At 74.5% G+C, this 112,223-nt stretch carries 107 protein-coding genes and 1 tRNA gene (1 of these 108 running past the window's edge); 46 read left to right on the forward strand and 62 right to left on the reverse strand.

Translation table 11 applies throughout. The features are described 5' to 3' along the window. The 9 genes from ABZ452_RS02535 to argS form a co-directional block, all read right to left on the reverse strand. Positions 1 to 1,361, reverse strand: a 1,361-nt coding sequence (locus ABZ452_RS02535) for a Rho termination factor N-terminal domain-containing protein (RefSeq protein WP_357938188.1), incomplete at its 3' end; no start/stop codon positions are given. Positions 1,362 to 1,656: 295 nt separating this feature from the next. Beyond that, positions 1,657 to 2,601 (reverse strand): homoserine kinase, encoded by a 945-nt coding sequence (gene thrB / locus ABZ452_RS02540; RefSeq protein WP_357938190.1) that lies wholly within the window; start codon positions 2,599 to 2,601, stop codon positions 1,657 to 1,659. Positions 2,602 to 2,672: 71 nt separating this feature from the next. Then, the gene (locus ABZ452_RS02545) at positions 2,673 to 3,917 is read right to left on the reverse strand and encodes an MFS transporter (protein ID WP_357938192.1); all 1,245 of its coding nucleotides are present in this window, start codon (positions 3,915 to 3,917) and stop codon (positions 2,673 to 2,675) included. 9 nt (positions 3,918 to 3,926) lie between these two features. Next, positions 3,927 to 4,748 (reverse strand): polysaccharide deacetylase family protein, encoded by an 822-nt coding sequence (locus tag ABZ452_RS02550; protein WP_357938194.1) that lies wholly within the window; start codon positions 4,746 to 4,748, stop codon positions 3,927 to 3,929. A 168-nt stretch (positions 4,749 to 4,916) separates the two neighbouring features. Then, entirely contained in the window at positions 4,917 to 8,183 is a 3,267-nt protein-coding gene (locus ABZ452_RS02555) for an efflux RND transporter permease subunit (protein WP_357939057.1), read from the reverse strand. Between the two features lie 121 nt (positions 8,184 to 8,304). After that, positions 8,305 to 9,354 (reverse strand): threonine synthase, encoded by a 1,050-nt coding sequence (gene thrC / locus ABZ452_RS02560; RefSeq protein WP_357938196.1) that lies wholly within the window; start codon positions 9,352 to 9,354, stop codon positions 8,305 to 8,307. Between the two features lie 115 nt (positions 9,355 to 9,469). Then, complete coding sequence (locus ABZ452_RS02565; protein ID WP_357938198.1) at positions 9,470 to 10,780, reverse strand: homoserine dehydrogenase; 1,311 nt, start codon at positions 10,778 to 10,780, stop codon at positions 9,470 to 9,472. Further along, on the reverse strand, positions 10,777 to 12,162 hold the full coding sequence (gene lysA, locus ABZ452_RS02570) for a diaminopimelate decarboxylase (protein WP_357938200.1): 1,386 nt from the start codon (positions 12,160 to 12,162) through the stop codon (positions 10,777 to 10,779). Before lysA ends, ABZ452_RS02565 begins: the two co-directional genes overlap by 4 nt. Then, positions 12,162 to 13,826 (reverse strand): arginine--tRNA ligase, encoded by a 1,665-nt coding sequence (gene argS / locus ABZ452_RS02575; RefSeq protein ID WP_357938202.1) that lies wholly within the window; start codon positions 13,824 to 13,826, stop codon positions 12,162 to 12,164. The genes lysA and argS overlap by 1 nt, the downstream gene beginning before the upstream one ends. A 99-nt stretch (positions 13,827 to 13,925) precedes the next feature. Between argS and ABZ452_RS02580 the strand changes: the two genes are divergently transcribed. The 4 genes from ABZ452_RS02580 to ABZ452_RS02595 all read left to right on the forward strand — a co-directional run bounded on the left by ABZ452_RS02580 (position 13,926) and on the right by ABZ452_RS02595 (position 16,440). Further along, positions 13,926 to 14,747 (forward strand): DUF3105 domain-containing protein, encoded by an 822-nt coding sequence (locus ABZ452_RS02580; protein ID WP_357938204.1) that lies wholly within the window; start codon positions 13,926 to 13,928, stop codon positions 14,745 to 14,747. 10 nt (positions 14,748 to 14,757) lie between these two features. Continuing rightward, positions 14,758 to 15,432, forward strand: coding sequence for a DUF305 domain-containing protein (locus ABZ452_RS02585; protein WP_357938206.1), 675 nt, complete (start codon positions 14,758 to 14,760; stop codon positions 15,430 to 15,432). A gap of 180 nt (positions 15,433 to 15,612) precedes the next feature. Beyond that, positions 15,613 to 16,308 (forward strand): winged helix-turn-helix domain-containing protein, encoded by a 696-nt coding sequence (locus tag ABZ452_RS02590; RefSeq protein ID WP_357938208.1) that lies wholly within the window; start codon positions 15,613 to 15,615, stop codon positions 16,306 to 16,308. Positions 16,309 to 16,368: 60 nt separating this feature from the next. Further along, positions 16,369 to 16,440: transfer RNA gene (locus ABZ452_RS02595), tRNA-Arg, on the forward strand. Between the two features lie 45 nt (positions 16,441 to 16,485). Here ABZ452_RS02595 and ligD read toward each other — a convergent pair. From ligD to ABZ452_RS02610, 3 genes are read right to left on the reverse strand one after another with little or no spacing between them, the layout of a single operon-like run. Further along, entirely contained in the window at positions 16,486 to 17,445 is a 960-nt protein-coding gene (gene ligD / locus ABZ452_RS02600) for a non-homologous end-joining DNA ligase (protein ID WP_357938210.1), read from the reverse strand. A 48-nt stretch (positions 17,446 to 17,493) separates the two neighbouring features. After that, entirely contained in the window at positions 17,494 to 17,973 is a 480-nt protein-coding gene (locus ABZ452_RS02605) for a cupin domain-containing protein (RefSeq protein ID WP_357938212.1), read from the reverse strand. Then, positions 17,970 to 18,758, reverse strand: a complete 789-nt coding sequence (locus ABZ452_RS02610) for an isocitrate lyase/phosphoenolpyruvate mutase family protein (protein WP_357938214.1) — start codon at positions 18,756 to 18,758, stop codon at positions 17,970 to 17,972. The genes ABZ452_RS02605 and ABZ452_RS02610 overlap by 4 nt, the downstream gene beginning before the upstream one ends. A 46-nt stretch (positions 18,759 to 18,804) precedes the next feature. On the opposite strand from ABZ452_RS02610, the gene ABZ452_RS02615 reads away from it, so the two are divergent. Next, complete coding sequence (locus ABZ452_RS02615) at positions 18,805 to 20,211, forward strand: PLP-dependent aminotransferase family protein (protein WP_357938216.1); 1,407 nt, start codon at positions 18,805 to 18,807, stop codon at positions 20,209 to 20,211. A gap of 353 nt (positions 20,212 to 20,564) precedes the next feature. Here the strand turns inward: ABZ452_RS02615 and ABZ452_RS02620 are convergent, their stop codons facing one another. Continuing rightward, a complete protein-coding gene (locus ABZ452_RS02620) occupies positions 20,565 to 22,109 on the reverse strand; it encodes an MFS transporter (RefSeq protein WP_357938218.1) in 1,545 nt (514 codons plus the stop codon). 80 nt (positions 22,110 to 22,189) lie between these two features. Here ABZ452_RS02620 and ABZ452_RS02625 point away from each other — a divergent pair, with 80 nt between their 5' ends. The 3 genes from ABZ452_RS02625 (at position 22,190) to ABZ452_RS02635 (ending at position 25,426) form a co-directional block, all read left to right on the forward strand. Continuing rightward, positions 22,190 to 22,585, forward strand: coding sequence for a helix-turn-helix domain-containing protein (locus tag ABZ452_RS02625; protein WP_357938220.1), 396 nt, complete (start codon positions 22,190 to 22,192; stop codon positions 22,583 to 22,585). A 79-nt stretch (positions 22,586 to 22,664) separates the two neighbouring features. Then, positions 22,665 to 23,210, forward strand: coding sequence for a helix-turn-helix domain-containing protein (locus tag ABZ452_RS02630; RefSeq protein WP_357938222.1), 546 nt, complete (start codon positions 22,665 to 22,667; stop codon positions 23,208 to 23,210). 35 nt (positions 23,211 to 23,245) lie between these two features. Beyond that, entirely contained in the window at positions 23,246 to 25,426 is a 2,181-nt protein-coding gene (locus ABZ452_RS02635) for an MMPL family transporter (protein WP_357938224.1), read from the forward strand. Positions 25,427 to 25,445: 19 nt separating this feature from the next. Here ABZ452_RS02635 and ABZ452_RS02640 read toward each other — a convergent pair whose 3' ends face one another. Then, complete coding sequence (locus ABZ452_RS02640) at positions 25,446 to 26,702, reverse strand: erythromycin esterase family protein (protein ID WP_357938226.1); 1,257 nt, start codon at positions 26,700 to 26,702, stop codon at positions 25,446 to 25,448. An 81-nt stretch (positions 26,703 to 26,783) separates the two neighbouring features. On the opposite strand from ABZ452_RS02640, the gene ABZ452_RS02645 reads away from it, so the two are divergent. Beyond that, positions 26,784 to 26,975, forward strand: coding sequence for a DUF2795 domain-containing protein (locus ABZ452_RS02645; protein ID WP_357938228.1), 192 nt, complete (start codon positions 26,784 to 26,786; stop codon positions 26,973 to 26,975). A gap of 6 nt (positions 26,976 to 26,981) precedes the next feature. Here the strand turns inward: ABZ452_RS02645 and erm are convergent, their stop codons facing one another. Further along, positions 26,982 to 27,800: an ErmE/ErmH/ErmO/ErmR family 23S rRNA (adenine(2058)-N(6))-methyltransferase gene (gene erm / locus ABZ452_RS02650; protein WP_357938230.1), complete on the reverse strand. Its 819-nt coding sequence runs from the start codon at positions 27,798 to 27,800 to the stop codon at positions 26,982 to 26,984. A 367-nt stretch (positions 27,801 to 28,167) separates the two neighbouring features. Continuing rightward, a complete protein-coding gene (locus tag ABZ452_RS02655) occupies positions 28,168 to 29,064 on the reverse strand; it encodes a Gfo/Idh/MocA family oxidoreductase (RefSeq protein WP_357938232.1) in 897 nt (298 codons plus the stop codon). Positions 29,065 to 29,236: 172 nt separating this feature from the next. Here ABZ452_RS02655 and ABZ452_RS02660 point away from each other — a divergent pair, with 172 nt between their 5' ends. After that, positions 29,237 to 29,632: a hypothetical protein gene (locus ABZ452_RS02660; protein WP_357938234.1), complete on the forward strand. Its 396-nt coding sequence runs from the start codon at positions 29,237 to 29,239 to the stop codon at positions 29,630 to 29,632. Further along, positions 29,625 to 30,029, forward strand: coding sequence for a hypothetical protein (locus ABZ452_RS02665; RefSeq protein WP_151463475.1), 405 nt, complete (start codon positions 29,625 to 29,627; stop codon positions 30,027 to 30,029). The genes ABZ452_RS02660 and ABZ452_RS02665 overlap by 8 nt, the downstream gene beginning before the upstream one ends. Positions 30,030 to 30,060: 31 nt before the next feature. Here the strand turns inward: ABZ452_RS02665 and fabG are convergent, their stop codons facing one another. Continuing rightward, the gene (fabG, locus tag ABZ452_RS02670) at positions 30,061 to 30,819 is read right to left on the reverse strand and encodes a 3-oxoacyl-ACP reductase FabG (RefSeq protein ID WP_357938236.1); all 759 of its coding nucleotides are present in this window, start codon (positions 30,817 to 30,819) and stop codon (positions 30,061 to 30,063) included. A 55-nt stretch (positions 30,820 to 30,874) separates the two neighbouring features. Next, entirely contained in the window at positions 30,875 to 32,527 is a 1,653-nt protein-coding gene (locus ABZ452_RS02675; RefSeq protein WP_357938238.1) for an alpha-amylase family protein, read from the reverse strand. 71 nt (positions 32,528 to 32,598) lie between these two features. On the opposite strand from ABZ452_RS02675, the gene ABZ452_RS02680 reads away from it, so the two are divergent. Together ABZ452_RS02680 and ABZ452_RS02685 are read left to right on the forward strand one after the other, a co-directional pair. After that, entirely contained in the window at positions 32,599 to 33,198 is a 600-nt protein-coding gene (locus ABZ452_RS02680; protein ID WP_357938240.1) for a DUF1349 domain-containing protein, read from the forward strand. A gap of 93 nt (positions 33,199 to 33,291) precedes the next feature. Beyond that, positions 33,292 to 33,954: a DedA family protein gene (locus ABZ452_RS02685; protein WP_357938242.1), complete on the forward strand. Its 663-nt coding sequence runs from the start codon at positions 33,292 to 33,294 to the stop codon at positions 33,952 to 33,954. Between the two features lie 9 nt (positions 33,955 to 33,963). Here the strand turns inward: ABZ452_RS02685 and ABZ452_RS02690 are convergent, their stop codons facing one another. From ABZ452_RS02690 to ABZ452_RS02705, 4 genes are all read right to left on the reverse strand, one after another. Beyond that, on the reverse strand, positions 33,964 to 35,529 hold the full coding sequence (locus ABZ452_RS02690; protein ID WP_357938244.1) for a cellulose binding domain-containing protein: 1,566 nt from the start codon (positions 35,527 to 35,529) through the stop codon (positions 33,964 to 33,966). A gap of 135 nt (positions 35,530 to 35,664) precedes the next feature. Then, positions 35,665 to 37,089, reverse strand: a complete 1,425-nt coding sequence (locus tag ABZ452_RS02695; protein WP_357938246.1) for a carbohydrate-binding protein — start codon at positions 37,087 to 37,089, stop codon at positions 35,665 to 35,667. A gap of 77 nt (positions 37,090 to 37,166) precedes the next feature. Further along, positions 37,167 to 37,961: a membrane protein insertase YidC gene (locus tag ABZ452_RS02700; RefSeq protein WP_357938248.1), complete on the reverse strand. Its 795-nt coding sequence runs from the start codon at positions 37,959 to 37,961 to the stop codon at positions 37,167 to 37,169. Positions 37,962 to 38,081: 120 nt separating this feature from the next. Continuing rightward, complete coding sequence (locus tag ABZ452_RS02705; RefSeq protein WP_357939059.1) at positions 38,082 to 38,351, reverse strand: DUF6412 domain-containing protein; 270 nt, start codon at positions 38,349 to 38,351, stop codon at positions 38,082 to 38,084. Between the two features lie 313 nt (positions 38,352 to 38,664). Between ABZ452_RS02705 and ABZ452_RS02710 the strand changes: the two genes are divergently transcribed. From ABZ452_RS02710 to ABZ452_RS02725, 4 genes are all read left to right on the forward strand, one after another. Further along, a complete protein-coding gene (locus tag ABZ452_RS02710; RefSeq protein ID WP_357938250.1) occupies positions 38,665 to 39,813 on the forward strand; it encodes a glutamate--cysteine ligase in 1,149 nt (382 codons plus the stop codon). A 40-nt stretch (positions 39,814 to 39,853) separates the two neighbouring features. Then, positions 39,854 to 41,233, forward strand: coding sequence for an FAD-dependent oxidoreductase (locus tag ABZ452_RS02715; RefSeq protein WP_357938252.1), 1,380 nt, complete (start codon positions 39,854 to 39,856; stop codon positions 41,231 to 41,233). An 864-nt stretch (positions 41,234 to 42,097) separates the two neighbouring features. Beyond that, a complete protein-coding gene (locus ABZ452_RS02720) occupies positions 42,098 to 42,259 on the forward strand; it encodes a hypothetical protein (protein ID WP_357939061.1) in 162 nt (53 codons plus the stop codon). Positions 42,260 to 42,364: 105 nt separating this feature from the next. Next, complete coding sequence (locus ABZ452_RS02725) at positions 42,365 to 43,237, forward strand: aminoglycoside phosphotransferase family protein (protein ID WP_357938254.1); 873 nt, start codon at positions 42,365 to 42,367, stop codon at positions 43,235 to 43,237. 91 nt (positions 43,238 to 43,328) lie between these two features. Here ABZ452_RS02725 and ABZ452_RS02730 read toward each other — a convergent pair whose 3' ends face one another. Continuing rightward, positions 43,329 to 43,922 (reverse strand): NAD(P)H-dependent oxidoreductase, encoded by a 594-nt coding sequence (locus ABZ452_RS02730; protein WP_357938256.1) that lies wholly within the window; start codon positions 43,920 to 43,922, stop codon positions 43,329 to 43,331. A 114-nt stretch (positions 43,923 to 44,036) separates the two neighbouring features. Here ABZ452_RS02730 and ABZ452_RS02735 point away from each other — a divergent pair, with 114 nt between their 5' ends. Next, on the forward strand, positions 44,037 to 44,876 hold the full coding sequence (locus ABZ452_RS02735) for a helix-turn-helix transcriptional regulator (RefSeq protein WP_357938258.1): 840 nt from the start codon (positions 44,037 to 44,039) through the stop codon (positions 44,874 to 44,876). Positions 44,877 to 44,921: 45 nt separating this feature from the next. Here the strand turns inward: ABZ452_RS02735 and ABZ452_RS02740 are convergent, their stop codons facing one another. After that, positions 44,922 to 45,731: a DNA-formamidopyrimidine glycosylase family protein gene (locus ABZ452_RS02740; RefSeq protein WP_357938260.1), complete on the reverse strand. Its 810-nt coding sequence runs from the start codon at positions 45,729 to 45,731 to the stop codon at positions 44,922 to 44,924. 138 nt (positions 45,732 to 45,869) lie between these two features. Between ABZ452_RS02740 and ABZ452_RS02745 the strand changes: the two genes are divergently transcribed. The 3 genes from ABZ452_RS02745 (at position 45,870) to rocD (ending at position 49,001) form a co-directional block, all read left to right on the forward strand. Next, entirely contained in the window at positions 45,870 to 46,643 is a 774-nt protein-coding gene (locus tag ABZ452_RS02745; protein WP_357938262.1) for a DUF4190 domain-containing protein, read from the forward strand. A 328-nt stretch (positions 46,644 to 46,971) separates the two neighbouring features. Continuing rightward, complete coding sequence (gene ddaH / locus ABZ452_RS02750; protein ID WP_262284897.1) at positions 46,972 to 47,787, forward strand: dimethylargininase; 816 nt, start codon at positions 46,972 to 46,974, stop codon at positions 47,785 to 47,787. Next, positions 47,787 to 49,001: an ornithine--oxo-acid transaminase gene (gene rocD, locus ABZ452_RS02755; RefSeq protein WP_357939063.1), complete on the forward strand. Its 1,215-nt coding sequence runs from the start codon at positions 47,787 to 47,789 to the stop codon at positions 48,999 to 49,001. Before ddaH ends, rocD begins: the two co-directional genes overlap by 1 nt. Before the next feature lie 61 nt (positions 49,002 to 49,062). Here rocD and ABZ452_RS02760 read toward each other — a convergent pair whose 3' ends face one another. The 6 genes from ABZ452_RS02760 to ABZ452_RS02785 all read right to left on the reverse strand — a co-directional run bounded on the left by ABZ452_RS02760 (position 49,063) and on the right by ABZ452_RS02785 (position 57,527). Next, a complete protein-coding gene (locus tag ABZ452_RS02760; protein WP_357938264.1) occupies positions 49,063 to 50,211 on the reverse strand; it encodes an FHA domain-containing protein in 1,149 nt (382 codons plus the stop codon). 158 nt (positions 50,212 to 50,369) lie between these two features. Continuing rightward, entirely contained in the window at positions 50,370 to 51,419 is a 1,050-nt protein-coding gene (locus ABZ452_RS02765) for an acyl-CoA desaturase (protein WP_357938266.1), read from the reverse strand. 121 nt (positions 51,420 to 51,540) lie between these two features. Beyond that, complete coding sequence (locus ABZ452_RS02770; protein WP_357938268.1) at positions 51,541 to 55,248, reverse strand: hypothetical protein; 3,708 nt, start codon at positions 55,246 to 55,248, stop codon at positions 51,541 to 51,543. 47 nt (positions 55,249 to 55,295) lie between these two features. After that, entirely contained in the window at positions 55,296 to 55,616 is a 321-nt protein-coding gene (gene cutA / locus ABZ452_RS02775; RefSeq protein ID WP_357938270.1) for a divalent-cation tolerance protein CutA, read from the reverse strand. A gap of 55 nt (positions 55,617 to 55,671) precedes the next feature. Beyond that, positions 55,672 to 56,694, reverse strand: coding sequence for a 1-acyl-sn-glycerol-3-phosphate acyltransferase (locus ABZ452_RS02780; protein ID WP_357938272.1), 1,023 nt, complete (start codon positions 56,692 to 56,694; stop codon positions 55,672 to 55,674). Next, entirely contained in the window at positions 56,694 to 57,527 is an 834-nt protein-coding gene (locus tag ABZ452_RS02785) for a patatin-like phospholipase family protein (protein ID WP_357938274.1), read from the reverse strand. The genes ABZ452_RS02780 and ABZ452_RS02785 overlap by 1 nt, the downstream gene beginning before the upstream one ends. 176 nt (positions 57,528 to 57,703) lie before the next feature. Here ABZ452_RS02785 and ABZ452_RS02790 point away from each other — a divergent pair, with 176 nt between their 5' ends. Continuing rightward, the gene (locus tag ABZ452_RS02790) at positions 57,704 to 59,158 is read left to right on the forward strand and encodes a protein kinase (RefSeq protein WP_357938276.1); all 1,455 of its coding nucleotides are present in this window, start codon (positions 57,704 to 57,706) and stop codon (positions 59,156 to 59,158) included. Between the two features lie 4 nt (positions 59,159 to 59,162). Here ABZ452_RS02790 and ABZ452_RS02795 read toward each other — a convergent pair whose 3' ends face one another. The 9 genes from ABZ452_RS02795 to ABZ452_RS02835 form a co-directional block, all read right to left on the reverse strand. Then, a complete protein-coding gene (locus ABZ452_RS02795) occupies positions 59,163 to 60,281 on the reverse strand; it encodes a glycosyltransferase family 4 protein (RefSeq protein WP_357938278.1) in 1,119 nt (372 codons plus the stop codon). Between the two features lie 76 nt (positions 60,282 to 60,357). Then, positions 60,358 to 61,029 (reverse strand): BON domain-containing protein, encoded by a 672-nt coding sequence (locus ABZ452_RS02800; RefSeq protein ID WP_357938280.1) that lies wholly within the window; start codon positions 61,027 to 61,029, stop codon positions 60,358 to 60,360. A 134-nt stretch (positions 61,030 to 61,163) separates the two neighbouring features. Then, positions 61,164 to 62,690, reverse strand: a complete 1,527-nt coding sequence (locus ABZ452_RS02805) for a trypsin-like peptidase domain-containing protein (protein ID WP_357938282.1) — start codon at positions 62,688 to 62,690, stop codon at positions 61,164 to 61,166. Between the two features lie 62 nt (positions 62,691 to 62,752). Beyond that, the gene (locus ABZ452_RS02810; RefSeq protein ID WP_357938284.1) at positions 62,753 to 64,309 is read right to left on the reverse strand and encodes an ATP-binding protein; all 1,557 of its coding nucleotides are present in this window, start codon (positions 64,307 to 64,309) and stop codon (positions 62,753 to 62,755) included. Then, complete coding sequence (locus ABZ452_RS02815; protein WP_151463625.1) at positions 64,306 to 65,007, reverse strand: response regulator transcription factor; 702 nt, start codon at positions 65,005 to 65,007, stop codon at positions 64,306 to 64,308. Before ABZ452_RS02815 ends, ABZ452_RS02810 begins: the two co-directional genes overlap by 4 nt. A 108-nt stretch (positions 65,008 to 65,115) precedes the next feature. After that, a complete protein-coding gene (locus tag ABZ452_RS02820; RefSeq protein WP_357938286.1) occupies positions 65,116 to 65,739 on the reverse strand; it encodes a PadR family transcriptional regulator in 624 nt (207 codons plus the stop codon). After that, positions 65,736 to 66,575 carry a DUF4097 family beta strand repeat-containing protein gene (locus ABZ452_RS02825; RefSeq protein ID WP_357938288.1) on the reverse strand — a complete coding sequence of 280 codons (840 nt, stop codon included), beginning with the start codon at positions 66,573 to 66,575 and terminating at the stop codon, positions 65,736 to 65,738. The genes ABZ452_RS02820 and ABZ452_RS02825 overlap by 4 nt, the downstream gene beginning before the upstream one ends. A gap of 111 nt (positions 66,576 to 66,686) precedes the next feature. Then, the gene (locus ABZ452_RS02830) at positions 66,687 to 67,598 is read right to left on the reverse strand and encodes a lysophospholipid acyltransferase family protein (protein WP_357938290.1); all 912 of its coding nucleotides are present in this window, start codon (positions 67,596 to 67,598) and stop codon (positions 66,687 to 66,689) included. Next, positions 67,595 to 68,374, reverse strand: a complete 780-nt coding sequence (locus ABZ452_RS02835; RefSeq protein WP_357938292.1) for a GNAT family N-acyltransferase — start codon at positions 68,372 to 68,374, stop codon at positions 67,595 to 67,597. The genes ABZ452_RS02830 and ABZ452_RS02835 overlap by 4 nt, the downstream gene beginning before the upstream one ends. Before the next feature lie 177 nt (positions 68,375 to 68,551). Between ABZ452_RS02835 and ABZ452_RS02840 the strand changes: the two genes are divergently transcribed. The 5 genes from ABZ452_RS02840 (at position 68,552) to ABZ452_RS02860 (ending at position 75,399) form a co-directional block, all read left to right on the forward strand. After that, positions 68,552 to 69,208, forward strand: coding sequence for a hypothetical protein (locus tag ABZ452_RS02840; protein WP_357938294.1), 657 nt, complete (start codon positions 68,552 to 68,554; stop codon positions 69,206 to 69,208). 165 nt (positions 69,209 to 69,373) lie between these two features. Then, positions 69,374 to 70,312, forward strand: coding sequence for an ATP-binding cassette domain-containing protein (locus tag ABZ452_RS02845; protein ID WP_357938296.1), 939 nt, complete (start codon positions 69,374 to 69,376; stop codon positions 70,310 to 70,312). Further along, positions 70,309 to 71,136 (forward strand): ABC transporter permease, encoded by an 828-nt coding sequence (locus ABZ452_RS02850; protein ID WP_357938298.1) that lies wholly within the window; start codon positions 70,309 to 70,311, stop codon positions 71,134 to 71,136. Before ABZ452_RS02845 ends, ABZ452_RS02850 begins: the two co-directional genes overlap by 4 nt. Positions 71,137 to 71,391: 255 nt before the next feature. Continuing rightward, positions 71,392 to 75,129, forward strand: a complete 3,738-nt coding sequence (locus ABZ452_RS02855; protein WP_357938300.1) for a multifunctional oxoglutarate decarboxylase/oxoglutarate dehydrogenase thiamine pyrophosphate-binding subunit/dihydrolipoyllysine-residue succinyltransferase subunit — start codon at positions 71,392 to 71,394, stop codon at positions 75,127 to 75,129. Positions 75,130 to 75,219: 90 nt separating this feature from the next. Then, a complete protein-coding gene (locus ABZ452_RS02860; protein ID WP_091124467.1) occupies positions 75,220 to 75,399 on the forward strand; it encodes a DUF6104 family protein in 180 nt (59 codons plus the stop codon). Positions 75,400 to 75,459: 60 nt separating this feature from the next. Here the strand turns inward: ABZ452_RS02860 and ABZ452_RS02865 are convergent, their stop codons facing one another. From ABZ452_RS02865 to ABZ452_RS02875, 3 genes are all read right to left on the reverse strand, one after another. Continuing rightward, on the reverse strand, positions 75,460 to 75,978 hold the full coding sequence (locus ABZ452_RS02865) for a WHG domain-containing protein (RefSeq protein ID WP_357938303.1): 519 nt from the start codon (positions 75,976 to 75,978) through the stop codon (positions 75,460 to 75,462). Then, positions 75,975 to 76,400 carry a hypothetical protein gene (locus tag ABZ452_RS02870; protein WP_357938305.1) on the reverse strand — a complete coding sequence of 142 codons (426 nt, stop codon included), beginning with the start codon at positions 76,398 to 76,400 and terminating at the stop codon, positions 75,975 to 75,977. Before ABZ452_RS02870 ends, ABZ452_RS02865 begins: the two co-directional genes overlap by 4 nt. A 166-nt stretch (positions 76,401 to 76,566) precedes the next feature. Beyond that, positions 76,567 to 77,142, reverse strand: a complete 576-nt coding sequence (locus ABZ452_RS02875) for a TetR/AcrR family transcriptional regulator (protein WP_357938307.1) — start codon at positions 77,140 to 77,142, stop codon at positions 76,567 to 76,569. Between the two features lie 48 nt (positions 77,143 to 77,190). Here ABZ452_RS02875 and ABZ452_RS02880 point away from each other — a divergent pair, with 48 nt between their 5' ends. The 4 genes from ABZ452_RS02880 to ABZ452_RS02895 all read left to right on the forward strand — a co-directional run bounded on the left by ABZ452_RS02880 (position 77,191) and on the right by ABZ452_RS02895 (position 81,445). Continuing rightward, entirely contained in the window at positions 77,191 to 77,694 is a 504-nt protein-coding gene (locus ABZ452_RS02880) for a GNAT family N-acetyltransferase (protein ID WP_357938309.1), read from the forward strand. A 153-nt stretch (positions 77,695 to 77,847) separates the two neighbouring features. Further along, positions 77,848 to 78,198, forward strand: coding sequence for a hypothetical protein (locus tag ABZ452_RS02885; protein WP_357938311.1), 351 nt, complete (start codon positions 77,848 to 77,850; stop codon positions 78,196 to 78,198). A gap of 71 nt (positions 78,199 to 78,269) precedes the next feature. Then, the gene (pta, locus tag ABZ452_RS02890) at positions 78,270 to 80,336 is read left to right on the forward strand and encodes a phosphate acetyltransferase (RefSeq protein WP_357938313.1); all 2,067 of its coding nucleotides are present in this window, start codon (positions 78,270 to 78,272) and stop codon (positions 80,334 to 80,336) included. Further along, complete coding sequence (locus tag ABZ452_RS02895) at positions 80,333 to 81,445, forward strand: acetate kinase (RefSeq protein WP_357938315.1); 1,113 nt, start codon at positions 80,333 to 80,335, stop codon at positions 81,443 to 81,445. Before pta ends, ABZ452_RS02895 begins: the two co-directional genes overlap by 4 nt. A 111-nt stretch (positions 81,446 to 81,556) precedes the next feature. Here the strand turns inward: ABZ452_RS02895 and ABZ452_RS02900 are convergent, their stop codons facing one another. Beyond that, positions 81,557 to 81,733 (reverse strand): hypothetical protein, encoded by a 177-nt coding sequence (locus tag ABZ452_RS02900; RefSeq protein ID WP_357938317.1) that lies wholly within the window; start codon positions 81,731 to 81,733, stop codon positions 81,557 to 81,559. Positions 81,734 to 81,876: 143 nt separating this feature from the next. Here ABZ452_RS02900 and ABZ452_RS02905 point away from each other — a divergent pair, with 143 nt between their 5' ends. The 3 genes from ABZ452_RS02905 (at position 81,877) to ABZ452_RS02915 (ending at position 84,526) form a co-directional block, all read left to right on the forward strand. Then, positions 81,877 to 82,926, forward strand: a complete 1,050-nt coding sequence (locus ABZ452_RS02905) for an alpha/beta hydrolase (RefSeq protein WP_357939065.1) — start codon at positions 81,877 to 81,879, stop codon at positions 82,924 to 82,926. Positions 82,927 to 82,966: 40 nt separating this feature from the next. Next, positions 82,967 to 83,494, forward strand: coding sequence for an aminoglycoside adenylyltransferase (locus ABZ452_RS02910; RefSeq protein WP_357938319.1), 528 nt, complete (start codon positions 82,967 to 82,969; stop codon positions 83,492 to 83,494). A gap of 66 nt (positions 83,495 to 83,560) precedes the next feature. Beyond that, complete coding sequence (locus ABZ452_RS02915) at positions 83,561 to 84,526, forward strand: chlorophyllase (RefSeq protein ID WP_357938321.1); 966 nt, start codon at positions 83,561 to 83,563, stop codon at positions 84,524 to 84,526. A gap of 26 nt (positions 84,527 to 84,552) precedes the next feature. Here ABZ452_RS02915 and ABZ452_RS02920 read toward each other — a convergent pair whose 3' ends face one another. The 3 genes from ABZ452_RS02920 to ABZ452_RS02930 all read right to left on the reverse strand — a co-directional run bounded on the left by ABZ452_RS02920 (position 84,553) and on the right by ABZ452_RS02930 (position 87,252). Then, positions 84,553 to 85,515 carry a zinc-binding dehydrogenase gene (locus tag ABZ452_RS02920; RefSeq protein ID WP_357938323.1) on the reverse strand — a complete coding sequence of 321 codons (963 nt, stop codon included), beginning with the start codon at positions 85,513 to 85,515 and terminating at the stop codon, positions 84,553 to 84,555. Between the two features lie 76 nt (positions 85,516 to 85,591). Next, positions 85,592 to 86,767, reverse strand: coding sequence for an NADP-dependent malic enzyme (locus tag ABZ452_RS02925; protein ID WP_355635328.1), 1,176 nt, complete (start codon positions 86,765 to 86,767; stop codon positions 85,592 to 85,594). A gap of 140 nt (positions 86,768 to 86,907) precedes the next feature. Beyond that, positions 86,908 to 87,252: a S24 family peptidase gene (locus ABZ452_RS02930; RefSeq protein WP_313718352.1), complete on the reverse strand. Its 345-nt coding sequence runs from the start codon at positions 87,250 to 87,252 to the stop codon at positions 86,908 to 86,910. An 84-nt stretch (positions 87,253 to 87,336) separates the two neighbouring features. Between ABZ452_RS02930 and sodN the strand changes: the two genes are divergently transcribed. From sodN to ABZ452_RS02945, 3 genes are all read left to right on the forward strand, one after another. Continuing rightward, entirely contained in the window at positions 87,337 to 87,741 is a 405-nt protein-coding gene (sodN, locus tag ABZ452_RS02935; RefSeq protein WP_151464170.1) for a superoxide dismutase, Ni, read from the forward strand. Positions 87,742 to 87,806: 65 nt separating this feature from the next. Further along, positions 87,807 to 88,325 (forward strand): GNAT family N-acetyltransferase, encoded by a 519-nt coding sequence (locus ABZ452_RS02940; protein ID WP_357939067.1) that lies wholly within the window; start codon positions 87,807 to 87,809, stop codon positions 88,323 to 88,325. 24 nt (positions 88,326 to 88,349) lie between these two features. Continuing rightward, a complete protein-coding gene (locus ABZ452_RS02945) occupies positions 88,350 to 88,757 on the forward strand; it encodes an ATP-binding protein (RefSeq protein ID WP_357938327.1) in 408 nt (135 codons plus the stop codon). A 20-nt stretch (positions 88,758 to 88,777) separates the two neighbouring features. Here the strand turns inward: ABZ452_RS02945 and ABZ452_RS02950 are convergent, their stop codons facing one another. After that, positions 88,778 to 89,167, reverse strand: a complete 390-nt coding sequence (locus ABZ452_RS02950; RefSeq protein ID WP_357938329.1) for a hypothetical protein — start codon at positions 89,165 to 89,167, stop codon at positions 88,778 to 88,780. Between the two features lie 43 nt (positions 89,168 to 89,210). Between ABZ452_RS02950 and ABZ452_RS02955 the strand changes: the two genes are divergently transcribed. Beyond that, entirely contained in the window at positions 89,211 to 90,161 is a 951-nt protein-coding gene (locus ABZ452_RS02955) for a diacylglycerol kinase family protein (RefSeq protein ID WP_357938331.1), read from the forward strand. A 449-nt stretch (positions 90,162 to 90,610) separates the two neighbouring features. Further along, positions 90,611 to 90,868, forward strand: coding sequence for a WhiB family transcriptional regulator (locus ABZ452_RS02960; protein ID WP_088975879.1), 258 nt, complete (start codon positions 90,611 to 90,613; stop codon positions 90,866 to 90,868). Positions 90,869 to 90,981: 113 nt separating this feature from the next. Here ABZ452_RS02960 and ABZ452_RS02965 read toward each other — a convergent pair whose 3' ends face one another. The 4 genes from ABZ452_RS02965 to ABZ452_RS02980 are packed head-to-tail and all read right to left on the reverse strand — an operon-like array spanning position 90,982 to position 94,353. Next, positions 90,982 to 91,743 carry a CbiX/SirB N-terminal domain-containing protein gene (locus ABZ452_RS02965; protein ID WP_357938333.1) on the reverse strand — a complete coding sequence of 254 codons (762 nt, stop codon included), beginning with the start codon at positions 91,741 to 91,743 and terminating at the stop codon, positions 90,982 to 90,984. Beyond that, a complete protein-coding gene (locus tag ABZ452_RS02970; protein ID WP_357938335.1) occupies positions 91,725 to 92,489 on the reverse strand; it encodes a phosphoadenylyl-sulfate reductase in 765 nt (254 codons plus the stop codon). The genes ABZ452_RS02965 and ABZ452_RS02970 overlap by 19 nt, the downstream gene beginning before the upstream one ends. Continuing rightward, positions 92,486 to 92,644 carry a hypothetical protein gene (locus ABZ452_RS02975; RefSeq protein WP_357938337.1) on the reverse strand — a complete coding sequence of 53 codons (159 nt, stop codon included), beginning with the start codon at positions 92,642 to 92,644 and terminating at the stop codon, positions 92,486 to 92,488. The genes ABZ452_RS02970 and ABZ452_RS02975 overlap by 4 nt, the downstream gene beginning before the upstream one ends. Continuing rightward, positions 92,641 to 94,353: a nitrite/sulfite reductase gene (locus ABZ452_RS02980; RefSeq protein ID WP_357938340.1), complete on the reverse strand. Its 1,713-nt coding sequence runs from the start codon at positions 94,351 to 94,353 to the stop codon at positions 92,641 to 92,643. The genes ABZ452_RS02975 and ABZ452_RS02980 overlap by 4 nt, the downstream gene beginning before the upstream one ends. 333 nt (positions 94,354 to 94,686) lie before the next feature. On the opposite strand from ABZ452_RS02980, the gene ABZ452_RS02985 reads away from it, so the two are divergent. After that, a complete protein-coding gene (locus tag ABZ452_RS02985) occupies positions 94,687 to 96,384 on the forward strand; it encodes a glycosyltransferase family 39 protein (RefSeq protein ID WP_357939070.1) in 1,698 nt (565 codons plus the stop codon). Positions 96,385 to 96,400: 16 nt separating this feature from the next. Here the strand turns inward: ABZ452_RS02985 and ABZ452_RS02990 are convergent, their stop codons facing one another. Further along, the gene (locus ABZ452_RS02990) at positions 96,401 to 97,948 is read right to left on the reverse strand and encodes a histidine kinase N-terminal domain-containing protein (protein ID WP_357938342.1); all 1,548 of its coding nucleotides are present in this window, start codon (positions 97,946 to 97,948) and stop codon (positions 96,401 to 96,403) included. A 25-nt stretch (positions 97,949 to 97,973) separates the two neighbouring features. Further along, on the reverse strand, positions 97,974 to 99,005 hold the full coding sequence (locus ABZ452_RS02995; protein ID WP_357939072.1) for an SIS domain-containing protein: 1,032 nt from the start codon (positions 99,003 to 99,005) through the stop codon (positions 97,974 to 97,976). Positions 99,006 to 99,189: 184 nt separating this feature from the next. On the opposite strand from ABZ452_RS02995, the gene ABZ452_RS03000 reads away from it, so the two are divergent. Beyond that, entirely contained in the window at positions 99,190 to 100,899 is a 1,710-nt protein-coding gene (locus ABZ452_RS03000; RefSeq protein ID WP_357938344.1) for a tetratricopeptide repeat protein, read from the forward strand. A gap of 59 nt (positions 100,900 to 100,958) precedes the next feature. Here ABZ452_RS03000 and ABZ452_RS03005 read toward each other — a convergent pair whose 3' ends face one another. After that, positions 100,959 to 102,545, reverse strand: a complete 1,587-nt coding sequence (locus ABZ452_RS03005) for an MDR family MFS transporter (protein ID WP_357938346.1) — start codon at positions 102,543 to 102,545, stop codon at positions 100,959 to 100,961. Positions 102,546 to 102,658: 113 nt separating this feature from the next. On the opposite strand from ABZ452_RS03005, the gene ABZ452_RS03010 reads away from it, so the two are divergent. Further along, the gene (locus tag ABZ452_RS03010) at positions 102,659 to 103,228 is read left to right on the forward strand and encodes a helix-turn-helix domain-containing protein (RefSeq protein ID WP_357938348.1); all 570 of its coding nucleotides are present in this window, start codon (positions 102,659 to 102,661) and stop codon (positions 103,226 to 103,228) included. Positions 103,229 to 103,256: 28 nt separating this feature from the next. On the opposite strand, the gene ABZ452_RS03015 is transcribed toward ABZ452_RS03010, so the two are convergent. The 7 genes from ABZ452_RS03015 to ABZ452_RS03045 all read right to left on the reverse strand — a co-directional run bounded on the left by ABZ452_RS03015 (position 103,257) and on the right by ABZ452_RS03045 (position 107,776). Further along, positions 103,257 to 103,769, reverse strand: coding sequence for a GNAT family N-acetyltransferase (locus tag ABZ452_RS03015; protein WP_357938350.1), 513 nt, complete (start codon positions 103,767 to 103,769; stop codon positions 103,257 to 103,259). Continuing rightward, positions 103,766 to 103,981 (reverse strand): biotin/lipoyl-binding carrier protein, encoded by a 216-nt coding sequence (locus ABZ452_RS03020; protein ID WP_089012714.1) that lies wholly within the window; start codon positions 103,979 to 103,981, stop codon positions 103,766 to 103,768. Before ABZ452_RS03020 ends, ABZ452_RS03015 begins: the two co-directional genes overlap by 4 nt. Positions 103,982 to 104,388: 407 nt before the next feature. Continuing rightward, positions 104,389 to 104,676: a mycothiol system anti-sigma-R factor gene (rsrA, locus tag ABZ452_RS03025; RefSeq protein ID WP_357938352.1), complete on the reverse strand. Its 288-nt coding sequence runs from the start codon at positions 104,674 to 104,676 to the stop codon at positions 104,389 to 104,391. Between the two features lie 2 nt (positions 104,677 to 104,678). After that, complete coding sequence (locus tag ABZ452_RS03030; protein WP_357938354.1) at positions 104,679 to 105,485, reverse strand: sigma-70 family RNA polymerase sigma factor; 807 nt, start codon at positions 105,483 to 105,485, stop codon at positions 104,679 to 104,681. 263 nt (positions 105,486 to 105,748) lie between these two features. Further along, positions 105,749 to 106,366, reverse strand: coding sequence for an alpha/beta family hydrolase (locus tag ABZ452_RS03035; protein WP_357938356.1), 618 nt, complete (start codon positions 106,364 to 106,366; stop codon positions 105,749 to 105,751). Positions 106,367 to 106,466: 100 nt separating this feature from the next. Continuing rightward, positions 106,467 to 106,859, reverse strand: coding sequence for a WhiB family transcriptional regulator (locus ABZ452_RS03040; protein ID WP_357938358.1), 393 nt, complete (start codon positions 106,857 to 106,859; stop codon positions 106,467 to 106,469). A gap of 209 nt (positions 106,860 to 107,068) precedes the next feature. Continuing rightward, positions 107,069 to 107,776: an SOS response-associated peptidase gene (locus ABZ452_RS03045; protein WP_357938360.1), complete on the reverse strand. Its 708-nt coding sequence runs from the start codon at positions 107,774 to 107,776 to the stop codon at positions 107,069 to 107,071. 102 nt (positions 107,777 to 107,878) lie between these two features. Between ABZ452_RS03045 and aroA the strand changes: the two genes are divergently transcribed. From aroA to ABZ452_RS03065, 4 genes are all read left to right on the forward strand, one after another. Further along, the gene (gene aroA, locus ABZ452_RS03050; RefSeq protein ID WP_357938362.1) at positions 107,879 to 109,180 is read left to right on the forward strand and encodes a 3-phosphoshikimate 1-carboxyvinyltransferase; all 1,302 of its coding nucleotides are present in this window, start codon (positions 107,879 to 107,881) and stop codon (positions 109,178 to 109,180) included. A gap of 162 nt (positions 109,181 to 109,342) precedes the next feature. Then, complete coding sequence (rsgA, locus tag ABZ452_RS03055; protein ID WP_357939074.1) at positions 109,343 to 110,278, forward strand: ribosome small subunit-dependent GTPase A; 936 nt, start codon at positions 109,343 to 109,345, stop codon at positions 110,276 to 110,278. Between the two features lie 60 nt (positions 110,279 to 110,338). Then, positions 110,339 to 111,157, forward strand: a complete 819-nt coding sequence (hisN, locus tag ABZ452_RS03060; RefSeq protein WP_357938364.1) for a histidinol-phosphatase — start codon at positions 110,339 to 110,341, stop codon at positions 111,155 to 111,157. Positions 111,158 to 111,217: 60 nt separating this feature from the next. Then, positions 111,218 to 112,084 carry a hypothetical protein gene (locus ABZ452_RS03065; protein ID WP_357939076.1) on the forward strand — a complete coding sequence of 289 codons (867 nt, stop codon included), beginning with the start codon at positions 111,218 to 111,220 and terminating at the stop codon, positions 112,082 to 112,084. A gap of 1 nt (position 112,085) precedes the next feature. On the opposite strand, the gene ABZ452_RS03070 is transcribed toward ABZ452_RS03065, so the two are convergent. Further along, positions 112,086 to 112,223, reverse strand: the end of a protein-coding gene (locus ABZ452_RS03070) for a glycosyltransferase (RefSeq protein WP_357938366.1). 1,116 nt of this gene lie beyond the right edge of the window; 138 of the gene's 1,254 nt are visible here — the last part of the coding sequence; its start codon lies off the right edge, out of view; its stop codon occupies positions 112,086 to 112,088.

A 112,223-nucleotide genomic window follows, 5' to 3' on the forward strand; every position in this document is an offset into this window, starting at 1 on the left:
AGCACCATCGTCTTACCCGCCTTCGGCGGCGAGACGATGAGCGCCCGCTGGCCCTTGCCGATCGGCATCACCAGGTCGATGACCCGGGTGGTCAGGATGTGCGGCTCGGTCTCCAGCCGCAGCCGCTCCTGCGGGTACAGCGGAGTGAGCTTGTAGAACTCCGGCCGGCGCTTCGCCTCGTCCGGCTCCATCCCGTTGATGGTGTCGAGCCGCACCAGCGGGTTGTACTTGTCCCGCCGCTGCTCGCTGCCACCGTCGCGGGCGGCCCGGACCGCACCGGTGATCGCGTCACCGCGGCGCAGGCCGTACTTCTTGATCTGCGACATCGACACGTACACGTCGTTCGGGCCGGCCAGGTAGCCGGTGGTCCGGACGAAGGCGTAGTTGTCGAGCACGTCGATGATGCCGGCCACCGGGACGAGCACGTCGTCCTCGCCGACCTGCGGCTCGCGGCCGCCACCGTCGCCGCCCTCGGGGCGGTCGCCACGGCCGCGCCGGCGGTCCCGGAACCGGCTGCGCCGGCCGCGCCGGCCGCCGCCCTCGCCGTCGTCGTCACCGTCGTCGTTGCGCTCGGCGCGCTGACCCCGGTCGTTGCGGTCGCCCCGGTCGTTGCGCTCGCCCCGGTCACCGCGCTCGCCCCGCTCGTTGCGGTCGCCCCGCTCGGCACGCTCGCCCCGCTCGTTGCGCTCGCCCCGGTCACCACGCTCGGCCCGGTCACCGCGCTCGGCACGGTCACCGCCGCGCTCACCGCGCTCGGCACGCTCGCCGCCACGCTCGGCCCGCTCGCCGCCACGCTCGGCACGCTCGCCGCCACGCTCGCGGCCCCGGCCCTCACCGCGCTCGGCACGCTCACCGCGCTCGGCACGCTCACCGCGCTCCGCCCGCTCGCCGGTCTCGGCCCGCTCGCCGGTCTCGGCGGGAGCCTCCTCGGCCCGTGCCTCGGCCGGCCGCGCCTCGGCGGTCGCCGCGGCCGCACGGCCCCGGCGGCTGCGGGTGCGGCCCTCGGTCGCCTCGGCGGCCGGCGCCGGCTCGGCGGCGCGACGCTCGGTCTCGGCCCGCTCCTCGCGGACCTCGGCGTGCACCTCCTCACGGGCGGGAGCCGCCGCGGCCGCGACCTCGGCCCGCGGTCGAGGGGTTCCGGCGGCGGCGCCGCCCTGCCGCTCGGTGATCGCGCTGATCAGCTCGCCCTTGCGCATGCGAGCCGTACCGGAGATACCGAGCGACGCGGCCAGGCTCTGGAGCTCAGGCAGCAGCATCGCCGACAGGCCGGTGCCGCTGCGCCGACGGCGTGTGGGGGCGGCAGTGGTGGCATCGCCAGCGACGTTGGAAACATCCGACGTCACGTCGGTGGTGTCGCTCAATGGATTCCTTCCCTCGATAGGCCGGGGCTGCCCGGAGTCGAAGAACAGGTGGCCGGGCGGCCTCGGTGCACCCGCCTCGCATGGACGCGTCGCGGGAGTCTGTGACACAGCAGCCGGTCGGTTTCCCGACTCACCAACATCGGTGAGCAGGTCTCGCCGTCTGCGGCGACCTGTGGAAACTGCGGCGCGGCGTGGGCCTTTGGCAGGGGTGACGGGCTTACCGCCGAGAGCTTCGGGGGTGCGCCGACCCGCAGGAGATCGCATGCTTCGCGGCTGTGCTAGGTGTAGAGCGTAATCAACTCTTCCGACCTGCGGCAACAGGGTCCCGCTCGGCGTGTCCCAGTCTACCCCGGGCGACCCGGGCACCGCTGACGTCTATCGGCAACTCCCACCGGCGCCAATCTGTTCCCGCCTGGAATCCCGCGGGGACCTGGGACAACGCCAGCACGGTCGGGCCCGCCCCGCTGACCACAGCCGCCACACCGGCCTCACGCAACGTGGCCACCAGGGCGGCCGTGGCCGGCATCCCCTCGGCCCGGTAGTCCTGGTGCAGCCGGTCGACGGTGGCCGGCAGCAGCAGCGCCGGGTCGGCGGTCAGCGCGTGCACCAGCAGCGCGGCCCGGCCCGCGGTCAGCGCCGCGTCGCCGTGCGGCACGGTGGCCGGCAGCGCCGCCCGGGCGACCGAGGTCAGGCCCCGCTCGCCGGGCACGAAGACGGTGGGCCGGACCGCCCCGGCCACGGGCAGCGTGACCGCCCGGGCGCCGGCCGGCTCCGTCCAGGCGACCGTGAAGCCGCCGAGCAGGCAGGGCGCCACGTTGTCGGGGTGCCCCTCAAGCTCCGAGGCGAGCCGGAGCGCGGCGGCGTCGTCCAGCCGCTCCGCGCCGTCGGCGACCAGCGCCCGGGCCAGCAGGACCCCGGCCACGATGGCCGCTGAGGAGGACCCGAGGCCGCGCGCCTGCGGGATGCGGTTGACGCATTCCAGCGCCAGACCGGCCGGCTGCGCGCCGAGCACGTCGAAGGCCGCCCGCATGGCGGTCACCACCAGGTGCCGGTCGTCGCCGGGCAGCTCGCCGGCGCCCTCCCCGGTCACCGCCACCCGTACGCCCCCGGCGGTCACCTCGGCCGCCACGTCGTCGTGCAGCCCGAGGGCCAACCCGAGCGAATCGAAGCCCGGGCCCAGGTTGGCGCTGGTCGCGGGCACCCGGACTCGGACCGGGCCGGAGGTGAGAGTCGTCGGCACGGGCTCATGCTAGGGCCCGCCACCGACGGCGCGCCGGATCGCCCGGACCGTGGGAAGGGTGGCACTCCCGCTCACGGGGTGCGGCAGGTCTCCTGCTCCTCGACCGGGTCGGTGAGCGACAGCCGCCGGGTGGCGAGCCGCCAGCCCACCGCGTAGACCACCGTGACCAGGCCGCAGCCGGCCAGCACGACGCGCTCGTCGACCGCGTCCACCACCAGCGCCACGACCAGCTGGCTGACCGAGATGGCCAGCGTCGCCAGCATCATGTCGGTGGCGAAGACCCGGCCGCGCAACCGGTCCGGCACCTCGCCCTGGAGGGCGTAGTTGGAGAGCACCCAGTTGCTGCCGCCGCCCAGGTGGGCCAGGAAGACCAGAACCAGCACCAGCGGGAACCAGCTCACCACCGAGACCCCGACGTAGGCCAGGCCGTAGAGGGACATGGACAGGGCCAGGCCGGTGAGCAGCCAGGCCCGGTTGCTGAGCACCCGGCGCATCAGGATCGGGCCGACCAGCGCGCCGGCGCCACGGGAGGCGAAGAGCAGGCCGGTGCCGATCGCGCCGACCCCGTACAGCCCGGCGAGCAGCGGGAAGACGGTCAGCACGCCGTTGCCCAGGCCGACCGCCGACTTCACGGTGACCAGGGCGAGCACCCGCGGCCGGTGCGCGATGTAGCCCAACGCCTCGCGGATCGCCGCCCAGGTGCGCGGGACGACCGCTGCCGGGTCGCGGGGCGCCTGCAACGGCCGGCGGATCCGCGCGGCCAGGCCCGCCGCCCCGGCCAGGGCGACCGCCGCCACCCAGAAGCTGGCGTACGGGCCGGCCGCGGCGCTGAGCATGCCGCCGAGCGAGGCGCCGACCACGGTCATGGTGCCCCAGGCCGAGCCGGCGATCGCGTTGCCGGCGGCCAGGTCGGCCGGGTCGAGCACATTGGGCAGGGCCGCCTGGGCGGCCGGCGAGTAGAACGCCTTCGCCACCGCCACGGCGGCGATCGACACCAGGGCCAGCCAGGCGGTGCCGGCGCTCCGGACGCCGAGCAGCAGCAGGATGCCGGCCAGCGCGGCGAGGTTGGCCGCCATCATGATCTTCCGGCGGTCGAACCGGTCGGCGATGGTGCCGGTGTACGGGAGCAGCAGGGCGGTCATGCCGGTGTCCACGGCGAGCACCAGGGCGCCCCACACCCCGCTGCCGGTCAACTCCGGCAGGAGCACCAGCAGCGGCACCATGACGAACCAGTCGGCGCCGAAGACCACCAGCTCGGCGAGGAAGAGGTTGCGGAAGTCGCGGTTGCGGACGAGGACCGAGACGGTGGGTGACACGCCGGAACCCTATCGGGCCGCTCCCAGGGCGGCAGCGCGGCGGAGCAGTTCGGAGACGGTGACGAAGGTGTAGCCGCGGGCGCGCAGCCCGGTGATCATGTCGGGCAGGCCGCCGAGCGCGACCAGCCGACGCTCGGGGCCGACGTCGTGACCGAGCAGGATGGTGCCCGGCCGCACGTCCGCCACGATCCGCCGGGCGTGCCCGGCCGGGTCGTGCGGGTATTCCGCCTCGACCATCTGGAGCGTCCAGAGGACCAGCCGGTAGTTGAGCCGGGCGGCGGCGTGGAGCACCGCACCGCCCAGGTGCCCCCAGGGCGGGCGGAGCAGCCGGGGCGCCACCCCGGTGGCCGCCGCGATCGCCTCGTGACTGCGGCGCAGGTCGTCGTACGCGGTGTGGGCGTCCATCCGGGCCAGGTCGTGGTGCGCCCAGCTGTGGTTGCCCACCTCGTGCCCGCCCAGCCGGTCGCGGACCAGCGCGGCGTGCCGGCGGGCCCGCTCACCGACCAGGAAGAAGGTGGCCGGCACCCGGTGCTCGGCCAGGGTGTCCAGCACCATGGGGGTCCAGTGTGGCTGCGGCCCGTCGTCGAACGTCAGCGCCACCAGCGGGTCGCCGGTGCGGACCGCCCAGACGACCTCGACCCCGCCGCCGCCGACCTGCTGGTAGCGGCTGCCCAGCGTGGCGCTGGCCGGCCCGCCGGCCAGCGGGAGCCGGCGATCGGCGATCCAGGTGGTCTGCGCGGTCGCGGCGACGCCCAGCGCGGCGCCCCCCGCCAGCAGCGCGGTGCGGCGCAGCACCCTGCGCCTGCCCCACCGGGCCACGCCGTCCGCCATCGCCCCGCTCCCGCTCCGGCCGGGCCGCCCTCGCCATGGCGGGACGGGCTGGCACTCACAGTGCGTGTCAGCTCACTCACCGTACCGCTCGCGGGGTGCGTTCCACCGTCCCCTGACCGGGAGAGGTGGCCGTCCGGCGGGGACGGCCACCTCTCGGGGATCCGGCGGTTACTCCGTCGGCGGGAGTGGCGACTGGCGGCTCTTCGGCAGGCGCAGCACCTCGAACTGGTCCGTACCGTCGATCAGCGCGGCCGACGGCGCCGGGCGGGCCGGCGGCTCGGCGACCGGGGCCCCGTCCTCGGCCCGGCTCTCCCCGCCCCCGACGGTCACCGGGACCGGCGCCGGCGTCGGTGCCGGCCGCTCGGCGGGCGCCGGCCCGCCCCGCCGGCGGGCCCGGCGCTCGCGGACGGACTCCTTGGTGCGCTCCACCATCGTGTAGAGGGTCGGCACCAGGATCAGCGTGAGCAGCGTCGAGCTGAGCAGACCGCCGATCACCACGACGGCCAGCGGCTTCGAGATGAAGCCGCCCTCACCGGTCAGGCCGAACGCCATCGGCAGCAGCGCGAACACGGTGGCGACCGCGGTCATCAGGATCGGCCGCAGCCGGCGCCGGCCGCCCTCGACCACCGCCTCGGCCACGCCCATGCCCTGACCCCGGTACTGGTTGATCAGGTCGAGCAGCACGATCGCGTTGGTCACCACGATGCCGACCAGCATGAGCACGCCGATCAGCGCCGGCACGCCCAGCGGGGTCCCGGTGAGCAGCAGCAGCCCGATCGCGCCGGTCGCCGCGAACGGCACGGAGATCAGCAGGATCAGCGCCTGGGTCAGGCTGCGGAACGTGCCCACCATGATCAGGAAGACGATCGCGATGGCGGCCAGCACGGCCAGCCCCAGGTCGGCGAAGGCGTCGGCCTGGTCCGCGCTGACCCCGCCGATGACGAACGTCGCACCCGGCACGTCCAGCGCGTCCAGCTTCTTCTGCAGCTCCTGCGTGGTGGCGCCGAGGTTCGAGCCGGTCGCCGTGCCGGTCACCGACACGCTCCGCTCGCCGTCGATCCGGGTCACCTGCTGCGGGCCCTCGACCTGGTTGACGTCGGCGATGTCGTCCAGCTTCACCCTGCCGACCGGCAGCGCCCGCAGCTCGGCCACGCTCAGCGGCGGCCGGGCCCCGGTGCTCAGCACCACGTTCTGCGGGGTGCCGTCCAGGGTGACCTGGCCGAGCGGCGCCCCCCGGTACGCCTGGGCGACGACCTGCCCCACCGCCGCCTCGGTGAGCCCGGCCCGCGCCGCGGCGACCCGGTCCACGGTCACCTCCACGCGGGGCACCCGGGTGGCCAGGCCCGTGGTGACGTCCTCGACGCCCGCCGTGCCCGCCATCGCGTCCCGGACGGCCTCGGCCGCGCGGGTCAGCGTCTCCTGGTCGGCGGCCTGCACGACCACCTCGAGCTGGTTGGCGGAGGCGTTCTGCCCGCCGCCGAAGGTCAGCTCGCCGGCCTCCGGGCCGAGCCCGTCGAACTCCTTGCGCAGCTTCTCGCGGACCTCCGCCGCGTCGGTGTCGTCGGTGAGCGCCAGCGACCAGGAGGCGGTGTCGTTGCCGCCGCCCGCCCACGGGTTGTCGCCACCACCCGCGCTGACCTGGTACGTCTCGACCCCCGGCGTACGCCGGAGGATCTCCTCCACCCGGGCGGCCGCCTGGTCGGTGCCGGTCAGCCCGGTGCCCGCCGGCAGCTCCTGCTGGACGGCCAGGGTGTCCTGGCCGGAGTCGTCCAGGAAGTTGGTCTCCAGCTTCTGCGCCAGGCCGAAGGTGCCGAAGAGCACCAGCAGGCCCAGCGCCACGGTCGCCCAGCGGGTGCCGCGCGAGCGGGTGGCGAAGCCGATCACCGGCAGGTACCCCCGCTGCAACGGGCTGCGCAGTTCCTTCTCCGCGGCGGCGTGCCGGGCGGCGGCCTCGTCGGCCCCGCCACGCGGCGGCTTGAGGAACCAGTACGCCAGCACCGGGATCACGGTCAGGGAGACCAGCAGCGAGGCGAGCAGGGCCACCGTCACGGTGATCGCGAACGGCGCGAAGAGCTGCCCCACGAAGCCGCCCACCAGGGCGATCGGCGCGAAGACGGCGACCGTGGTGAGGGTCGAGGCGGTCACCGCCCCGGCCACCTCGCGGACCGCGGCCAGGATGGCGTCCCGCTTCGGCTCGCCGTACTCCAGATGTCGCTTGATGTTCTCCAGCACGACGATCGAGTCGTCGACCACCCGGCCGACGGCGATGGTCAGCGCGCCGAGGGTGAGCAGGTTCAGCGAGTAGTCGCCGGCCCACAACACGATCAGCGCGACCAGCACGGACAGCGGGATGGAAACCGCGGTCACCACCGTCGAGCGGACCGAGAGCAGGAAGACCAGGATGACCACGACCGCCATGAGCAGGCCGAGCAGGCCCTCGGTGGTGAGGCTCTCGATGGACCGCTCGACGAACGGGGCCTGGTCGAAGACCACGGTCAGGTCGGCGCCGGAGGCGGCCTCCAGGTCGTCCAGGCGGTCCCGGATGTCGTGCGAGATGGCCACCGCGTTGCCGTCGGGCGAGGCGGTGACGGCGATGCCGAGGCTGGGCTTGCCGTTCGTGCGGGTGAAGGCGGTGGCCGGGGCGAGCTGCTGCTCCACCCGGGCCACGTCGCCGAGGCGTACCGGTGCGGCGGGGGCGGTGCTCAGCACGATCCCGCGCAGGTCGTCGACGTTGCGGATCGGGGTGCCGACCTGCACCGGCAGCGAACGGCCGCCGTCGGTCACCGCGCCGGCCGGCAGCGCCACGCCGTTGGTCTTCAGCGCCTGGGCGATCGCGGTCAGGGCCAGCCGGGCCGCTGCCAGCTTCGCCGGGTCGGGCACGATCGTCACGACCTGGTCGCGGGCGCCGGTCACGTCGACCGTGCGGACCCCGTCCAGCCCCTCCAGCTCGGGTACGACGGTGGCGCGCAGCTTCTCGGCCAGGGCCCGCTCGTCGGCGCCGCCGGTCGCGGCGACCACCACGGCGGGCAGGTCGTCGGTGCTGCCGGCGATCACCTGCGGGTCGACGCCCTCGGGCAGCTGGGCGTCGATGCGGCTCAGCGCGGTCTGCATCTTGTTGACCACGTCGTCCAGGTCGGTGCCGAACTCGTACTGCACCTGGACCGTCGCGGAGCCCTCGCGCGAGGTGGAGGTGACCTTCTCCAGCCCCGGGATGCCCTGGAGGCTGTTCTCGATCGGCTCGGCGACCTGGGACTCGACGATCTCCGGCGCGGCGCCCGGGTACGGCGCCACGATGAACGCGGCGGGGAACTCCAGCGACGGCAGCAGCTGCTGCTTCAGCGACGGCACGGCGAACGCCCCGAACGCCGCTGTCACCAGCGCGATGAGGGCGATCAGGCCCCGGTTGGCGAGACTGAATCTGGCGAGCAGCGACATGGGCGTTACCCACTCCTGGAAAGGGGTGTACGGGGTGGCTCGAGTCTGCCGCACGCGATCACGCTCCCACCCACTGGCCCCGGCCGGCGTGACGCCGCCCGCTCCGGCCGGCGCGGGCGGGTCAGACCAGGTCGAGGGAGCGGGCCGCGGCGAGGGCGTCGTTGGCGATCGTCAGCGGGGCGGGAGCCGTGGAGATGGCCCACTCCGGGTCCTTGAGGCCGTGGCCGGTCACCGTGCAGACCACGGTGGCGCCCGCCGGCACCCGGCCGGCGGTGGCCTGCTGGAGCAGGCCGGCCACGCTGGCCGCGCTGCCCAGCTCGACGAAGACCCCGACCTCGCGGGCCAGCAGCCGGTACGCCAAGAGGATCTCCCGGTCGGTGACCGCCGAGATCAGCCCGTCGGACGCGTCCCGGGCGTCGATGGCCTTGGTCCAGCTCGCCGGGTTGCCGATCCGGATGGCGGTGGCGATGGTGGACGGCTCCGGCACCACCTGCCCGGTGACGATCGGCGCGGCGCCGGCCGCCTGGAAGCCGTACATCTTCGGGGCCTTCGTGGCGTTGCCGTCGCGCAGGTCCTCCGAGTAGCCCATCCAGTAGGCGGAGATGTTGCCGGCGTTGCCCACCGGCAGGCAGTGGATGTCGGGCGCGTCGCCGAGCGCCTCGACGATCTCGAACGCGGCGGTCTTCTGCCCGTGCAGGCGGTCGATGTTGACGGAGTTGACCAGCGCGACCGGGTAGTCCTGGGCGAGCTTGCCGGCCAGCGCCAGGCAGTCGTCGAAGTTGCCCTGCACCTGGAGCAGCCGGGCGCCGTGCACCAGCGCCTGGGCCAGCTTGCCCAGCGCGATCTTGCCCTGCGGCACGAGCACGGCGCAGGTGATCCCGGCGCGGGCCGCGTACGCGGCGGCGGAGGCGCTGGTGTTGCCCGTGGAGGCGCAGATGATCGCCTTGTCACCGGCCTCGACGGCCTTGGAGACGGCGACCGTCATGCCCCGGTCCTTGAACGAGCCGGTCGGGTTCGCCCCCTCGACCTTCAGCCACACGTCGGCGCCGACCCGGGCGGAGAGCACCGGCGCCGGCAGCAGCGGCGTGTTCCCCTCGTGCAGGGTGACGACGGGAGTGGCGTCGGTGACCGGCAGCCGGTCGCGGTACGCCTCGATCAGACCCCGCCACATGTCGCGCTCCTCGCCTCTGCCCGCCCCGGTCGCCGCGGGGCCCCTACCAGCGTGGACCAGCCTTCCGGACCGGCCGCCGGCACACCTGGTGTTAACCATCAGGCGGGACGGGCGGCTACGCCCCGCCCTCGACCCGCAGCACGCTCGTCACCGAGCGGACGATGTCCAGCCCGCGCAGCTCGCGGACGGTGGCCGCGAGCGCGGCGTCCGGCGCCACGTGGGTCACGATGACCAGCTCGGCGTCGGAGCCGCCGCCGGCCGGGCCCTGCCGCACGGTGGCGATGGAGACCTCGTGCCGGGCGAAGACCCCAGCCACCGCCTCCAGCACACCCGGCCGGTCGGCCACGTCCAGGCTGATGTGGTAGCGGGTGAGCGCCTCGCCCATGGGCCGTACCGGCAGGTCGGCGTACGCCGACTCGCTGGCCGCGTGCACCCCGGCGAGGCGGTTGCGGGCCACCGCCACCACGTCGCCGAGGACCGCGCTGGCGGTCGGCGCGCCGCCCGCGCCCCGGCCGTAGAACATGAGCTGACCGGCCGCCTCGGCCTCGACGAACACCGCATTGAAGGCGTCGCCGACACCGGCCAGCGGGTGGGCCAGCGGGATCATGGCCGGGTGCACCCGGACGCTGACCGTCTCGCGCCCGGCCGCGTCGACGCCCCGGGCGGCGATGCAGAGCAGCTTGATGGTGCAGCCCATGGCCTTGGCGCTGGCCACGTCGGCGGCGGTCACCTCGGTGATGCCCTCGCGGTGCACGTCGGCGGCCGTGACCCGGGTGTGGAACGCCAGCGAGGCGAGGATGGCGGCCTTCGCGGCGGCGTCGAAGCCCTCCACGTCGGCCGTCGGGTCGGCCTCCGCGTACCCCAGTTCGGTGGCCTCCTCCAGGGCCTCGGCGAAGCCGGCGCCCGTGGCGTCCATGGCCGAGAGGATGAAGTTGGTGGTGCCGTTGACGATGCCGGTGACCCGGTTGATCCGGTCGCCGTGCAGCGACTCGCGCAGCGGGCGCAGCAGCGGGATGGCCCCGGCGACGCTGGCCTCGTAGTAGAGGTCCGCACCGCCCTCGGCGGCCGCGTCGTGCAGCGTCGCCCCGTCCTCGGCGAGCAGCGCCTTGTTGGCGGTGACCACGCTCTTGCCGGCGCGCAGCGCCTCGACCAGCCAGCTGCGGGCCGGCTCGATCCCGCCGACGACCTCGACCACGACGTCCACGTCGTCCCGCTTGATCAGGCCGAGCGGGTCGGTGGTGAACAGGGCGGGGTCGACCGGCAGGTCGCCGCGGTCCCGGCCGAGCCGCCGGACGGCGATGCCGGCGATCTCCAGCGGGGCGCCGATCCGGGCGGCGAGGTCGGCCGACTGCTCGTGCAGCAGCCGCACCACGTCGCTGCCGACCGTGCCGCAGCCGAGCAGGGCCAAGCGAACGGGTGAGGTCATCCCACATCCAATGCGAGCAGGTCGTCTTCGGTCTCCCGGCGGACGATCAGCCGCGCCCGACCGTCACGGACGGCGACGACCGGGGGCCGCGGGACATGGTTGTAGTTGCTGGCCATGCTCCGGCAGTAGGCCCCGGTGCCGGGCACCGCGACAAGATCTCCGGGCTGCACGTCGGCGGGCAGGAATTCATCCTTCACCACGATGTCCCCGGACTCACAGTGCTTTCCCACCACGCGGGCGAGCATCGGCTCGGCGGTCGAGGCCCGGTTGGCCACGGTCGCCGAGTAGGACGCGTCGTAGAGCGCGGTACGGATGTTGTCGCTCATCCCCCCGTCCACGCTCACGTAGGTGCGGATCCCGTCGACGTCCTTGACGGTGCCCACCTCGTAGAGGGTGAACACGGCCGGCCCGACGATGGCCCGGCCCGGCTCGATCGACAGGTGCGGGACGGCCAGCTTCTCCGCCGCGCACTCCCCGTCGACGATCTTGCGCAGCCGCTTGGCCAGCTCGTGCGGCGCGGCCGGGTCGTCCTGCGTCGTGTACGCGATGCCGAAGCCGCCGCCCAGGTCCAGCTCGGGCAGCTCCACCCCGCGCGCGTCGCGGATCTGCGCCTGGAGGGCGAGCACCCGGCGGGCCGAGACCTCGAAGCCGCTGGCGTCGAAGATCTGCGAGCCGATGTGCGAGTGCAGCCCGCGCAGCTCCAGCACGTCCTCGTCAAGGATCTTGAAGGCGGCCGCCGCGGCCGCACCGCCCGCGAGGGAGAAGCCGAACTTCTGGTCCTCGTGCGCGGTGGCGATGAACTCGTGGGTGTGCGCCTCCACGCCGACGGTCACCCGGACCAGCACCTTCGGGCGCACCCCGCGCTCGCGGGCGAGCGCCGTGAGCCGGTCGATCTCGGCGAACGAGTCGACGATGATCCGGCCCACCCCGGCGTCCACGGCACGGGTCAGCTCGGCCAGGGACTTGTTGTTGCCGTGGAAGCCGATCCGCGCCGGCTCCATGCCGGCCGACAGCGCGGTGGCCAGCTCGCCCCCGGTGCAGACGTCGAGGAACAGGCCCTCCTCGGCGATCATCCGGACCACCGCCCGGCAGAGGAACGCCTTGCCGGCGTAGTAGACGTCGGCGTCCGGGAAGGCGTCCCGGAACTCGCGGCTGCGCGCGCGCAGGTCGTCCTCGTCCAGCACGTACACCGGGGTGCCGAACTCGGCGGCCAGGTCGCGGACGTCCAGGCCCGCGACCGCCAGCGCGCCGTCCGCGCCGCGGGTCACGTTGCGCGGCCACAGCTGCGGGACCAGGTCGTTGACGTCGACCGGGGTACGCAGCCAGGCCGGCCCGCGGTTGCCGATGTCGCCGTGCAGGGCACCGGCCTCGTGCGCCCGCATTACATCCGCTCCGGAGCCGAGACGCCGAGCAGGCGCAGGCCGTTGGCGATGACCACCCGGGTGGCGTCGTTGAGCCAGAGCCGGGCCCGGTGCAGGTCGGTGACCTCCTCGTCGCCGCGCGGCAGGATCCGGCAGTTGTCGTAGAACCGGTGGTAGGCGCCGGCCAGCCGCTCCAGGTAGCGGGCGACCAGGTGCGGCCCGCGCAGCTCGGCCGCCGAGGAGACCACGGCGGGGAACTCGGCGAGCGCCTTGAGCAGCTCGTTCTCCTTCTCGTGGGCGAGCAGCTCGGCGTGGAAGCCGGCGGCCTCGCCCCGGGTCAGCCCGACCTCGGCGGCGTTGCGGCCCACGCTGGCGGTGCGGGCGGCCACGTACTGCACGTAGTAGACCGGGTTGTCGCGGGTCGCCCGGGTCCACAGCTCCACGTCGATGTCGATGGGCGAGTCGCTGGAGTAGCGGGCCAGCGCGTAGCGGGAGGCGTCCACGCCGATCGCGTCGACCAGGTCCTCCAGGGTGACCACGGTGCCGGCCCGCTTGCTCATCCGGACCGGGGCGCCGTCGCGGAGCAGGTTGACCAGCTGGCCGATGAGGATCTCCAGGTTGCGCTCCGGGTCGTCGCCGAAGCACGCGGCCATGGCCTTCATCCGGCCGATGTAGCCGTGGTGGTCGGCGCCCAGCATGATCACCACGCGCTCGAAGCCGCGCTCGCGCTTGTCGAGGTAGTAGGCGCAGTCCGCGGCGAAGTAGGTCCACTCGCCGTTGGACTTGCGCAGCACCCGGTCCTTGTCGTCACCGAAGTCGGTGGTGCGCAGCCAGGTGGCGCCCTCGGACTCGTAGAGGTGGCCCTGCTCACGCAGCCGGTCGAGCGCCTTGTCCAGCTCGCCCCGGTCGTGCAGGTCCTTCTCGTTGAAGTAGGTGTCGAACTCCACGCCGAAGTCGCGCAGGGAGGACTTGATCTCGGCGAACATCAGCTGGACGCCCTCGACCCGGAACACCTCCTGGGCCGCGGCCTCGTCGAGGTCGAGCACCTCGGGCCGGCGCTTGACCACCTCGGCCGCGATCTCCGCGATGTACGCGCCGCCGTAGCCGTCCTCGGGTGCCGGCTGACCCTGCGCGGCGGCGAGCAGCGAGCGGGCGAACCGGTCGATCTGGGAGCCGGCGTCGTTGAAGTAGTACTCGGTGCCCACCTCGGCGCCGGTCGCGCGGAGCAGCCGGCTGAGCGCGTCGCCGACGGCCGCCCAGCGGACCCCGCCGATGTGCACCGGCCCGGTCGGGTTCGCCGAGACGAACTCCAGGTTGATCCGCTGCCCGGCGAGGGCGTCGCTGCGGCCGTACGCCGGGCCGGCCTCGACGATGACCTTGGCGAGCTGGCCGGCGGCGGCCGCGTCGAGCCGGATGTTGAGGAAGCCCGGGCCGGCGATCTCCACCGACTTGATCCCCGGCGCCTTGCCGAGCTGGTCGGCCAGGGCGGCGGCCAGCTCCCGCGGGGGCACGCCGACCTTCTTGCTGAGCTGCAGCGCCAGCGTCGAGGCGTAGTCGCCGTGCTCGGGGCTGCGGGGTCGCTCGACGGTGGTCTGCGCGGGCAGCGCGGAGCGATCCAGGCCCCGGTCTTCGAAGACGGCGTGGGCTGCGGAGAGGACGACCTCGGCGAGTTCTGCGGGAGTCACCGAACCATGTTATCGGGGGTAGACTCGGTCCCCGCGGCGGCGACCCAGCATGTGAACCGGCCCCGCGGCTCCCCTGACCGACCGACCTGACGAGGCACGATGAGCATCAGCACCCCGGGCGGCCCGGAACGCCGCCCGACCGTGGTCAGCACCGGCAAGAAGCCGGCGGCTGGCCGGCCCGCGGCTGCCGACAAGCCCGCCGGCGGCAAGGCCGGTGCCGGCAAGGGCACCCCGCCGCGGACCGGCGGCAAGGGCCGCAAGCCGGTCACCCCGGTGAAGGTGAGCCAGGGTCGCGCGTGGGGTCCGATCGCCCTCTTCGTCGCGGTCGGCGTGCTGGCCGTCGGCATCATCGGCGTCGGCGCGTGGGCGGTCTACCAGGGCGCCCAGCCCTGGCAGAAGCGGGCCGACGCGATCAACGGCATCGTCGACTTCCGCAAGAAGGACAAGGACCTGGTCAAGGGCGGCCAGCACCAGCCGGGCTCGATCAAGTACGACGTGCTCCCGCCGGTCGGCGGCCCGCACAACCAGGCCTGGCAGAACTGCATGGGCGACGTCTACGACGCTCCGATCGCCAACGAGCACGCGGTGCACAGCCTGGAGCACGGCACGGTCTGGATCACCTACCGTCCCGACCTGCCCGCCGACCAGGTGGCGAAGCTCAAGGAGAAGGTGCAGGGCAAGGAGAAGCTGATGCTCAGCCCGTTCGAGGGGCTGGACAAGCCGATCTCGCTCCAGGCCTGGGGCTTCCAGCTCAAGGTGGACAACGCCGACGACGGCCGGATCGACGAGTTCATCAAGACGCTGCGCGTGAACGCCTCCGTGGAGGGCCCGACGGCGCTCTGCGACCAGGGCGTCACCGCCACCGGCACCACCCCGCGCGACAACCTGGGCAACAACATGCCCGAGCAGCCGACCCAGTGAGGACGCCGCGATGAGCGCTGCCGCGATCACGGACACCGACCTCGACGAGGCCGCGGTCACCGACACCGGTGACCGGGGGGCCGCGCGGCGCTTCGGCGTCCTGGCCCTGGCCGCCGCCGTCGTGGTCGGTCTCCTCCTCGGGTACGCGGGCGGGCTGCTCACCCCGACGCTCACCCGTCCCGGCGACAGCTCGGCGGAGGCCGGCTTCGCCCGGGACATGACGGCCCACCACGCGCAGGCGGTGGCGATGGGGCTGCTGGCGTTCCGGCAGGGCGAGGACCCGGAGGTACGCCAGATCGGCGGCGACATCGCCACCGGGCAGCAGGGCGAGATCGGCACCATGCAGACCTGGCTGCGCTCCTGGCAGCTCGACCCGACCGGTGACCAGCCGCCGATGGCGTGGATGTCGGACGGCCCCGGGCTGGTGAAGAACGGTCTGATGCCGGGCATGGCCACGCCCGAGGAGATGGCGAAGCTGCGGGGCTCCACCGGGCGTGAGTTCGACGTGCTCTTCCTGCAGATGATGATCCGCCACCACGTCGGCGGGGTGCACATGATCGACGGGATCCTCGACCAGGGGCACGACGACGACGTGCTTCAGGTCGCCCAGGTCATGAAGAACACCCAGCAGAACGACCTCACCAACCTCTCGGCGGCGCTCAAGCGCCTGGGCGGCACCCTGTAGTCGCCAGCTCGTCCCGAAGGGCCCGCGTCGTGTGCGACGCGGGCCCTTCGCGTACCCCGGACCGGTCCTGCCCGTTATGCCGCTTTATAACGGTTTGGGAAGTACAACCCATTCCGCTGCTTGGAGACTTTTCTCCACACATATCGTGACCAGTTGCGATTCGGGCTCGTTGCGCAGGACGTGGGGGTTGCACTCAGAGACGCAGGGCGGTCGGTGACCAGTTGGTGCCGACGCCACACCATCGGCGGTGACGGGGCGGTGGCAGCCGTCCGTCGCGGACTGCGGCAGGGCGAGCCGGGAACGCTCAGCCGCGAACAGGAACTCGAACTGATCGACGCGCTCCGGGGCGTCCACCCCGACGAGTTCGGCCTGGACGAGGAGCTCTGGACGCGACAGAGCCTCACCACCCTCATCGAGCGCCAGTTCGAGCTGACCATGGACGCCGGCACGGTCGGGGCGTACCTGCGGGCCTGGGGGTTGGGTCCGCGGGAGCCCCGGGAGCGGGCCTGCGGGCTCTGCGTCGGCGCGGTCGAGCGCTGGGTACGCAGCGAGTACCCGTCGATCACGCGGGCCGCCCAGGAGCACGCCGCGGAGGTCTACTGGATCGGCCGCGTACGTCTGCGCGGCACCATGCCGGCGGCCGACGTGATCTCCGCGGTCTCGTCCCGCGGCCGGGTGCGCTTCATGATCACGACACCCTCGGTGGATCCGCCGCTCCCCCGCGACTTCGTGCTGCGGCTCAGCGGCGCCGAGGAGCGCACCGTGCACCTCATCGTCGACGGCTCCTGGCCCCGCAACGAGTGGCCCCGCCGCCTGCCGCGCCGCATCGTCCTGCACCCGCTGCCGAGCTGCGGACGCCCCGTCGCCGCCGCCTGACCCGCCGGGTGCCGATTCGGTGATCCGGGAAGGGGTTTGCTACTCTTCTCGGGTCGCTGAGCCCCCGTAGCTCAGGGGATAGAGCACCGCCCTCCGGAGGCGGGGGCGCAGGTTCGAATCCTGCCGGGGGCACAGACACGAAAAAGCCCGGGCCACTGGCCCGGGCTTTTCGCTATGTCAGCCGGACTCGCGGCGGGCCTTCGCGCGGCGCTTGCCCTCGTGCATGGCCTGCACCCGGGCCACCGGAATGGTCCGCCCCTCGGCGACCAGGTCCTCCGGCAGCCGCTGCGGCGCGGGCAGCGCCTCGGCCCACGGATCCCGGTCGCCGAGCAGCCCCGGCACGGTCTTCACCGTGAAGTCGGCCGGGGTGGCCGCCTCGACGTCGGCCCAGCCGACCGGGTACGACACCGGCGTGCCGGGCCGGATGCGCGGGCTGTACGCGGCCACGACGGTCGCCCCGTAGGAGCGGGTGGAGTCGACGAAGACCCGCCCGCCCCGGTCCTCGACGATGAAGGCCGTGGTGGCCAGCGCCGGGTCGAGCCGTTCGGCGCGGGCCGCGAGCGCCCGGGTCGCCGCGGCGGCCTCCTCGGCCGTCGTCGCCGGATCCACCGGCACGATCACGTGCAGGCCCTTCGCCCCGCTGGTCTTCACCGCGCCGGCCAGCCCCGCCTCGGTGAGCGCCTGCCGGACCAGCAGCGCGGTGCGGACCGCCACGCCGAACGAGTCGCCCGGCGGCGGATCCAGGTCGAGCACCAGGTGGGTGGGATGCTCGGGGTGGCCGGCGTGGCCCAGCGTCGGGTGGTATTCCACCGCCCGCTGGTTGGCGAACCAGAGCAGCGTCCGCCGGTCGTCGCAGAGGGCGTAGGAGATGTCGCGGTGCGAGGCCTCCGCCCAGACCGTGGTGCGGCGTACCCAGTCCGGTGTGTACTTCGGCAGGTTCTTCTGCATGAACGGGTCCTGACCGGGTCGCACCCGGACCACCGAGAGCGGCCGGTCCCGCAGCCCGGGGAGGATCCGCTCGTGGACGGCGTCCAGGTAGTCGACCAGGTCGCGCTTGGTGGCCCCGGCCCCGTCGAACAGCGGCTGGTCCAGGTTGGTCAGCGACACTCCGGCCCGGGTCTCGTCAGCGGCGCCCATCCGCCCACCTTCCCGGGCCGGGCTCCGGTCGGCAACCCCGGCGCGGAATCAGACCCAGAACGTGTCGTGTCGCAGGAAGAACTCCGCCCGCTCCTCCTCGCTCCGATCGGCCAGGTCCAGCAGACCCTCGAAGTAGCCCTCCCGCGGGGCGCCCGGGGCGAAGTGCAGCAACATCGAGGCCGGCTCGCCGGACTCGTTGCGGAACGCGTGGACACCACCCTCCGGGACGTGCACGAAGTCGCCGGGCGCGGTGTCGATCCAGCGCCGGCCGTCGTAGATGCGTACCGACCCGGACAGGACGAAGAAGGACTCCGAGATGGACCGATGGAAGTGCGGCGCCGGCCCACTCGGCTGCGGCCCCATCTCCCAGCGGTAGAGGCCGAACTGGCCGTTGGTCGAAGCGCCGGTGGCCAGGTAGTGCGCCGTACCGCCGGAGGGGTAGACCAGCTCCGGCGCGTGGTCCGCCGGGCGGTAGGTGGCCGACTGCTCGCCCTTGTCCCCCAAGTAGCGCGGCGGTGGGTAGGTCACGGGGGGTCCTCTCCGCTGGGAAACACCTCGTCGCCCGCCCGGATCCTGGCGAGCATCCCGACCATACGGGCGCGGGCCGCCGCGTACAGGCCGGAGCCGTAGCTGATCCGGGCCACGCCGAGGGCGGCCAGCTCGCCCGGATCGGGGATGCCGGGCCGGGCCAGGATGTTGACCGGGGCGTCCACCTCGGCGACGAGGTCGCGGATCTGCGCCGGGTCGGCCAGCAGGATCGGGTAGACGCTGTCCGCTCCGGCGGCCAGGTAGCGGCGTCCCCGGCGGACCGCCTCGGCGAGCCGCCCCTCGGCCGGGCCGTACGCCCGCAGGTGCACGTCGACCCGGGCGTTGAGCACCAGATCCACGCCGGCTGCGCGGGAGGCCGCCCGGATCCCGGCCAGCAGGTCGGCCTGCTCCTCGACGGCGTACAGCTCCCCCGTACGCGGGTCGGAGTCCTCGATGTTGCAGCCCACCGCGCCGGCCGCCAGCAGGCGGTCGACCAGCTCGGCCGGGCGCAGCCCGTACCCCCGCTCCAGGTCGGCGGTGACCGGGACCGGCACCGCGGCGGCGATCCGGGCGACGGCCGCGAACATCTCGGCCACCGGTGTCGCCTCCCCGTCGGCGTGGCCGAGTACCTCGGCGACCGCGGCGCTGCTGGTGGCGACGGCCGGGAAGCCCGCCGCGACCACGGCCCGGGCGGACGCCGGGTCCCAGGCGTTCGGCAGGATCAGCGGATCCCCGGGGCGGTGCAACGCGCGCAGCGCGGCGGCCTGTCGGCTCGGCTCGGTCATGCGGTGAGTCTCGTCGGCCGGCGGCCCACCCGTAAGCTCCAATCCCATGCCGATGGACTGGGCCGATCTCGGCGTCGACCTGCACCTGGAGCTGGACACCACCGGTGGCCGGCGAGCCGGGCTGGAACGGGCGCTGCGGGACGCCATCCGTGACGGCCGGCTCCCCCCGGCCACCCGGCTGCCGGCCACCCGCACCCTCGCCACCGAGCTGGGCCTGTCCCGGGGCACCGTGAGCGCCGCCTACGACCAGCTGGTCGCCGAGGGCTGGCTGGTCGCCCGGATCGGCGCGGGCACCCAGGTGAGCACGCTGCCCGGGGCCGTGCCGCCGCCGGCCGCGCCGCCGCCCGGGCCGCCGGGCTTCCGGTACGACCTGCGCCCCGGCAGCCCCGACGTCGGGCTCTTCCCGGTCACCGCCTGGCTCCGCGCCACCCGGCGGGCGCTGGCCGTCGCCCCCGCCGAGGCGTACGGGTACGGCGACCCGCGCGGCCGCCCGGAGCTGCGCCGGGCGCTCGCCGGCTACCTCGGGCGGGCCCGGGGCGTGCTGGCCGACCCCGAGCGGATCGTGGTCACCACCGGCTACGTCCAGGCCCTGGTGCTGCTCACCGGCGTGCTCCGGGACGCGGGCACGCCGGCGCTGGCCATGGAGGACCCCGGGCTGGCCTTCCACCGGGAGGTGGTCCGCCGGCACGGTGGCACCGTACTGCCGCTGCCGGTGGACGGGCTGGGCGCGCGTACCGACCTGCTCGGCGCCGGGCCGCTGGCCCGGGTGGGCGCCGCCGTGGTGACCCCGGCACACCAGTTCCCCACCGGGGTGACCCTGCACCCGGCGCGCCGGCACGCGCTCGCGGAATGGGCCCGGGCCGGCGGCGGCCTGGTGATCGAGGACGACTACGACGGCGAGTTCCGCTACGACCGGCAACCCGTCGGCGCCGTCCAGGGCACCGCCCCGGAGCAGGTCGCGTACGTGGGCACGGCGGCGAAGACGCTCGGGCCGGCGCTGCGCCTGGCCTGGCTGGTGCTGCCGGCCCGGCTCGTGGAGCCGGTGGTGGAGGCCAAACGCCACCTGGACCTGCACAGCGAGACGATCGGCCAGCTCGCCCTCGCCGAGCTGATCGACGGCCACGGCTACGACCGGCAGATCCGCACCGTCCGGCGCCGCTACCGGCAGCGGCGGGACCTGCTGCTGGAGCGGCTGGGCCCCCGGTCGGCCCTCGACGGGGTGGCGGCCGGCCTACACGCCACCATCCACCTGCGACCGGACGGCCCGGGCGAGGCAGCGGTGCTGGCGGCGGCCGCCGCGCGCGGGCTCGCCGTCAGCGGGCTGGCACCGCACCGGCACGACCCGGAGAGCGGTCCGCCCGGCCTGGTGGTCGGGTACGCCCACCCGCCCGCGCACGCCTACCCCGCCGCCGTGGACCTGCTGGCCGGGGTGCTGCACGACCTGAACGCCTGACCGGACGCGGCAGGACGCGGCCTTCGCTGTGGGCCCGGGATGACCCCTCGCCGACTACAAACTTGATGACGTGCGCGACTCACCGGCGGCCTCGACCGACTCATCACGACATAACGCCTGAGCGGACGCGGCGGGACGGCCTTCGCTGTGGGCCCGGGGATGACTCCTCGCCCGCTACAAACCTGATGACGCGGGCGACTCACCGGCGGGCCCGACCGATTCATTCACGACATCAAGTTCCTAGCGGCTGAAGGCGACATGCCCACCGCGCCGATGACGCGGGGCCGGCTCGGCGTCTGCACAGATCTTGGCGAGTTTCCGTTGGCAGCGAACGGAAACTCGCCAAGATCGCATCAGTTGACGGCGTCGGGGCGGGTCAGCGGGCGGGGCACGTGTCCGGCGCCGCGGGAGTGGGAAGCGAGGCGGGAGCGGGCCGCCGCGGGAGCAGGAAGCGAGACGGGAGCGGGCCGCGCCGCGGGAGCAGGAACGGAACTCGAGGCGGGACGGCGGGGGGAGCGGCCCGTGAGGAGGGCGACCAGCAGGGCGGCGGTCACCAGGGCGGCGGCGACCGCGAAGGCGGACCGGTAGCCGAGGGCGAGGGCGGCGACCTGGTCGGTGCCGGCGGCGCGCAGCGCGTCGGTGCGACTCGCCGCCAGGGTGGCCAGCACGGCCAGCCCGAGCGCCCCGCCGACCTGCTGGGTGGTGTTGGCCAGCCCGGAGGCGAGCCCGGCGTCGGCGGGCTCCGCCCCGGCCATGGCCAGGGTGGTGACCGCCGGCAGGGTGAGCCCGCCCGCGACGCCGAAGACCAGCAGCGCGGGCAGCACGTCGGCCGCGTAGTGGGCGTCCAGCGGGAGGCGGGCCAGCAGCAGGAACCCGGCCACGGCGAGCGCCAGCCCGCCGACCAGCACGGTCCGGGCGCCGAACCGGGCCATCAGCCGCCCGGCCAGCCCCAGCGAGACGGCCGCGATCGCCAGCGGGGTGGGCAGGAAGGCGAAGCCGGTAGCGGCCGGGTCCAGCCCGAGGACGAGTTGCAGGTGCAGGGCGAGCAGGAACTGGAAGCCGAAGTAGGCGGCCACCATGAGGAACTGGGTGGCGTTGGCGGCGACCAGGCCGGGCGCGCGCAGCACCCGGGGTGGCAGCAGCGGGGTGGCGGCACGCCGCTGCCGGGCGGCGAAGCCGGCGAGCAGCGCCGCGGCGAGCGCGCCCGCGCCGAGGGTGCGCGGCGAGGCCCAGCCGTGCTCGCCGGCGCCCACGATGGCCAGCACCGCGGCCATCAGCCCGGCCGTGGCCAGCACCGCGCCGAGCAGGTCCAGCCCGGCCCGCAGCCCGGCGCCGCGGTCCGGCGCGACCAGGCGTACGGCGCCGGCCACGATCGCCACTCCGATCGGCAGGTTGATCAGGAAGATCGACCGCCAGCCGGCCAGGTCGGTGAGGACGCCGCCGACCAGCAGCCCGAGCGAGGCGCCGGCCGCGCCGGTGAAGCTGAACACGGCGATGGCGCGGGCCCGCTCGGCCGGCTCGGGGAAGATCCGGACGATCATGCCGAGGCTCACGGCGGTGGTGAGCGCGCCGCCGACGCCCTGCGCGAACCGGGCGGCGACCAGGGTGCCCGGCCCGGCGGCGACCGCGCAGAGCAGCGAGGCGAGGGTGAACAGGGCCACCCCGGCCAGGAAGACCTGCCGCCGGCCGAGCAGGTCGCCGAGCCGCCCGGCCAGGAGCAGCAGCCCGCCGAACGCGACCAGGTACGCGTTCACCACCCAGGCCAGCCCGGCGGCCGGGAAGCCGAGGTCGGCCTGGACGGCCGGCAGCGCGACGGCGACGATGCTGCCGTCCAGGATGATCATCAGGCTGCCGGCGCAGAGCACGAGCAGCGCGGGCCAGCGGTTGGTCCCCGTCATGTGGAACGCCTCCTTGGTGCACGGTTTGTTACTGAGGCCATCGTCTGTGACCATGAGGCCGTGCGGAAGGAGGCACTTTGATGTCCCAGGGGAACAGGTGTGTGTCCATCCAGGCCGACCAGGCGCGGGCCTGCACCGTGCGGGAGGCGCTGGACCGGGTGGGCGGCAAGTGGAGCATCGGCATCCTCATCGCCGCCTCCCAGGGCCCGATCCGCTTCACCGAGCTGGAGCGTCAGGTGGAGGGGATCAGCCGCCGGATGCTCACCCTGACCCTGCGCAACCTGGAGCGGGACGGCCTGCTGCACCGGCAGGTCCACCCCACCGTGCCGCCCCGGGTCGAGTACATGGCCACCCCGATGGCACGGGAGCTCTACGAGTCGCTGGTGGCGCTCACCCGCTGGGCGGAACGGCACCGCGAGGGGATCAGCGCGGCGCGCGCGGCGTACGACCGGGAGCACGGGGCGCCGGTCGGCTGACCGCCCTGTGGCGAAGGCCACCCAATCCGTCTGACCGATCGGTCAGGTCCTGACCGATCGGTCAGGCATGCTGGAGGGCATGGCACGAGCGGTACCGGAAACCCACGGCGAGATTCTCGCGGCGGCGGCGCGACGCTTCGCCGTCACCGGCTACAAGGGCACCTCGCTCCAGGACATCGCCCGTGCCGTGGGCTGCTCGAAGGCGACGGTGCTCTACCACTTCGCCAACAAGGAAGCGCTGCTCAGTGAGCTGATGGCACCCGCCATCGCGGTGCTGGAGGCGCTCGACGCCCGCCTCGCCGGCACCACCGGCGCGGCGGCGCAGGAGATCGCCGCCGAGGGCTTCGTCGACCTGGCGGTGCGCTTCCGGCGGCAGATCGCGCTGCTCCGCGGCGAGTTCCCCGACCTGCTCCAGCAGCCCGCGTTCGCGCACATCCAGCAGATCTCCGAACGCCTCGTCGCGGCCTTCGCCGGCAACTCCGACCGGCCCTCCGCACGGATCGCCGCGCTCGTGGTGCTCGCCGGCATCGCCGAGACCTGCGCCGAGTTCATCGACATCCCCGACGACGAACTGCGGCCCGCCCTGCTGGCCGTGGTCCGGCGGGCCCTCGAACCCGTCACCTGATCCCCCTTTTCCGACCCCGAGGACAAGGAAACCCCATGGCGACCCTCCTGTACCGGCTCGGCCGGGCATCGTTGCGCCGACGGCGACTCGTCGCCGTCGTGTGGCTCGTCGTACTCGTCGGCCTCGGCCTCGCCGCGGCCACGCTCAAGGGCCCGACGGCGAGCAACTTCACGATGCCCGGCACCGAGTCGCAGAAGGCCATCGACCTGCTCGCCGACCGGTTCCCGGCGGCCAGCGGCGCGACCGGCACCATCGCCGTGAAGGCGCCCCAGGCCGGCCAGCTCACCACGCCCGAGGGCCAGGCGGTCGTCAAGCAGGTCACCCAGGAGGCGGCCACGCTGCCCGGGGTGATCGGCGCGGTCGACCCGTACCAGGCGCAGGCACTCACCCCGGACGGCCGGTTCGCGCTGATCCAGGTGCAGTTCCAGGGCCGGGCCGACGACGTGACCGACGCCCAGCGCGAGGCGTACGAGAAGGTCGGCGCGCAGGCCGAGGCGCAGGGCTGGCAGATCGCCCCCGGCGGCGAGGTGCTGAACGCCGAGCCGGAGGTCGGCTCCACCGAGGCGCTCGGCGTGCTGGTCGCGGCGATCGTCCTGGTCATCACCTTCGGCTCGCTCGTCGCGGCCGGGATGACCATGCTGAACGCGCTGATCGGCGTCGGCGTCGGCATGGCCGGCCTGTACGCGCTCAGCGGCGCGGTCGAGCTGACCAGCACGGCGCCGATCCTGGCCCTGATGCTCGGCCTCGCGGTCGGCATCGACTACTCGCTCTTCATCACCTCCCGGCACCGGCAGAACCTGCTCGACGGCCTCTCCCCCGAAGAGGCGGTCGGCCGGGCGGTCGGCACGGCCGGCTCCGCCGTGGTCTTCGCCGGCGCCACCGTGGTGGTCGCGCTCGCCGGCCTGGCCGTGGTGGGCATCCCGTTCCTCACCGTGATGGGCCTGGCCGCCGCCGGCACCGTCACCGTGGCCGTGCTGGTCGCCATCACGCTGGCCCCGGCCCTGCTCGGCTTCGCCGGCCGCAAGGTGCTCCCCCGCAAGCTGCGGGGGCGGGACGCCGTGGCCTCCCCGGCCACCGGCTCCGAGGACCGCTCGGGCTTCGGGTTCCGCTGGGCGCACTGGGTGACCCGGCTGCGCATCCCGGTCATCCTGGTGGGCCTGCTCGGCCTCGGCCTGCTCGCCATCCCGGCCCAGGACATGCGGTTGGCCCTGCCGGACGCCGCCGCCGCGGCCGAGGGCACCCCGGCCCGGGTCAGCAACGACCTGATCCGGGAGGGCTTCGGTCCCGGCTTCACGGGCCGGCTCGCGGTGGTCGTCACCGCCGACTCTCCGCAGGCCACCCAGGCCGCCCTGCCGCAGGTCACCGCGCTGATCCAGAAGACCGACGGGGTGCTGGCGGTGGCCCCGCCGCAGCTCGACCAGACCGGCCGCACGGCGCTGCTCGGGGTGATCCCGAAGACCGGCCCGACCGACGCGGCCACCGAGACGCTCGTGCACGACATCCGCGCGCAGGTCGGCGGCATCAAGAACGCCGACGTGCTGCTCACCGGCGTCACGGCGATCGGCATCGACGTGTCGGAGAAGCTCTCCGACGCGCTCCCGGTCTACCTGCTGCTGGTGGTGGGCCTGTCGGTGCTGCTGCTCATGCTGGTGTTCCGGTCGATCCTGGTGCCGGTGAAGGCGGCGCTGGGCTTCCTGCTCACCGTGGCGGCCACCTTCGGCATCACGGTCGCGGTCTTCCAGCAGGGCCACCTGGCCGACCTGGTCGGGCTGGACACCCCGGGTCCGCTGGTCAGCTTCCTGCCGATCCTGCTCATCGGCATCCTGTTCGGCCTGGCCATGGACTACGAGGTCTTTCTGGTCTCCCGGATGCGCGAGGACTTCGTGCACGGCGACACCGCACGGCAGGCCACCATCAACGGCATGGGGCACGGCGCCCGGGTGGTGACCGCCGCCGCACTGATCATGATCTCGGTGTTCGGTGGCTTCGTCTTCCTGGACGACCCGGTCATCAAGTCGATGGGCTTCGCGCTCGCGATCGGTGTCGCCATCGACGCGTTCGTGGTCCGGATGACCATCGTCCCGGCGGTGATGTCGCTGCTCGACAACGCCGCCTGGTGGCTCCCGCGCTGGCTGGGCAAGGTGCTGCCCAACGTGGACGTCGAGGGCGAGGGCCTGCGCGCCCACCTCGCCGAGCGCGAGCCCGCGCAGGTGTGACGAGGACCTGCCCGGCCGGTCAGACGCCGGCCGGGTAGGTCTCCATCTCGCCCGGGCTGGCCAGCGCCGGCAGCGGGTGCAGCGCGGTCGCCTCGTCGCACCAGATGAACGCGTCGTAGCGCTCGCCCAGCCGGGTCGGCACGTAGTTGCCCCAGGCCTCGAAGCTCGGGTCGTACACCACCCCGATGGCCCGGTGGTCGGCTTCGGCGGTGACCCACTCCGGCTGGTCCTCGCCGCCGAAGACCAGCACCGCCCGCTCCGGCATCAGCTCGTGCAGCCGCCGTTCCACCGAGCCCTCCCGGGCCGGCGGCACGATCATGGCCTCGGCCGGCGAACCCCAGCGCGGCGCGGCGACCACCGTGCCCCGGTGGCTGCCGAAGCCGACCAGCACCACCGCGTCCCGGCCGTGCCGTTCCCGGCCGAGCTGGCCGATGTTCACCAGCCCGTCCGCCGCCATGTCGGTGGCGCGGGCGTCGCCGACGTGCGTGTTGTGGGCCCAGACGATCCCGCGCGCCTGCGGGCCGTAGCGGTCGAGCAGCCGGTCCAGCGTGTCGGCCATGTGGATGTCGCGGATGTTCCAGGACTCCGGGCCGCCGCCCACCATGGCCCGGTAGTAGCGCTCCGCGCCGGCCACCACCTCCGCGTTCTGCCAGGCCGCGAAGCGGTCCGCGCCGTCCGCGGCGGCCTGTTCCCGGGTACGCGCCAGCAGCCGGACCACCTCCTCCTCGCACCGGGCCGAGACGAACCGGCTGGCCGTTCCGTAGTCCTCGATCCGCTTGCCGTACGGCTCGAAGCACCGGTACGCCTCCTGCGCCGCCTCCAGCGAGGCGGGCTCCTCCTCGCCCAGGTAGTCGAAGATGGCCTGCATCGACTCCCAGAGGCTGTAGACGTCCAGCCCGTGGAAGCCGGCCCGCTCCCCCTCGGGGCGTTCCAGGTTCCACGCCCGCAGCCAGCGGCAGAACCGCGCCACCTCGGCGTTGGCCCACATCCAGGTCGGCCAGCGCTCGAAACCCTCCAGCGCGGTCTGCGGATCGGCCGACCCGCCCGGTGCGCCCACCACCGAGCAGTTCACCCGGTCGCAGTCCGGCCAGTCCCCCTCCACCGCGACGAAGTCGAAGCCCTGTTCGGCGATGAGCCGCCGGGTCAGTTGCTCGCGCAGCCGGTAGTAGTCGTAGCTGCCGTGCGTCGCCTCGCCGATCATGACGATCCGCGCGTCCCGGACGCGTTCCAGCAGCGGGTCGAAGTCGCTCGGCGCGCCGAGCCGCTGTACCAGCATGCCAGCGGCTACCCGGGACCCGTCCGGACAAACGGTCATGCCGGCGGGCATGGCGCCCGCCGCAGCGGGTAGCCCGCCGGCATGACCGTCACCGGGGTGCAGTTGCAGGAGTTCCTGGCCGGGCTCGACTACCCGGTCTCCCGCGCGGACCTGGTCCGCTGGGGCCAGGAGAACGGCGCCAGCACCGAGATGTTGCAGATGCTCAGGGCGTTGCCGATGGAGGAGTTCGACACCCCCGCCGAGCTGGGCGAGGCGCTCAACACCCTGGTCTGAGCTGGGTCACCACCCGGCCCTTCCGGGGTCCACGGCGTGCAGCAGCCGGAACAGCACCAGCCACTGCTCGGGCCAGACCAGCCCGACCGGGGTGTCCGGCGCGAGCCGGGCGGCCCGCAGGGCGCCGTCGACCCGGCGGCGCGGGTAGCCGGTGCGCAGCGAGGCGGCCAGCGAGCCGCCGACCCCGCCGAAGCCCAGCTCCACCATCCGCCGGTACGCGGGCAGCACCGCCCGGGGCAGCAGCGGCTCGGGGCGGCGGTCCAGGCGCAGGAGCCCGCCGTCGGCGCCGGGTACCGGCCGGAACGCGCCCCGCGGCACCCGGCCGGCCAGCCGCCAGTGGTGCTCGGGCCAGGTGAGCACGGTGAGGCGGCTCCACCGGCCGTGGTCGCCGGCGCGCTTGCGGGCGTAGTCGAGCTGGGTGAGCAGGGTGGCCGACCGCAGGCCCGGCGCGGCGAGGCACCAGCGGACCACGGCGGCGGTCAGCGACCAGGGGATGTTGCCGACGACGGAGAACGGCCGGTCGGGCGGGGCGGCGGCCAGGAAGTCGGCCGCCCGGACCTCGACGTGCGGCAGGTCCGCGCAGGTGGCGGCCAGCTCCGGCAGCACGGCCGGGTCCACCTCGTACGCGACCAGCCGGCCGCAGCGCGCGGCGAGCGGCCGGGTGAGCTGGCCGCGCCCGGCGCCCACCTCCAGCAGCAGGTCGTCCGGGCCGGGGCGGGCCGCCCGGAGCACCCGCGCGATGGCGGCCGGGTCGGCGAGGAAGTTCTGGGACAGCACGCGACGGGACCGGTCGCGCGCGGTGGTACGGGTTCGGCGGGGCGCCACAAGATCGTCCTGTCTGTCGCCCGGACGGGCGACGGGAACGGACAGGCGGCGCGGAGGCGGGCCTGTCCGAGCGGATCGGGACTCGGACGACCCTGGAGGTTCGGCGGGGACGCGACGGCCACCCCGATCGGGGCAGGCGGCGGCGCACCGGGCAGCCGGCGGCGGCCGGCCCGCTCAGGGGCCGGCGGTGCGGACGGTCAGGTCAGGCGCGGTGGGCGTCCCGGCCGGCCAGGGCCGGGCGCCGGACCCGCGGGCGGGCGACCAGGAGGAGCCCCCGCGCGGCCGGCGCGACGGCCACGTCGATCAGGGCATGCGTGAACATGCCGGCCAGGCTAGCGGCGGCCCGGCCGGCCCGCGACGGATTTCCTCAGAGGTCGACGGTGCGCCGCTGGCTGCGGGCGGTCTCGGCGGCGTCCAGCACCGCCACGACCTCACGCCCGAACCGGACGTCGCAGCGGTGGTCGCGGGTGCCCGCCTCGACCTCCTCCAGCAGCTGGTCGATGGCCGTGCCGAACGCCTGGAGCACGCTGCCGTCGCCGGGCGGGACGGTCTCGGTGCCGTTCTCGCCGAAGAAGACGAAGTCCCGGGTGACCGCCTCGGCCGGCGCGTCGAGGGTGAGGGAGAGGGTGCTGGTGGCGCCGCCGTCGTGGGTGAGCAGCAGGTGCACGAGGCCGCTCGGGCCGTCCATGGCCGCGACCCGGTTGACCCGGCCGAGCACCGGCAGGATCAGCGACAGCGCGTGCGGGCCGATGTCCCAGAGCGCGCCCCGGTCGCGCCGCCACTGCGAGTCCCCGTACGGGTTTCCCGGCTGGTAGATCGACGCGAACATGGTCGCCCGGGCGTGCTGCCAGCCGCCGGCCGCCGACGTGGCGGCGAGGAAGCCCGTGACGTTCGGGTGGAAGCGCTGGGTGAAGAAGACCACCGAGGCCACGCCGGACGCCTGCGCGGCGGCGACCACCCGGTCGGCGTCGGCGAGGCTCAGCGCCAGCGGCTTGTCCAGCAGCAGGTGCCGCCCGGCGTTGGCGGCCCGGACGGCGATCTCGGCCTGCACGTCCGGGGGCAGCGCCACGGCGATCGCGTCGCAGGCGTCGAGCAGCGCGTCCACGTCCTCGAAGACCGGTACGCCGTGCCGGGTGGCCAGCGTGGCGGCCTTCGCCGGGTCACGCCCCCAGACCCCGGCCAGCTCGGCCCGCGGGTGCGCGTCGATGGCGGCGGCGTGCGTCTCCGCCGCCCAGTGACCCGTGCCGAACAAGCCGAACCGCACCCCGGACCCCCTGCTGTCGTCCCCCGCCACGGCGTACGCCGGTGGCCGTGATCCACGCTAGTCGCCCGGCCGGGCCGGCGCGCCGCGACCCCGCCGGAGAGCCGGTCGACGGTGGCTACTACGACGATTAGTAGGCTGTGCCGGTGAACTCGACTGCGCCGGAACGGCGTCGATGACCACCGCGGCGGCGGGCGGCTCGCCGGTGGACGGGATCCTCGCGACGGCCTCGATCGTGCTGTCGCTCCTCGTGGCGGTCTGGGCCCTGGTGGCGGCCGTACGCCACCGTGCGCCGGACCGGCTCCAGTTCGTCGGCCTGGCCGTGCTGGAGGTGGCCCTGCTGGCGCTCACCGTGGTGGCGCTGGTCGCGCTCGGCGACGGCGAGCGGCCGGGCGAGCCGGGGGCGTTCTTCGGCTACCTGGTGACGCTGGTCTGCCTGCCGCCGCTGGCCTGGGTGCTGGCCCGGATGGAGCCGACCCGGTGGGGCTCGGCGATCGTCTGCGCCGTCTGCCTGGTCACCCCGGTGGTGGTGGTCCGGTTGCAGCAGACCTGGGAGGTCGTCGGTGGCTGAGCAGCGGGCGACGAACCGGGGGCCGGGCCGGTTGCTGATCGCGGTCTACATCCTCTTCGCCATCGCCGCGACCTCGCGGGCCGGGCTCCAGATCGCCACGAAGTTCGACGAGGCGCCGGTGGCGTACCTGCTCTCCGCGCTCGCCGCGCTCATCTACATCGTGGCGGCGGTGGGGCTGGCCCGGGCCGGGCACGCCGGCCGCCGGGTCGCGCTGGCCTGCTGCTCGGTGGAGCTGGTCGGGGTGGTCGGTGTCGGCATCCTGAGCCTGGCCGACAAGGAGCTGTTCCCCGACGAGACGGTCTGGTCTGGCTTCGGCAGCGGCTACGGCTACATCCCGCTGGTGCTGCCGGTGCTCGGCCTGCTCTGGCTCTGGCGCACCCGGCACGACCCCGCCTGAGGGGGCCGCGCCGGGTGACGCGTTCAAGGCCTCAGTCCTTGGGCCCGCCGGCGACGTAGATGACCTGGCCGGACACGAAGGACGCGCCCTCGCTGGCCAGGAACGAGATGGTGTGCGCGACGTCCTCCGGGCGGCCGGTGCGGCGCACCGGGATCTCGGCGGCGGCGTGCTGCTGGAGTGCGGAGAAGTCCACCTTCATCCGGGCCGCCGTGGCGGCCGTCATGTCGGTGACGATGAAGCCGGGCGCCACCGCGTTGACGGTCACCCCGAACGGGCCCAGCTCGATGGCGAGGGTCTTCGTGAAGCCCTGCAGGCCGGCCTTGGCGGCCGAGTAGTTGGCCTGGCCCCGGTTGCCCAGCGCCGAGGTGCTGGAGAGGTTGACGATCCGGCCCCACTTCCGCTCGACCATGTGCTTCTGGGTGGCCTGGCTGAACAGGAACGCGCCGCGCAGGTGCACGCCCATGACGGTGTCCCAGTCGGCCTCGGTCATCTTGAACAGCAGGTTGTCGCGGAGCACGCCGGCGTTGTTGACCAGCACGGTCGGCGCGCCCAGCTCGGCGGTGACCCGCTCCACGGCGGCCTCCACCTGGGCCCGGTCGGACACGTCGGCGCCGACGCCGAGCGCCCGCCCGCCCGCGGCGGCGATGGCGTCCACGGTCTCCTTGGTCGCCGACTCCTCGATGTCGACCACGGCGACGGCCATGCCGTCGGCGGCCAGCCGCCGGGCGGTGGCCGCGCCGATGCCGCGCGCGGCTCCGGTCACGATGGCGACGCGGGGCTCCTCCGACATGATTACCTCCCGGTAACTTGGGCTCGATCGAAGGAGCTTAACGCCGGGCCCGCCGTCAGAGGCCGCTGCCCCGGCAGATCCGGATCCACCGGTAGCCGTAGCCGGCGAGCTTCAGCCGGTCCAGCTTGCCGACCTCCTCGTAGTTGCGGTCGGTGAACACGTCGATCGGCAGGTCGGCCTCGGGGGCGAGGACGCTCAGGTCGACCTCGGCGTCCTCGGTGCCGAGGTTGTGCAGGAAGACCATGGTCCCGGTCGGCCCGTCGGCCCGGTGCGCCAGCACCCCGGGCGGCATCGGCACGTCGATGTGGCTGGTGCTCCCCGAGCCGATCTCCGGGGCCTCCCGGAGGGTACGGATCATCCGCTCGAACCAGCCCAGCAGCGACCTCGGGTCCTTGCGCTGGGCGGTCACGTTGACCTTCTGGTAGCCGTAGTCGCCCTTGTCGAGCACCGGGCGGACCAGCTTCTCCGGATCGGCCGTGGAGAAACCGCCGTTCTCCTTGTACGACCACTGCATGGGGGTGCGGATCGCCTCCCGGCCGGGCAGCGACAGGTCCTCGCCCATCCCGATCTCCTCGCCGTAGCGCAGCACCGGCGTGCCGCGCAGCGAGAACTGGAGCGCGTACGCCAGCTCGATCCGCCGGCGGTCGTTGCCGAGCATCGGGGCCAGCCGGCGGCGGATGCCCCGGCCGTAGAGGCGCATGTCCTCGTCCGGGCCGAACTGCTCGTACACCTGGTTGCGCTGTTCGGCGGTGAGCCGCGACAGGTCGATCTCGTCGTGGTTGCGCAGGAAGGTGGCCCACTGCCCGCCCTCGGGCAGGGCCGGGGTGTCGCGCAGCGCCTCGATCACCGGCTCCGGATCCTGCCGCGCCAGGGCCAGCATCAGCCGCCCGTTCATCATGAAGTCGAAGAGCATGTGGATCCGGTTGGCCGAACCGCCGCTGTCGCCGAAGTAGACCGGCAGCTGGTCGGGCTCGACGTTCGCCTCGGCGAGCAGGACCGCGTCCCCCCGCCGCCACTGCACGTGCTGGCGCAGCTCGGTGAGGAACTCCATGTCCTTGGGCGAGTTCGGGTTGCCGGCCTCGGTTAGCTCGATGATGAACGGCACGGCGTCCATCCGGAAGCCGGAGACGCCGAGCTGGAGCCAGAACGACATGACCTTCTTGATCTCGGCCCGGACCTCGGGGTTGGCGACGTTCAGGTCCGGCTGGAACTTGTAGAAGCGGTGGTAGTACCAGGCCTTCGCGGTGCGGTCGTAGCTCCAGGTCTCGTTCTGCTCGCCGGGGAAGACCATGCCCTGGTGCCGGTCCGGCGGCGCCTCGTCGCTCCACACGTACCAGTTGCGGTACGGCGAGTCGGGCGAGGAGCGGGCGGACTGGAACCAGGGGTGCTCGTCCGAGGTGTGGTTGACCACCAGGTCGATGATCACCCGGATGCCCCGGTTCCGCGCCTGGTGCAGCAGTTCGGCGAAGTCGCCGAGGGTGCCCAGCTTCGGGCTGACGTTGTAGAAGTCGGTGGCGTCGTAGCCGTCGTCCCGGTTCGGCGACGGGTGGATGGGGTGCAGCCAGAGGCAGGTGACCCCGAGCCGGGCGAGATAGTCGAGCCGGCCGATCAGGCCGCGGAAGTCACCCACCCCGTCGCCGTCGGAGTCGGCGAACGTGTCCACGTCGAGGCAGTAGACGACCGCCTCCTGATACCACCTGTCACCCATGCCTCGTCTACTTCTCCGGTCGGCGGCTGCGGCAAACCCACGGCCCGGCGCGCGCCCGGTACGGTGCCGGCATGACCGCCGACACGCACCCCCTCGACTGGTCCGCCGGCACCTGGCTCAACCCTCCGGAACGGGCCGAACCGGCCGGCGGCGCGCTGCTGGTCGAGCCGCGCGGGGGCAGCGACTTCTGGCGGCGGACGAGCTACGGCTTCGTGCACGACGACGGCTCGGCGCTGCTCGCTCCGTTCCCCGTGGACAGTGCCGTGGAGGTGGGCTTCCGGCTCGACTACGCGGCCCAGTTCGACCAGGCCGGAGTGCTGGTCCGGGTGGACGAGCGGCGGTGGACCAAGGCCGGTGTGGAGGTCAGCGACGGGCAGCCGCAGGTCGGCGCGGTGGTCACCGACGAGCTGTCCGACTGGTCGGTGGCCCCGGTGCCGGAGTGGTCGGGGCGGGACGTGACGGTCCGGGTCAGCCGGGCCGGGGACGCGCTGACCGTCCGCGCGCGGGTGGAGGCCGAGCCGTGGCGCCTGGTCCGGGTGGCCCCGCTGGACCTGGGGGCCGAGGCGGTGGCCGGGCCGTACTGCTGCTCGCCCAGCCGGGGCGGCCTGGTGGTCCGGTTCACCGGCTGGCGGCGGGGGCCGGCGGACGCCGCGCTGCACCCGGAGGGCTGACCCCGCGGTCGGTGGGTCCGATCACCGGCAGGTGTGACCGGCCCGAGTCGGGGTACCGGTTACGGATCCCCGGCACCGCGCGGAAGGACGCCCATGGCACTCGCCCAGAACGTCGACCCGAACGAGTTCACCGGGCTGACCGGCTGGGTGGCGACCGTGATCGACTCGTTCGGTGCGGTCGGGGTGGCCCTGCTGGTCGCCCTGGAGAGCATCGTCCCGCCGATCCCGAGCGAGGTCGTGCTGGCCATGGCGGGCTACCTCGCCGCCGAGGGCCGGTTCAACGTGGTGCTGATCGTGCTGGCCGCGACGGCCGGCTCGCTGCTCGGCGCGCTGGTGCTCTACTGGCTCGGCGCCGCCCTCGGCGAGGAACGGCTGAAGCGCTGGCTGGACCACATCCCGCTGGTGGACCGGGACGACCTGGAGAAGGCTGACCGCTGGTTCGAGCGGCACGGCCGGTGGGCGGTCCTCGTCGGCCGGGTGGTGCCGGTGGTGCGCAGCCTCGTCTCCGTGCCGGCCGGCGCGAACCGCATGCCGCTGGGCGAGTTCATCCTGCTCACCACGCTGGGCAGCGGGGTGTGGAACGGGCTGATCGTCGGGGCCGGTTTCGTCCTCGGCTCGCGGTGGCAGGACGTCGACCGCTACAGCCACTGGTTCAACTACGCGATCTTCGCGGTCTTCGCCGTGACGATCGCGAGCTGGGTGGTCAAGAAGGTGCGCCGGCGGCGCGCCCGGCGGTCGGTGACCGCCGGGCGCTGACCGGGCGGGTCAGAATCCCGCGGTGATGCTGGTGAACTCCCAGGTGTTCTGGGCGATGCCGGAGCAGTTGGAGACCACCCCGCCGCCCGGGCAGGGCCGGTCCCGGTTGACCGACCAGAAGGTGAACCGGGCGAGCCCCCGGGCCTTGGCCCAGTCCCGGATCTGGGTCCAGGTGGCCGGCGTGGTCAGCTCCTGCTGGTCGGAGAGGCCGTTCATGCCGGAGATGCCCATGTGGGCGTAGGCGGTGGCGTCGGACCAGCCGAAGGCCGTCTTCAGCGCGTTCTTCAGGCCCTCGGCGGCGTTGACCGTGCTCTGGTACATGTTCGCGCCGCCGCCGAAGTCGAACGGCATGATGGTGAAGACGTCGATGTTGGCGCCCCTCGCGGCGGCCTGGTTGATCAGCCGGGTGCCGTAGTACGACGGCCCGGTGGTCGAGGTGCCGAAGGTGACGATCGTCTTGATCCCCGGGTTGTTCTGCTTGACGATCTTCAGGGCGTCCAGGATCCGGTCCTGCACGACCTCGTTCTCGAACTCGTCGCTGTTCTCGATGTCGATGTCGATCGCCTTGAGGTTGTAGGCGTTGATGACCTGCTGGTACGCGCCGGCCAGCGCGCTGGCCGAGGAGCAGTTCGGGCCGAGCTTGTTGCCGCTCCAGCCGCCGAACGACGGGATGACGTCGCCGCCGGCCGCCTTGATCGCGGCGATGGTGCTGGCGTGCGCGCCGCCGGTGAGCGGGCCGCTGCCGTCCCAGGCCGGGGTGCAGCCGCCGCCGGACAGCACGAACGCGATGGTGAACCACTTGATCCCGGTCGCGCCCATCACCGTCGACGGCGCGGGCGGGTCACCCCAGCCCGGGTAGAGGTAGGGCGCGGCGGCCATCGCGCCGCCACCGCCGCCCGTGCAGCCGGTGGTGGTGGCCGACACGGCCGCCGACTTCGCCGACTCCCCGCTGGCGTTGTACGCGGCCACCGTGTAGCTGTGCCCGGTGCAGGCGCCCAGCCCGGAGACCGTGGCCGAGGTGCCGGTGACGGTGGCCTTCACGGTGCCGCCCTCGTAGACGCGGTAACCGGTGACCGTGCCGGACACGGCGTTCCAGGCCAACGAGACCGAGGTGTTGGTGGTGCCGGTGACCCGGAGGCCGCCCGGGGTGGCCGGGGCGCCCGGGTTGCCGCCGCCCCCGCCGGTGCACGAGCCGCCGTTGACCGTGCAGTTCACGGGGTCGCCGGTGCCGCTGACGATGAAGCCGAAGCTGGTGCTGGCACCCGGGGCGAGGGTGCCGTTCCAGGACTGGTTCACCGCGGTGACGTGCTGGCCGGAGGTGGTCAGCCGGGCGTCCCAGAACGAGCCGAGGGTGCTGCCGGCGGGCAGGTCGAACTGGACGTTCCACGAGGAGATGCCGGCCGAGCTGTTGTTGGTGACGGTGAACTTGGCCTCGTACCCGCTGCTCCAGGTGGAGGTGCGGACGAAGGCGGCGGTGGCGGCGGAGGCGGGCGGCGCGGCCAGCACGGTGCCGGCGACCAGGGCGGCGGCGAGCGCGACGGCGAATGTCGCCAGGCGGGTGGAGCGGAGTCTCACGGCGTCCTCCAGGGGACCGTTGTGGTGGAGGGTGGGCATTTACGACCGTCGACGTGCGCTCATTATTAAGACTGTTAACTGTTTCTGTCCAGAGGCAGACCGGGGGTCCCTCGCGGGGACCCCCGGGCCGGCCGCTCAGCGCCGGAAGGTGAACCAGTTGACGTTGACGAAGTCGGCCGGCTGTCCACTGCTGAAGGTCAGGTAGACGGTGTGCCGGCCGGTGACGGCGGCGACGTTGCCGGGCACCGAGCGCCAGCTCTGCCAGCCGCCGGTGTTGGCGACCGCGAAGCTGCCGATCGGCGCGCTGGTCGGGCTGTCGATTCGCACCTGGACCAGCCCGCTCACCCCGCCCGGCGCGCCGGAGGCGACCCGGGCCACGAAGTCCTTCGGCGGGGTGGCGCCGAACTCCACGTTGTCGTAGCGGGCCCAGTCGCCGTTGGCCAGCCAGCCGATGTCCTGGCCGCCCTCACCGCACGGCTCCACCTGCACCCCGTTCTGGCCGCTGAACGCCTCGGCCTGGATGGTCGAGTACGCGTCCACGGCTCCGCCCGGCGGCGGCGTGGTCGGCGTCGGCGACGGCGTGCCGCCGCCACCGCGGGTGTAGGCGGCCACGTAGTCGACCACCATGGGTCGGCCGGAGACGGTCGACGCCGTGGGCGTGGCGGACCCGGCCACCCCGTCCGGGAAGCCGCCGCCCATCGCCACGTTCAGCAGCATGAAGTAGCCGCTGTGGTTGGTCATCTGGCTCCAGTACGGCTCGCCGACCTGGTTCTGGCTCACCGTGTGGAAGAGCTGGCCGTCGACGTACCAGCGCAGCTGCTGGGGGCTGATCGAGGCGTCCCACTCGAAGCGGTAGGTGTGGAACGCCGACTGGCAGGCGCTGCCCGGGCAGGCGCGCGAGGCGCCGATGCCGTTGAACTCGTTGCACGGCCCGCCCGGGGCGACGCCGCAGTGCAGCACCCCCCAGACCGAGTTGATGCCGTTGACGTTCTCCATGATGTCGAACTCGCCGATGCCCGGCCAGTTCTGGTAGTTGCCCCGGTAGGGCGAGCCGAGCGCCCAGAAGGCCGGCCAGTAGCCGGCGGCCTGCGCGCCGGTCACGTTCGGCATCTGGATGCGGCCCTCCAGGGCCAGGACTCCCCCGGACGGCGGCTTGAAGTTGGCGCGGACCGTCTCGATCCGGGCCGAGGTCCACCGCCCGGAGCCGTCCTTGAGCGGGGTGATCCGCAGGTTGCCGGCGCCGTCGTGGGCCAGGTTGGCGGTGCTGGCGGTGTAGGTCTGGATCTCACCGGTGCCCCAGTTGGCCGGGCCGCCCGGGTAGCTGGTGCCGGTGTCGATGATCCAGTTGGCGGAGGAGGGCAGGGTGCCGGCCGCGCCGGTGAAGTCGTCGCTCCACACCAGGCTCCAGCCGGAGGGCGGCGGCGGCACGGCGGCGTGCGCGGTCATCGTGACGGTCGCGAGGGCGGTGGTGGTGGCGAGCACGGCGGCCGCCAGGGAGAGCCGCCGGCGGGACCGGCGCACGGCGGAGGGGGCGGCCGTGGCCGCCGGGACAGGATTCATCGGGGTGCCTCTCTGCGGGGACGGGCAGGAGAGAGCGCTCTCTGAGAGCGATTTCTACGCGCCCGCCCCCACAGTTGTCAACGTCCGTCGATGCCTGAGGGCTGGGGCCGGCGCAGCACCACCTGCTCCAGCGCCGTCCACGCCGTCGTGGTGACCAGGTAGAGCACCGCCGCGAGCGGCACCACGAGCGCCACCAGCACCGTGGTGAAGGGCAGCAACGGCACGAGCCGGCCCAGCACCGCGGCGCCCGGGCCCTCGGTGGGCGCGCCGGCGATGGTACCCGTGGCCGCGGCCGCCCGGCGGGCCCGCCGCGACGACCACCAGGCCAACACGAGCAGGGCCGCCAGCAGCACCCCGAAGACCGCCACCACCGGGCCGGTGAGCCCGTCGCCGAGATGCCAGCCCAGGGGTACGCCCGCGAACCGCTCGTGCAGCAACTGGGGCGACGGTTCCAGGTCGCCGCGCGGCGTCAGACGTGCCGAGCTGGAACTGTCGAGGCCGTCACCGGTGGCGAAGACGCGGTACATGACCAGGAAGAACGGCGCCTGCAACAGCGCCGGCAGGCAGCCCGCGACCGGGCTGGCACCGGCCCGCCGGTAGAGCGCGAACAACTCGCTCTGCAGGCGGCCGGGGTCGTCGGCGTACCGCCGCTGGAGGTCGCGGACCTCGGGGGCGAGCGCCGCGCGGCGCCGCTCACCGCGGACCTGGGACAGGGTGAGCGGCGAGATCAGCAGCCGGACCCCGATGGTGAACAGGACGATCGCGGCGGCCGTCGCGGCCCCGCCGGCCAGCGGGGCGAGCGTGCCGGCGAGCCAGGTGACGACGCCGGCGGCGGCGGACGCCGCGGCGTGCAGTGGTGCGAAGGCGAGCATGGGAAGACCCCTCGGTCCGATTCCGGATGCCCCGGCGGGACGACGCGTCCCACGGGACGGATGACGACGGAACCGGCCGCGCGGCGACGATGCGCCGGAGGACAACCCGGCGCGAGGCGGCTACGCGGCCGAGGGGCGCAGCCCGGGCGCGCGGGGCCGCGGCCGCCCCGGTGCGTCCGGGTCGACCTGGCGGGGCACCCGGCGCTGCCGGGCCCGGGCCCGCAGGGCGAGCGCGAGCCGGCCGGCGCGCGGCGTGGGCAGCGCCCGGACCCGCAGCGCGAGCAGCGTGGCGAGCAGCAGCGCGGCGGCCACCGCCGCGCCGGCCAGCAGGCCGGCCGGGCGGTCCGCGAGCAGGGTGAGGGCGTACGCCCACGTCCCCGTCACCAGCATCCCGACCACACGCCGACTCTAGAACCCGCTGTCACGTCCCGGTACGCGATCGCCGGAGCGACCGTCCGCCCGACGCCGGTCGTCACCGTCCGCGACGTGGCGCCGGGGACGGGCGCGGCCGTCGGCAGCCACCGCCCGGCCGGTCGTCTCCGGGCGGAATCCCTTCGGCGCCGGGCGCGGTGACCCACGAACGGGGGACGTGAACCGGCGCGTAGCCGACGACACGCCGCCCGGCGCGTTTCCCCCCGCCGACACGGTGGGTAACAGGGCATCGACCGCGCGGCACGGTGCCGCAGCCGGTACGGAGTGGACGGTGGTCTCGATGAGCGGGTCAGTGGCGGAGCGGGAACGGAGCGCCGCACCGGGCGGCACGGACCTGCTGACAGTCGGCGTGGAGGAGGAGTTCCTGCTCGTCGACCCGCACACCGGGACCGCGGTGCCCGCCGTCGACCTGGTCATGGAACAGGTGCCGGCCGAGCTGCGGGGCCAGGTGGAGCGGGAGTTCCAGACCAGCCAGATCGAGATCGGCAGCCCGCCCGGGCTGGAACTCTCCTCGATCCGGCACTCGCTGGCCATGCTCCGCGCCGAGCTGGCGGCAGCCGCCGAGCGGGCCGGCGTCCGGCTGCTGGCCATCGGCACCGGGCCGGTGGACGGGCCGGTGCCGCCGGTGGTGGACAAGCCCCGCTTCGACCGGATGATCGAGCGGTTCCGGCTGCTCGTGCCGGGCCCGGGCAACAACGGCATGCACGTGCACGTCGGCGTCCCGGACGCGGAGACCGGGGTACAGGTGCTCAACCACGTCCGGCCCTGGCTGCCGATCCTGCACGCGGTCACCGCCAACTCCCCGTTCGCCAAGGGCGAGGACACCGGCTACGCGAGCTGGCGCTCGGTCGAGTGGGAGCGCTGGCCCTCGGTGGCGCCCACCCCCTGGCTGGAGTCGCACGAGCACTACGAGCGGCTCATCCGCCAGCTCATCGCCAGCGGCGTGATGCTCGACGAGGGAATGCTGTACTGGTACGCCCGGCTCTCCGCCAAGTACCCCACCGTGGAGATCCGCATCGGTGACGTCTGCCCGACCGTGGACGACGCGGTGCTGGTCGCCGCCCTGGTCCGGGCCCTGGTGGCCACCGCCATGACGGAACTCGCCGAGGGCCGGCCGGCCATCAACACCGACCACCACCTGCTGGTCGCCGCGCACTGGCGGGCGGCCCACGACGGGCTGGAGGGCGACGGCGTCGACCTGACCGACGGCGAGCTGCGCCCCGCCTGGGAACTGCTGGACGGGCTGGTCGAGCGGGTCCGCCCCGAACTGGAACGGCACGGCGACCTCGACCGGGTGACCGACCTGCTCGGCGGGCTGCGCCGGCACGGCAGCGGGGCGGCCCGGCAGCGGGCGGTGTTCGCGCGCACCGGCAAGCTGGTCGACGTGGTCGCGGACGTGGCCCGGCAGACCCGGGGCTGAGCGCCCCCGCCGGCGCGGCGCGCGTGACAGGATGGGCGTCGTGGCGGAGCGGATGGTCGTCGTCGGCGGGGACGCCGCCGGAATGGCGGCGGCGTCCCAGGCCCGGCGCCTCCGCGGCCGGGACGACCTGGAGATCGTCGCCTTCGAGCGCGGCCACTTCACCTCCTACTCGTCCTGCGGCATCCCCTACTGGATCAGCGGGCTGGTGCCGGATCGGGACCAGCTCATCGCCCGCGACCCGGCCACCTTCCGGGACCGGTTCGACATCGAGGTCCGGCTGCGGCACGAGGTCACGGCCATCGACCTCGACCGCCGCGAGGTGGTGGCGCGGGATCTGGACGGAGGCGGCGAGGTCCGCGCCGGCTTCGACACCCTCGTCTACGCCACCGGCGCGACCCCGATCCAGCCCGAGTGGGCGCGGGGCGGAGTCGCCGGGGTGTTCGGCATGCAGACCCTCGACGACGGCAGCGCCCTGCTGGACTGGCTGGAACGCGAGCCCCGCCCCCGCCGCGCCGTGGTGGTCGGCGGCGGCTACATCGGGGTCGAGATGGCCGAGGCGCTGCTGCACCACGGGCTCTCGGTCGACCTCGTCGAGCAGGCCGACCAGCCGATGTCCACCGTGGACCCGGACATGGGCGAGCTGGTGGCCGAGGCGATGCGCGGCACCGGCATCGGCATCCGCACCGGCCTGTCCGTCACCGGCCTCGACGAGCGGGACGGCCGGATCGCCGCGGTGGTCACCAGCGAGGGGCCGATCCCGGCCGACGTCGTGGTGCTGGGCCTGGGCGTACGCCCGAACGTCGCGCTCGGCGCGGCCGCCGGCCTGCCGATCGGCCCGTCCGGGGCGATCCGTGTCGACCGGCGGATGCGGGTGCCCGATGCGCCGGGCGTCTGGGCGGCCGGCGACTGCGTGGAGAGCCTGCACCGGGTCAGCGGCATGCCCATGCACATCCCGCTCGGCACCCACGCCAACAAGCAGGGCCGGGTCGCCGGGATCAACATCGGCGGCGGCTACGCGACGTTCCCCGGCGTGATCGGCACGGCGGTGACCAAGGTCTGCGAGCTGGAGGTCGGGCGCACCGGCCTGCGCGAGCGGGACGCCAGGGCGGCCGGCTTCGAATTCGTCACCGTGCTCGCCGAGTCGACCAACCGGGCCGGCTACTACCCGGGCGCCCGGCCCATGACGGTCAAGCTGATCGCCGAGCGGCCCAGCGGCCGGCTGCTGGGCGCCCAGATCGTCGGCTGGTCCGAGGCGGCCAAACGGATCGACGCGCTGGCCGTGGCGCTGTGGAACAACATGACGGTCGACGAGATGACCGCGCTCGACCTGGGCTACGCGCCGCCGTACGCCCCGGTCTGGGATCCGGTGCTGATCGCGGCCCGCAAGGCCGTCGACGCCCTCGCCCACTCCGGCCGGTAGGGGGCTGTCGGATTTCGGGTGCGGTTGTTGTCACTGGAGCGACAAGAAACGCACCCGCAGCGCGGTGGGATCGACCGGTGCGCCTGCCACAGGACGACGCGTCGGGACTGGAGTGGCTGCTGTTCACCCAATCGGAGGTGCTCACCTGGGCGCAGGCGGTCGCCGAACTGACCCCGGGAAAGGTGCGGCACCTGCTGGCCAGCGGGCGCTGGCAGCGGGTGTGCCGCGGGGTGCTGCGGGGTGCTGCGCGCCGCCCCGGGCGGCCCGTTCACCGACGACCAGCAGTGGTGGGTCGCGGTACTCGCCGCGGGCGAGGGGGCGGCGCTCGCCGCCCGGGCCGGCGGCCTGCGGGGCAACTGGCGGTACGAGGTGGTGGACGTGCTGGTGCCCCACCAGCGGCGGGCGGCCGACCTGCTGCGGCGGCTCCCGCTGGGCCTGCCGGCGGTGCGGGTGCGCCGGGTCCGCCGGCTCGACCCAGCCGACCACCAGCGGGGCCGCCCCGACCGGACGAGCATGGCGCGATTCCTGGTGGACGCGGCACAGTGGGCGCGTACCGACGACGAGGCGCAGCAGATCGTCGCGGCCGGCTGCCAGCAACGGCGAGCGACCCCGGCCGAGATCGACGCGGTGCTCGAGCGGATGCCCCGCGCGCGCCGGCGGAGCCTCGTCCGGGAGACGCTGTGCGACGTGGCCGGCGGCGCCGAGGCCCTGTCTGAGATCGACCTGGTCCGGCTCTGCCGACGTCACGGCCTGCCGGCGCCCGACGGGCAGACGCGCCGGCGGGACGCCGACGGCCGGCAGCGCTACCTGGATGCCTACTGGCCACGCTGGCGGTTGCACGTCGAGGTGGACGGCGCACACCACATGGACGTCCGGCACTGGGCCGCGGACCTGCGTCGCCAGAACCGCGTCTGGATCGAGGGCGACCGTATTCTCCGCTTCACCGCGTTCGACGTCCGCCACCGCCCCGACGAGGTGGTGGCACAACTCCGGGCCGCCCTCATCGCGGCCGGGTGGCGCCCCTGAGCCGTTCCGGGTGCACCTGTTGTCGTTCCAGCGACAACAGACGCACCCGAATGCGCTGAGCGTTATCGCGTTGTCGGTGTCCGTGTGTCCCCGGAGGATGGCCGGATGCGGTTGGAGATCCCTGAGGGACTGCGCTGGACCGAGCGGACGCCGGTCGGCCGGGCCTGGCTTGCCGAGTTGCCCGACCGGTTGGCGGACTGCGTGGCGCGGTGGGGGTTGTCGGTCGGCCCGCCCTTCGCGTACGCGTTCGCGTCGCTGGCCCTGCCGGCGGAGTTACCCGACGGCACCCGGGCGGTGCTGAAGCTCCAGTACCCGGACGACGACAGCGTGCACGAGGCGACCGCGCTGGCGCACTGGGCCGGCCGGGGAGCCATCCGGCTGCTGGCCCACGACGCCGAGCGCCGCGCCCTGCTGGTCGAGCGTTGCGACCCCGGCACCCCGCTGCACGAGCTGCCCCCGGACGCGGCGCTGGACGTGGCGGTCGGGCTGCTCCCCCGGCTCGGCGTGCCGGCCGGCCCGCCGTTCACCCCGCTCGCCGAGGAGGCGGCCAGCTGGGCCGAGCGCATGCCGGCCAACTGGGCACGCCTGAACCGGCCGTACGAGCGGCGGCTGCTCGACGCCGCGCTCGGGATGCTCGCCGACCTGGCGTCCACCCAGGGCGCGCAGGTGCTGGTCAACCAGGACCTGCACGCCGGCAACGTGCTGGCGGCCGATCGCGAGCCGTGGCTGGTCATCGACCCGAAGCCGCTGGTCGGTGAGCGGGAGTTCGCGGTGGTGCCGCTGGTGCGCGGTCCGGAGCTGGGCCACTCCCCGGCGGCGGTGCGGCACCGGCTCGACCGGCTCAGCGCCGAGCTGGGCCTGGACCGGGAACGGGTCCGCGGCTGGGCGGTCGGTCAGACGCTGGCCTGGAGCATCGGCGAGGACCAGGTCTTCCCGCAGCAGGTCGAGACGGTCCGCTGGCTGCTCGGCATGGCGTGACCGGTCCGCGCGGGCCGTGCGCACCAGGTCCGTCGGCTGGTCGGCCCGGCGTGACCGGCCCCGGACCGGTCACGCCACGCCGACGCGGCGGTCAGGCCGGGTACGGGACCGCCTCGCGTGCCGTCCGCAGGGCCCCGGCCCACCAGGCGAGCTGGTCCAGCAGCGTCTTGGCGTAGCCGGCCGCCGCGGGGTCGAGCGGCTGGCCGTCCTGCCACCCCGTGAAGTAGTTCGGGAAGGCCAGCCCGTCACGGATCGTCACGGCGTGCAGTTCGGTGAGCACGTTCTCCAGGTGCAGGACGGCGTGCCGGCCGCCGGCCGCCCCGCCGTAGCTGACGAAGGCCACGGGCTTGGCCGTCCACTGGGTGAAGTGCCAGTCGATCGCCGCCTTCAGCGCGGCCGGGTAGCTGTGGTTGTACTCCGGCGTGACCAGGATGAACGCGTCGGCGCCCGCCAGCCGGGCGGTGAGCGGCGCCATGGCCGCCGGGCGCGGGTACGCGTCGCCCGCGAACTTTGGTGACTCCGCCGGCAGTGACAGCGGGATCTCGACCTCGGCGAGGTCGACGACGTCGATGTCGAATCCGCCGTGCTCGCGCGCCCGCTCGGCGACCCAGGACGCGACGACCGGCCCGAACCGGCCCTCGCGGACGCTTCCGACGACGATGACCAACCTGTGCTTCTCGTTCATGCGGTCCACGGTCCGCCGCCGGGACGGCGGCAGCCAGACCGGGCGGAGGCTGGCCCCCGCAGGGCCACGCTACGCCGGCCGGGTCGGCCGGAATCCGACCTAGACTTCCCACCCATGGGTACGCCACTGGGCGACTTCGTCCGCGCCAAGCGCGACAGCATCCGGCCGGAGTCCTTCGGCCTGCCCGACGGGGGCCGGCGCCGCTCCCCGGGCCTGCGCCGCTCGGAGCTCGCCGTCCGGGCCGGGATCAGCGTCGAGTACCTCACCCGCATCGAGCAGGGCCGGGACCGGAACCCGTCGCACTCGGTGCTGCACGCTCTCGCGGACGGCCTGAGCCTGGACGCCGCCGAGCGTCACCACCTGCGCTACCTCGCCAAGATCACCGGCGGGGCCTGTCCGGGGCACCGGCCGCCGGCGCCGCCCAACCGGGAGGTCCGGCCCACCGTGCGGGAGACCCTCCGGCTGCTCGAGCCGGGGGTGGCGTTCGTCACCAACCGGCTGGGCGACGTGCTGGCGTACACGGGCGGGTTCGAGCTGGTCATGGGCGGGATCGGGCTGCTCGACACCGACGAACCGAACCTGACCCGCTACGTCTTCACCGATCCGCGCGCCCGGAGCGTCTTCCCCGACTGGGACCAGGTGGCCGACGAGCATGCCTTCGACCTGTGGCTCGGGCCGTCCGCGGAAAGCTCCGAGTGGTTCCGGGTCCAGCTCGCCCCCGTCGCCGGGCCGGAGTTCACCCGGCGGCTCCAACGGCACCTGCCGCCGCCCCAGGTCCCGCTCCGGCTCGACCATCCCGCCCTAGGCGAGCTGCGCTGGCACCGGGAGAAGCTGGAGCTGCCGAGCACCGACGCCCAGGAACTGGTCGTGCTCCTGCCGGCCGACGAGGCGACCGCGCAGGCCGTCGAGAGGCTCCGGCACCGCCGGTATGGCACCCTTCGCGCCGTCGGCTGACCGGGCCGCGCTGGGCCGCCGGTCAGCCGCCGGGGGCGCCGCCGGTCAGCGGGCCTGGCAGGTGGCGCACCAGTAGAGGTTGCGGCCGGCGAGCGCGCCGCGGCTGACCTCGGTGCCGCAGACGTGGCAGGGCGCGCCGGGGCGGCGGTAGACGTAGACCTCGCCGCCGTGCCGGTCGACCCGGGGCGCCCGCCCCATCGCCTCCGGCAGGTGCACGTCACGGACGGTGTCGATCCGGCCCCGCTCGACGGCGACGGTCATCAGCGCGACCAGGTCGGCCCAGAGTTCGGCCCAGCCGGCCGGAGTCAGGTCCCGTCCGGGCAGCAGCGGGGGCAGCCCGGCCCGGAAAAGCGCCTCCACCACGAAGATCAGGCCGGTGCCGGCGACCACCGACTGGTCCAGCAACAGCGCCGCCAGCGGGGTGGGGCTGCGCCGGATCCGGGCGTACGCCCGGTCGGGGTCGGCGTCGGCGCGCAGCGGGTCGGGGCCGAGCCGGTCGCGCAGCGCGGCCACCTCGGGCGGGGTCAGCAGCTCGCAGGCGGTCGGTCCGCGCAGGTCCAACCAGTGCCGGTCACTCATGAGCCGCAGCCGGATCTGCCCGACCGGGGGCGGCGGCTCGCCGGGGCCGTCGGTGACCTTGCCGTAGAGCCCGAGGTGGACGTGCAGGGTCAGCTCGCCCGCGTAGTGGTGCAGCAGGTGCTTGCCGTACGCCTCGGTGCCGTCCAGGACGGTGCCGGTGAGCCGGGCCGCGCCCTCGGCGAAGCGGCCCTGCGGGCTGGCGGCGTGCACCTTGTCGCCGGCGAAGAGCTCGGCGTGCCGGGCCGCCAGGCGGTGGATGGTGTGTCCCTCTGGCACGACGGCAACGGTAGCCCGCCGGCCGGGACGCCGCCGACCAGGAGCGGCGGCGGCTTCGACGGGTGTCGACGCGTCCGCCACGGGGTACTTCATGAGCGTCACGCGCGGTTTCCGCGCCGGAGTTCAGGAGGTGTCGAAGTGAAGATTCTGTCCCGCCGGAACGGTCCGGCGCGAACCGATGACGTGAACGGCGACGGGGTGGTCGACGAGCGCGACCGGGTCGGCGACCGGGAGGACGGCCGCCCGGTCGCCACCGACCGGGATGCGGAGCGGACCACGTACCGCAGCGCCGCCACCGCGTCGGACGGCGAGCGCGCCCGCGACGCCGCCTCGACCACCGGGGACGGGGGCGCCACCACGACCCGGAGCGGGCGCACCGGCGACTCGGAGCGGCGCGCGGCGGAGCGGGCCGCGGCGGCCCGCGCGGCCACCGGCCGCCGGCCAGACGTGGACGCCCGGCCCGCGGGGCCGGCGGCCGACGTGGAGCCCGCCACGGAGCGCACCGTCGACCTCAACCGCGACGGCCGGCCGGACCGGCCGGTCGACCGGGACCCGGCGACGGAGCGGGTGGAGCCGGTCCGCACGAAGCGGCCCCGGGCCAGCCTGCTCGCCACCCTCGGCCTGATCGTCTCGGTGGTCGGCGCCCTGTTCGTGCTCTCCGGCACCCTGGCCGGCTACGGCATCGGCCTCGGCGCGGTCGGCGCGGTGCTCGCCGTGCTCGGCCTGGTCGCCACCCGCCGCCGGCACGTCGCTGGCAAGACCGACGCGCTGATCGGCATCGTCGTCGGCCTCGCCGCCGTGGTGCTCGGCGTCGTGGCGATGACCGGCCAGTTCGACTGGCCGACCACCGACGGCGACTGGGTCGGCCGGTTCCGCGAGTGGCTCGACTCACAGTTTGCGGATCTCTTCTGACGGGCAGTTTCCCGGTCGCCGGCAGCGCCGGCACGCCCGATCAGCTCTGGTGGTTCACCAGCCGGGCACACCTCTTTCGGGGGCGGCGGTTCGCCGCCCCCGAAGTATGTCCGGGGTCGGTTCGGCCCCGGCGACGTCTCGTCGGCCAGCCGAGCGCGTGAACGCAACGATCGTTCGGTGATGAGGGCCCAGACGCAACGATCCGTCGCCCAACGCAACTTCCGGCGGTGGATGTCGTCTACCCGGGCCGCATACCGTTGGACCACGGCGCCAGCCCGTGGGCCGACGGTGGCCGGGCGCGCCCGACCCCTGGGAGCACGACATGACGATGGACGCGACCCGCCAGCGCTTTCTGATGTGCCGGCCGACGTACTTCGCCGTCGACTACGCGATCAACCCGTGGATGGACCCCACCGCCCCGGTAGACGCCGACCTGGCGATCCGGCAGTGGGAGCAGCTCCGCCGCACCTACCTCGACCTGGGCCACGAGGTCGAGCTGATCGACCCGGTCAGCGGCCTGCCGGACATGGTCTTCGCGGCCAACGGCGGCACGGTGATCGACGGCAAGGCCATGGCGGTGCAGTTCCGCGACCCGCAGCGCGCCGACGAGGCGCCCGCCTACCGGGCCTGGTTCGAGGCCGCCGGCTTCGAGATGTACGACCCGAAGCACGTCAACGAGGGTGAGGGCGACGTCCTGCTGGTCGGCGACCACCTGCTCGCCGGCACCGGGTTCCGCACCGCGCACGCCTCGCACGCGCAGCTCCAGGAGGTCTTCGGCTACCCGGTGATCACCATGCAGCTGGTGGACGCGCGCTTCTACCACCTGGACACCGCGCTCACCGTGCTCGACGAGCGGACCGTGGCGTACCTGCCGGAGGCGTTCTCCCCCGGCAGCCGAGCGGTGCTGCGCCGGCTCTTCCCGGACGCGATCCACGCCACCATGGCCGACGCCGAGGTGCTGGGGCTGAACGCGGTCAGCGACGGCAGGCACGTGGTGCTGCCGGCGCAGGCCACCGACCTGGCCGCGAAGCTGCGCGACCGGGGCTACGAGACCATCGGTATCGACCTGTCCGAGCTGCGTAAGGCCGGCGGCGGACCGAAGTGCTGCACGTTGCGACTCCGTCAGGGAAAGGCACTCAAGTGATCATCGACGACATGCTGCGGACGCCCGCCGCGGTACGGGACGCGGAGCGTCACACGGCGCACAACTACCACCCGCTGCCCGTGGTGATCTCGTCGGCCGAGGGCTCCTGGCTGACCGACGTGGACGGCCGGCGCTACCTGGACTGCCTGGCCGGCTACTCGGCGCTGAACTTCGGCCACCGGCACCCGAAGCTGATCGAGGCCGCGCACGCGCAGCTCGACCGGCTCACCCTGACCAGCCGCGCGTTCATCCACGACCAGTTCGCCGACTTCTGCCGCGAGCTGGCCGCGCTGTGCGGCAAGGACCTGGTGCTGCCGATGAACACCGGCGCCGAGGCGGTGGAGACCGGCATCAAGGTCGCCCGCAAGTGGGGCTACCAGGTCAAGGGCGTGACCCCGGGCCAGGCCAACATCGTGGTCGCCGAGGGGAACTTCCACGGCCGGACCACCACCATCGTGAGCTTCTCCACCGACGAGGACGCCCGCGCCGACTTCGGGCCGTACACGCCGGGCTTCACCGTGGTCCCCTACGGCGACCTGGCCGCGCTGACCGCCGCGATCGACGAGAACACGGTGGCCGTGCTGCTGGAGCCGATCCAGGGCGAGCAGGGCGTCGTGGTGCCGCCGGAGGGCTACCTGCCGGGCGTCCGCCAGGTCTGCACCGAGCGGAACGTGCTCTTCATCGCCGACGAGATCCAGTCGGGCCTCGGCCGCACCGGCGCCACGTTCGCCTGTGCGGACGAGGGCGTCGTCCCGGACATGTACCTGCTGGGCAAGGCGCTCGGCGGCGGCATCGTCCCGGTCTCGGCGGTCGCCGCGAACACCGACGTGCTCGGGGTCCTCAAGCCGGGCCAGCACGGCTCGACCTTCGGCGGCAACCCGCTGGCCTGCGCGGTCGCCACCGAGGTGGTCCGGCTGCTGGCCACCGGCGAGTTCCAGCGCCGCTCGGCCGAGCTGGGCGAGCGGCTGCACGCCGGCCTGCGCGGTCTGATCGGCAAGGGCCTCGTCGCGGTCCGGGGCCGGGGCCTCTGGGCCGGGCTGGACATCGACCCGGCGCTGATGACCGGCCGGGAGGCCTGCGAGCGGCTGATGGAGCGGGGCGTCCTGGCCAAGGACACCCACGGCTCGACCATCCGGCTCGCCCCGCCGCTGGTCATCACCGCCGACGAGATCGACCACGCGGTGGCGCAGCTCGCCGCCGTGCTGGCCGGCTGATCCGCGTACGCGTGCGAAGGGCGCCGGGACCGCGACGGTCCCGGCGCCCTTGCGCGTCGCGTCAGGGGCGCGGCAGCCGCATCGCCATGGTCGGCGCCTCGGCCATCACCGAGGTGGGGCTGAACTTCGCGTCGCTGGCCACCTCGTCGGCGCGGCCGATCTGCACGCCCGGATAGAGCTCGACGAGGTCGCCCTCGCCCAGCACCCGGGACTGCTGCGGGGCCAGTGCAATCCGGTCCGGCTCGGCCATCGAGCCGCCCGGGCGCACGCCTGAGCCGTTGGTGCTGGTGTCGGTGACCACCACCTCGCCCACCCTGAGCTCGAGACGGATGTGGTTGCGGCTGATCCAGCGCCGCGCCTCGTCGTTGAGCCACTGGCCGAGCACGATCCCGCCGGTGGCCTCGGGTGCCCGCCCGACCGCGACCGGCTGGGTCTCGGTGAGCGCGAACCGCTGCCGGACCAGCCCACCGATCCGCACCGCCAGCACGGCGGTACGCGGCCGCGGCCCCGCGTCGCCGAGCCGGGCGCCGTGCCGGGGGCAGGTCGGCACGCCGTTGCGCAGCGTGGGTGGCGGCTGCCCGGCCGGGGCGCGGTCCACCCGGGCCAGGTCGGCGAAGGCCCCACCGCCCCCACCGGCGCCGAACAGCGCGCAGCCCGGCTCGGGGCAGCGCCACTGCCGGGCGAGCAGCTTCGCGCCGACCGGCGAGCGGCTGCCGGAGGCCGGGGTCTGCCCGCCGCCGACGTGCGCGATGAAGACGGGGCCGCCGGCGCCCGGCACCGGGGCGAGCACCCGGCCGGCCTGGCCGAGCCACGGCCAGCGGCCGCCCAGCCCGTCGAACCGGACCCGGCTGAGCACCGGCAGGCCGAGCAGGTCGGCCACCTCCAGCATCCGGTCGCCGGGGTGGTCGAGCACCTCGACCAGGCCGTCGTCGGCCCAGCGCCGGACCACCATCCGCTCGTTGGAGGTCAGGTCCGCGTCGGAGAGCAGGGCCCGGTGCACGATCGCGTAGACCGGGACGCTGTCCTCCTCCATCTGCCGGGCCAGCGCGTCGATCACCATGCCGAGCCGCAGCAGGCTGGCCGGCCGCCCGCCGTCCAGGTCCTGCCAGCGGATCACCTCGGCCAGGTCGACCACCGCACGGGCCAGCGAGGGGTCGGTGCAGACCCGACCCTCGATGGCGTCCAGCACCTTGCTGATCTCGAATCTCATGCCGCGCTCCGGACGGTGTCGTCGGTCCGCCGGGTCGGGGCCGGCCGCCCCGCCTCGGCTCGCACCGCCGCCGCGGTGAGCAGGTCTGCCATGCGACGACCCTACCGGCAGTGCCGACCGGCGCCCCGCGACGCACGCCGGAAATCGAACCTCGTCGCTCAACCCTGCCGCAGCGGGCGGCCCACCTCGTGCATGTGCGCCAGCGCCTGCCGGTACGACTCGACCAGCCCGGTCTCCGCGTACGGGATGCCCTGCTCGGCGCAGTAGGCGCGGACGATCGGCCGGGCCCGCCGGAGGTTGGCCCGGGGCATGTTGGGGAAGAGGTGGTGCTCGATCTGGTAGTTGAGCGCGCCCAGCGCCACGTCGACGAACCGCCCGCCGCGCACGTTGCGCGAGGTGAGCACCTGCTTGCGCAGGTAGTCGAGGTCGTCCTCGGCGGTGGGCATCGGCATGCCCTTGTGGTTCGGGGCGAACGCGCAGCCCATGTAGAGGCCCCACAGCCCCTGGTGGACGGCCGCGAAGAGCAGCGCCCGGCCGGGCGACATCACCGCGAACAGCAGGCCGAGGTAGCCGGCGGCGTGCGCGAGGAGCAGCAGCCCCTCCACGGCGCGGTGCCGGACCGGGGTGCGCCACCGGCCGTCCGGCTCCCGGCCGACCAGCGCCCGCACGCTGGCCACGTGCAGGGCCAGCCCCTCCAGGAGCAGCAGCGGGAAGAACAGCCACGCCTGCCGCCGGGCCATCCACCGGCTCAGGCCCCGGGTCCCCGCTGCCTGCTCGTACGTCCAGACCAGCGCGCCCGCGCCGACGTCCGGGTCCTCGTCGGCGTGGTTCGGGTTGGCGTGGTGCCGGTTGTGCTTGTCCACCCACCAGCCGTAGCTCAGCCCGACCGCGAGGTTCCCGGCGACCAGGCCGGCGGCCTCGCTCGGGCCGCGCCGGCGGAACATCTGCCGGTGGCCGGCGTCGTGCCCGAGGAACGCCACCTGGGTGGTGGCCACCGCCATGAGCACCGCCAGCGGCACCTGCCACCAGGAGTCGCCGACCGCCACCACCACGGCCCAGCCGGCCACGTAGGCGCCCAGGGTCAGCGCGATCCGGGCCGCGTACCGGCCGGGCCGCCGCTCGAACAGGCCCGCGGCGGCGACCCGGCGGGACAGCCGCGCGTAGTCGCTGCCCCGCCGTGCCGGTGCCGTCAACGTCGATGAGGTCATCCGCTCCCCCGCTCCTCGGTCCGCGCGCCACGCCGACGGCGCGACTCTGCGTAACCAATTCTGCGGAGATCGGCTGCGCTGGGTAATCCTGGCAACCCCCCAGCACGGGGTGGTGCTAGCCCTACCTCATCCCGCCCACCGCGGCCCGGAGCCGGGCCAGGTCCCGCCGGCGCCGCTCGTAGGTGGCGGCGAGAGCGATCAGCGCCAGGCCGCCCAGGCCCAGGAAGATCCAGCGGGGCAGCAGGTCCCAGCCCCGGGCCAGCTCGTGCAGCGCCAGCGGGACGAGGGTCGCCGCGCCCAGCAGGACCGGCGCCTGCCAGCGCCGGACCGCCCCGCCGAGCACCGCGCCGAGCGCCACCAGGCCGAGGGCCAGCCGGCGGGCCGGCTGCGCGTCCGGCGCGGCCAGCACCGACACCAGGCTGGGCAGCAGCCCCGCGCCGAGCCCCGGGCCGAGCGCCAGCCAGCTGTTCAGCCCCGGCCGGGACCGCAGCGCCAGCAGGCCCGCGCCCAGGGCGAGCGCCGCCGCCGGCAGGGTGTACGCCTCCAGCACCGCCACCCCGCCGGCGGCCAGCAGCAGCCAGCCGCCGAGCAGCTCGCTGCCCCCGGCGACCGCCGCGAGGCCCCACCGCCGGGCCGGCGTCTCGCCCCGGCGCAGCACCCGGACGGCCACCACCACGCCCCACAGCACGCAGACCGCCGCCGCGTGCCGCAGCGCGCCGCCGGTGAGCAGCAGCGCCAGCAGGGCCACCGCCTGCGCCGCCGCCTCCAGCGCCACGGCGCCGTCCACCTGCCGGGCCGGCCCGGACGAGCCGGCGGTCCGGGCGCGCAGCGCCGGCACCGCGTGCAGGGTCACGGCCGCGACGGCCAGCACCGCGAACCCGGCGGTACGCAGCGGCAGCCCGCCGGCCAGCGCCGCGGTGACCGCGAAGCCGGTGGCCGTCACCACGGCGCTCAGCCAGCCGGCGAGCCGGACCTCGGCCGGGCGTCCGACCGCCCCCACCACGGCCGCCGCGACGACCAGCACCCCCAGCCCGGTCAGGGTTCCGGCCCGGGTGGCGAGGAGGCCGCCCAGCCCGGGGGCGGTGAGGGCGAACCCCAGGGGCAGCAGGACCAGCGGCGCCACCGGGCGCGGCCCGGCCAGCGCGGCCAGCAGCAGCGCGGCCACCCCGGTCCCGAAGACCAGCGCGGGCACCACCGGCCAGGGCGCGCCGGCCGCCGCCAGCAGCACCGGCAGGGCCACCCCGCCGAACGGCAGCCCGGCCAGCGCGGGCAGCCAGCGGTCGCCGCTCCGACTCCGGCTCGGCGCGTCCGGCGCCGCGCCGGGACCGGGCGCCATCCGGGCGTACGCCGCCGCGACGGCACCGAGCAGCAGCAGCACCAGCCCGGCGCGCCCCGCCGCCGGCACGGGCTCCACGGCGGGCACCCCGGACCACGGCCGGACGGGCAGGTCCAGCAGCACCGCCAGGGCGACCGGGGCGGCGGCGAGCAGCGCCAGGGCGGCCAGCACGGCGCCGACCGCCCGCGGGGCGGGATCGGGCCGGACCCCACCGCCGGCGGCCAGCGCCAGCAGCGCACCGGCGGCCGCGTAGAGCGCCACGGGCTCCCCGCCCGCCACGACCAGCGGCCCGAGACCGACCACCGCGAGCGCCACGGCGAGGCCGGTCGAGGCGTACCCGTGCAGGTCGGGCCAGTGGCGACGGACGGCGAGGACGGCGACCACCGGCACCGCGACGGCCGCGGTCGCGCCCCGGAGCTGCCACCAGGGCGGCGCGCCGAGGCCGAAGAGCGCGACGGCCACCCCCGCCGGTTCGGCGAGCAGCGCCACGGCCAACGCCACCCCGGCGACGACCGGCTGCGCGCCGGCGCCCCGGCGGCCCCGGACCGCCACGACCGGGCCGAGCACGGCCAGGACGGCGAGCACGGCGCCCGCGCCGGCCGGCGCGGCGCAGCCGACCAGCAGGGCGTGCCCGAGCAGGACGGCCGCGGTCAGCGCGGTGACCACCACGGTCGGGTACCGCCGGCGCGGCCGGGCGACCAGTGCCAGGAGCAGCGCGGTGGCCGCCGCCAGATCGGCGACCAGCACCAGCGGCCACGGGGTGGCGGCCACGGCCGGCGCGGCCAGCACGGCCAGCGCGCCACCGACCACCCCGACCAGCGGCCGGGCCACCCGGGGCGCCAGCAGGGCGACGGCCCCGGCGGTGCAGAGCACGGCCACCGGGAGCTGCCACCCCCAGGACGGGACCGCGGTGGCGCGCCCACCCTGCCAGGCGGGGAAGGCGGCGGCCGCGGTGGCGGCGGCGACGAGTCCGGTGAGGACGGTGGCGACCTGGCCCAGGCCGGCGGCCACCAGGAAGGCGCCCAGTCGCGGGCCGGTCCGCGGCCCGGCCGGCAGGGCCCGGACCGCGCCGGCCAGCGCGAGCACCACGAGGCCCGCCGCCAGCAGCAGCAGGCCGGGGCGCAGCGCGGCGACCGGCCGGATCAGCGCGGCGGCCAGCACGGGCACCAGCAGACCCGCGGTGACCGCACGGTAGGTCCGGCCGCCTGCCGCCACGGCCCCGGCGGCCAGGGCGAGCGCCACCACCAGCAGCGGACCGCCGGCCAGCAGCGGCGTCCCGGCCGCCCGCCCGAGGGCCAGCGGCACCAGCGCGCACCCGGCCGCCAGGGCCAGGGCGACCCCGTGCGCGGCCCACCCGAGGACCCACCCGGCCAGCAGCGCGGACGGCACACCGGGCCGGACCGGAACGAGCGGCGGTGCGGCGGCCGGCCCCCCGCCGGCCGCCGCTCCCCCGATCCCCGCCCCCGGGTCGGGCTGGACCGGCCCCCCACCGGCCAGCCCGACCCCGGCCCCCGCGCCGGCCACCGGACCGGCGCCAGCACCCGACGGACCGGCCAGCCCGACGCCGGCCCCCGCGCCGGCCACCGGACCGGCGCCAGCACCCGACGGACCGGCCAGCCCGACCCCGCCCCCCGCGGGGCCGGCCAGCCCGAACCGGCGGCGCAGGGCGACCACCACCACGAGGTCGCCCAGCGCCAGCGCGGTCAGGACCAGCGCCCAGCCGGCGGCGGACGGCCGGGCGGCCGCCGCGGCCAGGGGCAGCACCGGCTGAGCGGTCAGCAGCGCCGCGAACCAGGGCACGGTCAACCGGCTCAGGCGGGCGTAGCCGGCCGCCACCGCCGCGCCGGTCCCCCCGACCAGCGCGGCGTACCGGCTCCCCGGCCAGCCGGCCACCCCGAACAGGTCCACCGACCAGGCGGCGTACCCGTCGAGGAGCACCAGGAGCAGGCCCACCGCCGCGAAGGTCTCGGCGGTGCCGCGCAGCCCACGCGCCCGGGCCACCAACGGGGCGGCGAGGGCGAGGGCGGTGAAGGCCAGCAGGATCAGCGCCCGCCCGGCGACCCCGAACGCGGCCCAGGCGACCGCGGTGAAGACCACCGCGGCGGTGCCGAGCAGCAGTCCACCGAGGACGAAGAGCAGGCTCTGCACGGCCCGGGTCGAGGTCTCCGCACCGCCGGGGCGGGCCGGGACGGCGGCCGGCAGCGGGCGCGGCGCCGGCGCGACCGGGGCCGAGACCGGGCGCGGCGCCGGGATCTCCAGCCGGATCCGGGCGGCCAGGTCGGCCCGCCGCTGCCGGGCCGTGGACAGCCGGCCGGCCAGCTCCTGGTACGCGACGAGCGCCGCCTCGACCCGCGGTGCGAGCCCGGCGATCTCGCGGTCCAGCCGGACCACCTCGGCGGCCAGCGGGTACGGCGGACGGCCGCAACCGGGACAGCCGGACGCGAGGTCGGCGGCGGCGCCGCAGCCGGGGCAGGGGTAGCCGGTGTTCTCCACCCCGCCAGCATCCTGATTGGAGGAGCGGGCGGACAGAGTAGGCGTACCTAGGGACGGGTGTGGTCGTGCACCCAGGCCGCGTAGTCGGGGTTGCCGCTCTCCACCCGGGTCACCAGGATCTCCGGCACCTCGTACGGGTGGCTGGTGCGGAGCTGGTCGACCAGCGCGTCCACCCGGTCCGGCGCGGTCTTGAACTGGACCGACCACTCGGCGGTCATCTGGATCGCCGACTGCCACCAGTAGGTGCTGTCCACCTGCCCGCCGACCTGGGCGCACGCCGCCAGCCGGCCGGCGACGGCCGCGGCCGCCAGCACGTCCGCGACGGAGCGGGCGTCCACCACCGTCGTCACCACGCAGATCTGCTCCACCAGCGCACCCTACGTGGCGTTCCGGCCGGTCCGCTGCACACGCACCGAACCGGTGTCAGCCGGCGGCTGCCCCGTCCCGGTTGGCGGCGATCCACCGGTCGATGCGGGCCCACCAGTCGAACAGCCAGTCGATGCGCTCCTGCTTGCCGACCGGCACCTCCTCGGGCGGCACCGACCAGAACCGCATCACGATCCGCTTGTCCATCGGCAGCTCGCGCCACACGTCGGCGACGGTGACCATCTGGTCCAGCCCGGTGTGTGCCACGAAGATCACCCCGGCGTCCGGGGCGGCGTCGAGGGCGGCGAGCAGCCCGCCCGGCTGCGGGGCGAGGACGTGCCGCATCCGCTCGGCGCGCAGCGCCATCCGCTCCAGGCCGAGGGTGCGCAGCCGGGCGATGGCGCGCAGGCGGCGCTTCGGGGTGAAGTTGCCGCCCTCCGGGAAGATCACGAATGCGTCGTCGTCGTCCAGGCCGGTGGCGAGGTGGCCGATCTGCCGGATCGCCGAGTCCCGCCCGTCGGGCCCGGGCGCGATGAACCGGTTGGGCAGCCGGTTGAGCAGGACGTCGATCGCCGGGTCCCACTGGAGGGTTTCCTTGAGCACGATCCGGGGCTCCCGGTGGAACCAGTTGACCAGGGCGTGGATGAGGATGAACGAGTCGCCCGGCCCGGCGTGCCGGCAGAGCACCAGCTCGGGCCGGCCGGGCAGGGCGGTGTCCGGGTCGGTGCCGACCACGTCGATGCGCAGCCGCAGGGTCCAGCGGGCCTGCCAGAACAGCACCCGCAGGAAGTGGCCGGCGAGCAGGTAGTGGGCCCGCTGGAAGGCCGGCGACCGCTTGCGCGCGCCGAAGCCCGACGCCAGCCAGAGCACGAAGAGGGCGAGCAGCGCGGCCGCGTCCCAGATCAGGTAGACGGTGCCGATCCAGAGCAGCCGCAGCGGGCGCAGCCGCCCCGGCACCAGCGGCGACGCGGCCAGGGCCAGCAGCGCCCAGGCGGGCAGGGTGGTGACCACGGTGACGGCGAGCAGCACCACGCCGGGCGCGAGCAGCAGCCGGCGTACCCACCGGGGCGGCAGCGGCATCAGCGTTCCAGCGCGGTGTCCAGGTAGCGGCGGGAGGCCGTGTACGCCCGGCTGATCCGCCGCCCCACCGCCGCGATGTCCCGGTACGCCCAGGGGCTGTCGTCGCGCGGCTCGAGGCCGCCGGTCGGCAGCACGTGCACCTCCACCCCCTCGGGCAGCGCCGCCATCTCCCGGGCGAACCGGTGCCGGCGGGCGATCTCGAACGCCACCTGGGCGATCTCCCAGGGCCGGCGGGGCGGGCTCAGCTCGCGCTCGATCCGGCCCACCTGGAGGACGAAGATCTGGGTCGCGCCGGCCGCGACGGCCTCGCCGACCGGGATCGAGTTGACCACCCCGCCGTCGATGTAGTGCTGGCCGTCGATCTGGGTCGGCGGCAGCAGCCCGGGCACCGAGGCGGAGGCGAGCACCGCCGGCACCAGCGGTCCGCTGTGGAACCAGTGCTCGGCGGCGCGCTCGATGTTGGCGGCGCAGCAGCGGAACGGCACCTTCAGGTCGGCGAAGGTGGTCTCCTCGCCGAGTTCGCTCTCCAGCAGCCGGCGCAGCGGCCGGGGCGAGTGCAGGTGGGTCCGCGCGGCGAAGCGGCGCAGCTGCCGGGCGACCGAGTCGCCGTAGACCTCGCTCGCCTCGGGCGAGGCCCAGAGCCGGACCAGCCGGTCGGTGACCGCCTCGCTGGGGTCGGCGGCGACCAGGGCGCCGTTGACCGCGCCGATCGAGGTGCCGAGCACCATGTCGGGCCGGATCCGGGCGCGGAACAGGGCCCGGAGCATGCCCACCTCGACGGCGCCCAGCACTCCCCCGCCGCCGAGCACGAACGCCACCGGACCGCCTGCCATGCCGTTCATCCTGGCACGCGCCGCACAGTCCGCCCCGCCCAGCCGGTCGGAGCCGGCGACCTCGTCACCGCACGCGACCGGCGCGACGCGCGACGCGACCGGAGAACGGACACCCGTTGACAGGCCGGACACATTCCCGCAACCTGATAGCGCTCCCAAGCCCAGGCAGGTGCGATGTGAAGGCGACACTGCACGCCGGCCGGCTGCTGGCCCGCAGGTACCGGCTCATCGACCAGATCGGGGCCGGCGGCATGTCGGTGATCTGGCGGGCCCGCGACGAGGTGCTGGACCGGGTCGTGGCGGTGAAGGTGCTCGCCCCCTCGCTCGCCGCCGACGCCCGGTTCCGGGACATGGTGCGCGAGGAGGCCCGCTCCGCCGCCCAGCTCGTCCACCCGCACGTCACCGCCGTGCACGACTACGGCGAGACGGTGGCGCCGGACGGCTCGATCACGTCGTTCGTGGTGATGGAGCTGCTCAGCGGCGAGGAGCTGGAACACCGGCTCACCGAGGGGCCGCTGCCCTGGCCGGCGGCGGTGGAGACGGGCGCGCAGGTGGCCGAGGCGGTGGCCGCCGCGCACCGGCTGGGCATCGTGCACCGGGACATCACCCCGTCGAACGTGATGATGACGCGGGTCGGCGCGAAGGTGCTCGACTTCGGCATCGCCACCCGGGTCGGCGCGCCCGACGAGGACGAGGACGGCGGGACGTTCGGCACCCCGGCGTACGTGGCGCCGGAGCGGCTGGACGGGGCATCGGCGCAGCCCGCCACCGACGTCTACTCGCTGGGCGTGCTGCTGTTCGAGACGCTGACCGGGCAGCCGCCCTACCCGGCGGACACCTGGGAGCAGCTCAGCGCCGCGCTGGCCCTGGACGCCGCGCCCACGCTGGACGGCGTACCGGGGCTGCCCGCGCCGGTCGCGGAGATCTGCCTGCGCTGCCTGGCCCGCGACCCGCGCCGGCGGCCCACCGCGCACCAGGTGGCGGCCGTGCTGCGCGACCAGCTGCTGCCCGCCGACCCGCAGGCCGCCACCATGCTGGCTCCTACCGTGACCCTGCCGGCGCTGCCCGCCCCGGCGCGACCGCCGGCCGGGCCGGCGGAGCCCGCGCCCGTTGCCGCCGGGATGTCCCGGCGCCGCCGGGCGCTGCCCCTGGTGGCGGCCGGCGTGGTGGTGGTCGCCGGCGCCGCGCTGCTGGTGCCCGCCCTGCTGCCGGACGGGCAGGCCCCGCCGTCGCGGTCGTCGCCGACCGCCGGGCCCGTGGTGGTGCCGTCCACCGCGGCGCCGGGCAGCGACGCGCCGGCCACCACGGTCCCGCCCGGCCCGACCCGCCGGCCGCCGGCGACCGGCGCGCCGAGCCCGCCCGCCGGCGGCGACCTGGTCGAGGCGGCACACCGGGTGGAGGGGCTCATCGAGGCCGGGCTGGCGGACGGCCAGATCCGCGACGACGTGGGCGTGGACCTGCGTAACCTGCTGCGCAACGCCACCGCCACGACTGGCGACGGCGCGCTGACCGGCGCCGTGGACCGGCTCCGCGGCAAGATCGCCGATCGGCGGCGGGAGGGCAGCATCAGCCCCGAGTACGCCCGCCAGCTCGACGCCGCCGCCGCGGAACTGGCGACGGTACGCACCTGAGGAGTCAACCGGCGGGGACCGGCGCGGCCTCACGTCGCCCGGTGCACGCGGCCCGGTCGGCCAGGAAGCCCCGGTAGACCGCCTCGTAGCCGGCGGCCATCCGCTCGACCGAGAAGTGCTGCGCCACGTGCATGATGCAGTCGGCCGGGTCGAGCCTGGACACGTCGCGCAGCGCGGCCGGCAGTTCCTCCGGGCGGTCGCGGACGAACCCGGTCACCCCCTCCCGGACCAGCTCCGGCACGGCGCCCCGGCGCAGCGCCACCACCGGCGTACCGGTCGCCATCGCCTCCACCATCACCATGCCGAACGGCTCCGCCCACTGGATCGGCATGATCAGGCAGCGGGCGTCGTAAAGGAGCCGCTGAGTGGCCTCCCGGTCGGCGTTGAGCACCACGGTGACGTCCTCGCCCAGCAGCGGCTCGACCACCTGCTCGAAGTAGCGGCGCTCGGCCGGCTCGTTGCACTTGCCGGCCAGGGTGAGCGGCAGGCCGGCCGCCCGGCAGGCGCGGATCGCCACGTCGGGGCCCTTGTCCGGGCTGAACCGGGCCAGCCAGAGCACCGGGCCGCGGCCGGGGCCCCGCTTGCGCGGCACCTCCCGCAGCGCCATGGCGTTGTGCACCGTGCCCACCCAGGGCAGGTCCGGATTGGCGTGGCGCTGGGCGTGCGAGATCGCCACCAGGCCCACCCCCTCGTCGGTGTTGCTCAGCACGGTGCCGTACTCGCCCACCGGGTTGCCGTGCACCGTGGCCACGGTGGGCACCCGGCGGCGGCCGGCGAGCAGCGGGCCGATGGTGCTGTGGTCGTGCACCAGGTCGAAGTCGGCCGGATCGACCAGCCGGTTGACGTGGGCCAGGTGGGCCAGCTCGGGCAGCGACTCGCCGAGCCGGTGGAACTGGAGGTCCGCGCAGGTGGAGACGAAGTCACCGGCGGTGCCGTGCTCCCGGCCGGCGCCGAACAGGGTCACCGCGTGTCCACGGTCCACCAGGGCGTCGACCAGCCCGGCCACGAGGTGTTCCAGGCCGCCGTAGCCGGGCGGCGGCACGGACAGCCAGGGCGGCACCACCATGGCGATCCGCAGGTGCCTGGCCCGGGCACGCTCCGACGGCGGCTGGTTCACGGCCACGAGTCCTCCCCGATGGGTCCCCCGGCGTAGGTGACCGGCGGGCGGTTTCCCGACGCTTCGAGCGGTAAACGGCGGCTCAGCCGGCCACCACGATCCGGTCGTGCACCTCGCGCACGCCCGGCGTGGCCCAGGCCGCCCGTTCCGCCTCCTCCCGCTGCCACCAGGAGCGGACCACCCCGTCGAGCACCACGGTGTCCCCGCTGACTTGCACGTCGATGCGTTCGGTGCCGGTCCGCCGGAACAGCACGCGTTGCAGGTCGCGGCGGTTCTGCTCGTCGCTGGGCGGGGTCGGCGGGCGCACCTCGACGAGGTTGGTCACCCCGCGTACGCCCCGCAGCCGGCGCAGCTCCCGCTCGGCGGTGCGGCGCTGGAAGCCGTACTCGACCTGGCCGCGGAGCATGACCCAGCCGTCGGCGACCGTCAGGTCCAGCCGCTCGGCGGGGACGAAGCTGTCCCACTCCAGGGCCCGGCTGGCCGCGATCGCGATGTCGGCGTCGGTGCGCTCGTCGGCGACCGAGAGCCGTACCTCCAGGTCACCGGCGACCGCGCGGACCCCGCGGACCCGGTGCGCGCAGCGCTCCGCGGCCCAGCGCCGGGCGTAGCTGTCCACCTGGCCGGTCAGCGTGACCACGCCGTCGGCGACGGTCACCCCGATCTCGGTCGGCCGGGTCTGCGCGTCCCAGTCGAGCTCGGCGAGCACGTCCCGCTGGATGTCCTGGTCGGTTCGGACGGCGGAGGTGGTCGTCATGCCCCGAGGGTGCCGCCGGACGGGGTGAGCCCGGCTCACCCGGACCGGGTGAGGGGCGGAAAAGGGGCGGCGGGTGACGGAACCAACCCCCTTGGCTCCGTCACCCGCCGCCCGTGGAGGAGGCAGGTCTGGTGTTAGGACGTCTCGGCGAGCGTCACGGTTGCGGTCTCGGCCGAACCGTTCCGCTTGAACTGGACCTCGACCCGGTCACCGACCTTGCCGGCCTGCACGGCGCCGACGAGGTCGTTGGAGTCGTTGATGACCGTGTCGCCGAACTTGGTGATCACGTCGCCCCGCTGGAGCCCGGCCTTCTCGGCGGCGCTGCCCGCGACCACGTCGGAGACCAGCGCGCCGCCGTCCTCCGCGCCGGTCACGCTGACCCCGAGGGACGGGTGGCTGACCTTCTCGCCGCGCTGGAGCTTCTCGGCGACGTCCTTGGCCTTGTTGCTCGGGATGGCGAAGCCGACGCCGATGTTGCCGTTGCTGCCCTGCCCGGCGGTGGCGATGGCGGTGTTGATGCCGATCACCTCGCCACGGGTGTTGACCAGCGCGCCGCCGGAGTTGCCCGGGTTGATCGGGGCGTCGGTCTGGAGCAGGCCGGAGATCGAGCTGGCGCCCTGCTGCGGGGCCTGCTGCTGCTGGCCGCCCTCGCCGGCCTGGATGGTGCGGTCGCGGGCGCTCAGGATGCCGGCGGTGACCGAGCCCTGCAGGCCGAGCGGGCTGCCCAGGGCGAGCACCTGGTCGCCGACCTGCATGGCGTCGCTGTCGCCGAACTTGGCCGCCTTGAGGTTGCTCACCCCGCTGGCCTTGACCACGCCCAGGTCGGTCTTCGGGTCGGTGCCGACGATCTTCGCCTGGGCGGTCTTGCCGTCGGCGAAGACGACCTTCACCGTGTCGCCGCTGGCGGAGGCGACCACGTGGTTGTTGGTCAGCACGTACCCGTCGGCGCTGAGGATCACCCCGGAGCCCTCACCGCTGTCCGTCATGATCGTGACGATGCTGTCCTGGACGGCGGCCGCGATCTTCGGCAGGTCGGCGCTGTTGAGCACGGGAGCGGCCGTGTAGGTGCGGGTCACCGTCCCGTCGCCGTCGAGGGCGAGGGCCAGGGCACCGCCGGCCACGCCGGAGCCGAGCATCAGCGCCAGCGCGAGCGCCCCGGCGCCGATGAACTTCCCGGCCCGGCTGGGCCGCGCCGGCTGCTGCGGACCCCACGGCGGGACCGGCTGTCCGGCCTGGTGCTGCGGGTATGACTGCTGCCCGGCCTGGTGCTGTCCGGCCTGGTGCTGCGGGTACGGCTGGTGCTGCTGGTACGGCGGGACCGGCCCGGCGGACTGCGACGGGTAGCCGGCGCCGCCCTGGTGCGCCCAGCCACCCTGCTGCTGTCCCCCGTACCAGAGGTGCGGCTGCTGCGGCTGCCCGGACACCGGGTACGGCGTGGTCGCCGGCGGCGCGTACGGGTTGGCGGGCGTGGTGGCCTCGGTGTGTCCGGCGGGGGCGGTGGTTCCGGCGGCCGGGGAGTCGGCCGGAACCGGCGCGGCGGCCGGGGTGACGGTGGGGTCCGACTGCCCGCTCTCGGCGCGGGGCAGCTCGGCGGTCGGGTGCGACGGCTCGGCGTCGGCGGGGGCCGGCGACCGCTGCGGATCGGTCTCGTGGTCGGTCATGACTCCACCTTCTCCCCTGGCACTGCGATCAGCCTGGAACCCGCCTGAATGTTTTCTGAAAGTCACTCGCCGGGCTCGGGCGCCTCGGGCAGCAGCGGCAGTTTCACCCGGAAGGTGGCCCCGCCGCCCGGCGTCTCGGCCACCTCGACGGTGCCGTGGTGCGCGGCCACCAGCGCGGCGACGATGGCCAGCCCCAGCCCGGTGCTGGTCGGCCCGCCCGCCCGCCGGGTACGCGCCGCGTCCACCCGGTAGAACCGCTCGAACACCCGCTCGGCCTGTTCCGGCGTGAGGCCGGGACCGGTGTCCGCCACCTCGACCACGGCCAGGTTGCCCGGCTCCGACCGCAGCCGCAGAGTCACCGCGGCGTCCGGCGGGGTGTGGGTGAGCGCGTTGGTCATGAGGTTGCCGATCACCTGGCGCAGCCGGGCGTCGTCGCCGAGCACCACGAGCGGGCCGGCGCCCGGCTCGATCTCCAGCGTGATGCCCCGGTCCGGCTCCACCGCCCGCGCCGCCTGGACCGCGTCGGAGGCGAGCACCGGCAGCTCGACCGGGGCCAGCGCGATCGGCCGTTCCCGGTCCATCCGGGCCAGCAGCAGCAGGTCCTCGACCAGCAGCCCCATCCGGGACGCCTCGTCCTCGATCCGGCGCAGCAGCCCGGCGGTCTGCTCCGGCTCCCGGGCCGCACCCTGCCGGTACAGCTCGGCGAAGCCCCGGATGGTGGTCAGCGGGGTGCGCAGCTCGTGCGAGGCGTCCGCGATGAACTGCCGCATCCGCTCTTCGGAGCGGCGCGCCCGCGCCTCGGACGCCTGCGCCCCGGCGGCGGCGTCCCGGGCGCTCACCTCGGCGCTGCGCGCCGCCGCCTCGGAGGCGGCCCGCGCCGTGAACGCCGCCTCGATCTGGGCGAGCATGGCGTTCAGCGCCCGGGAGAGCCGGCCCAGCTCCGAGGTCGGGCAGGCCCGGCCGTCCTCGGGGTCGGGCACCCGCCGGGTCAGGTCACCGCCGGCGATGGCCGCCGCGGTCCGCTCGATCTCCACGAGAGGCTTGAGACTGGTACGCACGATGCCCGCCCCGACCGAGGCCAGGATGATCAGCACCGCCCCGCCCACCAGCAGATCGATCCAGACGAGCTGCCCGACGGACTGGTCGACGGCGGTGAGGTGCTGCCCGAAGGCGATGACGCGGCCGTCGGGCAGGTCGGTGTAGAGCATCCGCCACCGGGTCCGGCCGTCCAGCGAACGGACCGTGAACGGATCACCCACCTGCTCCCGGTAGCCGGCGAAGTCGGCGGGGAACGGTGGCAGCTCCTCGTCGCGGAGGCCGGTGTAGCGGGTGGGTGCTTCCACCGGCTGACCGGGTGCCGCCTGGGCGGCCACGTAGTCCGAAGGAATGTTGATCTTGACCGGACTGCCGCCGGCCTGGTCCAACGATCGGGCCACGTTCATGGCGCCGCCGCGGAGCTGCTCGTCCACCTGTCCGAGCAGGTAGTCGCGCAGCAGGAACGCGGTGAGCCCGCTGATCACCAGCAGGGCCACGGCCACCAGGGCGAGAACCGAGGCGACCAGCTTCACCCGCAGCGGGACGCTGCGCAGCCAGCCCTTCGCGTCGTCGACGGCGTTCACGCCGCCGGCTTGCGCAGCACGTACCCGACCCCGCGCAGGGTGTGGATCAGCCGGGGCTGGGTGTTGTCGACCTTGCGCCGCAGGTAGGAGATGTAGGACTCGACGATGTTGTCGTCGCCGCGGAAGTCGTAGTTCCAGACGTGGTCGAGGATCTGCGCCTTGGAGAGCACCCGGTTGGCGTTGAGCATCAGGTAGCGCAGCAGCTTGAACTCGGTGGGCGAGAGCTGCACCCGCTGCCCGGCCCGGTGGACCTCGTGGGTCTCCTCGTCCAGCTCCAGGTCGGCGAAGGTGAGCCGGGAGGGCGCGTGCTCGCCGGTGGCGGTGCGCCGCAGCACGGCCCGGATCCGGGCGGTCAGCTCCTCCAGGCTGAACGGCTTGGTGACGTAGTCGTCGCCGCCCAGCGTCAGCCCGCGGATCTTGTCGTCGGTGGCGTCCCGGGCGGTCAGGAAGACCACCGGGGTGCGCGTGCCGCCCTCGCGGAGCATCCGGATGACCTCGAAGCCGTCCAGGTCGGGCAGCATCACGTCGAGCACGACCAGGTCAGGCCGGTGGTCCTTGGCGGCGTTGATCGCCGCGCTGCCGCTGGTCGCGGTGGCGACGTCGAAGCCGGCGAAGCGCAGGCTCGCGGAGAGCAGTTCGAGGATGTTGGGATCGTCCTCGACGACGAGCAGTCGCGCCTCGGTCTGGGTAGCCACCATGGCACCCATCATCCGCGCCCCGGCTGCGCCCGCGCTGGGTGGATCCTGGAAACAACCTGTGAGCCGCCGCGGGTGTCTCCCCCCGTGCGAGACACCCACGAGACGCGCCTAGCGGAGCAGCCGGCGGAGCCCATCCAGGGCCCCGTCGAGCAGGCGGATGGCCGTGCGGAGCTGGGTGTCGGTGAGCCGGCCGGCCCGCACCAGCGCGCCGACCTCGACGGTGAACGCGGCCAGCCGCTGGTCGAACTCGGCCAGCAGGGGCGACTCGGCGGTCCGGCCCGGGCCGCCGTTGCTCGGCGGGCGGGTGGTCGGCGGCCGGGGCGCCCAGCGGGCCTGCCGGGTCTGCCGGGCCGCCTCGCGCAGCTCCCGCTTGAGGTCGCGCACCGAGCCGCGTACCTCGGTGCGGATCTCGCCGGCCAGCGCGGAGAGGTCCTCCACGGAGGCCGTGATGTCGGATTCCAGGGTGGCCAGCTCGCCGGCGCGCTGCCGCAGCTCGGCCCGGCCCGCCTCGGTGATCTCGTAGACCTTGCGGCCACCGGCGGCGGTGTGGCTCACCAGCCCCTCCACCTCCAGGCGTTGCAGCCGGGGATAGATGGTGCCGGCGCTGGGCGCGTAGAGGCCGAGGAAGCGGTCCTCCAGCAGGCGGATCAGCTCGTACCCGTGCTTCGGGCCGTCGTCGAGCAGCTTGAGCAGGTAGAGCCGGAGCCGCCCGTGACTGAACACGGCGGTCACGGCAGCTCCTCCCCCTCGTCGGCGTCCTCGACGGGACGGGCGAGCAGCGCGATGCTGCCGGACGTCGCGGACACCCAGAGCTTACCGGCGCCCCCGCCGAGCACCCCGTGGCTGTCCTTCACCGCGCCGAACCCGTGCTGGCCGCCGCAGATCTGCGGGAAGCCGCTGGTGATCCGGCCGGAGGTGGTGTGCAGGTGCACGGCGAGGTCGCTGTCCTCGCGGACCCGGACCGTGATGCTGCCGGAGATGGCGCTGAGCCGGATCTCGCTGCCCCGCGGGTTGTCCAGGTCGCAGGTGATCGATCCGGAGACGGCGTGGGCGCGCACCCGCTCGGGCGCGCTGTCGGCGAGGATCAGCTCGCCGGAGACCGTCTCCAGGGTGAGGTCGCCGCCGACGCCGAGGGCCTCCACCGGGCCGGAGGTGACCTTCGCGGAGGTGCGACCGCGCAGCCCCATGAGGGTGACCTGGCCGGAGGTGACGTCGACCCGGGTGTCCCGGCGGAGGCCCGAGGCGACCAGCGAGCCGTCCACCAGCTGCAGGTCGGCCAGCACGTGGCCGGGGACGGCGATGGACACCTCGGCCCGGAACCGGCGACCGAGCTGGCCGAGCCACCAGAGGACCCCGGGCCAGCGGGGCATCCGCTCGTGGCCGACGGTGAGCCGGCCGTCGCGCAGCTCGACGCGGACCGGTTGCCGGCTGAGCCGGGTGACGTCGACCCGGGCCGGTCCGTCGGCGGCGACCACGTTGAGCCGGCCGCTGACGAGTCGGACGTCCAGCCGGGTGACCGGCTCGTCCAGGGTGAGCCGTTGCGGGCTGTCGACCATCCAGGTGGTCATGGCGTCCTCCCCTCGGTGACACGCCGGTCGGCGGCGCGTCGAGTGACGGGAGGAAGCATAACGCGATACATCGCGACTGAACAAGACTGTCGCGACTGTGTCGCGTACGCGTCAGGCCACCAGGTCCAGCCCCGCCTCCGCCCCGACCGGGACCGGCGCCACCGGCCGGACCACCCGCACACCGGTCGCCGGACGCCGGGCGGGCGCGCGGAGCGGGGTCAGGTGGATCGCCGACTCGGCCGCCCGGGCCAGCACCCGCCGGTCCGCCCCGTCGGCCGGGTGCAGCGCCGCGGCCACCGTCACCGCCACGCTCAGGTCCCGCGCGCCCAGCACCCGGCGGACCGATTCCCAGAGCGTCTCCTCGCCGAGGAAGGCCGGCAGGGTGCTCGCGTCGCCCGCGTACCGGTAGGCGAGCCGGAGCGGGACCACCGGCGCGCCGGCGGCCACCGCGGCCTGGAACACCGCGGGCCGGAAGCCCCGGCCGGGCCGGCAGCCGGCCGCCGCGCCGCACCAGGTCGTGCCCTCCGGGAACACCGCCACGGAGTGGCCGGCCCGCAGCGCGCCGACCACCCGGCCGACGGTGGCCGGCAGGTCGCGCGGACGGGACCGGTCGACGAAGACCGTGCCGGCCGCGGCGGCCAGCGGGCCCAGCACCGGCCAGTCGCGGACCTCCCGCTTCGCCAGCATCCGGGCCGGGGCGACCGCGAGCACCGCGAGGATGTCCAGCCAGGAGACGTGGTTGGCGACCAGCAGCGCCGGCGGGCGGGGCAGCCGGCCCCGGACCGCCAGCCGCACGCCGAGGGCGCGCAGCGTGCCCCGGGCCCAGCCACGCAGCACGGCCCGCCGGTCGCGGGCCGGCAGCAGCGGCAGCAGCACGGCCAGGCCGGCCCCGGCCAACAGCATCCCGAGTACGCCGACCAGCCGTCCCACCCGGCGCGACAGCGGCACGTCCGGCACGGTGGCCGGCGGCAGGCAGCCCGGCCCGCAGCCCGACGCGGGGCGCCAGAGCCCGTCGCCGCTCACGACGCCGCCCCGCCCAGGAAGTGCCTCAGGTAGCGCGGGTTCATCCGGTCCAGGGAGAACAGCACGTAGAAGTCGGCGCAGGCGAAGTCCGGGTCGTACGCCGGCTCCCCGCACACCCAGGCGCCGAGCCGCAGGTAACCGCGGAGCAGCGGCGGGACGAGCGCGCGGCGCTCGGCGCCCTCGGGTGACCGGCCGGGGTCGAGGGCGGCCGGCTCGGCGAACCAGGGGCGGCGGGGCGTCACGCGCAGCGGCGGCGGCGCCAGGTGCCGGGCGGCGACCTGGGACCAGACCTCGGCGGCGGCGGTCCCGCCGTCGGCCACCGGTACCGAGGCGCAGCCGCCCAGCCAGCGGGAGCCGCGCAGGTGCAGGTAGCGGGTGATCCCGGCCCACATCAGGTTGATCACGGCGCCGGAGCGGTGGTCCGGGTGCACGCAGGACCGGCCCGCCTCGACCAGGCCGTCGCGGAGCGGGGCCAGGGGGGTCAGGTCGAACTCGCCGTCGGCGTACCGGCGGTCGGTGCGTCCGGGCGGCAGCAACCGGTAGGTGCCGACCACCTCGTCGGTGCCCTCGCGCAGCACGACCAGGTGGTCGCAGTGCGCGTCGAACTCGTCGGTGTCGAGCCCGGCGGCCCCCGGGTGCAGGGTGGCGCCGAGCTCGCTGGCGAACACCTCGTGACGCAGGCGTTGCGCGGCCGCGACCAGGGTCGGGTCGTCGGCGATCAGCAGGGTGTATCCGCTGGTCGTGAGGGGTGCGCCAGCGGCGTGCAGAACGGCCATGGGTATCTGTGTAAGGTGCCCGGGTGCCGGCCCCGGGGATGAGGGGTGTCGATCCGGTGAACGCCGGCCGGCGCTCCGGCACACCCCCCTCACCTGCGGCGAGCCGGCACCGGCGTGCGAGGCTGCCCGGGCGGGACCGGCGCCGAGGCCGCCCGCCGGACCCCCGGGAGGTGTCACGTGATCATCGAGTCCCGTTTCCAGGGACCGGACGGCTCGGGCAACGGCGGCTGGAGCGCCGGGATCTTCGCGGGCGCGGTGGACGACCGGGGCCCGGTGGAGGTCACCCTGCGCCGGCCGCCGCCGCTGGAGACCCCGCTGACCGTGGTCGACGGCGAGGTCCGCGACCCGGACGGCCAGGTGATCGCCCAGGTACGCCGGGTCGAGCCGGTCGACGCCGTGGTCCCGCCGGTGGACCGGCCGACGGCCGAGGCGGCCGCCAAGGCGTACCCGGGTCTGGTGGACCACCCCTTCCCCGGCTGCTACGTCTGCGGGCCGGCGAACCCGGCGGGGCTGCGGATCTTCCCGGGCCGGCTGCCGGACGGGCGGACCGCCGCGCCGTTCCGGGCCCCGGCCGAGGTGGTGCCCGCGACCGTGTGGGCGGCGCTGGACTGTCCCGGCGGCTGGGCGGTGATCGCGCCCGGCCGCCCGTACGTCCTGGGCCGGATCGCCGCGCAGGTCACCGCGCTGCCGCGCCCCGGCGACGAGTGCGTGGTGACCGGGGCGATGGTCGGCGGCGCGGGACGCAAGGCCGAGGTGCACTCCAGCCTCTACGGCCCGGACGGCGCGCTGCTCGGGCAGGCGCGGGCCACCTGGATCGCGCTGCCGCCGGCCTGACCTCTCCTACCTGCGGATGATCCGCTCCTGCCCCCGGGGGAGGAGGGCGTACGCATCCCGCCTGATTGACCCCCTTGCGCCAGGTTGGAAGGCTGTGCAACGGCGCCCCGCAACGGCGCCCCCCACCGGCGTGCGTCGAGCCCGCCGGGGTAGGAGAGGAGAACGATGTCCGACGGGCAGCCAAGCCCCAGCGCCGGGACCGGCCAGATCGTGGTGTCCGGGCTGACGAAGCAATACAAGAACGTCCGGGCGGTGGACAACCTGTCCTTCACCGTCCAGCCGGGCCGGGTCACCGGCTTCCTCGGCCCGAACGGCGCCGGTAAGACGACCACGCTGCGCATGCTGCTCAACCTGGTCACGCCGAACGCGGGCGAGGCCACCATCGGCGGCCACCGGTACGCCGACCTGGCCGACCCGCTGCGTACGGTGGGGGCGGTGCTGGAGGCGTCCAGCGCGCACAAGGGCCGCACCGGGATCAACCACCTGCGGGTGATCTGCGCGGCGGCGGGCCTGCCCCGCCAGCGGGCCGACGAGGCGCTCGCCCTGGTCGGGCTGACCCCGGCCGCGAAGCGCAAGTTCAAGGGCTACTCGCTGGGCATGAAGCAGCGGCTCGGTATCGCCGCCGCGATGCTCGGTGACCCGCGGGTGCTGATCCTCGACGAGCCGGCCAACGGCCTGGACCCGGAGGGGATCCGCTGGATGCGCGGCTTCCTCAAGGGGCTGGCCAGCGAGGGGCGCACGGTGCTGGTCTCCAGCCACCTGCTCTCCGAGATGCAGCTGCTCGCCGACGACGTGGTGATCATCGCGGCCGGCAAGCTGGTCCGGCAGGGGCCGGTCGAGCAGGTGATGGCGTCGATGACGCACGGCTCACGGATCCGGGTGCGGACCCCACAGGCCGAGGAGCTGACGGCGGCGCTGCGCGAGCAGTCGGCCACGGTGGACGCCGACGGGCACGGCGCGCTGCTGGTGAGCGGGGTGGACGCGCCGACGGTCGGCCGGGTGGCGCTGGCCGCCAAGGTGGAGCTGCACGAGCTGACCACCGAACGTCCCGACCTCGAAGGGGTCTTCCTGGAGCTGACGGCCGGAAAGGCGGAGATCCGATGAATCTGGTCCGGTCCGAGCTCCTCAAGATCCGTTCCACCAACACCTGGTGGATCTTCGCGCTGATCACGGTGCCGCTGTGGGCGCTCGCGCTGCTCTTCAACTGGTTGCAGACCGACGCCCTCACCAGCGGCAACGTGGGCGACGTGCCGGCCGACCAGGCCGACACGTTGCAGGCGGCCGGTGCCGCGGACAACCTGGCGGCCAACCTCTACACCAACGGGCAGTTCTTCGGGCTGCTCATCGTGATGCTGCTGGGCATCGTGGTGGTGACCAGCGAGTTCTTCCACCAGACGGTGACCACCACGTTCCTCACGGCGCCCCACCGCACCGCGGTGATGCTGGCCAAGCTGGCCGCGGCCGGCGTGCTGGCGCTGTTCTTCTGGATCGCCACCACGGTGCTCAACCTGATCTTCGCGCCGCTGATCCTGAACGCGGTGGACGTCGGCTCGCAGCTCGGCAGCGGGGCGATCTGGCGCGCGATCGCGCTCAACGGGCTGGCCTACCTGCTCTGGTCGGTGCTCGGCGTCGGGCTCGGCGTGCTGATCCGCAGCCAGATCGGCGCCACGGTGACCGGGATCCTGCTCTACCTGGGCGGCACCATCGGCGCCGCCATCGCCATCAGCCTGCTGGCCCAGCGCTTCGGTGACTGGATCAACAAGCTCCAGCTGCTGGTGCCGTCGCTGGCGTCCGGCCTGATGGTGGGCGGCGACACGGACATCCCGGGCAACCCGCCCCAGTGGGCCGGCGCCGCGGTGCTGATCGGTTACGCCGTGCTGACCGGCGTGATCGGCGTGCTGACCATCCGGCGGCGCGACATCTCCTGAGTCGGCTGCCCCGGACGGCCCCGGCCGGTGACCCACCGTCACCGGCCGGGGCCGTCCTGCCTAGCAGGAGTGGACGGGACACGCAGCGTTTGCCGAACTTCTGGCACTTTCTGTGAAACGGACCACCAGCCGGAGGCGAGAATGCCTGCGTCGATCGCACGGCGTAGCCTGGGACCCGTCTCTCGTGCGCCCGGAAACGGGCCCGGGAGCGCCCGCGTGACATTCACAACCGCGTGAAAGAGGCGATTAGCGGCCGTGTCGACCCAGCAGACTTCGCAGGAGAACCCACTGGCGGGTTTCGGCCCGAACGAGTGGATCGTCGAGGAGATGTACCAGCGCTATCTCGCCGACCCCTCGAGCGTCGACTCGGCCTGGCACGACTTCTTCGCGGACTACCGGCCGGCGCCCGGCGCCGCCACCCCGCGCCCTGAGGCCCAGGCCGCCCAGGCCGCCCCGGCCGTCCGTCCCGAGCCGGCCGAGCAGCAGGAGGCCGTCGCCACGGTCGACCAGCAGCCCGCCGCCAAGGCCGCCCCGGCACCGGCGAAGCCGGCCGCCAAGCCGGCCGCGAAGGCTCCGGAGCCGGCCCCGGCCAAGAAGGCCGCCCCGGCCAAGCCGGCCGCGAAGGCGCCGACCGCGAGCGCCGCCGGCACCACCCCGCTGCGCGGGGTCGCCGCCAAGATCGTGCAGAACATGGACGCCTCGCTCGCCGTGCCGACCGCGACCAGCGTCCGCTCGGTGCCGGCGAAGCTGCTGGTGGACAACCGCATCGTGATCAACAACCACCTGGCGCGCGGCCGCGGCGGCAAGGTGAGCTTCACCCACCTCATCGGCTACGCGATGGTCCGGGCGCTGGTCGAGCACCCGGAGATGAACAACTCCTTCGCCGAGGTCGACGGCAAGCCGGCGATGGTCCGCCCCGAGCACGTCAACCTGGGCATCGCCATCGACCTGGCCAAGCCGGACGGCTCCCGCAACCTGGTGGTGCCCTCCATCAAGGGCTGCGAGCAGATGGACTTCCGGCAGTTCTGGCAGGCGTACGAGGACGTGGTCCGGCGCGCCCGGCGCAACGAGCTGACCATGGAGGACTACGCCGGCACCACGATCTCGCTGACCAACCCGGGCGGCATCGGCACGGTCCACTCGATCCCGCGCCTCATGCAGGGCCAGAGCGCCATCATCGGCGTCGGCGCCATGGAGTACCCGGCGCCCTACCAGGGCATGAGCGAGGCGACCCTGGCCGACCTCGCGGTCAGCAAGATCATCACGCTGACCAGCACGTACGACCACCGGATCATCCAGGGCGCGCAGTCCGGCGAGTTCCTCAAGGTGATGCACGAGCTGCTGCTCGGCGAGCGCGGCTTCTACGACCAGATCTTCACCTCCCTGCGCCTCCCCTACGAGCCGGTGCGCTGGGTGCAGGACGTGGCCGTCGACTCCGAGGGCCAGATCAACAAGACCGCGCGGGTGCACGAGCTGATCCACGCGTACCGGGTGCGCGGCCACCTGATGGCCGACACCGACCCGCTGGAGTTCAAGATCCGCAAGCACCCGGACCTGGACGTCCTCCAGCACGGGCTGACCCTGTGGGACCTGGACCGGGTCTTCCCGGTCAACGGCTTCGCCGGCCGGCAGCGGATGAAGCTGCGCTCGATCCTCGGCGTGCTGCGCGACTCGTACTGCCGCCGGGTCGGCATCGAGTACATGCACATCCAGGACCCGGAGGAGCGGCGCTGGATCCAGGAGCGGGTCGAGCGCAAGTACGAGAAGCCCAGCGCGGACGAGCAGAAGCACGTGCTCAACCGGCTCAACGCCGCCGAGGCCTTCGAGACCTTCCTCCAGACCAAGTACGTCGGCCAGAAGCGCTTCTCGCTGGAGGGCGGCGAGTCGCTGATCCCGCTGCTCGGCGAGGTCCTGGAGTGCTCGGCCGAGGGCGGCCTGGACGAGGTCGTGATCGGCATGGCCCACCGCGGCCGGCTCAACGTCCTGGCCAACATCGTCGGCAAGCCGTACGAGAAGATCTTCTCCGAGTTCGAGGGGCACCTCGACCCGCGCTCCACCCAGGGCTCGGGCGACGTGAAGTACCACCTCGGCCAGAACGGCAAGTTCACCACCCCGGACGGCGCGCACGCGGTCAAGGTGTCGGTGGTGGCGAACCCGTCGCACCTGGAGGCCGTGGACCCGGTGCTGGAGGGCATCGTCCGGGCCAAGCAGGACCGGATCGACCTCAAGCTGGAGGGCTACACCGTGCTGCCGCTGGCGGTGCACGGTGACGCCGCCTTCGCCGGCCAGGGCGTGGTCGCCGAGACCCTCAACCTGTCCCAGCTGCGCGGCTACCGCACCGGCGGCACCGTGCACGTGGTGGTCAACAACCAGGTCGGCTTCACCACCGCCCCGGAATACAGCCGGTCCAGCCTCTACAGCACCGACGTGGCCCGGATGATCCAGGCGCCGATCTTCCACGTCAACGGCGACGACCCCGAGGCCGTCGTCCGGGTGGCCCGGCTCGCCTTCGAGTACCGGCAGGCGTTCAACAAGGACGTCGTGATCGACATGGTCTGCTACCGCCGGCGCGGGCACAACGAGGGCGACGACCCCTCGATGTCCAACCCGCAGATGTACAAGATCATCGACTCAAAGCGGTCGGTCCGGAAGCTCTACACCGAGGAGCTCATCGGGCGGGGCGACATCACCGTGGAGGACGCGGAGGAACTGCTGCGCGACTACCAGTCGCAGCTGGAGCGGGTCTTCAAGGCCACCCGCGACGCCGCCACCACGCCGCGCCAGCTCAGCCGGCCGCGCCGCGAGGACGAGCCGGAGCCGCAGGTCGACACCGCCACCGACATCGCCGTGGTCAAGGCGATCGGTGAGGCGCACGTCAACCTGCCGGAGGGCTTCACCCCGCACAAGCGGATCCAGCAGCTGCTGGAGCGGCGGCGCAAGATGTCCGTCGAGGGCGGCATCGACTGGGGCTTCGGCGAGATCATCGCGTTCGGCGCGCTGCTGCACGACGGGGTCACCGTCCGGCTCGCCGGGCAGGACTCCCGCCGCGGCACCTTCGTCCAGCGGCACGCGTCGGTGGTCGACGCGCAGACCGGCGACGACTACCTGCCGCTGAAGTCGCTCACCGCCGACGGCGAGCGGTCCCGCTTCTTCGTGCACGACTCACTGCTCTCCGAATACGCCGCCATGGGCTTCGAGTACGGCTACTCGGTGGAGAACATCAACGCGCTGGTCGCCTGGGAGGCGCAGTTCGGTGACTTCGTCAACGGCGCCCAGTCGGTGATCGACGAGTTCATCTCGTCGGGCGAGGTGAAGTGGGGCCAGCGCTCCGCGATCACCCTGCTGCTGCCGCACGGGCACGAGGGCCAGGGCCCGGACCACACCTCCGGTCGCCCGGAGCGGTTCCTCCAGCTCTGCGCCGAGGACAACATGCGGGTGGCCATCCCGACCACCCCGGCGAGCTACTTCCACCTGCTGCGCCGCCAGGCCCTGTCGTCGAAGCGCAAGCCGCTGGTGGTGTTCACGCCGAAGTCGCTGCTGCGCCACAAGCTCTGCGTGTCGCAGGTGGAGGACTTCACCACGGGCACCTTCCAGCCGGTGCTGGCCGACACCGCCGCCCCGGCGCCGGAGCAGGTGAAGCGGGTGCTGCTCTGCTCGGGCAAGGTCTACTACGACCTGTTCCAGGCCCGGCAGGAGCGGGGTGTGACCGACACGGTGATCCTGCGGATGGAGCAGCTCTACCCGCTGCCCGTCGAGGAGGTCCGGGCCGCCCTGTCGCAGTACCCGAACGCCGAGGACTTCGCCTGGGTCCAGGAGGAGCCGGCCAACCAGGGCGCCTGGTCGTTCGTCGCGCTCAACCTGCTGGAGCACCTGCCCGAGGTCCGGCTGCGCCGCATCTCGCGGCCGGCCGCCGCCGCGCCGGCGGTCGGCTCGGCGAAGATGCACGAGGTCGAGCAGAACGCGCTGATCGAGGCGGCTCTCCCCCGCCCGTGACCTGACCGCACCGCCGGCACGAGGGGCAGCGACCGTACGACGGCCGCTGCCCCTCGTCCCGTGCGGCCCTTCTCCCGCGAGAGGACGCAGATGTACTTCACCGACCGTGGCATCGAGGAACTTGTCGAGCGCCGGGGCGAGGAGCAGGTCAGCCTGGAGTGGCTGGGCGAGCGGCTCCGTGACTTCGTCGACCTGAACCCGGAGTTCGAGACCCCGATCGAGCGGTTCGCCACCTGGCTGGCCCGGCTCGACGACGAGGACGACGAGTGACCGGCTGACGTTCCCTTCGGGGTGGGCGATGACCACGCCCGCCCGCCGCCGGCCGGATGGTCAGCCCGTCGCGCCCGGGCCGGGTTCGGCGGCGACCCGCTCGGCCATGGCGTGTGCCCACACCGCGTCGAGATCCGCCCCGGGCGGGAACCGGCCGGCCAGCTCCAGGTCGACCAGCCCGTGTGCGAGGCCCCAGAGCGCGCGTGCCGCGGTCAGGTCACCCCCGGTCACCCGGAGCAGGGGCGCCGCGGCGGCCGCCTCCACGCCGGGTGCCAGGCGCTCGCGCGCCAGCGGCAGTCGGGTGGCGATCTCGTACAGCCGGGGATGCCGGAGCGCCCAGGCACGGTATGCGGCGGCGAGGGACGGCAGGTCGGGCGCCGCCTCCAGGGCCGCGGCGAGCCGCTGCAGCGCCCGCTGCTGCAGGGCGGCCTCGATCTCGGACTTCCCCGCGACGTGCTTGTACAACGACGGGGCCTGGATGCCCAGTTCGTCGGCGAGCCGACGCATCGTGACGGCCCCCGGCCCCGCACGCTCCAGCAGGCGTTCGGCCACGTCGACGATCTCCTCGCGGCGGGTCACCTGCGTGGCTCCGCCACCCAGCCTCGGCAGAGCACGAGCGCCAGGACGAGCAGCACCGACAGGGCGCCGTCGAAGACCAGGATGGTGCCGGTCCCCTCGATCGCGCTGTTCCGGCTGTAGGCCAGCGCGGTCACCGTCATGGCCACCTTGTGGAAGATGACCAGCGCCCACACCCCCCGGTGACCCTGTGGACGCACGGCCAGCAGGGCGAAGAGCCCGGCGAAGACCACGAAGCCGTACGCCCGCCACGTCTCGACCACCTTGACGGCCGGCTCCGCGTCGGTGACCGCGCCGTACGCCCCCAGTGCCGCCGCCAGCGCTCCGACCGCCGCCAGCCAGAGCAGCAGCCGGCCGATCCTGTCCCGGACGCCCCCGCCGTCGGTCGTCGCCGGTCGGGTCTCCACGGTCGTCGCTGCGGTCATCACGGCACGCCCTCTCCTGGCTAACGCTGTTAGCTTAGACGCTAGCTAACGATGTTAGCCGGGTCAAGCGGCAACCCAGCGACCCTCGGGCGCTGGGTACCGCAGCCGCGTCCACCGAGAGGCGGAACGCCTTCGTCGACGAAGAGCAGGCCGGCGCCGGCCCGGCTCAGCGGGCCGCCGCTCCGAGCAGGACCAGGCAGCGCTCGACGACCGCGGTGGTCCGTTCGGCGTCGCCGGTGGCCAGCAGGTCGAGCAGGGCGCCGCGCAGCAGCGCCAGGGCGAGGACCGGGTCACCGCCCGCGCTGTCGGCCCGGCCGCCCACCTCGGCGAGCAGCCCGAGCCAGTCCTCCACCGTCTGCCGGGCGAATCCCGCCCACGGTCCGTCCGGCTCGCTGAGCGAGCGGGCGTACGCCTGGACCCAGAGGACCAGCATCGGGCGGTGCGCCGGATCAACGAGCCAGTCCCAGGCCGTCCGCACCGCTGCGACGAAGTCGTCGGAGCCGCCCGCGTCCCGGGCCCGCCGGAGCGCGGCCAGCTCGTCGGCCCTGGCCCGGCCGAGCAGGGCGCGGATCAACCGGTCCTTGGAGCCGAAGAGGAAGAGCAGGACCCGGGGGCTGGACCCAATGGCGGCGGCGAGCGGGCGCAGCGACAGCTCGGCCAGCCCGTGCGCCAGGACGTACTGGTACGCCCGTTCCAGGAGTTCGTCGCGGCGGGCGCTGGGGGGTCGCTCGTGCTGGCTCACAGCGCTACTCTGCCACTGAAACGACTGTTTCAGTAGTGGAGGGTTTCGATGAGCGCACAGGTCCTCATTCGTCCGCTGGGCCGTCCCGGTGACCTCGGCTGGGTGGTGCTGGCCCACGGCGAGACGTACGCGGCCGAGTTCGGTTGGGACACCAGCTTCGAGGCGCTCGTGGCGCGGATCGTCGCCGACTACGCCGCCGGCCACGACCCGGCGCGGGAGGCCGCCTGGATCGCCGAGCTCGACGGGGAGCGGGTCGGTTGCGTCTTCTGCGTCGCGGCCGATGAGCAGACGGCCCAGCTGCGGATCCTGCTGGTCGATCCCGCCGCCCGGGGACGGCGTCTTGGGGCCCGGTTGGTCGACGAGTGCCTCGCCTTCGCGCGGCGGGCGGGATACGCCCGCATCCGCCTCTGGACCAACCACCCTCTGGTCGCCGCCCGCGGCATCTACCTCTCCCGCGGCTTCCACCTCGTCGAGGAGGAACCACACCACAGTTTCGGCACGGACCTGACCGGGCAGGTGTACGAACGGGAGCTGACAGGGGCCGGCGCCTGACGCCGACCGTTGACGGGGACGGCACCCGCAACGTCCACTGGAGAGAGCATCGACCGACGACGGGAAGGCGGCAATGAACCCCGAGCCCCGCAGGCCCCCGCAGGACGCCGTGACCGTCCGCCACCTGCGTCTCGGCGTCGGATCGTCGGCCTCGTGCACCAGGTCGCCGCCGGGGCGCTCTTCCTGCTCCTCGCCGTCTTCTGCCTCTTCCTCTTCACCCGCCCGGACCGGGCCGGGGTGCCGCCGTTTCCGTCGGCGGTCCGGTTCTACCGCCTCTGCGGCGGGCTCATCCTGGTGGCGATCGCGCTCGCCCTGGCCAGCACGCTGCTGTCCGCCGAGGTACGGCACACGCTGAGGCCCGTGCTCTGGTGCGAGACGGTGGCCGTGTTCGCATTCGGCGCCGCCTGGGTGGCGAAGAGCGACGCGCTGTTCCGGGCCGCACAGCCCAGCGACGAACCGGGCGCGGACCGCGACCGCGGCACCGTCTCCCCCGCTCCCTCCTGAGCGGATACGGGTCCTCCGCCCTGGGCACAAGGACCCGAGCGAGGCAGCCCGCGATCTTGTAGCGTGAGGTCGTGGCGCGCAGCGTGTACCTGACCAGCGTGGGGTCGGGCGGGGGCAAGTCGACGGTCGCGCTCGGGCTGGCCGAGCTGCTGTCCCGGCAGGTCGAGCGGATCGGCGCCTTCCGGCCGCTGGTCGCCGGCCAGCACCCCGACCCGATCCTCGCCCTGCTCACCGAGCGCTACCGGGTGCGGCTGCCGGTCGACGACCTGCACGGCGCGACCTACGCCGACGCCGCCGCCCTGGTCGCGGACGGCCGGCGGGAGGAGCTGATCGCCCGCATCGTGGCCCGCTACCGGGCGGTCGAACGACACTGCCCCGCCGTGGTCGTGGTGGGCAGCGACTTCGCCGACGGGGACGGCGCGGGCGCCCGCGAGCTGGCGTTCAACGCCCGGCTGGCGACCGAGTTCAGCAACGTGGTGGTGCCCGTGGTGGACGGCTTCGGGCAGCCGCCCGAGGCGATCGCGGCGGCGCTGCGCGGGGCGTACCACGACCTGGAGGACCTGGGGGCCACGGTGGTGGCGGTGGTCGCCAACCGCGTCCCCGGGCCGATGACGCTGCCCGAGCTGCCCGTTCCCGCGTACGCCATCCCGGAGGTGCCGACCGTGTCGGCGCCGACGGTGGCCGAGGTGGCGGCGGCGCTCGGCGCCACCCTGCTCGCCGGCGACCAGGCCGCGCTGGATCGGGACGTGCTCGACTATGTGGTCGGCGCGGCGCACGTGCCCACCCTGCTGGACCACTTCACCGACGGGGCGCTGGTCATCACCCCGGGCGACCGGGACGACCTGCTGGTGGCCGCCGGCGCGGCGCACGTGGCCGGGCAGGTCTCCCTGGCCGGGCTGGTGCTGACGCTGGGCGAGCAGCCCGACCCTCGGGCGATGCGGCTGTTCGAGGCGCTGAACACCGGGCTGGCCGTGCTCTCGGTGCCCAGCGACAGCTACGACACGGTCGCGGCGTCCAGCCGGATCGAGGGCCGGCCCAGCGTGGCGAACCCCCGCAAGGTGGAGGCCGCGCTGGGCGCCTTCGAACGCTGCGTGGACACCGTCGACCTGGCCCGCCGGCTGCGGGTCAGCCGGTCGGAGCGGGTCACCCCGCTGATGTTCGAGAACGACCTGATCGACCGGGCCCGCGGGCAGCGCCGGCGGCTGGTGCTGCCCGAGGGCACCGAGGAGCGCATCCTCCGCGCCGCGGAGGTGCTGCTGCGCCGGGGCGTCGCCGACCTGACCCTGCTCGGACGCCCCGACGAGGTGGCGCGGCGCACCCGCGAGCTGGGCATCGACGTCGGCGACGCGCAGGTGGTCGACCCGGTCACCAGCGAGTGGCGGGACGAGTTCGCGGCCGTCTACGCGGAGCTGCGCGCGCACCGCGGCGTCACCGTCGAGCTGGCGCACGACATCGTGGCCCAGCCCAACTACTTCGGCACCATGATGGTGCAGACCGGCCGCGCCGACGGGATGGTCTCCGGGGCCACCCACACCACGGCGGCCACCATCCGGCCGGCCTTCGAGATCATCCGGACCGTGCCGGGTGTCTCCGTCGCCTCCAGCGTGTTCGTCATGCTGCTCGCCGACCGCGTGCTGGTCTACGGCGACTGCGCCGTCAACCCCGACCCGGACGCCGCCCAGCTCGCCGACATCGCGGTCTCCTCGGCCGACACGGCCGCCCGGTTCGGCATCGAGCCGCGGGTGGCCATGCTGTCCTACTCGACCGGCGACTCCGGCTTCGGCGCCGACGTGGAGAAGGTCGCGGCGGCCACCAAGCTGGTCCGGGAACGCCGGCCGGAGCTGCTCGTGGAGGGCCCGATCCAGTACGACGCGGCGATCGACCCGCAGGTCGCGGCCACCAAGCTGCCGGACAGCCCGGTGGCGGGGCGGGCCACGGTGTTCATCTTCCCGGACCTGAACACCGGCAACAACACCTACAAGGCGGTGCAGCGCTCGGCCGGCGCGGTGGCGGTCGGCCCGGTCATGCAGGGCCTACGCCGGCCGGTCAACGACCTGTCCCGGGGCGCCACCGTGCCGGACATCGTCAACACGGTGGCGATCACCGCCATCCAGGCCGCCGCCGGGGAGTCGGAATGAGCCGGATCCTGGTCCTCAACTGCGGATCCTCGTCGGTCAAGTACCGGCTCTACGACGGCGCCGAGGTCCGCGACAAGGGCACCGTCGAGCGGGTCGGCGAGCCGGGCGGCGCGCCGGCCGACCACGAGAGCGCGGTGCGGCAGATCATCGAGGGGCTCGACCTGGCCGGGCTGGCCGGGGTGGGGCACCGGGTGGTGCACGGCGGGCGCAAGTTCAGCGCGCCGATCCGGATCGACGACCGGGTGGTCGCCGCCATCGAGGACCTCGTGCCGCTCGCCCCACTGCACAACCCGGCGAACGTGGCCGGCATCCGGGTGGCCCGGGAGGCGCTGCCCGACACCCCGCAGGTCGCCGTCTTCGACACCGCGTTCCACCACACGCTGCCCGAGGCCGCCGCCACGTACGCCATCGACCGGGAGACCGCCGAGCGCTACGGCGTGCGCCGGTACGGCTTCCACGGCACCTCGCACGCGTACGTCTCGCGGCGTACGGCCGAACTGCTCGGCCGGCCGTACGGCGAGCTGAACACGATCACCCTGCACCTGGGCAACGGGGCGAGCGCCTGCGCGGTCCAGGGCGGGCGGAGCGTGGCCACCTCGATGGGCATGTCCCCGCTGGAGGGCCTGGTCATGGGCACCCGCAGCGGCGACATCGACCCGACGATCGTCTTCCACCTGCGCCGCGAGGCCGGCATGGGCGTGGACGACATCGACGACCTGCTCAACCACCGCAGCGGCCTGCTCGGGCTGACCGGGGCCAACGACATGCGGGAGGTGCTGGCCCGCCGGGACGCCGGCGACCCGGCCGCCGCCCTCGCGTTCGACGTCTACCGCCGCCGGATCACCGGGTACGTGGGCGCGTACTACGCCCTGCTCGGGCGGGTCGACGCGGTCACCTTCACGGCCGGCGTCGGCGAGCACGCCGCCCCGGTCCGCGCCGCGGCGCTGGCCGGCCTGGACCGGCTCGGCATCGCCGTGGACCCGGCGCGCAACGCCGGCAGCGGCGACCGGGTCATCTCCCCCGACGGCACCGAGGTGACGGTGTGCGTGGTCGCCACCGACGAGGAGCGCGAGATCGCCCGGCAGACCCGGGACGTGCTCGGCGTGTGACCGGCGCCCGCCGGGTGCCCGGCCCGGGCTTCTCCGGCGATCATGAAGTTGACGGCGACGAATCAGGCGATTCGCGCCGCTAACCTCATGATCAACACGTGGGGCCGGGGGTCAGCCCAGGGTCAGCCAGGCGATGAGGGCGACCACCACGACGGCGGCCACGCCGATGCCGGCGAACAGCGGCAGGCGGGAGGGTGTCTCCGCGGCCGTCGCCGCGCTGTCGGGCGAGTCCACGAAGGCGCGGAACTGCGCGGTGTTGCCACTGGGGTCGGTGTAGTTCTCAGCCATGCGCGTGACCCTAGCGAAGCCGGGCGACGCCGATGATCCCGCCGGGCCGGTGGGGGCCCACCCCGGTCCGGGCGGTGGAGGTGCGTCGGCCCGCTCGGCGGGGCCGGACCGGCCTGCCGGCCGCCTACCGTGAGGGGGTGAGGATGCAGCGGCTGGCCGCCGCGCTGCTGGTGGCGCTGGTGGCCGGTTGCGGCCCGGCCGCCGCCGCCACCGACGACCGGGCCCCGTCCTTCGGCCCGGCGCCACCGCTGCCGTACGCCGTGGGCGTGCGCCAGTTCGTTCTCGACCCCGACGGCCCCCGGCCGCTGCCGGTGACGGTCTGGTACCCGGCGGAGCGCGCCACCGGGATCCCCGCCACCACCCGACCGACAGCCGGCCCGGCCGGCAGGGCGGTGGCCGGCCCGACCGGCGGCATCGTGGTGGCCGGCCCGACCGGCGGCGTCGTGGGGGCCGGCCCGGCCGGCGGTGCCGTGGTGGCCGGACCCGTCGCGCGGCCCGACGCTCCCGTGGCGGCCGGGCGGTTCCCGGTGGTCGTCCACAGCCACGGCCTGCGCAGCCTCCCCGAGCTGCACGCCCCGTTGACGACCCGCTGGGCGGCGGCCGGGTTCGTCGTGGCCGCGCCGGCCTACCCGCGGACCAACCTGCGGGCGCGCGACTTCACCCGGGCCGACGTGCGGAACCAGCCCGCCGACGGCTGGCGTCTCATCCGCCACCTGGTCCGCCTCGACACCCGGCCCGGGGACCCGCTCGCCGGGCACCTCGCGGTGGACCGGTTCGCCGCCACCGGACACTCGGCGGGCGGCTTCACCACGGCCGGCATGTTCGCCTCGGGGCACTCGCCCCGGCTGCGCGCCGGCATCGTCATCGCCGGCGGCGGGCTGGCCGGCAGCTTCGCCGGCCCGGTGGCGCCCCTGCTCTTCGTGCACGGGGGCGCGGACCCCGTCGTACCCGAGTCGGTGGGGCGCGCCGCGTACGCGCGCAGCCTCGGGCCGGCCGCCTTCCTGAGCCTGCCCGGCCAGGGCCACGGCGAGTACCTGACCCCGGGCCGTCCCGGTTTCGCCCAGGTACTCGCCGCCACCACCGACTTCCTCCGGTGGACCCTCTACGACGACCGTCGTGCCCGGAACCGCCTGCCCGCCGACGCCCGCCTTCCCGGCGTCACCACCCTGACCACCCGCGCCCTCCCCCGGTGAGGGGCAGCCGAGGACGCGACCGGACGGTAGCCTCGCCCGGATGGACGGGCTGGCCGGGCGGCAACTCGACGCGATCCGGGAGGTCGTCGACCTGACCGGCGCGGCCGGGATCCCGGTCTGGCTGCGCGGTGGGTGGGCCATGGACTTCCACCTCGGCGCGGTGAGCCGGCCGCACGTGGACGTCGACTGGTACTGCTGGCGGCGCGACGCCGGCCCGCTGGCGGCCCGGCTCGGCGGGCAGGGCTGGGCCGTCGACCCCCGGATGCCGGTACAGATGCAGCTCGACGTCGTCCGGGCCGACGTCGAGCTGAGCTTCGCGTACCTGGACCGGGACCCGGCAGGCCGGGTGGTGGTCGGGGCCGGGCCGTGGGCCGGCACCCCGCTGCCCGAGGGGATGCTGGAGTCCGCGCCGGGCCGGATCGGCCCGCACACCGCCCCGGTGATCAGCGTGGCCGCCCAGATCGAGTTCAAGGAGATGTTCCCGGTCTGGATGCCCGACCGGCCCCGCCGCGCGAAGGACGCCGCCGACCTGGCCCGGCTGCGGGCGGGACGGCCGCCGACCGGTTGAGGCGATCGCGTCACGCCGGGTGCGAAGCCGGCCGGTCGCCCGGGAGCGCGAGGCACAATCGTGTTCATGCGCCGTCGTCCCGCCGCCCTCGTCACCGCCGCCGCCCTGTTCAGCACGGGTCTGGCCGGCTGCTCGGGCGGGAGCGCCCCGGCCGGGCGATCCGCTCCCGACGCCCCGCCGGCGGCCACCACCCCGGCGCCGCGGGTGCCCGCCGGGCACGCCCCCACCGAGAGCTTCGCGGTCGGCGTACGCCAGTTGAAGCTGAACCGCGACGGCGACCGGCCCCTGCCGGTGACCCTCTGGTACCCGGCGCGGGGCGAGGCCGGCGGCACGCCGGAGCGGTCGGCGCCGGTGGCGGCCGGGCGGTTCCCCGTGGTGCTGTTCAGCCACGGGCTGGGCGCCCGGCCGGAGGACTACCGGGTGCTGCTGACCCGCTGGGCGGCGGCCGGGTTCGTGGTGGCCGCGCCGAAGTTCCCGCACACCGGGGCCGGTGGTGACGGCAACCCGCTCGACGTGCTCAACCAGCCGGCCGACGTGTCGTACGTGCTGACCCAGGTGCTCGCCCTCGGCGGGAAGTCGGGCGATCCGCTGCGCGGCCGGCTGGACCCGGAGCGGGTGGCCGCGACCGGGCACAGCGCGGGTGGGGTGACCACGATCGGGCTGTTCACCGCGGGCCGGGACGAGCGCCTGGACGCCGGCATCGTCCTCGCCGGCACGGCGCTCGGCGTGGGCACCGCGTTCGCCGGGGCGGCGGCGCCGCAGCTCTTCGTGCACGGCGAGGCCGACGAGGTGGTGGGCTACGCCGCCGGCAAGGCGGTCTACGACGCGGTGCCCTGGCCGAAGGCGATGCTCAGCCTGCCCAAGGGCGACCACGGGCAGGCCCTGCTCGCCGACACCCCGGCGCTGCGGGTGGTCGCCGACACCACCGTCGAGTTCCTCCGCTGGACGCTCTACGGCGACGCGGCGGCGAAGAAGCGGATCCCCGCCGACGCCGCCCGCGGCGGCGTGGCCACCCTGGACGACCATCTCTGACCGGTCGCCCAGGGCGGCATCGCCGGTCAGGCGGTGTGGTCGACGACGACCTTGCCGAAGGCGTCACCGGAGTGCAGGCGGGCGAACGCCTCCTCGATCCGGCTGAACGGCACCACCCGGTCCACCACCGGGCGCACCTCGTGCTCGGCGCAGAACGCCAGGAGCTGGGTCAGCTCGTCGGGGGTGCCCATGGAGGTGCCGAGGATCTCCAGCTGCATGGCGAAGACCCGGCGCAGGTTGACCTTGGGCTCGTGGCCGGCGGTGGCGCCGGAGACCACGATCCGGGCCATCGGGGCGGCCGACTTCAGCGAGTGGTCGAAGGTGGCCGCGCCGACCGTCTCGATGACCACGTCGACGCGCTCGGGCAGCCGGGCGCCGGGCTCCAGGGCGGTCGCGCCCAGCTCGGTGATCCGTTCCCGCTTGGTGGCGTCCCGGCTGGTCGCGTACACCCGCTTGCCGAGCGCGACGCCGAGCGCGACGGCCGCGGTGGCCACGCCCCCGCCGGCGCCCTGGACGAGGACCGACTCGCCGTCGCCGACCCGGCCCCGGGTGGTGAGCATCCGCCACGCGGTGAGCCAGGCCGTGGGCAGGCAGGCCGCGTCGGTTGCCGAGAGGCCGTCGGGCAGCGGCAGCAGGTTCATCCGGGGTACGGCCACCCGCTCGGCGAAGGTGCCGGGGAAGTGCTCGGAGAGGATCGAGACCCCGCGCGGGTCGCCCCGGGTGGGCACCACGGGGTAGACGACGACCTGGTTGCCGTCCGGGTCGGTGCCGACCGCGTCGCAGCCCAGGATCATGGGGAGCTGGTCGGCGCCGAGGCCCACCCCGCGCAGCGACCAGAGGTCGTGGTGGTTGAGCGAGCTGGCCCGGACCTGCACGGTGACCCAGTCGTCCTCCGGGTGGGCCGGCTCGGGGCGGTCGCCGACGGTGAGCGCGGCGAGCGGGTTGTCGGCGTCGAAGGCCGAGGCGAAGGCAGCACGCATGATCGGCACCGTAACAAGCTGAGCCCTCGTTCAGAAGGGGACCATCCCCACAAAAGCCGTGCGGTATGGTCCCCTTCCGCGACGTTCAGCGCCGGGCGACCCCGTCGCGGCGTGCCGCCTCGGCCACCGCCTCGGCGACCGCGGGGGCGACCCGCGGGTCGAGCGGGGACGGCACGATCGCCTCCGGCGTCAGCGACTCGGCCACCACGTTGGCGATGGCGTCGGCCGCGGCCACCTTCATCCCGTCGGTGATCCGGGTGGCCCGGGCGTCCAGCGCGCCCCGGAACACGCCGGGAAAGGCGAGCACGTTGTTGATCTGGTTGGGGTAGTCGCTGCGCCCGGTGGCGACGACGGCCACGTGCCGGGCAGCCACCTCGGGGTGCACCTCCGGGGTGGGGTTGGCCAGCGCGAAGACGATGCCGCCCGGCGCCATGCCGGCCACCGCCGCCTCGGGGATCTGCCCGCCGGAGACGCCGACCAGGACGTCCGCGCCGCGCAGCGCCTCGGTGATGTCGCCCTGCCGCCCGTCGGCGTTGGTGGTCTCGGCCAGTTCGGCCTTGGTCCCGGTCAGCTCGCGGTGCCGGCCGATGATGCCCTTGGAGTCGCAGACGACCACCTGGTCCGGGTTGACGCCCCCGGCGACCAGCATCTTCGTCACGGCCACGCCGGCGGCGCCGGCCCCGCTGACCGCCACCCGCAGGTCGCCCAGCTTGCGGTTGAGCAGGGTGGCGGCGTTGCGCAGGGCGGCCAGCACCACGATGGCGGTGCCGTGCTGGTCGTCGTGGAAGACCGGGATGGAGAGCGCCTCGTCCAGCCGGCGCTCCACCTCGAAGCAACGCGGGGCGCTGATGTCCTCCAGGTTGATCCCGCCGAACGAGGGGGCCAGCGCCCGCACCGTCGCCACGATCTCGTCCACGTCCTGCGTGTCCAGGCAGACCGGTACGGCGTCCACGCCCGCGAACTGCTTGAACAGCACCGCCTTGCCCTCCATCACCGGCAGCGCCGCACGCGGGCCGATGTTGCCGAGGCCGAGCACGGCGGAACCGTCGGTGACCACGGCGACGGTGTGCGACACCCAGGTGTAGTCGTCGGCCAGGTCGGGGTCGGCGGCGATCGCCTCGCAGACCCGGGCCACACCCGGGGTGTACGCGAGGGAGAGGTCCTCCCGGCTGGTGAGCGGCACGGTCGAGGCGACGGCCATCTTGCCGCCGAGGTGCAGCCGGAAAACGGGATCAGCGGGGTCCGGGGTGGACGTAGGCATCGGTGACTCCAGGATCTGTCGAGCAGACGGACCGGCCGGCTCGGCACGCGTGGTCAGCGGCCAGCGGGGCGGCGGTGCGGGGGGTCACCCGGGCACTTTCCGAGCATAGTCAGGCATGCCGCACCAGGGTGTGATCGGGGTCATATCCGACGCGGTCCGCCGGTGACCCGCCCGGGACGCGGCCAGTACCGGAGGACCACCCGCCCCCGCACGTCGGCCACCCCGTACGCCCGGGAGTCGTCGGTGACCAGGTCGTTGTCGCCGCGCAGCCACCAACCGCCGTCCTGCCGGCGAACCGCGCGCTTGACCACGAGCAGGTCGGGGCGGCTGCGGAAGACCGCCACCACCACGTCGCCGGGGCGTACCGGCCGGCCCCCGGTCCGCACCAGCACGGCGTCGCCGTGCCGCAGCGTCGGGGCCATGGAGGGGCCGGTGACGAGGACCGGCACCAACGGCCCGCGCAGCCGGTGATCCACCGCACCCATGGGGTTTCACCTCCCGCCCGCCGGGGAGCATCTCCAGGAGTAGTGTCGTCTTGGATCATCGCAAACATCCCATGGAGGACCCTGATGCGCCTTCCCCGCATCCTTACGCCCCGTGTGACCGCCAGCGCCCACTGCGACCTGCCGTGCGGCGTCTACGACCCGGCGCAGGCCCGGATCGAGGCCGAGTCGGTCAAAATGATCTGCGAGAAGTACCAGGCCAACACCGACCCGGAGTACCGCACGCGCGCCATCCTGATCAAGGAGCAGCGGGCGGACCTGGTCAAGCACCACCTGTGGGTGCTCTGGACCGACTACTTCAAGCCGCAGCACTTCGAGAAGTACCCGCACCTGCACCAGCTGTTCAACGAGACCACCAAGCTCGCCGGCTCGGCCGGCGCCAAGGGCAGCATGGACCCGGCCGTCGCCGACCAGCTGCTGCAGAAGATCGACGAGATCGCCAAGATCTTCTGGGAGACCAAGCAGGCGTGAGCCTGCCCGCCCAGGCACCGACGATCCGGCCGGCGCGTCCCGAGGACGTGCCGGCCGTCGTCGCGATGGTGCACGAACTCGCCGACTACGAGCGCGCCCCCGAGCAGTGCCACCTCACCGAGGAGCAGCTCACGAGGGCGCTCTTCGCGACTGCTCCAGGTCGCGGCGCGGCGTCAGACGCGCCGAGCTGGAGTAGTCGTAGTCCGGCACCGGCGCTGTTCGGGCACGTCGCGGTCGATCCCGCCGGCCAGCCGATCGGCTTCGCCCTCTGGTTCCTCAACTTCTCCACCTGGGAGGGCGTGCACGGCATCTACCTCGAGGACCTGTACGTCCGGCCGGCCGCCCGTGGCACCGGCGCGGGCCGGCGGCTGCTCGCGACCCTCGCCGCGATCTGCGTCGAGCGCGGCTACCGGCGGCTCGAGTGGTGGATGATCAACTGGAACCCGGCCGCCCGTTTCTACGCCGCGATCGGCGCCGCCCCGATGGACGAGTGGGTGCCGTACCGGCTGGCCGGGACGGCTCTGCACGATCTCGCGGCACAGGCCGACGGTCGCCCCCACGCGGACGGACGCCTGACCGGGTAGAGTCCCGCACCGGGGGGATGAGGCGTGACTCAACTGACCGGCCAGCCGACGACGGACGACGACGTCGTGCACCTCACGGTGCCCGCCGACGGCGGCTACCTGGGCGTGCTGCGCACCGCCACCGCCGGTCTCGCGGCGCGGCTCCAGTTCGCCCTCGACGAGATCGAGGACCTGCGCATCGCCGTCGACGAGGCGTGCGCCATGCTGCTCGCGATCGCCACCCGTGACGCCGAGCTGGAGTGCCGCTTCGCGGTCACCGATGACGCGCTCACGGTCGAGGTGACCGTGCCGACCGTGCGGGGCGCCACGCTCCCCTCGGAGTCGTCCTTCGCCTGGAAGGTGCTCACCGCGCTGACCACGGCGGCGAGCGCCCGGGCCGCGGACGGCCGGGCCACCATCTCCCTGCTCACCCGCCGCGCCTCCGGCTACTGACCGGTCCGGCCGGCGCGGCGTCAGTCGAAGCCGAGCGCCCGGTTGGTCGGCGTGCTGACCAGCAGGCCGGTGACGCCGAGGCCGAGCACCATGAGCGGCACTCCCAGCCAGCCGAGGCCGCCCTGGATCATGTACCAGCCGATCGGCAGCAGCATGAGCTGGAGCACGATGGCCGGCGCCCGGGCCCCGGACCGGCGGCGGCCCAGCGCGGTGCCGAGCGCCCAGAGCGCGGCCGCCCCGGCGATCGCGAACGCGGTCACGAGCAGCGCCGAGGTCAGGTGGGTGGTGCGCGCCGTCAGGTCGGACCAGACCAGCCATGCCGCGACCAGGCCGAGCGCCACGGCCTCGGCGCGCAGCAGGAGCACCGCCGTGCGGAGCGTGCCGGGGACCGGCCCGGAGTCGATCGTCACGCGCGACACGATACCCGTGGGTAGGCGCGGTACAGTGCCGCCCATGCGCGCCGTCCTGGTGGTCAATCCGAAGGCCACCACCACCAGCGAGCGCAGCCGGGACGTGCTGGTCCGGGCGTTGCGCAGCGAAGTCGACCTGTCGGTGCGGTACACCCGCCGCCGGGGTCACGCCATGGACCTGGCGCGGGAGGCCGCCCAGGAGGGCGTGGACCTGGTGGTGACGCTCGGCGGCGACGGCACGGTCAACGAGGTGGTGAACGGCCTGATGGCCGCCGAGCCGCCGACCTTCCGCACCGGGCGCACCACGGCGGAGCGGCTGCCGGCGCTGGCCACCGTCCCGGGTGGGTCGACCAACGTCTTCGCGCGGGCCCTCGGCCTGCCGCGGGAGTGGCCGGACGGGACCAGCATGATCCTGGAGGGGCTGCGGCTGGGCCGCTCCCGCACCATCGGGCTGGGCCGGGCGGACGACCGCTACTTCACCTTCTGCGCGGGCTTCGGCATCGACGCGGCCGTCATCCAGCGGGTCGAGCGGGCCCGCAAGCGGGGCCGGGTGTCCACGCCGGCGCTCTACTTCCGGTCCACGGTGAGCCAGTACTTCCTCGCCTCGGACCGGCGACACCCGTCGATCTCGCTGGAGCGCCCGGGTGAGGCCGCCGAGACCGACCTGGGAACGGTCATCATCCAGAACACCGCGCCGTGGACCTATCTGGGCGACCGGGAGATCAACCCGAACCCGGAGGCGTCGTTCGACCTCGGGCTGGACGTGCTCGCGATGCGGCAGCTCAAGGTGGCCAGCACGGCACGCACGGTCACCCAGTTCTTCGCTCGGGAGCCGGATCCGCACGGCCGGCGGGTGCTCCGGCTGCACGACGTGGCGGAGTTCACCCTGCTCTCGGCCCGTCCGCTGGCCTTCCAGCTGGACGGCGACTACCTCGGCGAGCGGGAAAAAGTCAGATTCGCATCCATCCCTGCCGCACTGAGAGTAATCTGCTAGGTCTCGGGTACTGCCGTCGGTTGACGCGGGCCACCGCACCGCTTCGCGCGGGGGCCGCCACACCGAGGAAAGGTGCCGGAAATGTCAGCAACGTCACGCAGACCGTACTATATTGATCCTCGACTGTGGCACGCCGGGTAACCAGAGCGCTCTGAAACCCGGACAAAAGGGTGGTGAGCCCGCTCACTGTTCGGAGTTTTTCCGAGCGTCACCCTTGACATCGCGACAGTTCGTGAAAGTATTCACAAGCGAAGTCGTGTTACCGGGACATTGCCTGGATATGCTCGGCAGGTTGAGCTGTTCCAGCAGGTCCACGGGGATCGCAAGCCTGCTCACGCAGCGCCGAATTGATGGATGCTGACCGTCACCGATCGGCAATGCGGACGCATATAGGAATAGCAACGAAGCGTAATCTGGCCACCCATTTGAGAATGAGGAGTGTTGCCGCCATGGACTGGCGCCACGATGCCGTCTGCCGCGACGAGGACCCGGAGCTGTTCTTCCCGATCGGGACGTCCGGCCCGGCCCTCCTGCAGGTGGAGCAGGCCAAGGCCGTCTGCCGGCGCTGCCCGGTGACCGACCACTGCCTCCAGTGGGCGCTGGAGTCCGGTCAGGACGCCGGCGTCTGGGGCGGGATGAGCGAGGAGGAGCGCCGCGCGGTCAAGCGCCGCGGCGGGCTCCGGGTGCTGCGCGCTCACTCCGCCTGATTCGCACGCACGCGCACGCCCCGGCCGGATCCCGGCCGGGGCGTTCTGCTGTCCGGGCACATGACTCCCCACTACCCCGCCACCGCGCCGGCTGATCATGAAGGCGGCCCGCGTCACACCGCGCCGGCGACCGGCACGGCGTCGACCCGACGCAGCACCAGGTCGGCGAGTTCGGGCAGGTCGGTCAGCGGATCGGCGACCGCCACCGCGCCGGCCCGCTCCGCCGTCGCGCGGACCGCGTCGTGGAACAGGCCCGGGGCCAGGAAGTAGGCGGCCACGGCCACCCGGCGGGCGCCCGCCGCGCGCAGCCGGGACACCGCGACCCCGGCCCCCGGGGGCGCCGCCGAGGCGTACGACACCTGGCAGGGCACGCCCAGCTCGGCGCCGAGCGCGGCGGCGACCCGCCCCACCGAACCCCGCGCCCGCGGATCCCGGGTGCCCGCCGCCGCCAGCACCACGCCGTCGAAGCCACCCGGCTCCGCCTCGGCCAGCCGCCGGCGCAGCCCCGCCAGCAGCCGGGCGTCCACCACCCCGTCCGCCGGGCCCAACACGTCGGTCACCCGTACCTCGATGTCCGCGCCACCCGCGCGGGCCGCCGCCACCGCCGCCGGGACGTCGACCTTCCGGTGGTACGCGGCGGTCAGCAGCAGCGGCACCAGCACCGCCCGGGTGTGACCGGCAGCGGCCAGGTCCCGCAGCACCGCGGCGGGACCGGGGTCGGTGTGATCCAGCCAGCTCGGCAGCACCGCGACGCCCGGACGGGCGGCCGCCACGGCCCGGGCCAGCGCCCGGGTCGCCGCCGCCGCCCGCGGGTCCCGGCTGCCGTGCGCGACCAGCACCACCGGCGGCTCGGCGGTCAGGTGTGCAGGCCGCACTCGGTCTTCTCGAACATCGCCCAGCGGCCCGCCCGCGGGTCCTCCCCCGCCCTGGTGCGGCGGGTGCACGGCCAGCAGCCGATCGAGCCGTAGCCCCGGGCGAACAGCTCGTTGACCGGGATGTCGTAGCGGGCGATGTAGGCGTCCACATCCCGCTGGCTCCACGCCGCGATCGGGTTGACCTTGACCTTGCCGCGCCGCGCGTCGAAGGCCACCACCGGCGTGTTGGCCCGGGTCGGCGACTCGTCGCGGCGCAGCCCGGCGGCCCAGGCGTCGTACCCGGCCAGCGCCCGCTCCAGCGGCTCCACCTTGCGCAGCTGGCAGCAGTCATCCGGGGACCGGTTGAACAGCCGCGGGCCGTACTGGCCGTCCTGCTGGCCCACGGTCATCCGGGGGCGGATCGAGCGCACGTTCACGGGCAGCCGCCGGGCCACCTCGTCGCGGACCTTGAGCGTCTCCGGGAAGTGCAGGCCGGTGTCCAGGAAGACCACGTCGACCCCGGGGGCCACCCGGGAGACGAGGTGGGCCAACACCCCGTCGGCCATCGAGCTGGTCACGCAGAACCGGTCGCCGAAGGTCTCGGCGGCCCACCGGGCGATCTCCAGCGCGGGCGCGCCCTCCAGCTCACGGCCGGCCCGCTCGGCCAGCGCACGCAGCTCCTCCGGGTCACGCCGGGCCGGATCCGCCGGGGCCGGCCCGCCGACGCCGACCAGGCCCAGGCCGGCGGCGGAGGGCAGGGCGCTCATCGGGCCACCGCCCGGCCCAGCAGGCCGGTGAACTTCACCGTGAAGACCCGGGCGCAGGCGTGGCACTCCCAGGCGCCGTGCCCGGCCTCGTGCGGCCGCAGGTCCTCCTCCCCGCAGTAGGGGCAGTAGAGAGGCGCAGATCGGGCATCGCTCATCGCAATTCCTCCTCGTCGACCCTGATCACCCAGTTGGCGAAGCTCTCGCCCTCGCTCCGGCCGGCCAGGTAGCGGCGGGCCAGCCGTTCCACGTACTCCGGAAGCTCGTCCGCGGTGGTCTTCAGGCCGCGCAGCTTGCGGCCGAAACCGGCGGTCTGCCCCGCGGCCATGCCCAGGCCGCCGCCGAGGTGCACCTGGAAGCCCTCCACCTGCCGGCCGTCCGGGCCCACGACGAGCTGGCCCTTCAGGCCGATGTCGGCCACCTGCGTGCGGGCGCAGGCGTTCGGGCAGCCGTTGAGGTGGATGGAGATGTCGGCGTCGAAGTCGCGCAGCCGCTCCTCCAGCCGGGCCACCAGCTCCTCGCCGCGCCGCTTCGTCTCGACGATGGCGAGCTTGCAGAACTCGATGCCGGTGCAGGCCATGGTGCCGCGCCGCCAGGCCGACGGCCGGGCCTCCAGGCCGATCCCACGCAGCTCCGCCACCAGCGAGTCGGTCCGCTCCGGCGCCACGTCCAGCACCAGCAGCTTCTGGTACGGGGTGAGCCGCACCCGGCCGCTGCCGTGCGCCTCGGCCACATCGGCGAGCCGGGCGAGCTGGGTGCCGGAGACCCGGCCCACCACCGGGGCGGCGCCCACATAGTTGCCGCCGTCGCGCTGCGGGTGCACGCCGATGTGGTCGACCGGCTTCGCCGGCAGCGTGGCGGCCGGGCCGTCGAGCAGCGCCCGGCCCAGGTACTCCTTCTCCAGCACCTCGCGGAACTTCGCCACGCCCCAGTCGGCGACCAGGAACTTCAGCCGCGCCCGGTTGCGCAGCCGCCGGTAGCCGTAGTCGCGGAAGATGCCGACCACCCCGGCCCAGACGTCCGGCACCTCGGCCAGCGGCACCCAGACGCCGAGGCGCTTGGCCAGCATCGGGTTGGTGGACAGCCCGCCGCCCACCCAGACGTCGAAGCCGGGACCGTGGTCGGGGTGCTCGACGCCGAGGAAGGCGATGTCGTTCGCCTCGTACGGGGTGTCGACCAGCCAGGAGATCGAGGTCTTGAACTTGCGGGGCAGGTTGGAGTACGCCTTGTCGCCGACGTACCGGCGGACGATCTCGTCGACGGCGGGCGTCGGGTCGAGCACCTCGTCCCGGGCCACACCGGCGACCGGGCTGCCCAGCACCACCCGGGGGCAGTCGCCGCACGCCTCGGTGGTCTGCAGGCCGACCGCCTCCAGTCGCCGCCAGATCTCCGGCATGTCCTCGACCCGGATCCAGTGGTACTGGATGTTCTGCCGGTCGGTGATGTCGGCGGTGTCCCGGGCGAACTCCCGGGAGATGTCCGCGACGACCCGGAGCTGGGCCAGGCTCAGCTCACCGCCGTCCACCCGCACGCGGAGCATGAAGAACTCGTCCTCCAGCTCGTGCGGCTCCAGCACGGCCGTGCGCCCGCCGTCGATGCCCGCCCGGCGCTGGGTGTAGAGGCCCCACCAGCGGAACCGGCCCCGCAGGTCCTGCGGGTCGATCGAGGCGAAACCCCGGTGCGCGTAGATGTTCTCGATCCGGGCCCGCACGTTCAGCGGGTCGTCGTCCTTCTTGATCCGCTCGTTGGGGTTGAGCGGCTCGCGGTGCCCGAGCGCCCACTGCCCCTCACCGCGCGGCCGCCGGGGGGCCCGGGCGGCCGGCGCCGGGGTGTCGGGCCGGGTCGTGGTGGTGCTGCTGACCGCCATCGCGGCGTCCTCCGTTGTCTGCTGTGCCTGAAAGCGCGGACGCGGCGGCCGGCCCTGGATGAGGGCCGAGGACGGCGATGTCGATGACGGCCGGCGCGGAACGCGCCCGAGACGGATGGGTCGGGCGTCGTCAGTGGGCCGGACAGATCGCGCTGCGGACGCGGCCGTAATCGACGTGGCGACGGGCCACGAAGCGGCGGATGACAGCGGCGGTCATAAGCCACATGCTCCCACAGCCGTCGATGACCGGCCAATGACCGAGTGTGTGATCCCACATCACGGGCAGCGCGCGGATCGGCTTACCGGCCCGGCGGGCGGTTCCGTTGTGTGACGCTGCGGGATGTGACCCCGCCCGCCGAGTCCGCACGGTCCCGCGACCGTCGGGGTTGGCTGGTCTGGGCGATCCCCGGCCTGCTCACGCTGGCGGTCACGCTCGCCGGGATCGGGCACGCGCAGCCCTGGCGGGACGAGCTGGCGACCTGGAGCGCCGCCACCCGGCCGGTCCCCGACCTGGTCCGGCTGGCCGGCACGATCGACGCCGCCACCGGGCCGTACTACCTGCTCATGCACGGCTGGACCGCGCTCGCCGGGACCTCGCCGACGGCGCTGCGGCTGCCGTCCGCGCTGGCCATGGCCGGTGCGGCCGCGCTCACCGCCCGGCTCGGCGCGCAACTGGTCGGCCCGCGGGCCGGGCTGCTCGCCGGGCTGCTCCTCGCCGTGCTGCCGGCCACCTCCCGGTACGGCCAGGAGGCCCGCCCGTACGCGCCGGCCACCCTGTTCGCCGTCCTCGCCACGCTGCTGCTGGTCGGGGCGCTGCGTCGGCCGGATTGGCGGCGCTGGGCCGGGTACGCCGTGGCCGTCGCCGCGCTCGGGCTGTTCCACCTGATCGCCCTCACCCTGCTCGCCGCACACGCCCTGGTGGTGCTGCTGGCGGCCGTGCGGGGCCGGCGGGCGGCCGGCCTGGAGCCGTCACCCGACGGCTCGGACCCCACCCGCGACACCAGAGCGCCGGAGAACGCCCCCGACGCCAGAGCGCGCGAAGACGCCCCCGACACCAGAGCGCGCGAAGACGCCCCCGACGCCGGAGCGCGCGAAGACGCCCCCGACGCCAGAGCGCGCGAGGACGCCCCCGACGCCAGAGCGCGAGAGGATGCCCCGGGCACCGGAGGGCGGGAGGCCGGCGCGGCGGGTCGGGGCCTGTTCTGGCGGTGGCTGGTGGCGGTGCTGCCGGCGGTCGTGCTGGTCGCCCCGCTGGTGCTGGTGGCCCGGGGCCAGCGCGGCCGCCAGCTCGACTGGGTACGCCTGGTCCGCGTCGACGACCTGGCCGCCCTGCCCGGCGCGCTGGCGCAGAGCGGAGTGGTCGGCGGCCTGCTCGTCGGCCTCGCCGCGCTGGGGGCGGCCCGGCTCGGCCGGCGCGCGCTGCTGCCCGGGGCCGCCGTCCTGCTGCCGGTGCTGCTGCTGTTCGCCGCCGGCACGGCGGTGCCGCTCTGGGTGACCCGGTACCTCATCTTCACGGTGCCGTTCGCCTGCCTGCTGGCCGGGGCGGCGCTGGCCGGCGTACGGCTGGCGCCGGCGCTGGCCGTGGTCACCCTGGCCGGCCTGCTCGGACTGCCCGACCAGGCGGCGCTGCGGCGGACCCACGAGTGGCCGCGGAGCGCCCCCGTGGACTACGCGGGCGTGGCCCGGATCGTCGCCGACCGGCAGCAGCCGGGTGACGCCATCGTCTACTCGCCCCGGGACAGCTGGCTCTTCCCGGACCTCGGGCTGGCGTACCACCTGGGGGCGCGGCGGCCGCGCGACGTGCTGGTGGTGCGCGACCAGCCGCAGCGCGCGGACCTCTGGGCGGCCGAGTGCGACCGCCCGGCGGAGTGCCTGGCCGGCGTGGACCGGGTCTGGCTGGTGGTCACCGGCCGGCGCGCCGATCCGCTGGCGGCGGTGCCCGGCGCCAAGGGCGACGCCCTGCGCGGCGCGTTCACGGCCCGCCAGGTGTGGCCCCGCCCCGGCCTCACGGTCGCCCTGCTCACCCGGTGACCCAGGTACGGGCGGGTCAGCCGGTGAGGCGGTCGGCGGTGCCGCGGGCCAGGGGGACCACCAGCACGGCCTCGGTGCCACCCTCGGCCCCGTTGCGCAGCTCGATGGTGCCGCGCAGCTCGCCGGTGACCAGGGCCCGGACGATCTGGAGGCCGAGGTTGGCGCCCTTCTCGGCGTCGAACTGCTCGGGCAGCCCCCGGCCGTTGTCGGTGACCGAGACGTGCAGTTGCTTGCGGAACCGGTGCACGGAGACCACCACGGCCGGCTCCGGCGCGCCCTCCGGCCCGGGCGCACCCTCCTCGCCGGCCGGCGGGAAGCCGTGCTCGACGGCGTTGAGCAGCAGTTCGTTGAGGACCATCACCAGCGAGGTGGCGATCTCGGCGGGCAGCACGCCGAAACTGCCCCGGCGGCGCATGCCGACGGACACCTCGGTGGCCGCCACCTCGGTGGCCGCGCTGGCCACCCGGTCGACGATGCCGTCGAACTCGACCGCCTCGTCGCTGGACAGGGAGAGCGTCTCGTGGACCAGCGCGATGGAGGCGACCCGGCGTACCGACTCCTCCAGGGCGACCCGGGCCTCGGGCATGGACACCCGGCGGGCCTGGAGGCGGAGCAGCGCGGCGACGGTCTGGAGGTTGTTCTTCACCCGGTGGTGGATCTCCCGGATGGTGGCGTCCTTGGTGATGAGGGCGCGGTCGCGGCGGCGTACCTCGGTGATGTCGCGGACCAGGACCAACGCGCCGATCGGCACGCCCGCGGGCATCAGCGGCAGGGCCCGGGTGAGCATGGTGGCGCCCCGGGCGTCGATCTCCCGCCGGGGCGGAGCGTCGCCACGCAGGGCGGCGAGCACGGCGTTCGCCGCGTCGGTGCCTTCGAGCGGATCGCTCGCGAGCCGGCGGTGCAGCTTGGCCAGGTCCTCCCCCACCAGATGCGAGGCGTAGCCCAGCCGGCGGTACGCGGACTGCGCGTTGGGGCTGGCGTAGGTGACCTTGCCGTTGGCGTCGAGCCGGACCAGGCCGTCACCGACCCGGGGCGCCGAGGTGGTCTCCCCCGGGTGCCGGTGCGGCGGGAAGGTGCCGTCGGCGATCATCTGCGCCAGGTCGTCGGCGGTGGTCAGGTAGTTGAGTTCGAGCTGGCTGGGCGTGCGCGCGGTGGAGAGGTTGGTGTCCCGGCCCACCACCGCCACGACCTCGCCGGACTCCCCGTCGGCGGTGCGCAGCCGCACCGGGATGGCCTCGTGCCGCGCGGGCACGTCGCCGTACCAGACCGGGTCGCCCTCCCGCCAGATCCGGCCCTGCCGGAGGGCGACCTCCAGGTGCGCCACCTCGGGCCCGCCGACGATCCGGCCGACCTGGTCGTCCAGGTACGCGGTCGGCGCGGTCGTCGGGCGGACCTGGGCCACGCAGAGGAACGTGCCGTCGCCGTCGACCGGCACCCAGAGCAGCAGGTCGGCGAAGGACAGGTCGGAGAGGAGCTGCCAGTCGCCGGCGATCCGGTGCAGGTGGTCGATGTCGGCCGGCCGGAGCGTGGTGTGCTCCTCGGCGAGGTCACGGAGGGTGGACACGCTGAACAGCGTGCCACGCCGGGCCTCACATCGTCGCCGTGACCTTCTTCAACCCGCGCGGGGCGTCCGGGTCCTCGCCCCGGGCCAGGGCCAGGGCCAGGGCGAGCCGCTGGAGCGGCAGGATGTCGAGCAGCGGCGCGTACCGCTCGTCGACCTCGGGCACGGCCATCCGGGCGGTCGCCTCGACGTCGGCGGAGCCGACCACCACGACGTCGGCGCGGCGCTCGCCGAGCCGGGGCAGCACCTCGCGCATCGAGCGCCCGCCGGGACCGGACCCGACCACGGCGAGCACCGGCACGTCGGGGTCGGTCATGGCGAGCGGGCCGTGCAGCAGGTCGGCGCCGGAGAAGGCGAGCGCCGGCAGGTAGGAGGTCTCCATCAGCTTCAGCGCCGCCTCGCGGGCCGTCGGGTACGCGTAGCCCCGGCCGGTGGTGACGAGCTGGCCGGCGAACCGGTAGCGCGGGGCGAGCTGGGCCGGGGTGGCGTCGGACAGGGTGCGCTCGGCCAGCTCGGGCAGGCGGGCCAGGGCCTCCCGCTCCTCGGCGGGGAGCACGCCGTCGCCGGCGCGTACCCCCTCGACGAGCATGAGCAGCGCGAGCAGCTCGGCGGTGTAGGTCTTGGTGGCGGCGACGGCCCGCTCGTGCCCGGCGGCGATGTCCACGCTCAGCTCGGCGGTGCCCACCAGGCGCGAGTCGGGGTTGTTGGTCACGGCCAGGGTGAGCGCGCCGGATTCCCGGGCCACCCGCAGCACCTCGGCCAGGTCGGGCGAGCCGCCGCTCTGGCTGACCCCGACCACCAGGGCGTCGGAGAGGTCGGGCCGGGCGCCGAAGACGGTGACGGTGCTGGGCGAGGCGAGCCCGGCGGGCAGGCCGAGCCGGATCTCGGTGAGGTAGGCCGCGTAGAGCGCCGCGTGGTCGGAGGTGCCCCGGGCGGTGAAGACCACGTGGCGGGGCCGGCGCTCGGCGATCACCGCCGCGACCCGGGCGATCGCCCCGGCGTGCTCGGCGGAGAGCAGGCGGTCGTAGCCGGCCGGCTGCTCGTCGATGTCGGCGGCCATCCCGGCCCCTGGACGCGTCACGGAAGACCCCCTCCTGCGCGATTGCCGCGCGTTCGATGCTCAGTCTTGCACCTTTCGGCCACAGCGAGCAATGGAACGAGCAGGAGTGCGCAGTGGATCACCATCTGGCCGCATGATCCCCTAGGCTTGCCCGGCTGGCGGACCGACCACCCGAGAGGACGACGTGCCCGAGGACGACCCCGCGCTCTCGGCGGAGGAGGAACTCGCGCTGGCCCGGCTGGCGCTGGCCGAAGGGGACCTCCGGCACGCCGCCGACCATGTGGCCGCCGCCCTCGTCCGGGCCCCCACGCTGCCCGAGGTGCACGAGACGCTCGCCCGGCTCGCCGCCGCCAGCGGCGGCGACCTGGATCTCTTCCCGCTCGGCCACCACGCCTTCGTCGGCGCGGTGGTGGCCCGCGCCCACCTGCTCGCCGCCGCCGGCCGCCCCGCCGAGGGGCTCGACCTGCTCGCCGCGGCCACCGGTTACGCCCCCGCCGCCGAATGGGCCGCCGTGCCCTGGGTGACCGCGCCCGACCTGCCCGAACGGCTCGACCCCGAGCGCACCGCCCGGATCCTCATGCAGGTCTGCGCGGCCGCGCCCGACCCGGTCCCCCGCCGGCTGCGCGACCCGCTGCGCCCGTACCTCACCCTGGCCCGCAACGCGGTCGCCGTGCACCCGGCCCACCCGCTGCTGCTGGGCGCGGCGTCCGCGCTGGCCCGGCGCCTCGGCGAGGTCGCCCTCGCCGTCACCTGGGCCTCCCGAGGGGTACGCGCACAGCCCACCAAACTCGGCGAGGTGTGGCTCGGGTACGCGTACCGCAGCGCCGGCCGGACCCGGGACGCGCTCGCCGCGCTGCAACGGGCCGTCGCCCTCGACCCCGACGACCTGGCCGTCTACGCCGACATCGCCGGCACCCTCGCTGACAACGGCCGGCTCGACGAGGCGCTCGGCTGGATCGACCGCGCCCTGGCCAGGGACCCGACCTTCGACTGTGCCGTGCACACCGCCCACCGGCTGCGCTTCCAGCGCGACGGAGACGTGGCCCACCTGGTGGCCCTCGCCGACTTCGTCCGGGACCACCCCGACGACACCCACGAGCACGGCGACCTGGCCGAGTGCTGCCGCGGCCGCCCCTGGCTCGGCCAGGTGACCCCGGGCGCCGGTCCGGCGCCGGACGCGCCGCGGCCGCCCGAGGTGGCCGACGCGGACCCGCGCGAACCCCGCCGGGCCACCACCTGCCAGCTCTGGCGGTACGACGGCACGGTGGCCGTGCCCACCCTGCCCACCCCCTCGGCCCAGGCGGCGGAACGGATCCGGCAGCTCGCCCACCCGGCCTGGCCGCACCCGCCGGCCGCGTACGACGCCGCGGTGGGACTGGCCACCCTGGACCTCGCCGACCTGCTGGGCGTGCTGGTGCACCCGCCGGCCGCGCCGGCCACGGCCCTCGGGCAGGTGCTCGCCGGGCAGGACCCGTCGCTCTGGGTGCGCTCCGTGCAGGTCTGGGCCTGCCTCGGCCTGCTGCACCACCGCACCGACGAGCCGTGGGCCGAGTCGACCCGGCGCCGCGTGCTGCTGGAACTGCTCTGGGGCGCCGCGGACTGGGTCGCCGAGGCGGCGCTGTTCGCCCTGGTCACCGCCGCCTGGGTCGATCCGGCCGTCCGTACCGACGTGGCCCGGGTGGTGGCCGAGCGGCTCGCCGACGTGGCGGCCGTGGCCCGCGAGCGCCGGGTGCCGGTCGCGGTGTCGCTGGCCCACCTGGCGCTGGCCACCCCGGACCTCGACCCGGCCACCCGCGCCGTGGCCGACAGCCTGCTCACCGGCCCGGCGCCGCAGGCCCCGCCCGGCGCCCTGCGCCGCCTCTGGCGCCGCCTCACCGCCCTCTTCCACCGCTGAGACACACGACGCGGCCACGCCGTGCCCGAGGACGGGTCGGCGTGGCCGCGGCGGGCGGGTCAGGCGACGGGGGACCTGCCGAGAGCGGCCTCGGCCTCCTCCTCCGGGGTGGTGTCGGCCGGCGGGGCCTCGTTCGCCGAACGCAGCGGGACCTCCTTGATGAACCAGGCGAGCACCGGGACCGCCACGGTGAAGAAGACCGCCCAGAAGAAGACGTGCGAGATGGCGTCGGAGAGCGCGCCGAGCACGACCTCCCGCACCGGCCCGGACAGCTCCTTGAGCTTCTCCAGGTTCATGGCGCCGCCCTCGCCGCCGCCCGCGAAGGCCGGACCGGCGGCGGAGTCGGCGAGCCGGTTGGCGAAGATCGCGCCGAAGAGCGAGACGCCGAACGAGCCGCCGATGGACCGGAAGAAGGTGGCCGCGCCGCTCGCAGCGCCCAGGTCCTTCTGCTCCACGCTGTTCTGCGCGATCAGCATCGAGGTCTGCATGAGGAAGCCCATGCCGACGCCGAGCACGACCATGTAGAGCGAGGAGACGGTCTTGCTGGTGCCCAGGTCGAGCTGGGTCAGCAGGCCCATGCCGGCGGCCATCACCACGCCGCCGACGATCGGGAAGGCCCGGTAGCGCCCGGTCTTCGTGATGGTCCGGCCGACGACCAGCGAGACCACCAGCATGCCGAACATCAGCGGGAGCAGCAGCAGCCCGCTGTTGGTGGCCGAGGCGCCCTGCACGGTCTGCTGGTAGAGCGGCAGGAAGTTCATCGCGCCGAACATGGCGAAGCCGAGCAGGAAGCCGATGACCGAGATGAGGGCGAAGTTCCGGTTGCTGAACAGGCTCAGCGGCAGGATCGGCTCCGGGGCGCGGCGCTCGACCAGGCCGAAGGCCACCAGGGCGACGAGCGCGAGCGCGGCGAGGCCGAGGATCTGCGGGGAGGTCCAGTCGTACTCGTTGCCGCCCCACGTGGTGACCAGCACGATCGCGGTGATGCCGACGGAGAGCAGCGCGGCGCCCAGCCAGTCGATCTTGTGCTCGGTGCGGTACTTGGGCAGGTGCATGGTGGTGGCGAGCACCAGCAGGGCCACGCCGCCGAGCGGCAGGTTGACGTAGAACGCCCAGCGCCAGGAGAGGTGGTCGGTGATGAAGCCGCCGACCAGGGGGCCGGCCACCATGGCGATGGCCATGATGCCGGCGATCATGCCCTGGTAGCGACCCCGCTCGCGGGGCGGGACCAGGTCACCGATGATCGCCATGACACCGACCATGAGCCCGCCGGCGCCGAGACCCTGGACCGCCCGGAACGCGATCAGCTCGATCATGCCGGTGTCGACCCCGCCGAAGATGCCGGACCCGGACATGCCGCACAGCGCCGAGCCGACCAGGAAGACGACCACCGAGGTCAGGAAGACGGCCTTGCGGCCGTAGAGGTCGCCGAGCTTGCCCCAGATCGGGGTGGAGACCGTGGTGCCCAGCACGTAGGCGGTGACCACCCAGGTGAAGTGGTCCGCCCCGCCGAACTCGAAGACGATCCGGGGCAGCGCGGTGCTGACGATCATGTTGTCGAGCATCGCGAGCATCATCGCGATCATCAGGCCGAAGAGGACAACGCGGACATTGGGCCTCGCCGCCACCTGGGCTGGTTGACTCATGGGTAAGCTCCCCCGAAGATCTGTGACCAACTTACTTGCCGTCCGGCTAGTTACCTTACTAGCCGGACGGTAAGTTGGTCAGTAGGAACCGTCAAGCGAATTGGGGAACACGGGTGAGGGAGAGCACAGGCGGCACGCGGCAACGCATTCAGGCCGTCGCGCTGGAGCTCTTCACCGAGCAGGGGTACGAGAAGACCTCGCTGCGGGAGATCGCCGAGCGGCTCGGCGTGACCAAGGCCGCCCTCTACTACCACTTCAAGAGCAAGGACGAGATCGTCAGCAGCTTCGTCGACGACCGGCTGCGCCGGATGGACGAGCTGATCGAGTGGGCCGGCACCCAGCCGGCCACGCTGGCGACCCGGCGCGCGCTGCTGAGCCGGTACGCGGACGCCATGTTCGCCGGTGAGCTGCCCACGGTCATGCGGTTCTTCGAGCAGAACCAGACGGTCCTCAAGAGCCTCACCGCCGGTCAGCAGATGCGCGACCGGATGATGCGGCTGGCGCACGAGCTGTGCCGGGGCGACGACTCCCCCGCCGCCCAGCTGCGCGCCACGCTGACCCTGTTCGCCGTGCACAGCAGCTGGTTCGCGGTCCGCACCCCCGGCATCAGCGACGAGGAGCGCAAGAAGATCGCCCTCGAGGTTGCCGACGAGCTGCTCGCGAAGATCGCCGACGCCTCCTGACCGGAGCCGCCGGCGGAGCCGGCCAGGGTCAGGCCGGGCGCGTCAGGTCCAGGCGCAGGCCGAGCAGGTCCACCCCGGGCAGCGGGGCCCAGTCCTTCTCCGGCGCCCGCACGAAGCCCAGCCGCCCGTAGAGGCGCTGCGCCACGGCGGCCATCCCACTGCGTACGCAGATCACGACCCCCGAGCAACCCAGCTCGGTGGCGCGCGCAACGCACGCCCCGACCAGGACCGCCCCGGCGCCCCGGCCCTGCGCGGCCGGGTCGACCGCGAGCATCCGGAACTCGGCCTCACCGGGGCCGGCGAGTTCGGCGTACGGGGTGCCGGGCAGCACGAACGTCACGGCGCCCACCACCTCGCCGGTGGCCGCGTCGACGGCGACCAGCACCTCACCGGTCTCCGCCCGGGTGGCCACGTCGGCCAGCACCGGGGCGTAGCCGGTCTCGCCCTTGAGCTGCCCGTCGGCCTCGTACGCGGCGACCGTCAGGCGGGCCACCGCCGGGAAGTCGGCCGGCTCGGCTCGACGGACGCGCAGCCCGCTCAACCGATCACCGCGATGAGGTCACCGTCCTGCACGACGTCGCCCTCGTTGACCGCGATCTGCTGCACCACGCCGTCGGACTCGGCGATCACCGGGATCTCCATCTTCATCGACTCCAGGATCACCAGCGTGTCCCCCTCGGACACGGTGTCCCCGGCCGACGCGACGACCTTCCAGACGTTCGCCACCATCTCGGCGCGGATCTCCTCGGCCATCTCCGGGCCCTCCCTCTCCACCGCTGTTCCTGCGAACGGTATCCAATCATGAGCCCGCTCACGTCCCGGCACAGCGCGCCCGGCACGCCGGTTCCGCCCCCGCCGGTCCCCCGCGACCGCCGTCGGCACTAGCATCAGCGCGGTCGGCTCCCGGCGCCCGGGAACCGGCACGCGACCTCCGCCGCGCTCGCCCGCGGCCGGACCGTGACCAGCACAAGGAGGCACACCATGGCGAAGAAGGCCCGCAAGAAGAAGGCCCGCAAGAAGAGCGGCGCCAACCACGGCAAGCGCCCCAACTCCTGATCCCCGGATCGGAGTCGGCGCCGGCCCTCCGGGGCCGGACACACCGGTGGCCCGGGTCCGCAGGGACCCGGGCCACCGGTGTGTTCAGCTCGTGCCCGCTGCCGTCAGTCGGCCAGCTCGCGGGACTCGGTGGTCTCGAAGACCACCAGCTCGCTCAGGCGGACCCGCAGCCGCTCGCGCAACTGCTCCGGCGCGGTCTCGTTGCCGCAGCAGCGGGCGACCAGCGCCTTCACCTCCTGCTCGATGCCGTACTCGTGCAGGCAGGGCCCGCACTCCTCGAGGTGTTCCCGGATGAGGACGCGGCGCTCCTCACCGCACTCCAGGTCCAGGTAGAGGTAGACCTCCGCGAGCACCTCACGGCAGTCCGTCTCGTGCGCCTCTCCACAGCTCACGGTCACACCTCCCGGCTGGCGGCGGCGGTCGAGCCCTTCGACGGCGCGGCCGTGAAGCCCCGCTCCGCCGCGTACTGCTCGAGCAGCTTGCGCAGATTACGACGGCCGCGGTGCAGCCGCGACATCACCGTGCCGATGGGCGTGTTCATGACGTCGGCGACCTCCTTGTAGGAGAAGCCCTCGACGTCGGTCAGGTAGACCGCCATGCGGAACTCCTCCGGCAACTGCTGGAGGGCCTCCTTGACGTCGCTGTCCGGCAGCCGGTCCAGCGCCTCGGTCTCCGCCGAGCGCAGCCCGCTGGACGTGTGCGACTCGGCCTCGGCGAGCTGCCAGTCGGTGATCTCGTCCGTGGGCGCCTGCACGGGCTGGCGCTGCCGCTTCCGGTAGGAGTTGATGTAGGTGTTGGTCAGGATCCGGTACAGCCAGGCCTTCAGGTTCGTGCCCTGCTCGAACTGGTGGAAGGCGGCGTACGCCTTCAGGTAGGTCTCCTGAACCAGGTCCTCGGCATCGGCCGGGTTGCGGGTCATCCGCAGTCCGGCAGCGTAGAGCTGGTCGACGAAGGGCATCGCGTCCCGCTCGAAGCGGGCCCTGCGCTCGTCCGTCTTCTCGGTCGTCAACCGCACGTCCCCTCGCGTCGGATGCTTTCCCGCCGAGGATACGCGTACCCACCTGCCGGCAGATTCACTTCCGGACTGTGTGCTGGTGCTCACGGCCGACGCCGTCGCGGGCCAGTTCGGCGCGTCCAGCAGCCGCTTGAGCTGCCGCGCGTCCCGTTCGTCCCGCTCCCGGCTCCGTGTCTCGGTCGGCACCGGTCACCCCCCTCGGCTGGAAAAGTCATCCGGAGGTAGTAACGCTCGCCGCCGGGCCGGACATTCCGCGCCGCCCCACCCGTTCCTGGTCCCGGCTCGGCCGCGACCGACGCTGGGACCAGGAAGGGCCTGGGAGGGTGGCCCCGGACGCCCGAACCGGACGCCCGACACCATCCGTAGCAACGACCCGCCGCCACCGACGGTCACGCCGAGCCCGCTGCCGCCGCGTGTCGCGCCTCCGCCCCCTGGGCGGGCCGGGACGGTCAGGCGGGAAGCCAGCCCCGGGCCCGGAGCCAGTCGCGGACGACCGCCGCCGTGGCCGCCGGATCGCCGCGGAGGTCGTGCCGTTCGCCGGGACGGGTCACCACCTCGACGCCGGGCCCGGGCTCGGGCACCCCGAACGGGTCCCGGTCGCCGTTGACCACCAGCGTGGGCAGGCCGGTGCGCAGCTCCTCGGCCCGCGAGCGTGCCGGCCGCCCCGGCGGGTGCAGCGGAAACGCCAGGGCGACGATGCCGGCCGCGCCGACCGCGTGGGCGGTGCGGCAGGCGACCCGGGCGCCGCTGGACCGGCCGCCGACCACCCAGCGGGCGGCCTCCGGGTGGCGGGCCCGGAGCTCGGCCAGCACCGCCGTCCACGCCTCGTCGAGGTGTCCCGCCGGGGCGGGGGCGCGCCGGCCCGCGACCCGGTACGGCTGGGTCACCCGGACCACGCCGGCCCCGGCGCCGGCCAGAGCGTCCCGGACCGCCACGAGGTCCGGGGCGTCCACGTCGCCGCCGGCACCGTGACCGAGCACCAGCATGGTGGCGCCGCCGGCCGCCGGCCGGTCGATGTGGACCCGGGCCGGCCCGCGGGGTGTTCCGATCTCGTCGCTGTGCCGCACCGGCCCATTCTGCGTCCGGCCCTCGCCGCGACGGTCGCCGGTCCGCAAAACGCGTCGCCCGCGTCTCCGGTGCGGAAACGCGGGCGACGGCGAAACGGAATCAGCCCGACGGCACCAGCGTGAGCAGGCGGTCGCGGACCGGCGGGCCGGCCTCGTCGAGCGCGTCGGGATCCGGCTGCACCTCGCTGCGCCAGGCCACCAGCATGGCCCGCCGCTCGCGCGGTGTGGTGCCGCCCCAGACGCCGTGGCAGTCGCCCACCTCCAGCGCCCAGGCGAGGCAGGACCCCTGGACGTCACAGCTGCGGCAGAGCGCCACGGCCGCGTCGGCCGGTTCGTTGGGCGCCGGAAAGAACGTCTCCGGATCCACGCTCTGGCAGGTTCCTCTGGTCCGCCACGCCTCGTCGTGGCGCCGCTCGCGCAGGGCCCGCAGCAGTCGCGGATCTCGCCGCGCGGCGGCCACCTCGTGCGGGCGGGGCATGCGTGCCCGTGTCAATACACCCACCTCCCCCGTGGGACCGGCAATGATCATGAATGATCGATGGGTGTCATCCGCCCCGTGCGAACAGACGCCCAACACCGGCGCTGTGTTCTATCGCACTTGCGCAGGCGGGGACAAGGGCCTTCGGTAAACATGGCTAAACGGCCGGGCGACGTTTCAGGCGCAACCCGGCAAATCAGCACACGCCAATGTGCTGAGCGTGATCAGAACAGGGTCATTTCCGTCTCGGCCTCCGCACGCGCCAGGGGAACCCGGGCGGTCAGCTCCGGGCCGTCGTTGCGGACGTCGCCGACCGCCGGCGAGACCGGGCGGATCTCCAGCCCCGCCAGCCAGGCCGGGGCGGGCGGCGCGAGCAGCTCGGCGGGCTCGGCGGCGGCGCCGAGCCAGGACGCCCAGCGCTCCCGCGGCAGCAGCAGCGGCATCCTGTCGTGCACCTCGGCCAGCTCGCCGACCGCCGCGGTGGTCAGAACGCTGAAGGTGAGCCGGGCCTCGCCGGCCGGCTCCCAGACCGACCAGATGCCGGCGAAGGCCAGCACCGAGCCGTCGCGCGGGGTCATGAAGTAGGGCTGCCGCCGGCCGTCGGCCTGCCGGACCCACTCGTACCAGCCGTCGGCCGGGACGAGGCAGCGCCGGCGCGCGAACGACGGGGCGTACGCCCGGCTGGTGGCGATCGTCTCCACCCGCGCGTTGATCATGCGGGCGGCGCCCGCGGCGGTGCGGGACCAGTGCGGCACCAGCCCCCAGCGGCCGACGGAGAGGAGCCGGTGCCCCTCCGGGGCCAGCCGGACGAGCGGCACGGGATCGGTCGGGGCGACGTTGAAGTCCGGGCCGACCCCGCCGGTCTCGTCGGACGACTCGAACAGCGCGCTCAGGTCGCCCGCGCTCCGGGTCGTCGCGTACCTCCCGCACATGGCGCCAACGCTAACCCGCCGCCGGCGTTCCGGCTGTCCCGCCAACCGGGAGCAGGCGCGACGGGCGGTTCCACCGGCCTGCGGAGTTGGCAGAATGTAAGCGTGGGGAATCTGACCGCGACGCGGCCGCCGTTGCCGTGGACCGCGCCGACCGCGAGCGACCCGGTCGCCGCGACGCTGCGCCTGCCCGGCTCCAAGTCGATGACCGCCCGGGCCCTGGTGCTCGGCGCGCTGGCCAGCGGCCCGTCGACGCTCGACCGGCCGCTGCGCGCCCGCGACACCGAGTTGATGGCCGGCGGCCTGCGCGAACTGGGCGCGCACATGTCCGTCTCCGACGACGACCGCTGGCTGGTCCGGCCGCACCCGCTGGTCGGTCCGGCGCACGTCGACGTCGGCCTGGCCGGCACGGTGATGCGGTTCCTGCCGCCGGTGGCCGGCCTGGCCGAGGGCCGGGTCACCTTCGACGGCGACCCGCACGCCCGGACCCGCCCGCTCGGCCCGCTGATCGGCGCGCTGCGCTCCCTGGGCGTCCGCATCGACGCGCCGCCGACCGGCAGCCTCCCGCTGGTCGTCCTCGGCGCCGGCCGGGTCACCGGCGGCGAGGTGGTCATCGACGCCTCCGCCTCCAGCCAGCTCGTCTCCGGGCTGCTGCTGGCCGGGCCGCGCTTCGACCGCGGCGTGGTGGTCCGGCACGAGGGGCCGCCCGTGCCCTCCGCGCCGCACCTGCGGATGACCGTGCAGATGCTGCGCGCCGCCGGGGCGGCGGTCGACGACACCACGCCCGACGTCTGGGCGGTCGAGCCCGGCCCGCTGACCGGGCGCGGCTGGGAGATCGAGCCGGACCTTTCCGGAGCGGCGCCGTTCTTCGCCGCCGCCCTGGTCACCGGCGGTGAGGTGACCCTCCAGGGCTGGCCGCGCAGCAGCCTCCAGCCGGTCGAGCAGCTGCGGACGCTGCTGCACCGGATGGGCGGCGAGGTGACGCTGAGCACGGCCGGGCTGACCGTGCGGGGCACCGGCAGGGTCCGCGGGCTGGACGCCGACCTCTCCGACGTCGGCGAGCTGACCCCGGTGCTCACCGCGCTGGCCATGCTCGCCGACTCGCCGTCCCGGCTGACCGGCGTGGGGCACATCCGGGGGCACGAGACCGACCGCGTCGCCGCCCTGGCCAAGGAGTTCACGGCGCTGGGCGCGGACCTCACCGAGACCACCGACGGGCTGGAGATCCGGCCCCGCCCGCTGCGCGGCGGGACCTTCCGCACGTACGACGACCACCGGATGGCGCACGCCGCGGCGGTCGCCGGGCTGGCGGTCCCCGGGATCGAGGTCGACGACGTGTCGTGCACCTCGAAGACCATGCCGGAGTTCCCGGCACTATGGTCGGGAATGGTGACCGGCAAGAGCTGACGACGGGAGGACGTCCTGGCGACGAAGCGGCGGGAGTACGACGAGGACGACGTCCGGGTCCGACCCGGCAGGTCGTCGCGCCCGCGTACGCGCACCCGGCCCCGGCACGAGGACGCCGTGGACGGGTTCGTGATCGCCGTCGACCGGGGGCGCTACACCTGCGTGTTCCCCGACGCCGGGGCCGACTCCCCGCCCGTGACCGCGATGCGGGCCCGCGAGCTGGGCCGCAAGTCGGTGGTGGTGGGCGACCGGGTGGGCCTCGTCGGCGACACCTCGGGCGCCCCGGGCGCCCTGGCCCGGATCGTCCGGATCGCCGAGCGCCGCTCGGTGCTGCGCCGGACCGCGGAGGACGACGCCACCACCGCCGAGGGGCGGCTGGAACGGGTGGTCGTGGCCAACGCCGACCAGCTCGTGATCGTCAGCGCGCTGGCCGACCCGCCGCCGCGCACCGGGTTCATCGACCGCTGCCTGGTGGCCGCCTACGACGCCGACATCGAGCCGCTGCTCTGCCTCACCAAGGCCGACCTGGCCGGCCCGGAGGCGGTGCTCGGCTACTACACCGAGCTGGAGCTGCCGTACGTGCTGATCCGGCCGGACTCCGACCTGGCGGCGCTGCGCGCACTGCTCGCCGGGCGGATCTCGGTCATGGTCGGGCACTCCGGGGTCGGCAAGTCGACGCTGGTCAACCGCCTCGTGCCGGAGGCCGACCGGGCGGTCGGCACGGTCAGCGCGATCGGCCGGGGCCGGCACACCTCGACCAGCGCCGTGGCGCTCGGGCTGCCCCCGCAACCCGGCGCACAGGACGATCCGGGCTGGATCATCGACACCCCGGGCGTCCGCAGCTTCGGGCTCGCGCACGTCTCCGCGGAGAGCCTGCTGCACGGCTTCCCGGACCTGGTGGAGGCGACGGTCGACTGCCCGGCCAACTGCCAGCACACCGCCGAGGAGGCGGACTGCGCCCTGGACGCGTGGGTGGCCGCCGGCAAGGCGGACCAGCGCCGGCTGGCCTCGTACCGCCGGCTGCTGGCCTCCCGCAGCGGCGAGGGCGACGCGCGCGAGCCGGAGCGGAACCCCGGCGACCCGCTCGCCGGTTCCTGACCGGCGGAACCCGGGCCACCCGCCGGTGACGGCCGTGGAGGCGTCGCTAGCGTGTCCGGCATGACCGGGTACGCCGACGACCTCGCCCTCGCCCACCGGCTCGCGGACGCCGCCGACGCGGTCGCCACGGCCCGGTTCCGCGCCCTCGACCTGCGGGTGGAGTCGAAGCCCGACCTGACGCCGGTCTCCGACGCGGACACGGCCGTGGAGCGGGAGATCCGCGCCCTGCTGGCCACCCACCGTCCCGGCGACGGCCTGCTCGGCGAGGAGTACGGCGAGCAGCCCGCCACCGGCCCCGACGGGCGGCGCTGGGTCGTCGACCCGATCGACGGCACCAAGAACTTCGTCCGGGGCGTACCCGTGTGGGCCACCCTGATCGCGCTGCTGGAGGGTGACCGGCCGGTGCTCGGCCTGGTGTCCGCCCCGGCGCTGCACCGGCGCTGGTGGGCCGCCAGCGGCGCGGGCGCCTTCGCCGGCCCCGACGCGGCCTCCGGCGCGCCGATCCGGGTCTCCGGGGTGACCACGCTGGCCGACGCCAGCTTCTGCTACTCGTCGCTGACCGGCTGGGAGGAGGCCGGCCGGCTGGACGCGGTGCTCCAGATCATGCGGGACGCCTGGCGCAGCCGGGCCTACGGCGACTTCTACGGCTACATGCTGCTGGCCGAGGGCGCGCTGGACGTGATGGTGGAGCCGGAGCTGTCGCTCTGGGACATCGCCGCGCTGGTCCCGATCGTCACCGAAGCGGGCGGCACGGTCACCGACCTGGCCGGACGGCCGGCCCCGGCGGGGGACGGCTCGGCCTACCTCAGCGCCGTCGCCAGCAACGGCGCGCTGCACGACGACATCCTGGCCCGGCTCGGCCGGCCGGCCGAGCGCTGACCCGCCGGTAACCTCTATCCTCGCCAGGTGGTGTCCTCCGGTTGGTGCTTCCTCGCGGCGATGATCGTCGCGTACGGCTTCGCCAATCTCCTCCAGTCGGTGGCCGCGGCGCGCACCACCGTGCACCACACCTTCGACCCGGGGCTGCTGCTCCGGCTGGCCGGCCACCGGACCTACCTGGTCGGGCTCTCCTGCCAGGTGGTCGGCTTCGTGCTGGCCTTCCTGGCCCGCCGGGACCTGCCGCTGTTCCTGGTCCAGGCCAGCGTGGCGGCCGGGCTGGGGGTCACCGCCGTGCTCGGCGTGCTGGTGCTCAAGTGGCGCCTGCCGGCCGCCGAGGTGGCGCTGCTGGTGCTCCTGTTCGGCGGGATCATCGCGCTGGTGCTGGCCGCCCAGCCGGCGCCGTCCCGGCAGCTCGGCACGGCCGGGCTGGTCGGCCTGGCGGTGGCGCTCGGGGTGATCGCCGTGCTCGGCTTCTTCGCCGCCCGGCTGCACGGCGCGCCCGGTTCGGTGGCGCTGGGCTCGCTGGCCGGGATGGCGTTCTCCGCCGCCGCGGTGGCGGCCCGGCCGCTCGCCTCGGCCGACTCGGCGGAGGCGTTCGTCCGCGACCCGCTGCTCTACCTGCTGATCGCCCACTCGGTGGTCGGCCAACTCCTGCTCGGCCTGGCCATGCAGCGCGGCTCGACCACGGCCGCCGTGGCCGCGATGGACGCCGCCGGCGCGGTGCCCGCCGCGATCATCGGCCTGCTGCTGCTCAACGACCGGATCTGGCCGGGCCGGGAGTGGCTGGCCGGGGTCGGCTTCCTGGCCACGCTGGTCGCGGTGGTCGGCCTGACCCGGTACGCCGAGCCGCAGCACCACCACGCGGTCGCCCGGAACCGGGAGCCCTCCATGATCGGCGCCGGCTCGGCCGTCCGCGCCCGGCGCTGAGTCAGGCCGCCTCGACGGGGCCCCGCTGGTCGGCGGCGACCTCGACGGGGCGCGTGACCTCGACCGGCGGCTCGGCCGGCTTCCGGCGCCCGATCACCCGCTCGTAGAGCCGCTCCAGCGCGCCGGCCGTCCGTTCCCA

The organism is Micromonospora sp. NPDC005707 (assembly GCF_040631005.1).
In the GTDB taxonomy this organism is placed as follows: Bacteria; Actinomycetota; Actinomycetes; order Mycobacteriales; family Micromonosporaceae; genus Micromonospora.

Bases quoted from the DNA above. Each gene is read 5' to 3' on its own strand.
- ABZ452_RS02685 (WP_357938242.1), top strand. From the start codon at position 33,292: ATGGCACTCGCCCAGAACGTCGACCCGAACGAGTTCACCGGGCTGACC.
- ligD (WP_357938210.1), bottom strand. From the start codon at position 17,445: ATGGGCGCCGCTGACGAGACCCGGGCCGGAGTGTCGCTGACCAACCTG.
- ABZ452_RS02905 (WP_357939065.1), top strand. From the start codon at position 81,877: ATGCAGCGGCTGGCCGCCGCGCTGCTGGTGGCGCTGGTGGCCGGTTGC.
- ABZ452_RS02725 (WP_357938254.1), top strand. From the start codon at position 42,365: ATGCGGTTGGAGATCCCTGAGGGACTGCGCTGGACCGAGCGGACGCCG.
- ABZ452_RS02805 (WP_357938282.1), bottom strand. From the start codon at position 62,690: ATGACCGACCACGAGACCGATCCGCAGCGGTCGCCGGCCCCCGCCGAC.
- lysA (WP_357938200.1), bottom strand. From the start codon at position 12,162: ATGCGGGCGCACGAGGCCGGTGCCCTGCACGGCGACATCGGCAACCGC.
- ABZ452_RS02785 (WP_357938274.1), bottom strand. From the start codon at position 57,527: ATGGCAGGCGGTCCGGTGGCGTTCGTGCTCGGCGGCGGGGGAGTGCTG.
- ABZ452_RS02870 (WP_357938305.1), bottom strand. From the start codon at position 76,400: ATGACCGCAGCGACGACCGTGGAGACCCGACCGGCGACGACCGACGGC.
- ABZ452_RS03020 (WP_089012714.1), bottom strand. From the start codon at position 103,981: ATGGCCGAGGAGATCCGCGCCGAGATGGTGGCGAACGTCTGGAAGGTC.
- sodN (WP_151464170.1), top strand. From the start codon at position 87,337: ATGCGCCTTCCCCGCATCCTTACGCCCCGTGTGACCGCCAGCGCCCAC.
- ABZ452_RS02735 (WP_357938258.1), top strand. From the start codon at position 44,037: ATGGGTACGCCACTGGGCGACTTCGTCCGCGCCAAGCGCGACAGCATC.
- ABZ452_RS02645 (WP_357938228.1), top strand. From the start codon at position 26,784: ATGACCGTCACCGGGGTGCAGTTGCAGGAGTTCCTGGCCGGGCTCGAC.
- ABZ452_RS02660 (WP_357938234.1), top strand. From the start codon at position 29,237: ATGACCACCGCGGCGGCGGGCGGCTCGCCGGTGGACGGGATCCTCGCG.
- ddaH (WP_262284897.1), top strand. From the start codon at position 46,972: ATGGACGCGACCCGCCAGCGCTTTCTGATGTGCCGGCCGACGTACTTC.
- ABZ452_RS02910 (WP_357938319.1), top strand. From the start codon at position 82,967: ATGGACGGGCTGGCCGGGCGGCAACTCGACGCGATCCGGGAGGTCGTC.
- ABZ452_RS02765 (WP_357938266.1), bottom strand. From the start codon at position 51,419: ATGACCTCATCGACGTTGACGGCACCGGCACGGCGGGGCAGCGACTAC.
- ABZ452_RS02615 (WP_357938216.1), top strand. From the start codon at position 18,805: ATGCCGATGGACTGGGCCGATCTCGGCGTCGACCTGCACCTGGAGCTG.
- ABZ452_RS02940 (WP_357939067.1), top strand. From the start codon at position 87,807: ATGGTGCACGAACTCGCCGACTACGAGCGCGCCCCCGAGCAGTGCCAC.
- ABZ452_RS02585 (WP_357938206.1), top strand. From the start codon at position 14,758: ATGAGCGCTGCCGCGATCACGGACACCGACCTCGACGAGGCCGCGGTC.
- ABZ452_RS02640 (WP_357938226.1), bottom strand. From the start codon at position 26,702: ATGCTGGTACAGCGGCTCGGCGCGCCGAGCGACTTCGACCCGCTGCTG.
- ABZ452_RS02800 (WP_357938280.1), bottom strand. From the start codon at position 61,029: ATGACGACCACCTCCGCCGTCCGAACCGACCAGGACATCCAGCGGGAC.
- ABZ452_RS02815 (WP_151463625.1), bottom strand. From the start codon at position 65,007: ATGGTGGCTACCCAGACCGAGGCGCGACTGCTCGTCGTCGAGGACGAT.
- ABZ452_RS02975 (WP_357938337.1), bottom strand. From the start codon at position 92,644: ATGAGCGATGCCCGATCTGCGCCTCTCTACTGCCCCTACTGCGGGGAG.
- ABZ452_RS02925 (WP_355635328.1), bottom strand. From the start codon at position 86,767: ATGCCTACGTCCACCCCGGACCCCGCTGATCCCGTTTTCCGGCTGCAC.
- ABZ452_RS02825 (WP_357938288.1), bottom strand. From the start codon at position 66,575: ATGACCACCTGGATGGTCGACAGCCCGCAACGGCTCACCCTGGACGAG.
- ABZ452_RS02675 (WP_357938238.1), bottom strand. From the start codon at position 32,527: ATGGGTGACAGGTGGTATCAGGAGGCGGTCGTCTACTGCCTCGACGTG.
- ABZ452_RS03065 (WP_357939076.1), top strand. From the start codon at position 111,218: ATGATCGTCGCGTACGGCTTCGCCAATCTCCTCCAGTCGGTGGCCGCG.
- ABZ452_RS02680 (WP_357938240.1), top strand. From the start codon at position 32,599: ATGACCGCCGACACGCACCCCCTCGACTGGTCCGCCGGCACCTGGCTC.
- ABZ452_RS02835 (WP_357938292.1), bottom strand. From the start codon at position 68,374: ATGGCCGTTCTGCACGCCGCTGGCGCACCCCTCACGACCAGCGGATAC.
- ABZ452_RS02930 (WP_313718352.1), bottom strand. From the start codon at position 87,252: ATGGGTGCGGTGGATCACCGGCTGCGCGGGCCGTTGGTGCCGGTCCTC.
- thrC (WP_357938196.1), bottom strand. From the start codon at position 9,354: ATGTGGCGGGGTCTGATCGAGGCGTACCGCGACCGGCTGCCGGTCACC.
- ABZ452_RS02720 (WP_357939061.1), top strand. From the start codon at position 42,098: ATGGACGTCCGGCACTGGGCCGCGGACCTGCGTCGCCAGAACCGCGTC.
- ABZ452_RS02915 (WP_357938321.1), top strand. From the start codon at position 83,561: ATGCGCCGTCGTCCCGCCGCCCTCGTCACCGCCGCCGCCCTGTTCAGC.
- ABZ452_RS02555 (WP_357939057.1), bottom strand. From the start codon at position 8,183: ATGTCGCTGCTCGCCAGATTCAGTCTCGCCAACCGGGGCCTGATCGCC.
- ABZ452_RS02580 (WP_357938204.1), top strand. From the start codon at position 13,926: ATGAGCATCAGCACCCCGGGCGGCCCGGAACGCCGCCCGACCGTGGTC.
- ABZ452_RS02845 (WP_357938296.1), top strand. From the start codon at position 69,374: ATGTCCGACGGGCAGCCAAGCCCCAGCGCCGGGACCGGCCAGATCGTG.
- ABZ452_RS02970 (WP_357938335.1), bottom strand. From the start codon at position 92,489: ATGAGCGCCCTGCCCTCCGCCGCCGGCCTGGGCCTGGTCGGCGTCGGC.
- ABZ452_RS02695 (WP_357938246.1), bottom strand. From the start codon at position 37,089: ATGAATCCTGTCCCGGCGGCCACGGCCGCCCCCTCCGCCGTGCGCCGG.
- ABZ452_RS02860 (WP_091124467.1), top strand. From the start codon at position 75,220: ATGTACTTCACCGACCGTGGCATCGAGGAACTTGTCGAGCGCCGGGGC.
- ABZ452_RS02850 (WP_357938298.1), top strand. From the start codon at position 70,309: ATGAATCTGGTCCGGTCCGAGCTCCTCAAGATCCGTTCCACCAACACC.
- ABZ452_RS02995 (WP_357939072.1), bottom strand. From the start codon at position 99,005: ATGGCCGCCGACATCGACGAGCAGCCGGCCGGCTACGACCGCCTGCTC.
- ABZ452_RS03045 (WP_357938360.1), bottom strand. From the start codon at position 107,776: ATGTGCGGGAGGTACGCGACGACCCGGAGCGCGGGCGACCTGAGCGCG.
- ABZ452_RS02705 (WP_357939059.1), bottom strand. From the start codon at position 38,351: ATGCTGGTGACGGGGACGTGGGCGTACGCCCTCACCCTGCTCGCGGAC.
- ABZ452_RS02895 (WP_357938315.1), top strand. From the start codon at position 80,333: ATGAGCCGGATCCTGGTCCTCAACTGCGGATCCTCGTCGGTCAAGTAC.
- ABZ452_RS02760 (WP_357938264.1), bottom strand. From the start codon at position 50,211: ATGAGATTCGAGATCAGCAAGGTGCTGGACGCCATCGAGGGTCGGGTC.
- ABZ452_RS02730 (WP_357938256.1), bottom strand. From the start codon at position 43,922: ATGAACGAGAAGCACAGGTTGGTCATCGTCGTCGGAAGCGTCCGCGAG.
- ABZ452_RS02960 (WP_088975879.1), top strand. From the start codon at position 90,611: ATGGACTGGCGCCACGATGCCGTCTGCCGCGACGAGGACCCGGAGCTG.
- ABZ452_RS02610 (WP_357938214.1), bottom strand. From the start codon at position 18,758: ATGACCGAGCCGAGCCGACAGGCCGCCGCGCTGCGCGCGTTGCACCGC.
- ABZ452_RS02880 (WP_357938309.1), top strand. From the start codon at position 77,191: ATGAGCGCACAGGTCCTCATTCGTCCGCTGGGCCGTCCCGGTGACCTC.
- hisN (WP_357938364.1), top strand. From the start codon at position 110,339: ATGACCGGGTACGCCGACGACCTCGCCCTCGCCCACCGGCTCGCGGAC.
- ABZ452_RS02980 (WP_357938340.1), bottom strand. From the start codon at position 94,353: ATGGCGGTCAGCAGCACCACCACGACCCGGCCCGACACCCCGGCGCCG.
- ABZ452_RS02955 (WP_357938331.1), top strand. From the start codon at position 89,211: ATGCGCGCCGTCCTGGTGGTCAATCCGAAGGCCACCACCACCAGCGAG.
- fabG (WP_357938236.1), bottom strand. From the start codon at position 30,819: ATGTCGGAGGAGCCCCGCGTCGCCATCGTGACCGGAGCCGCGCGCGGC.
- ABZ452_RS02620 (WP_357938218.1), bottom strand. From the start codon at position 22,109: ATGACGGGGACCAACCGCTGGCCCGCGCTGCTCGTGCTCTGCGCCGGC.
- ABZ452_RS02700 (WP_357938248.1), bottom strand. From the start codon at position 37,961: ATGCTCGCCTTCGCACCACTGCACGCCGCGGCGTCCGCCGCCGCCGGC.
- ABZ452_RS02900 (WP_357938317.1), bottom strand. From the start codon at position 81,733: ATGGCTGAGAACTACACCGACCCCAGTGGCAACACCGCGCAGTTCCGC.
- ABZ452_RS02550 (WP_357938194.1), bottom strand. From the start codon at position 4,748: ATGGCGGACGGCGTGGCCCGGTGGGGCAGGCGCAGGGTGCTGCGCCGC.
- ABZ452_RS03005 (WP_357938346.1), bottom strand. From the start codon at position 102,545: ATGAGTCAACCAGCCCAGGTGGCGGCGAGGCCCAATGTCCGCGTTGTC.
- ABZ452_RS02625 (WP_357938220.1), top strand. From the start codon at position 22,190: ATGTCCCAGGGGAACAGGTGTGTGTCCATCCAGGCCGACCAGGCGCGG.
- ABZ452_RS02630 (WP_357938222.1), top strand. From the start codon at position 22,665: ATGGCACGAGCGGTACCGGAAACCCACGGCGAGATTCTCGCGGCGGCG.
- ABZ452_RS02565 (WP_357938198.1), bottom strand. From the start codon at position 10,780: ATGACCTCACCCGTTCGCTTGGCCCTGCTCGGCTGCGGCACGGTCGGC.
- ABZ452_RS02780 (WP_357938272.1), bottom strand. From the start codon at position 56,694: ATGCCGCTGCCGCCCCGGTGGGTACGCCGGCTGCTGCTCGCGCCCGGC.
- ABZ452_RS02635 (WP_357938224.1), top strand. From the start codon at position 23,246: ATGGCGACCCTCCTGTACCGGCTCGGCCGGGCATCGTTGCGCCGACGG.